This is a genomic window from Amycolatopsis vancoresmycina (genome assembly GCF_000716785.1).
GTDB classification, from domain to species: domain Bacteria; phylum Actinomycetota; class Actinomycetes; order Mycobacteriales; family Pseudonocardiaceae; genus Amycolatopsis; species Amycolatopsis vancoresmycina.
In genome coordinates, this window is the sequence record NZ_JNYY01000009.1 from 56,967 (window position 1) to 171,909 (window position 114,943).

Here is a 114,943-nt window from a genome sequence, read left to right on the forward strand (position 1 = left end):
GGGAAGCGCTGCTGCGCATGCCCGGCTTCGGCTCGCTGTGGTCCGACCACATGGTCACCGCCCGGTGGACCGCCGGGGACGGCTGGCAGCCGGCCCGCACCGGGCCGCTGGCCGCGTTCTCCCTCCACCCGGCCACCATGGCGTTCCACTATGGACAGACGATATTCGAAGGATTGAAGGCGTTCTGGCGGCCGGATGGGCAGCGCGCGCTGTTCCGGCCCGGCGACCACGCCCGCCGGTTCGCCCGGTCGGCCCGCCGGATGGCCATGCCCGAACTGCCGGCGGACGCCTTCCTCGCCGCCGTGGCCGCGCTGACCCGCATCGACCGCGAGTGGGTGCCGCAGGCCCGTGGCCACAGCTTCTACCTGCGGCCGTTCATGATCGCCAGCGAGACGCACCTGTCCAACCGGCCCGCCGAGGAGTACCTGTTCGCCGTCATCGGCAGCCCCGCCCGGCCCGCCACCGCCGAACCGGCCCCGATCCGGCTCTGGGCGTCGCCCGAGTACGTCCGCGCCGCCGACGGCGGCACCGGCACCATCAAGTGCGGCGGCAACTACGGCGGGTCCTACCTCGCCCAGCGGGAGGCGGCCGAGCACGGCTGCCACCAGGTCGTCTGGCTCGACGCGCGGGAACGGCGGTACGTCGAGGAGGTCGGCGGCTCCAATCTGTTCTTCGTCGAGGGCGACCGGCTCGTCACCCCGCCGCTGAGCGGCACGCTGCTGGCCGGCGTCACCCGCGACTCGATCCTGCGGCTCGCCGGGCGGCTCGGGCTGGCCGTCGCCGAAGCACCCGTCACCCTCGAAGACTGGGAACGCGGCTGCCGGGACGGCCGGATCACCGAGACGTTCGCCTGCGGGACCGCCCGTGCCGTCGCGCCGGTCGGGCACGCCGTCACCCCGGATGGGGAGTGGGCCATCGGCGACGGCGGCACCGGCCCGGTCACCCGCCGCCTGCTGAACGCGCTGCTGGACATCCACTACGGCCACGCGCCCGACGACTTCGGCTGGCTGCACACCGTCTGAGAGGATCATCCGTGAAGGTCGACTTCTACTTCGATCCCGCCTGCCCGTTCGCCTGGATCACCTCGCGGTGGATCCTCGAGGTCGAACCGCGGCGGGACATCACCCTCCGGTTCCGCGTGATGAGCCTCGGTGTCCTGAACGAGGACCGGGAGCTCGAGCCGTGGTACCGCGAGTTCTGCGACCGCGCCTGGGGCCCGGTCCGGGTCTGCGTCGCCGCGGCGCAGCACCACGGCGAAGAGGTGCTGCGCGACCTCTACACCGCGCTCGGCACCCGGATCCACAAGGGACGGAACAAGGACTTCCCCGAGGTCGTCGCGCAGGCGCTGGCCGAGGTCGGGCTCCCGGCGTCGCTGGCCGAGGCGGCCGACAGCACGGACTACGACGAAGCCCTGCGCAAGAGCCACGCCGAAGCACTGGCCCCGGTCGGCGCGGACCTCGGCACCCCGGCGATCCACCTCGACGGCGTCGGATTCTTCGGCCCGGTGCTCAACGCGATCCCCCGCGGCGAGGAGGCGGCGCAGCTCTTCGACGGGGCCGCGGCCCTCGCGCGCAACCCGCACTTCTTCGAGCTGAAGCGCTCGCGCACGCCCGGCCTGAACTACGAATGAGGGAACGGCGATGAAACGCATCGGGTTCGTCGAGTCGAACCGGGCCGGCTCCGGGTTCGCCGCCCTGCGCGCGGCCCGCGCGCTCGGCCTGCACGTCACGTTCTTCAGCAGCGGGCTCGAGCGCTACCACGCGACACCGGGCGGCACCGAGGTCCTGGAAAGCTGCGTCGACGAGGTCGTGTCGTGTCCCACGCACGAACTGGAACCGCTGCTGGCGGCGGTCAAGGCCACCGACGCGCGGCAGCCGCTCGACGCCCTGCTGTCGGTGGCCGAGTACGAGGTGGTGCAGACCGCGGAGGCGGCCCGGCAGCTCGGCCTGCCCGGCCCGGACCCGGCCGCGGTCCGGATCGCCCGCAACAAGGCCGCCCAGCGGCGGCGGTGGGCCGAACTCGGGGTCCCGGTGCCCGAGTTCCGCGTCGTGACGTCGGTGGCCGCCGCGGTGCGGGCCGGGCACGACGTCGGGTGGCCGTGCGTGGTGAAGGCGGTCGACGAGACCAGCGGCGCCCACGTCGTCCGGTGCACGACGCCGGAGGAGGTGGTGGCCGCGTTCGCGGCCGTCCGGGCGGAGCCGGTCAACCGGCGCGGGCAGGCACGGGCGGCCGAGGTGCTGGTCGAGGAGTGCCTGGTCGGGTTCGAGGTCAGCGTGGAGGTGCTGGCCGAGGCGGGCCGCGTCCGCGTCCTCGGGGTGACCGACAAGATCGTCGGCGGCGGCCACCGGTTCGTCGAACTGGGGCACAGCTTCCCGACCGCGCTGCCGGACGACGTCCGCCGCGAACTGGAGGCGGCCGCGGTGGCCGCGACCACGGCGGTCGGCTTCGACCTCGGCCTCGCGCACGTCGAGGTCAAGTACACCGTGGCCGGGCCGAAGCTGGTCGAGCTCAACCCGCGCCCGGGCGGGGCCCGGATCACCGAGCTGATGGACCGCAGTTTCGGGCGGTCCACGATGGAGCTGCTGCTCCGCCAAGCTCTCGGCGAGCCGGTCCCGCACCTGCCGGCGCCGATCGGCGGCGCGGCGATCCGGTACCTGACGGCGGAGCCCGGGGTCGTGGTGGGCGTCAGCGGGCTGGACATCGCCGCCGCGGCGCCGGGCGTGTGCGAGGCGGTGGTGTCCGCCGGGCCGGGCGCGCGCGTCGAACCGTTGCGGGTCAACGAAGACCGGATCGGGCACGTCCTGGCGACGGCCGACGGCCCGTACCTGGCCGGCCGGCTCGCCGAGGCGGCGGCGCAGCAGATCGTGGTGACCACCCGCCGGGACTGACCGATGCGCGGCCGATGTCCCGCCGATGGCCGCGTCGGCGAGGCTGGGTGTACCGAAGTGCGGACAGGAGGATCGAGATGCCGAACCTGGTCATGGTGATGCCGTACCAGGCGTACCTGGAGAAGGCCCGCGCGGAGGGTTTCCGGGTGACGGCGCTGTGGGACGCCACCGAGGCCCGCCGGCTGTTCGGCGCCGGAGCGCCGGAGTACCTGCGGCAGGTCGAGGCGCTCGCCGACGGCTTCCGGCTGGTCGACTTCGCCGACCGGGCCGCCTACGCCGACGCGATCCGCGCGGCCGTGCGGGAAACCGGGGCCGCCCAGGTGTGGCACGTCGGCAGCGAGGAAAGCATGCTGCTCGCCTACGACGTCGCCGACGAACTCGGGAAGGCCGTCAACTCGCCGCGGTCGATCGCGCTGCTCAACGACAAGCTCGCGATGCGCACCCTCCTGCGTGACAAGGGCATTTCGGCGGTCCGGTTCGCCACCGCGGACCACTGGACCGGGGTCGCGGACCTGCTGGCCGGCTTCGAGCTGCCGGTCGTGGTCAAGCCGGCCGCGCTGTCCGCCAGCCGCGGCGTGCTCCTGCTCACCGACCCGGCGCAGCTGCCCGCGTGGGGCCGTGAACTCGGTGGCTACGACGGGCCCGTGCTGGTGGAGGAGTACCTGCGGGGCCCGGAGTTCAGCGTCGAGACGATGACCGTGCGCGGCGAGCACCACGTCGTCGGCGTCACCCGCAAGCTGCTCGGCCCGCTGCCGCACTTCGTGGAGCGGGGGCACCTCTTCGGCGAGCCGGAAACGCCCGGGACGCGGCAGGTGGCCGCGCTCGCGGTGGACCTGCTCGACGCCGCCGGGTACCAGTGCGGCCCGGCGCACACCGAGGTCGTCCTGACCGAGGACGGCCCGCGGATCGTCGAATCGCAGGCCCGGCTCGGCGGGGACAAGATCCCGGACCTGATCGCGCTCGCCCGCGGCTTCGACGTCAAGCGCGCGATGTTCGCCGCCCTCGCCGGGCGGACGTCCCTGCCTTCGCAGGACGGGTCCGTCGCACACATCGCCTACTTCTCCTTCCCAGCCGGAAAACTGGAGCGAGTGTCCGGTTTGGACGAAGCTCGTGCGCTGGCCTTCGTGCACGCCCTGCACTTCCCGTTCGCTCCCGGGGACGTGCTCCCGGAGACGGTGAGTTCCAAGACCCGGCACGGCTTCGTGATCCTCGCCGGCTCCGCGGACGCCGCCGAGGCCCAGGCCCGTGCCGACCGCGTCCGCGCCCTGCTCGAGGTGGAGGTCCGATGAGGCACTTCTTCGCACTGCACCGCAACGTCCGGCTGCGGATCGGCCTGGCGTTCGTCCACAAGCTGATCGACGCGATGATCCTCACCTTCATCGCGATCTACCTCGCCGCGCACGTCGGCGTCGCACTGGCCGGCGCGCTGATCCTGGTGTTCGCCGTGTTCGCGGTGTTCGGCATGCTGACCGGCGGGCACCTGTCCGAACGGTACGGGCGGCGGCCGGTGCTCATCACCGGCGACGTCGTCGGCACGACGTTCCTGGTGGTGATGGCGGTCGCCTACCACGCCGGCTGGGGCGCGCTCGCGGTCTACTTCAGCTACGCGGTCGTCAAGTTCGGGACGAACCTGGCCCTGCCCGCGAACGACGCCACGATCATCGACGTGACGCCGCCCGAGGACCGCAAGTTCGTCTACACGGTCAACTACTGGATGATCAACCTCGCGCTCGGCACCGGCGCCCTGCTCGGTGCGTTCCTGTACAGCGCGCACTTCGGCGCGGTGATCATCGGCGGTGCCGTCGCCATGGCCTTCGCCCTCACCGTCACCGTCACGCTCGTGGCGGAGACGAAACCGGAGACACCACGGCCGCCCGTCAAGCTGACCGGGCTCGCCCAGTTCGTCGAGGGCTACAAGGTGGTGCTGGCCGACTCGACGTTCCGGCGGCTGATCATCGCGGCCACCCTCATCCTCACCCTGGAAGGGCAGCTGAGCACGGCCATCGGGATCCGGCTGTCGACGCACTTCCCGGTCCAGCCGGTGTTCGGGTTCGGGGCCGTCGACGGCGTGCAGATGCTGGGCATCCTCAAGGCGGTCAACACGGCACTGGTCGTGGTGTTCGCACTGGTCGTCAACACGCTGCTGCGCCGGATGCCGGACCGCACCCGGCTCTACTCGGGCATCGCGCTGTACGCGGGCGGGTTCGCGGTCCTCGCCGTGACGAACGACGCGTGGCTCCTGCTGGCCGCCGTCGTCGTGCTGACCGTGGGCGAGCTGATGAACCTGCCGGTCCAGCAGGCGCTGCTGGCCGAGCTGGCCCCCGAAGAGGGCCGGCCGCGGTACCTGGCCGCCTACTACCTGCACATCCGGTTCGGCCAGGTCGTCAACTCGGTGCTGATCAGCCTCAGCGCGGTGCTGGCCGCGCAGGGCATGGCCGCGATCTACCTGCTCTTCGGGGTCGTGGTGATCCTGCAGTACCGGGTGATCCTGGCCCGCCGTCCGGCGACGGCCGAGGCGTCCGTCTCCGTCTGAACCCCCTGGGAGGGAACCATGTCGGCACGTGCCGAACGGGTCACCGAGGCCTACCTGGCCGGCTGCGCGGCGCCGGACGGCCCGCTGCGCCACGCGCGCGAGCACCTGGAACTGTCGGAGGCCCAGCGCCGGTCGTGGCCGCGCCTGCTGCCCCGGCCGATCATGGTCGACGAGGCCGAGTACCGGGCGTTCGGCCGGGACCTCGTCACCGTCTTCGACCTCGTCACCAGCCTGCCGCGGCGCGTCTTCGGCGGCGACTTCGCCCGCTTCCGGACCGCGCTGGGCATCGACGACCGGCACGCCGGCTTCATGGCCCGCCTGCTCGGCGAGGGCCCGCCGCCGCTGTACGGCCGGGCCGACGTCTACTACGACGGTTCGGCGTTCAAGCTGCTGGAGTACAACATCGGCAGCGCGCTCGGCGGGCTGGACATGGTGGGCGCGCTGCCCAAGGCGTACCTGCGGGTACCGGCGGTCGCCGAGTTCGCCGAAGCGCACGGCCTCGGCTACCTCGACATGGGCTCCGACCTCGCCGCGGCGCTGCGCAACGCGGGCAAGACGATCGGCGCGGGCGAACCGGTGGTCGCCGTCCTGGAGAGCCCGGGCGGGCTGGCCACCTACGGCCGCCAGCGCCGCTCGGCCGCGGAACTGCTGCGGGACAACGGGCTCGAGTGCCGCGCGGGGGAAATCAGCGACCTGGAGTTCCGTGGCGGCAAGCCGTACCTGGACGGCCTCGGCGTCGACGTGATCCTGCGGTACTACGGGCTCGAGGAGATGCTCGGTCACCCGGACTGCGACGCGCTCCTGGAGCCGGTCTTCCGCGCGCACGAAGAAGGCAAGGTCGTCGTCTGGACGCCGAGCAACGTGTACGGCAACAAGGGCACGCTGGCGATGCTCTCGGAACACGTCGCAGAGTTCACAGTGGACGAACGCGCGGCGGTCGGCCGCGTGCTGCCGTGGTGCCGGATGCTCGGCCGCCCCGGCGCCGGGCCGGACGCCGGCCGCATCGAGGAGTGCATGGCGCGGCAGGACCGGCTGGTGTTCAAGCCGACCGGGCTGTACGGCGGCCAGGGCGTCGTCATCGGCCGCGAGGTCGACGCCAAGACCTGGCGCGAGACCCTCGACGCGGGTTCGCGGACCGGCTCGCTGGTGCAGGAGATCGTGCGCCCGAACCTGGAGACGGTGATCGACCCGGACACCGGCGCCCGCAGCGAGTGGTACGCGCTCTGGGCCGCGTTCATGACGCCGTCCGGCCTCTCCGGCGGCGGGATCCGCGCCATCCCGCCCGGCGGCACGACGGTGATCACCATGAGCAACAACGCGAGCGTCCGCAACACCTGCCTCTTCACCTGCTGACCAAGGAGATCTCCCGGTGGCCCGACTCGTCGACCTGACCCACGGCTTCTACGACGGAATGCCGTCCTACCCCGCCGACTGGTTCCCGAAGTTCGTCAGCGAGCGCTCGATGACGCCGGAGACCGACCCGTACGGCACCAAGCGCACGTTCTCCTACCTGCATGTCTTCCCGCACAACGGGACCCACATGGAGTACCGGCTGCACTTCTACCCCGGCGCCGAAGGCATCGACGAGGTCCCCCTCGACACGCTGATCGGCCGCGCCTGCGTCGCCGACCTGTCGGACAAGGGCGAGCTGGAGCCGGTCACCGGCGAGGACCTGGAGCGGACGCTGCGGCCGGTGTGGCAGCGGGGCGACCGGCTGCTCGTGCGCACCGACTACCTGCGGCACAACTGGGGCCGGCCCGACTACTGGGACCGGCCGCCGTACCTGACGCCGTCGGCCGCCGAGTGGGCCATCGAGAACGGCGCGAGCCTGTTCGGCCTCGACTGCCTCACCGAACGGCCGGGCGACGCCGAGTCGCCGGTGCACCACGCGCTCCTGGCCGCCGGGATCCCGCTGCTGGAGTACGTGACGAACATGCACGAGCTGACCAGACCCGTCGTGCAGCTGTTCGCGCTGCCGACCAAGGTCGCCGGGGCCGAGGCGGCCCCCGCCCGCGTCATCGCCCTGGAGGAAACGGATGACTGAGCAGGTCGCCTTGACGGCCGCCGGCGGCGACGCCGGGGTGCCGGACGGCCTGGACCGGCTGCTCGACCTGCTCGGCGCGCCGCTGTCCGGGCTGCGGGACGGCGACGAGGTGCTGATCAAGCCGAACCTGTTCCAGACGGCACCGGGGTTCCACGTGCGCCCGGCGCTGCTGGCGGCGATCGCGAAGGTGGTCGCCGCGCACGGGGCCCGGCCGGTGATCGCCGAACGCACGCACGTCATCTACGAGCTCCTGAACGACCACGAAGCCGCGAAGTACGCCCGGATCGCCAGCTTCGACGACCTGCCGCTGCGGATCACCGGCATCCCGGGCGCGACGTCACTGCGGGTGCCGATCGCCGTGCCCGAGCTCATCCTCGACTGTGACTTCTTCATCGGCGTCCCGCAGCTGCGCACGCACGCCAGCGTCGTCTATTCCAACGCGATGAAGAACCTGGTCGGGCTGCTGCCGGGGTACACGACCCGGATCGTGCACATGGCGGGGGTCGACGAGTCCACAGTGGACCTGAACCTGATGCGGCCGCAAGACCTGGTGGTGTGCGACGGGACCACGGTGATCGAAGGCAACTACCCGATGGACGGCCAGGCCCGCGAGGCCGGTTTCCTCGCCGCGAGCCGCAACGCCGTCGCGCTCGACGTCGCCGTCGGCACCCTGGCCGGGTTCGACCCGGACAGCGTCGCGTACCTGCGTGACGCGCACGCCCGGGGCATGGGACCGCTGGCGCTGGAGGACATCGAGCTGCTCGGCACGCCCCTGGCCGAGCTGGCGTTCGACATGGTCAAGGCGCCGGTCGAGATCGTCGTGCCGCGCGAGGGGATCCACGTGTACGCCGAACACGCGTGCCCGGCGTGCAGCCGGTTCGTGGCCGGTGCGATGAAGGCGCTGGCCGGCGAGCTGTGCGCGTGGGACGGGGAAATGACGGTCGTCTCCGGGCCGCAGGTGTCGCTGCCGCCGTTGCGCGGGGAAGTGGTGCTGGTCGGCAACTGTCTCTACGAAAGTCGTGACCTGGGGATCTTCGTCGAGGGCTGCCCGCCGCGGGCGATCCAGCTCGCCGCGTTCCGGTACGCCATGGGCAAGCCGGTCGGCGACCACGAGCGGACGCAGTTCCGGGTGCCGCCGAGCCGGGCCGCGGCCCGATGATCACGTCCGCGCTCGCCACGGGGGACCGGCTGTACCGGCACGTCGTCCCCCTGGCCACGGCGGCCGACCCGGTGGCGGCGGCCGCCGCCCTGCGCGCCGCCGGGCGGGTCATGCTCACCGCCGGGACCGGTGGCGCCGGCCCGGTCCTCGCCGCCGGTGAGCTGGCCGTCCTTTCGCACCCCGGCGGTGGCTCGCCGCTGACCGCCGCCGTGGAGCTCCTGCGGAGCCTGGACCTGCCGCCGGAGACCACCGCCGCCGAAGCCGCCTGGTTCGGGTTCCTCGGCTACGACGCCGCCCGCGACTTCGAGCGGCTGCCGAGCCGCCACCCGGCGACCGGCCGTCCGGTGTACGAGTTCTTCCTGCCCGAGGTGCTGGTCCGGTTCGCCGAGGGGCAGGTGATCGGCCGCGGTACGACCGCCGCGGCCGCCCGCACCGCGGCCGAGCAGGTCGCCCGGACGCTGAACGGCCTCTCGATCGCGCGGCTCGGGACGGTCGCCGTGGGCACCGGCCGGTTCGGGTTCGCCTACGACGAGTACGTCGACGCCGTCCGCCGCGCCCAGCAGCACATCCTCGACGGCGACGTCTTCCAGCTCGTGCTCTCGAACGCCTGGAAAGCACCGGCCACTGTGGACGGACTGTGCGTCTACCAGCGACTGACGACGATCAACCCGTCGCCGTACCACTTCTGGTTCGCCGGCCCGCACTTCGAGGCCGTCGGCGCGTCTCCCGAGCCGTGCCTGACGTTGTCGGACGGCAAGGCGCTGATCCGGCCGCTCGCCGGCACCCGGCCGCGGGGCCGCGACGAAGCGGCCGACCGGCTGGCCGAGGCGGACCTGCGCGCGTCGGTGAAGGAGCTGGCCGAGCACCGGATGCTCGTCGACCTGGCCCGCAACGACCTCGGGCGGGTGTGCCGGCCGGGCAGCGTCTCGGTGGGGCGGCTGCTGGCCGTCGAGCGGTACTCGCACGTCATGCACCTGACGTCCGACGTGTGGGGCGAGCCCGCACCGGACCGGGGCACCGACGAGCTGATCCGGGCCACGTTCCCGGCCGGGACGATGACCGGGACGCCGAAGGTGCGCGCGATGGAGCTCATCGACGCGCTCGAGCCCGCGCGGCGCTGGCTGTACTCGGGCGCGGTCGGCTCGTTCGGGGTGTCCCACGTGGACCTGTACCTGACGATCCGCAGCGTGGTGTGGTGCGACGGCGAGATCCGCCTGCAGGCGGGCGGCGGCATCGTGCACGACTCCGACCCGGCGGAGGAGTACGCGGAATGCCTGGCGAAGCTCGGCTCGGGCGCGCGGGCGCTCGGGGTGACGGTGGAAGGGACGGCCGCGTGATCTGCGTGCTCGACAACTACGACTCGTTCGTCTACAACCTGGTGCAGTACCTGGGCGACCTCGGCGCGGCCTGCCGGGTGTTCCGCAACGACGAGGTGTCCGTGGCCGAGGTCGCCGCGCTCGCCCCGGAGCTGCTGGTGATCTCGCCGGGCCCGGGCGACCCGGCGGACGCGGGCATCTCGGTCGACCTGGTCCGCGCGCTCGCGGGGCGCGTCCCGATGCTCGGGGTGTGCCTGGGCCACCAGGCGATCGCGACGGCGTTCGGCGCCCGGGTGGTGCACGCGGCGGAACCGATGCACGGCAAGTGCTCGTCGGTGGCCCACGACGCCCACGGCGTGTTCGCCGGCATCCGCAACCCGGTGACGGTGGCCCGCTACCACTCACTGGTGGTCGACCCGGCGTCGCTGCCGGCCGAGCTGGTGGTGACGGCGTGGTCGGACACGGGCGAGATCATGGGCCTCCGCCATCGCGCGCACCCGATCGAGGGCGTGCAGTTCCACCCGGAGTCCCTGTTCACCGAGGACGGCGTGGCGATGGTGGCGAACGCGATGCGCTCCCGGACGCTGGTGCGGAGCTAGCCGAGCTCGGCGGAAGCTTCGTGCTGGGCCCGACCTGCCTCACTACCATCGCTCGTCGTGAGGTCGGTCCGGACTGTGCCGAATGCCACCCCGACTGCTCCGCTACTACGCTGACCTGTATGAATTCCGGCGAGCGCGACTTGGCGACCTTCGCAAGCCTGCCTTCGCCGCTGGTGGAGCTGCGGGATGAGCGACTGGAGCAATACGGCGTCCAGCTGCTGCTCAAGCGGGATGACCTCATCCACCCCGAGGTGCCGGGAAACAAGTGGCGCAAGCTGCGCCACAACCTCGAGGCGGCGCGGGACCAGGGCTTCACCCGGCTCCTGACGTTCGGTGGAGCGTTTTCCAACCACATCCGGGCGACGGCCGCTGCCGGTCACTACCTCGGCTTCGAGTCCGTCGGGGTGATTCGAGGCGAAGAGCACCTGCCTCTCAACAACTCCTTGGCGTACGCCACCAGCCGAGGCATGGTGCTGTCCTACCTCGACCGCGCAACTTACCGCCGCAAGACCGAGCCGGACGTTCTCGCCCAGCTCCTGGAGCAGTTCGGGCCCTGCTACGTCTTGCCCGAAGGCGGCAGCAACGCCCTGGCGGTGCGTGGCTGCGCCGAGCTGACGATGGAGATCACGGCGGACTTCGATGTCATCGCGTGCGCCTGCGGCACCGGTGGCACCTTGGCCGGCATCGCGGGCGGCCTCAGCGCGGACCAACGCGCTCTCGGCTTCGCGGTGCTCAAGGGCGGCCAGTTCTTGGATGACGAGGTCCGGCGGCTGCAGCGCGAGGCGTTCGGTGCGACCACGGTGAATTGGGTCATCGGCTACGATTTCCACTTCGGAGGCTACGCCAAGCGCAAGCCGGAACTCGACGGCTTCATCGCCGGCTTCGCCGCTCGCCACGGGATCACGCCCGACTGGGTGTACGAGGCCAAGATGCTGTTCGGCTTGTTCGCCCGCATCGAGGCCGGGGCGTTCGCACCCGGCACCCGGATCGTCGCGGTTGTGAGTTAGCGGACGTGGTCAAACTTTGCCGTGGTAGGCCCGCTGGGCGACCTGTGACGTATCGGTTTCACAGCGGCTGAGCTGCCGATCGCCACTGTTGACGGCGAAGTCCCGGCCGAACCCGAGCCACATGCCGCTCATGCGGCGGCCGACTGGATCCACGACGAGCTGAAGCGTCCCGTGGTAGGTAACGCCTCGGTAGTAGCCACCCGGTGAGGTCTGCTCCCGCCAGGTGCCGGTGGCCACGGCCATGTCTTTGGCCAGCTCCAAGCGCAGCCGCGAGCCGGTCGTGTGCGGCAGGCTCAGGCCGACCAGCCGATTGCCGTGTTGGCGCAGCACGACGTAGTGCTCACCGGTCAGGGTCTTGCGCCGTCCGGTGCTGGGATAGCGGTGCTGGCTGTGCCAGATCCCGGACAGGTCGTCGTCGGCTGGCGGCACTTCAGGCAGTGGGTCGGCGGCGGCCGGGTCGGGCGCCAAAGCCCATCCGGCGGAGGCCGAAGACAGGGCGGCGCTGACCTTGAGCAGCAGCGACCGCCGGCTGACGGGGTTGCCGCCGGCCTGCGTCCAGGTGGCTGCCAGCCGGGCCAGCTCTTGCGCATCCACCTGGTCCAGCCGGGCCACGAAGTCCTGCAGTGTATTGGCTCGGGCGGGCTGGTCGAGCACGGCCAGCTGCTGGTGCGCTTGGTGCACCTCATCGAAAGTGCGGAAGTCCGCGGCGTCTGCCAGGAGGTCGGCCAAGCTGCACTCGTACAGCTCAGCCAGGTTGCCGAGCACCGCCAGCGACGGCGCGTGCCCCGTGCCGCCGGGCCACAGCTCCCAGTAAGAGAAGTTCTTGAACGTCTTCGGGTCGGTTGGCCACCGGGCATTCCACGCTTCGGCGGCCTGTCGCTGGCTCCAGCCTCGAACGAGCCGCAGGGCCACGCGCATGTTGACCTGGTAGCGCTCAGCAAAAACCTGCGCGATTTCGACCCAGGTCTTCGACCGCGTGCGCAGCTCAGCTGCCAGTTGCCGCTGCTGCTGCCGCAGACTGCGCGTGACGGATGGCATCGTGGAACCCCTTCGCGGTGCGTGGCCCGGAACCGTACCGGACCCGGATGGTCGCGCAGATTGTCCCGGTTGAACCGGGATAATCTGTCTCTCAAGATCACCGGTAGACGGGGTGGATCGGCCGACTGGACTGCGGTTTTGTGATCAGGCCTCCCGGCGGCCGGTTTGTCCCTCGGGCCACGGGCGAACTCCCGCTTGTCGTCGCCGCCCGAGGCCAACGGCCCCAGTCGTCGGGATGTCACCCACCTGCCTGAAACGACAAGGACGTGAACCATGCCGCTGGCCTACGGCTACCTGCGCGTTCCCGCCGACGCGCCAGACCACCAGGTCAAAGCTCTGGAAGATCAACTCATGGATTACGCGGACCAACAGGGGTGCACGTTCGCCGGCTTCTACTTCGAATTCAACGGCGGCATGACGACGGCCATTGATGACCTGATTGAGGAGCTGCGGCGTACACGGGCGCCATACGTCATCGTGCCGTCGCTGCGCCATGTGGCATACAACCGCCTGCTGCAGGAGATCCGGCTGTGCAGGCTGGAGTTCGAGACGGGCGCCCAGGTTCTCACACTGGGCGAGAAGTCACCCGTCATCGCCCCACCGGCCACGGGTGTACGGATATGTCCGCATGGCGGAACCGAGCCTGGCTTCGACGATGCCTGCTCAGACCTCTTGAACTGATGGTGCGTGTCGCGCGGCTGGCAGCCCCGGGGCCTCTGTGCGAGCGCTGGCCGACGAGGCGGCGCCACTACGGCCGCACCTCTCAGCCGAGCTCGGCGGAAACGACCGCCGGCAGGGTGCGCAGCCGGTCGAGCAGGGCCTCGGTCTCGTCGGTGGCGAGCAGGACGGCGCAGACCATGCTGCTCTCGCGGACACCGTCCTTGATGTCGACGGAGAGTTCGTGCACGCGACGGCCTTCGAGGGCACCGACCAGCGCGGGAACCTCCCCCGCACCACCGACGAAGTAGGCGGCGATCCGGCGGCGCAGCAGCATGGCCGAGCGGGGTGCGGGAACGGCGAAGGAAGTGGACATGGCGGATCTCCCGGAGTTCGAGAAGGGATGAGATCGGGGCCAGGTCCCGGAAAAGAGCGATCGCCGACGCAGCGCGCCGGCAACCTGGGTTCAGCCGGCGCGCCGGGTTACGAGTCGCCAGGACATCGGACGCAGCACGGCGACAGGCTAACACGACCCCGGAAGCCCGCGCACGGTTCGCTGGTCTCCCGCGGCCTCGTGAGTGGTAAGGCGAGTTCTAACTCGCCTTACCACTCACGACAAGCTGCGGCAGGGCGTCAACTCGCGCGGATCAGGCTCAGGCCGAGCGGCGTCGGCTCGTGGATCTGCGACTTCCCCGACCGCGAGCTGCTGATCAGCCCGCTCGCCCGCAGCACCGACGCGTGCTGGCTCGCCGTCGCCGGGGAAATGCCCGTCAGGTCCGCCAGTTCGCTCGTGTTGCAGCGGGTCTTCGCGATCGTCACCAGCACCCGGGCCCGCGTGTGGCCGAGCAGCGCCGCCAGGGACGGGCCCGGCTCCGCGTCGCTGTCGAACCGCGGGTGGCTGATCGAATACACCAGGACCGGCGGCCGGTCCGGGTCCTTGTACGTCGTCGGCATGCCGTGCGCGAAGAACGCCGGGACCAGCCGCAACCCGCGGCCGTCCAGGTGCAGCTCCTGCTCGATCGGGAAGCGCACCCGCAGCACCGGCGGGGACCACGTGATGTCCGGGTGCAGCGTCGAGAGCAGCAGCTGCGGGCCGCCGCGGTCCAGGGCCGACTGCAGGCGGTGGCGGTCGTGGGCCACCGCCCGGCGCACCGACGGCCAGTCCGGGGCGACGCACTGGCGGTAGTAGTCGTGCAGGGCCGTGCCGAGGCGCCGCAGCTCGCGGGGCTCGCCGTCGGCGACGCGGCGCAGCCACACCGGGACGCGGGTGCCCTGCGCCGCCAGCTCGGCGACGTCGGCGGCCAGCGCGCGCTCCGGCGTCTCCAGCAGCGCCGCGACACCCTCGTCGATGCTGCGGGCGCCGGCCGGGGTGAGGAAGTCCGGGCAGTAGCCGTACGGCGGGACCGCCGACATCACCAGCCGGCCGGACGCCGGGATCGCGGAGCGTGATCCCCGGCGCCAGCGGCCGAAGAACGGCTCACCCTCCGGCCGCCGGATCCGGTAGCTGCTCATCAGCAGCTCCCACATCGGGTCGGCGTCCCCGGCGATCGTCACCTTCGCCAGGTCCGCTTCCGTGAAGTGAACTTTCAACACGCCGGGCGCACTCCCTTCCGGCCCGAGCGTATCCGCCGCCGCGCGGGCCGCGATCAAGGGTGGTCGGCGGAAATTCACGTACCCGGCCGTGAATCGGCGGCCGATTCCGGCTCGCCTTCACCCTCCGCAAGGGTAAAAAGCCGTGCGGTGGCAGTTCACGCTGTGTCGCTGGTGCGTACGGGGGAAACGGCGGGCGTTCCTTGACAGGACCGCGGTCGCCGGAGTTACGTCTCCGGCTGAATTCCGCGGAAAAGGAACCGGAAATCGTTCTCGGGCCACCGGTACGAATCGAGCCAAGCCACCGATGAAAGAAGACGAACCCCCAGCACGCCGTCCCGTCGCATCCTGGAATCCCGGCAGCTGGCGGTTGCGCACCAAGATCTCCGTCGTGCTGCTGCTGCCCGTCCTGGTCGCCCTGCTGCTGGCGGGCAGCCGGGTGCAGGGCGAGCTCGCCCGGGCGGGCGGGCTCAGCGCCGTCCGCGACCAAATGCCGGTTGTGCAAGGGATTGCCGAGCTCGGCGGGCTCGCCGACGACGAGATGATCCACGACGGTGGCGCCCCGCAGACCGCCGCCGTCGACGCGAAAGCCGCCGCCGTCCGGCACGACGCCGCCTTTTCGCAGCTCAGCCCGGAGCTGTCGCGGACATTGGAAGATCAGCTCGGTAAATTGGCCGACCTGCGGCAGCAGACCGGTTCACCGGCCGCGAAAACCGCGGCTTACCACGACTTCACCGTCGCGTTGAGCGAGGTGATCGGGGGTATCGCGGAGCAGGCCGGGAATGGCGATCTCGACGCTTCGGCAGGCATCGCCGTGACATTGGTGCAGCTGCGGTCCGATTTGGCTGGTCAGGAAGCGCTGTCGGGGCGGTCCGAAGCCACTTCGGTCACCGCCACCGAACGCGCCGCGGCCGAAGAAACCGTGCTCACCGGCCAGCTCCGCCGGGAGCTGCCCGCCGGCGCGGCGGCCGCCCGGTTCGCGGCGGCGACCAGCCCCGGCGCCGGCGGCCCCGAGGCGAGGCGGGCGGCGCTCGGCACCATCCTCGCCGAGCAGGTCAAGGCGCTCGCGGACGCGGTCGGCGCGCAGACCAACACCGCCCGCTCCGACGCGCTGCGCGACGCCGCGCTGGTGCTCGCGTCCCTGCTCGGCGCGCTCGCCGTCGCGCTGGCCGTGGCCCGGTCGGTGGTCGCCCCGATCCGGCGGCTGCACGCCGCCGCCGTCGACACCGCCCGCCGCCGCCTGCCCGGCACGATCGAACGCATCCGCGAGGGCGAAGACGTCGACTGGCGGGCGACCGCGCCGCTGCCGGTCGACTCCGAGGAGGAGATCGGGCAGCTCGCGCGGGCCTTCGACGACATGCACCGGCAGGCCGTGCGGCTGGCCGTCGGCGAGCAGGCCGAGATGCGGATCCAGGTCAGCGAGATGTTCATGACGCTGTCCCGGCGCAGCCAGTCGCTGGTGGAGCTGCAGCTGTCGGTGATCGAGGACCTGGAAGCCGACGAGCAGGACCCGCAGCGGCTGGCCGAGCTGTTCCAGATCGACCACATCGCCACCCGGCTGCGGCGCAACGGCGAGAACCTGCAGGTCCTGGCGGGCGGGCGGCCGGTGCGCCGGGACGTCGGCCCGGTCGCGACGGTCGAGCTGCTGCGCGCCGCGACGTCGGAGGTCAAGGACTACCAGCGCGTCTCGCTCGGCAACGCGCCGCGCGGGTCGGTGCAGGCCGAGGCGGCCGCGGACGTCGTGCACATCCTCGCCGAGCTGCTGGAGAACGCCATCCGCTCGTCCCCGCCGGACGAGCGGGTGGTGCTCACCGCCGACCGCGGCTTCGACGGCGGCCTGCTGATCGAGGTCGTCGACGTCGGGCTCGGCATGACACGGGAGGACCTCGACGCGGCGAACGCCCGGCTGGCGGCCGGCGCCGCGGTGAGCCCGGAAACCACCCGCCGGATGGGCCTGTTCGTGGTCAGCAGGCTGGCCGCGTCCCACGGCATCACCGTCCGGCTGCGGCCCACGACCACGCGGACCGCGAGCGCCGGCATCACCGCCAGCGTGCACGTCCCGGGGGTGCTGATCCTGGTCGACCTGCCGCCCCGGGCGGTGCCGCTCGCGCTGGCCCCGGCGGTCAACGGCTCGGTCAACGGCTCGGTGAACGGCTCGGTGAACGGAACGGCCCGGCACGAGCTCGAGCCCCGGTGGCCCGCCGAAGAACCGCCGCCGGTGGACCCGCCGACGCCGATCTTCGACCAGATGCTGTCGCACTGGTTCGCCGAGACCCCGGCGAAGCCGGCGCGGCCCGGCGCCTGGGCGACCCCGGCCGACCAGGTCCGCCAGGCCGCGGAGGCCGCCGTCGGCACCCTCGACGGCGCCGAGTTCACCGACTGCGGGCTGCCGGCCCGCCAGCCCGGCGCCCAGCTCGCGCCGGGTGCCGTCGTCCCGCGCGCGCAGCAACCGCAGGACACGTCGTTCCGCGACCCGGCCGCGGTGCGGAACAACCTTTCCCGGCACTACAGCGGCATGCGCGCGGCCCGGCACCGGGTCGCGGGCGAGCCGGAGGCGGAGCAGTGATGAGCACCCGGCAGGAAGGAACACAAGTGGCCGAGGGGTCCCGGAACTGGCTGGTGTCGGCGTTCACCCAGGACGTGCCGGGCGTCGCGCACGCCGCGCTCGTCTCGGCGGACGGGCTGCTCGTGGCGGCGAACGAGACCCTGCCGCGCGATCGCGCCGACCAGCTCTCCGCGATCGCGTCCGGCCTCGCCAGCCTCGCGCTCGGCACCGCGGACCTGTTCACCGCGGGCCGGGTCGTGCAGTCGGTGATCGAGATGGAGCAGGGTTTCCTGCTGCTGATGAACGTCGGCGACGGCTCGAACCTGGTGGTGCTGGCCAACCCGGGCTGCGACATCGGCCTGGTCGGCTACGAGATGACGTTGCTGGTCGACCGGGTCGGGAAGGTGGTCGAGACCCCGGCGCGGCCCGCGGCCTCCCCGGGAGCGGCCCGGTGACCGAAGGCCGGCGACGCGGAGGCGGGCGGCACGCGGCGTCGCTGGCCCGCCCCTACGCGTGGACCTCCGGGCGCACCCGGCCGAAGGTCGACCTGGCGGTGGAAGCCCTCGTGGAGACGACGGCGGAGGGCCGCACGGCGCCCTTCAGCCCGACCAACCCGCTGGCCGCGGTGACGCAGCTGTGCCTGCACCAGCGGTCGGTCGCGGAGGTGGCCGCCCACCTCGGCGTGCCGCTCGGGGTGGCCCGGGTGCTCATCGGCGACCTGCTCATCGCCGGCCAGGTGACGATCCGCGACACGCTCACCGCGGACGCCTCCTGGGACGAACGGAACGACCTGCTCGAAAGGGTCCTCAGTGGACTACGTGCGCTCTGACAACAGGATCACCTCGGCGAAGATCGTCGTGGCCGGGGGATTCGGGGCCGGCAAGACGACGTTCGTCGGTGCCGTCTCGGAAATCGACCCGCTGCGGACCGAAGCGCTCATGACGAGCGCGGCCGTCGGCGTGGACCGGACCGAAGCGGTACCGGGGAAGTTCGCCACCACGGTGGCGATGGACTTCGGCAGGCTCACCCTCGCCGACGACCTCATCCTCTACGTCTTCGGCACGCCGGGCCAGCACCGGTTCTGGTTCATGTGGGACGACCTCGTCTGCGGTGCGGTGGCGGCGATCGTCCTGGTGGACACCCGCCGGCTGGCGGACTCCTTCGCCTCGATCGACTTCTTCGAGTCGCGCGGCCTGCCGTTCCTGGTGGCCATCAACCAGTTCCAGGACACCCGCCAGCACGGGCCGGAGCAGGTGCGCGAGGCACTGAAGATCCCGGCGGCGGTGGAGGTCGTCACGTGCGACGCGCGCTCGCCGGAGTCGACGAAGCACATCCTCATCGCCGCGGCCGAGCACGCGCTCGCCGAGCACCACGCGCCCAGAACACGGAAAGCCTGAAGGAGCCCGGAAATGCCCATGGACCACCAAGATTTCGCGATGGGCAACTGGCTCGTCGTGCTCGCCTACCTCACCTCGGTGGTGGGCTGTGCCCTCGGCCTGGCCTGCACGCTGCAGGCGCGCTCCACCGACAGCCCGCGCGCCCGGCTGACCTGGCTCGTGCTGGCGGCGGTGTCGATCGGCGGCGTCGGCATCTGGGTCATGCACTTCATCGCCATGCTCGGGTTTTCCACGCCCGGCCTGCCGGTGCGGTACGACATCCTGCGGACGGCGCTGTCGGCGGTCCTGTCGGTGGTGGCCGTGTTCTGCGGGCTGCTGGTGTTCGGCGTCCGCAACCGGTTCGCGTGGAAGCGGCTGCTGCTCGGCGGCCTGCTGACCGGGCTCGCGGTGGCCGTCATGCACTACACGGGGATGTGGGCGGTCCAGATCAAGGGCACGATCGGCTACGACCCGGTGACGGTGGTGCTCTCGGTGGTCATCGCCGTCGTCGCGGCCACGGCGGCGCTGTGGTTCACGGTCGGGCTGGACAAGCTCCTGCCGCGCCTGGCGGCCGGCCTGGTGATGGGGGCGGCGGTGACGGGCATGCACTACACGGGCATGGCGGCGGTGCGCCTGCACCTGGACCCGGCGGCGCCCGACCCGTCCGGCACGGAGGTGTTCTCGTTCCTGTTCCCGGTGTTCGTGCTCGCGGCGCTGGCGATGGCGGTGCCGATCTGCGCGGTGCTGATGGCGACGTCGAGTTCGGAGGCGCCCCGGCACACGACGCTGGTGCCCTAGTCCCCGGCGGCCACGGGGAACCGGTCGGCGCTGAAGTGGACGAGGATCGCCGTCGCCGTGGCGCAGACGAGGTCGCCCGCCTTGAGCTCGGCGGCGGCGTGGAGCTTGCGGCCGTCGCGGCGGACCAGGCGGCCTTCCGCGGTGAGCGGCACCGCGTACGGCGTCCCGTGGTGGTAGTCGACGGTCAGGGACGCCGTCATCCCGGGAAACCCGGCGGCCGCGGTCGCGCGGCCCAGCACGTGGTCCAGCACGGCGGCCACCCAGCCGCCGTGCACCCGGCCGGGCGGTCCTTCGTGCGCGGCACCGAGGAGGACGTCGGCGCACACGGACGCCGGCCCGACGTGCACCCACGACAGCGGCGGGGCCAGCGGGTTCCCGGGCCCTTCGAGCGGGTTGTTGATGCTCAGGTGCCCGCCGCCTTCGAGCGCGGCGAGCAGCAGCGGCCTGGCGCCACCGGCGGCCCGCAGCGCCGCGGTGACGGCTTCGACCCGGCTCGCGGCGGCGGCGAGGTCGGCTTCGCCGTCGCGCACGCGGACGGAGGCTTCGATCAGCTCGCGGATCCGGTCGCCGAGCAGCGCCCGCCCCGGTGGCACGCCGTCGACGACCGGAAACGGGTTTTCGGACATCGCGCGCTCCCCGGGGGCCCGGAACTAGAACACGTTCCAGTCTAGCAGCCGGTCACCAGGTCGGGTGCGCCGTGACCCCGCCGTCGACGACCAGGTCGTGGCCGGTGATCCAGGACGCCAGCGGCGACGCCAGGAACACGCACGCGTTGCCGACGTCGGCCGGGGTCCCCAGCCGGCCCAGCGGCGCCGCGCGGTGCCAGCGTTCGACGCCTTCCGGCCAGTCCTCCGCCAGGCCCGCCCGCGAGATCAGGCCGGGTGACACCGTGTTGACCCGGATCCCGCGCGGCCCGTACTCCAGCGCCGCGCCGCGGGCGTGCATCACCAGCGCCGCCTTGGCCGCGCTGTAGTGGACGTGCCCGGGCGCCGGCTGCCGGGCCTCGATCGACGCTATGTGCGTGACGCTCCCGCCGTCGCCCATCAGCCGCGCCGCGGCCTGGGTGCAGGAGAACGCGCTGGTCAGGGTGCTGTCCAGCATGGCGCGCCAGCTGTCCGCGGTCAGCTCGCCGAGGGCCTCGACCGGCTGGATCCCGGCGTTGTTGACCAGCGCGTCGAGCCGGCCGCCCCAGTCCGCGACGGCGTCGAGCAGGGCGTGGCAGGCCCGGTCGTCGGTGAGTTCGGCGGCGAACGCGCGGGCCCGCCCGCCCGCGGCCTCGATCGCCGCGACGACGTCGCCGGCCGCGCCGGGACGGCGGTGGTGCACCGCGACGGCCGCGCCCGCCGCGGCGAACCGGAGCGCGATCCCGCGGCCGACGCCGCCGGAAGCGCCGGTCACGCAGGCGACGGTGCCGCCGAGGTCGGGCAGGGAGCTCACCGCGCCGAGCGTAGCTGCGCGTCCCGGTCCGCCGTAGGTTGAGGGGCATGGCCAAAACCCGGAAGTTCGCCGAGCTGCTGCGGACGCAGATCCGCCACGAGTTCACCGCCGCCCAGCAGTACATCGCCCTGGCCGTCTGGTTCGACGCCCGCGACCTGCCCCGGCTGGCCAAGCGCTTCTACGGGCAGGCGATCGAGGAGCGCAACCACGCGCTGGCGATGGTCCGCTACCTCCTCGACCGCGACGAGCCGGTGGCGATCCCCGGCAGCGGCGACGTGCGCAACGACTTCTCGAGCGCGCACGAAGCGATCGAGCTGGCCCTGGCGCAGGAGCGCGCGGTCACGGCCGACATCGAGGCGATGGCGAAGGCGGCGCGCGCGGAGGAGGACTACCTCGGCGAGCAGTTCGTGCACTGGTTCCTCAAGGAGCAGGTGGAGGAGGTCGCGCAGATGTCGACGCTGCTCACGGTGGTCGAGCGCGCGGGCGGCAACCTGTTCGAGGTGGAGAACCACCTGTTCCGCGAGTCGGCCACGCCGCCGGCGGACGCCCCGGACATGCCCCCGGTCGCGGGCGGCAAGCTCTGACCGGCGGGGTTGTACCGCGGAAGCGGCGCACCCCCAGTGCGCCGCTTCCGCGGTCTCAGTGGCAGAACGTGACTTCCGGGTACCCCGGCCGGTCGAGCACCGGCTGCGGCGCACCGCGCAGTTGCTGGTCGAAGAACGCGGTGACGTACGTCCGCGTGATCTCCCGGGTCCGCAGCGCCGTCGTCTTCGCGCCGTAGTCGACGCCGAATTCGTCGCCGACCAGGCCCACGTCGGTGAACGACGCGTGCTGCGCGCCCCGCACGTCGGCCCAGCGCCGCCAGCCGGTGAGCTGCGTCCAGTCCCGTTCCCAGGTCGGGTCGCCCGGGACGCAGGCGGTTTCCCCGAGCTGGTGGCCGAGGAACATGAAGGGCCGGGAGAGCCCGGGCGGGGCCAGCGGGACGTGGGTCGTGCCGTCGATGTTCATCCCGGCTTTGATCCGCGGGTCGGCGATCATCGCGGGGAGGGTGCTCGCGCCGCCGATGGAGTGCCCGGCCATGCCGATCCGGGCACCGTCGATCAGCGGCGCCCACTTCGAGTGCGTCAGCGAGTCCAGCACGAACGACACGTCCTTCGCCCGGCCCAGCTCCAGTTTCTGCCAGAACGCCTCGTCGTGCGGGACCTCGCAGGACGCGCACCCGGCGAAGCGGCCGTCCGGGAAGCTCTGGCCGGCGTTTTCGTAGGTGTGGCCGATCAGCGCGACGGCGTACCCGTGGCTCGCCAGGTCCTCGGCCAGCGCGCCGAGCGTGGCGCGGGGCTTGGTGTAGCCGGGCGACAGCACGACCAGCGGCAGCCCGCGCCCCGACGGCCGGGCGTCGGCGACGGAGTTGGTCACCAGCTTGGCGAGCGTGTCGGACGGCACGTCGAGGCCGCTGTCGGCCAGCAACGCCGCCGACTCCGCCGCGGTCAGGTACTGCGTCTTCGCGCCCTTCGCCGAAGCAGCCGGGTAGAACAGCGACACCATCAGTTCCCGGTAGGGGACCGACGGCACCCACGGGTCCGGACGCGAAGTGTCCTTCAGGTACACCGCCGTGCTGCCCACCGGCCGGTCCCCGGTGGGCGCGGGCAGGTACGGCGTCGACGTCCGGGCGAAGGTGACCTCCGGGTACCGCGCGGACGGCTGGTCCAGCAGCGGCTGCGGCCTGCCGCGCAGGTGCTGGTCGAAGAACGCGCGGACGTACGCGGCGGTGATCGCCTGCCCCCGCACGGCGGGGGTGGTCGCGCCGAAGTCGAGGCCGAGCTGCTCGCCCACCAGGCCGAGGTCGGTGAAGGACGGGTGCACCACGCCGGTCACGGTGAGCCAACGCTTCCAGCCCTTCAGCTGCTTCCAGTCGGCGTCCCAGGTGCCGGATTCGACGCCGGTGCCGGGGGTGTACAGGCTCTGGCGGCCGAGGAACAGGAACGGCCGGTCGAGCCCGGGCGGGAGCAGCGGGTCGCTCTGCGTGCCGTCGATGTCGATCCCGGCCCTGATCCGCGGGTCGGTCACCATCGCGTTCACCGTGCTCGTGCCGCCGACGGAGTGCCCGGCCATGCCGATCCGGGAACCGTCCAGCAGCGGCGCCCACTTCGAGTGCGCCAGCGAGTCCAGCACGAACGACACGTCCTTCGCGCGGCCGCGTTGCAGCTTCTGCCAGAACTCGGTGTCGTAGTCGCCGCAGGCGGCGCAGCCGGTGACCCGGCCGTCCGGGAAGGTGGTGGCCACGTTCTCGTAGGTGTGGTCGACCAGGACGACCAGGTACCCGTGGCTCGCCAGGTCCTCCGACAGCGAGGTCAGCTCGGCGCGGGGCCGCTTGAAGCCGGGCGACAGGACGACGGCGGGCCGGTCGCGCCCGGCCGGCTCGGCATCGACGACGGCGTCCGTGCGGACCGTCGTCAGCACCGAGGGCGGGATGCCGCCGATGCCGGCTTCGTCGAAGACGGCCTTCGCCTCGGCTTCCGACATGAACTGCTTCTTCGGCCCGTCCGGCGGGGCCGCCGGGTAGAAGAGGGAGACCATCAGCTCCCGGTAGGGCACCGACGGAACCCACGGGTCGGCGCGCGAGGTGTCCTTGAGGTACAGGGCGGTCGTGCCCACCGGCCGGTCGCCGGTCGGTTTCGCCAGCGTGAGCGCGGGGTCCGCCGACGCGGCCGGGGCGGCCAGCGACAGCGCGAGCGCGGTGACGACCATGATTGTCCTGGTTCTCATCCGATGAAGGTCACTTCCGGGTAGGCGGGCGAGGGCGCGGCCAGCAGCGGCTGCGGGCGGCAGCGCAGGTGCTGGTCGAAGAAAGCGCTTACGTAGTTCCGCGTGACGGTCAACGCCCGGTAGGGGTCGATCGAGTCGCCGATGTCGACGCCCAGCTGCGCGGCGAGCACGCCGAGGTCGGTGAACGACGAATGCACCGTGCCGGAAACCATGATCCAGCGCTTCCAGCCGGTCAGGTGCGTCCAGTCCGTTTCCCAGTCGTCGTACGGCCCCGGCGCGCCCGGCGTGTAGTTGTCCATGCTGCCGACGAACATGAACGGCCGGGACAGCCCGGACGCCGGGATCGGGACGTGCACGCTGCCGTCGAGGTCCGCGCCCGCGCGGATGCGCCGGTCGGCCAGCATCGCCTGGGTGGTGACCGCGCCGCCCGCGGAGTGCCCCGTCATGCCGATGCGCTGCGGGTCGATCAGCGCGCCCCACTGCGAGCGCAGCAGCTCGTCGAGCACGAACGACGTGTCCCTGGTGCGGACCTGCGCGAACTTCTCCCAGAAGCCGGGCTGGTCGTCGACCTCGCAGGCGGCGCAGCCGGTGACGTGGCCGTCGGGGAAGGTCGTGGCGCGGTTTTCGTAGGTGTGGTCGATCGCCGCCACGGCGTACCCGCGGCTGGCGAGGTCCTCGGCCAGCGCGGTGAGCGTCGCCCGCGGCTGCGTCCACCCCGGGGACAGCACGACCAGCGGCAGGCTGTGCCACCACCCGGCCGGGTGAGCGTCGACGACGGCGTTCGTCCGGACCGTGCTGAAGACGTCCAGCGGCAGGCCGGGGATGTTCTGCCGTTCGAGGTTGAGCTGCGACTCGAGCGGGGTCATGTACTGCTTCTTCGGCCCGTTCGCCGAGGTCGCCGGGTAGAAGAGGGAGACCATCAGCTCCCGGTAGGGCACGGCGGGCACCCACGGGTCGGCGCGCGAAGTGTCCTTGAACGACAGTGCGGTGACACCGACGGGTGAGTGCCCGGTCGGGCGGGGCAGGTAAGGCGTCGTGGCCGCCGACGCGGGCGATGCGGTCAAGGTGAGCGTGAGCGCGGTGGCTACCGCGAGAGTGCGCATGATTCCCCCAGTCGGAATCGTCAGGACAGGTGGCGGAGACGGCGGAAGCAGAACCAGGTGAGCAGGGTGGTCATCGCGAGGTAGAGCGCCAGTTCGAGCCACTGCAGCGGCCAGAACCGCGAGCCCGGCTGGTAGGTCACGCGCTGGTGGTAGCCGTGCGCGCCCAGGCGGGCCACACACGCCTGGATGTCACCGCGCTCCGGCGGGGCCGCCCCCGGCCGCGGCGAGCAGTCCTGCAGGAAGTCCGGCATCGAGGTGACCACGTTCCCGGCCGGGTCCAGGGTTTCGTTCGCCAGCTCCCACGCCCCGGCCGGCTTCCGCACGCCGATCTCGGTGATCCCCTGCTTGTCGTTGCCGGTGATGTTCGTGATGTTCTCGGGCGTGATCGCGACCGTCTCGGTCTGCGGCGGCAGCAGGTGCGGGCGCACGAGCAGCGTCACCGCGAGTAAGACCGCGGTGAGCGCGACGACGGTGACGGCCATCGCGGCCACCGTCCGCCGCAGCAGCATCCCCACCGCGACCCCGAGGACGAGCGCGAAAGCCGCGTAGCCGATCGGGGCGATCCCGCGCGCGCCGAACACCACCGGCGAAATGCGCGCGAGCATCCCGCGGTCGGTCTGGACCGCGGAGAGCGCGTCGATCGGGCTCGCCCACCAGGAGACCGCCAGGCTCAGCGCGCCGGCGGCGAGCACCGCCGCGAGCAGGCCGAACCCGAGCTTCGTGGTGAGCCACCGCTTCCGCGTGACGGTCTGGTTCCAGACGAGGCTGTGCGTGCCGCTCTCCAGTTCGCGCGTGATCATCGGGACGCCCCAGAACACGCCGATCACCGCGGGCAGCAGGTACAGCACCAGGATGGTCCCGCCGAAGAGGGCGTCCTCGTCGGAGAAGTCCGTGCGGCCCACCAGCTGCGGCCCGGTGACCGCGAGCACGACGGCGATCGCGATCAGCCCGGCGAGCACCGACAGCGCGGGCGTGCGGAACTGGCGCCAGGTCAGCCAGGTCATCGGAGGACCTCCAGGGCGGGGCGGGCGGCGGCGGGGTTGCTCATGTACTCGAGGACGAGGTCTTCCAGGCCGATCTGCCCGACCGTCCACGCGGGATCGAGGATCGGCGCCTCGGTGCGGACGAGGACGGTCGTCTGGCGGTCGGTGTGCTTCGCCGAGACGACGTGCTGGTCCGACGGCAGCGTGTCGAGGTCGCGGCGCGCTCCGGTCAGCCGGTGGTGCGTGGCGAGCAGCGTCTCCACCTCGCCGATCACCCGGACCTGGGAGGCCACCAGCACGACGAGGTGGTCGCAGACCCGCTCGAGGTCGTTGACCAGGTGCGAGGACATCACGACCGACAGCCCGTGCTCGGCGACGGCCTCCATCAGGTCCTGCAGGAACTCCCGGCGCGCCAGCGGGTCGAGCGCGGCGACCGGCTCGTCGAGCAGCAGCAGCTCGGGGCGCTTGGCGATGCCGATCGTGAGCGCCAGCTGGGCGCGCTGGCCGCCGGAGAGCTTGCCGGCGTGCTGCTTCGGGTCCAGCCCGAGCCGTTCGACGCGCTTTTCGGCGAGCGCCGCGTCCCAGCCCGGGTTGAGGTGGGCGCCGAGCCGCAGGTGCTCGGCGATCGTCAGTCCGCTGTAGACCGGCGTGTTCTGGGCGACGTAGCCGACCTTGGCCAGCTGCTCCGGGCCGCTGCCCGGCACCCCGCCGCACACCTCGATCGTGCCGGTGGTCGGCTCGAGCATGCCGGCCGCGATGTTCAGCAGCGTCGACTTGCCGGCGCCGTTGGGGCCGACGAGCCCGGTGACGTGGCCGGCTTCGATCTCCAGCGTGCAGCCGGTAAGCGCTTGCTTGCGCTGGTAGTTCTTGCCCAGTCCCTGGGCGCGCAGGACGATCACGCTATGTCCTCTCTGGCGGAGTCGCGAAACGTGGACATCAGCAGGGCCTCGATGCTCTCTTCGTCGAGCCCGGCCCGGCGCGCCCGGTCCAGCCAGCGGCGCAGGTCCTGCCGCAACGGCCCGAGCACGGCGAACGAAGCGCCGTTCAGGGTCGCCGTCACGAAGGTGCCGACACCGGGGCGGGCCGAGACCAGGCCGTCGTGCTCCAGCTCGCGGTAGGCCTTCAGCACGGTGTTCGGGTTGATCGCGAGGCTCGCGACCACGTCCTTGACCTTCGGGAGCTGGTCTCCCTCGGTGAGCAGGCCGAGGCGCAGCGCGTGCCGCACCTGCTGGACCAGCTGCTGGTACGGCGACAGGCCGGACCTCGTGTCCAAGTGGAACTCGATCATCGGCAACTCCATTTATCTAGTTAACTAGTACTATAGCTAAGGTCGGCGGCGCGGCGCCAGTGATCTTTTTCGGGCGGGCGATCAACCTCGCCACCCCCTTGCCCGTCTGTGGGGATGATCGTTTCCCTTCTCGAGAGGATTTCTCGTGCGTCGTTTCCCTGGGGGAGGCATCGTGCGCGGCGTGGTCGTCGCACTCGGTGTCTCGATGGCCGTCTCGGCGGGGCCGGCGGTCGCGTCCGCGGCACCGATGTCCGTCGACAAAGTGCCGACGCCACAACTGAGCTGGACCGGCTGTGAGGACGGGTTCCAGTGCGCCACCGCCTCGGTGCCGCTGGACTACGACCGGCCGTCCGGCGCGAAGATCGACCTCGCGCTGATCAAGCTGCCCGCCACCGACCCCGCACACCGGATCGGCTCGCTGTTCGTCAACTTCGGCGGCCCAGGCGCATCCGGCCTGCAGCGGCTGCGGGAGCGCGGGAAGTGGCCGTGGCTGTTCTCCGACGAACTGCGCGCGCGGTTCGACCTCGTCTCGTGGGACCCGCGCGGGATCGGGCACAGCACCGCCGTCCGGTGCTTCGACTCCCAGGCCGAGCAGGAGTCGTTCTTCGGTTCGTTCCCGGAGATGCCGGGCGACCCGAGCGGCAACGCGGCCTTCTACGCCAAGTCGAAGGAGCTCGCCGACCGCTGCTCGGCCAAGGCGGGCCCGATCCTGGAGCACGTCTCGACCGCCAACACGGCCCGCGACCTCGAGCTCCTGCGCCGCGCGGTCGGCGATCCGAAGCTGAACTACCACGGCATTTCGTACGGAACGCAGCTCGGGGCGACGTACGCGAACCTGTTCCCGAACCGGATCCGGGCGATGGTGTTCGACGGCACCATGGACTTCGCCGGCAACGCGACCGGCCAGAACGGCAACGGCAAGAGCGTCCCGCTGGACACCCGCCAGGACGTCGCGACCGGCATCGCGCAGACCTTCGAGCAGTTCCTGCGGCTGTGCACGGAAGCCGGGCCGAAGTGCGCGTTCTCGTCCGGCGACCCGAAGGCGAAGTGGGCGGCGCTGACCGCGCGTGCCAAGCAGGCCCCGATCGTCAGCAACGGCGAGACGTGGACCTATTCCGGGATCATCAACGCGGCCGCCGACCTGTCCGACTCGCGGGGCTGGCCGGACATCGCCGCGCTGCTGCAGCGCCTCTACGACGCCCCGGCCGCACCGGCTCTCCGGTCGGCCGCGGTCAAGGGCGAGCAGTACACCTCGAACCGCACCGAGGCGTTCAACGCCATCCAGTGCAGCGACAGCGACGTGCCCACCGACCCGGCGGTCTACAGCCGGTACGCCGAGTCGGAGGACCAGCGCGTGCCGTACTTCGGGCGGATCGCGGTGCTGGACATGATGAGCTGCGCGTACTGGCAGGCGAGGGACACCGACCGCTACACCGGCCCGTGGAACCGCCCGACGTCGGCGGAGATCCTCGTGCTGAACAACCACTACGACCCGTCCACGCCGCTGCCCGGCGCGCGTGACGGCGCCGCGGAACTGGCGCGGGCGCGGGTGTTCGTCACCGAGGGCTACGGCCACTCGTCGATGTACGTGCCGAGCACGTGCACCGAGAAGGTCAAGCGGGACTACCTGATCTCGGGCACCTTCCCGGCCGCGGGCCAGACCTGCGGGATCGACGCGAGCCCGTTCGCGGGCTGATCTCGATCGCGGCGGGCCGCACCGGCACCGGTGCGGCCCGCTTCCCTGTCACGACCCGCGGCACAGGTCGGTGCGGCAGAATCCCGCGGATGACGCATACCGTCAGCCCCCTCGACGCCTCGACGTGGGCGGCGTTCGCGGAGCTCGTCGAGCGCAACAACGGCATCTTCGGCGGCTGCTGGTGCCTCGGGTTCCACCCGGAACGCGCACAGCGCGGCCCGGCGCGCCGCACGATCAAGGAGGACCGCGTCCGCACGGGTGGCGCACACGCGGCGCTGGTGCTGGACGCCGACGGCGTCGCCCAGGGCTGGTGCCAGTACGGCAGCCCCGCCGAGCTGCCCGGCATCAAGCACCGGCGGGCGTACGACAAGGCCTCGCCGCCCCGGCCGGACTGGCGGATCACGTGCGTCTTCGTCGACCGGAAGCACCGGGGGCACGGCATCGCCCGGATGGCGCTGGCGGGCGCGCTGGCACAGATCGCGCAGGCCGGCGGCGGGCTCGTCGAGGCGGTCTCCGAGGCGACGGCGGGCCGCACCGCGCCGGCCCGGTTCCTGTTCAGCGCGACGGTCGAGCTGTTCGAGGAGCACGGGTTCACGCGCGGCCGGCAGCTGGGCGAGCACGCGTGGATCGTGAGCCGGACGATTTCGCCAGGGTGAGGTCCGCCCGTCCGGCTTGACAGCGGGGGCGCTCGTCTCGCAGTATGCGAACAAGTGTTCGATAAGTGTTCTGGGTTCGCCTGTGGCTTCCTCACGCGGGTGTCTCCGGTGCGAGTACGTGGTGCTGGAGGTGGGCGGTGGTGGCGGTGCCGGAGGCGCTGGCCGGGCTCACGGCCATTCCCGGGGTCGGCACGGCCGCGCAGCTGCGCGAGCCGTCCGCGGACGCGGAGCTGCTGGCGGTACTGCCCCCGCTGGCGGCCCTGCTGCCCGGCGGCGGCCTGCGCAGGGGAAGCACGATCGCGGTGCGCGGAGCAACATCCCTGGTACTGGCCCTCCTGGCGGCGGCCACCCGCGACGGCTCCTGGGCGGCGGTGACGGGCCTGCCGGAACTGGGCCTGGCCGCGGCGGCGGAACTCGGCGTCGACCTGGAGCGGATCGCCCTGGTCCCGGACCCGGGAGCGGAGCTGGTGCCGGTGGTCTCGGCCCTGGTGGACGGCTTCGACGTGGTGGTACTGGGGCCGGCCCGCAACATGCCTCCGGAGACGGCCCGCCGCCTGGCGGGCCGGGTCCGCAACCGCGGCACGGTGCTGCTGGCGGTGGGCCACTGGCCGGGCGCGGACGTGGAGCTGAGCGTGTCAGGCCGCCGCTGGCACGGCCTCACCCAGGACGGCCACGGCCACTTGAGAAGCCGCGACGTGGTGGCAACAAGCCGCGGCCGCGGCGCAGCGGCCCGCCCCCGGACAGTCCCGCTGCAGCTCCCGGCCCCAGAGGGCACGGTGGCAGACGCCACCCGCCCAGAACGCCGCCTGGTCGAGGTAGCCGGATGAGCCACCCCACCCGCCCTGGCCAGAACCACCACGCGACTTGCCCCTCCAGTCACGCGTGTCGCCTCTCCAATCACGCGAGATGCCCCTCCAATCACGCGAGTTGCGCCTCCGGTCACGCGAGTTGCGCCTTCAATCACGCGAGATTCGCCTCCAGTCACGCGAGATCCGCTCCCAATCACGCGTGCCGCCCCTCGCCGCGATCGTGCGCTCGGCCGGAGCGTCCGGTGAGCGCGGCACCGTGGAATGACTGACGCGCCACGGCTGCTCGTCCTGTGGTGTCCCGATTGGCCGGTCGTCGCCGCCGGGGCCGCGGCCGGTACGCCGCCCACAGCGCCCGCTGCCGTCTTCTCCGCCAACCGCGTCGTCGCCTGCTCCGCTTCCGCGCGGCGCAGCGGCGTCGGGCGCGGCATGCGGCGGCGGGATGCACAGTCGCGGTGCCCGGAACTCGTGGTGCACCAGCACGATCCCGATCGTGATGCCCGGCTCTTCGAACCCGTCGCCGCCGCGGTCGAGGCGCAGGCCGTCGGTGTCGAGGTGGTGCGGCCCGGCGTCGTCGCCGTGCCCGTCGACGGTGCCGCCGGCTACTTCGGCGGGGAAGCCGCCCTCGCCGAGCTGCTCATCGACGAGGTCGCCGCCCGGGCCGGGGTCGAGTGCCAGGTCGGGGTCGCCGACGGGCTGTTCGCCGCGACCCTCGCCGCCCGCCGGTCCGCCCTCGTCGCGCGCGGCCGGACGGCGGAGTTCCTCGCCCCGCTGCCGACCACCGAACTGAACCAGCCCAGCGACGACCGCGGCGAGCTCGTCGACCTGCTCAAGCGGCTCGGCCTGCGCACCCTCGGCGCGTTCGCCGCGCTGGCCGAACGCGACATCGCCGGCCGTTTCCCGAAGGACGCCGTCGTCGCCCACCGCCTCGCCCGCGGCCTCTCCGAACGTCCGCCGCTGCGGCGCGCCCTGCCGCCAGACCTGTCTGTCACCGAGACGTTCGAGACGCCGCTGGCGAGGGTCGACGAAGCCGCCTTCGTCGCGAAGACGCTCGGCGAACGCTTCTTCGCGGGGCTGGCGAACCACGGCTTCGCCTGTACGCGACTGGCAATCGTCGCCGTGACCGAAGCCGGCGAAGAACGCGTACGCGTCTGGCGCTGCGCGGAACCCCTCACCGCCCGCTCGACGGCGGACCGCGTGCGGTGGCAGTGCGAAGGCTGGCTGACCGCCCGCGACCGGCCCACGGCGGGCATCGTCCGGCTGCGCCTCGACCCCGAAGAGGTGGTCGGCGGGCAGGCGTTGCAGCTGCAGCTGGGCTCGGTGGGCCGCGACGCCGACGCCGCCGAGCGCGCCGCCCGCGCCCTGGTGCGGATCCAGGGCCTGCTGGGCCCGGACGCGGTGGTCACCCCGCTGCTGGACGGCGGCCGCGGCCCGGCCGAACGCGTCCGCCTGATCCCGTGGGGCGAGCCGCGCCGCCCGCTGGCCGCCGACCGCCCGTGGCCGGGCCGGCTGCCGGCCCCCTCGCCGACGGTCGTCCCCCGCCGCCCGGTCCCGGCAGAGGTCCTCGACGCGGTCGGCGACGTGGTCCGCTGCACCACCCGCGGCGAGCTCGGCTACCCACCATCGACGGTCGCCGTGGACGGCGGCCCGCCCCGCCGCGTCCTCGGTTCGGCGGGACCATGGGTGGTCCACCCGGCCCTGCCCACCCGCCGCGGCGAGCGACCTTCGGCGCGGGTACAGGTGGTCCTGGAGGGCGACGCCGACGGCGATATTGCCCTACTGCTAACGGCTTTGCTCGGAAATAATCCACAGTGGACAGTGGAGGGCTGTTACGACTAGGAGCTCGATGATCACCTTTTCGAGTGATGAACTTGTGTTCGGATGCTCGATAGTCTGGGTGCATGTCCGACAACGTGACTCTTTCGCCCGAGGCGGTGGTGCTGGCCGACCGCATCGGTGAGCTGCTCGCGACCATGCGGGCGGCGGAGGCTTCGCTGGGTGCTGTGCTGGTGGAGATCGAGCAGCGGGGTGTGCGGGAGCTGTTCGGGTACCGTTCGGTGGTTCGTTTGCTGGAGCAGCTGGGCGATATGCCACGCTCGGCGGCGGCGCGGGTGGTGAAACGGGCCCGGGCGCTCAACCCGGGCCGCGATCCCGACGGCGGGGTGGTTCCTGCGCTGGCGCCCGCAACCGCGGTAGCGGCTCGGGCAGGTCGGCTGAGCAATCCGATGATCGACGTGATCGTGGATGCCTTGACCGATATCCCGCCCGAGCGCCGGGATGTGGTCGAGGCTCATTTGCTGTCGTTTACGGGGGAGGCGGGGTACAGGCAGGTCGCCTTGGCGGCGCGGGTTCTGGAGCCCGGTCCGGTGGAGCGGGCGGTTCCGGCTCGGGAGTTGTCATTACGACGGAAGAGAACTGGGGTGTGGGAGTTGCATGGCCGGTTTGACGACGAGACCGGCACCCGCGCCAGTGCCCTGCTGGATGCCCTGGCCCAGCGCCGCCCCGCCGACGACGGCGGCGCCGACTCGCGCTCCCCGCGGGAGCGTTACGGTGATGCCTTCTCCGACGCGGTCGACCTGGCGTCGAACTCCCCGGACCTGCCGGCGCAGGCCGGGAAGCGGGCGCCTGCTCACCGGTCGCGACCTCGACGGGTGACTGTCCCGATCTCCGGCATCGACCTGGAAACCGAGGCCGGGCAGACGACCTCGGGGGATGGCGGCCGCGTCTCGGACGCGGAGGCACGAATCCCCGCCGGGGACAGCGAGACCGTTCCCGCGGCGCCGGGCGAGAACAGTGATCCCCTCGACCTGGACTGTCTGCGCCGCCTGATCTCCGCCGGGCTCCGCCGTTCCCTGGAGCGGCGCGACCGTGGCTGCGCGTTCCCCGGTTGCCGTCGCCCACCCCGGGACTGTCACGGTCATCACGTGGAGCACGGGACTGAGGGTGGCTCCGCGGATCTGGGCACCGTGGTGTTGCTGTGTGCCTATCACCATCGGTTGCTGCATCGCTCGGGGTGGGAGGTCCGCATCGCCTCAGATGGTCTCCCGGAGTTCCTGCCGCCGCGTTTCCTCGGCAAACAGCGAAAACCCCGGCGCAACAACGTCCACCAACCACTGCCCTTCGCAGCCTGAAACGATAAACGCCCGCAGCTCCAACGGCTCCGCGCAGCCTGTGACGGACGCGACTTCACACCGTCCACAGTTGACACCGGACGCGTCCCGCCGCAGGATCGGACCGCGGTATTCGTCCGCGTGTTCGAACAGTAGTCGCTGGCTTCCCCACAGCGAAATCGGTGGGAGCTGGCCTTGGCGTTCAACAATCCGCGCGTTCCGTGGTCCGAAGTGGAGCGGATCGCTTCCGGGCGCCCGCCCGTGCCCGGGGACGGCAACGATGCCCCGGCGTGGTCGCGCAAACGCGAAGGGTATCCCGGGGCACCGGCCGATCTCGCAGACCGGCGGGCCCGGGACGACGGCGGGGACCGGATCCGTGCCCCCTACGCCGAGCTGCACGTCCACTCCAACTTCAGCTTCCTCGACGGCGCGAGTCCCCCCGAGACGCTGGTCGAGGAGGCCGCGCGGCTCGAGCTCGACGCGCTCGTCCTCACCGACCACGACGGCCTGTACGGCGCCGTGCGGTTCAACGATGCCGCGCGGGCCCTCGGGGTGCGGGTCGGGTTCGGGGCCGAACTCTCACTCGGGCTGCCCGGTCCGCAGGCCGGCATGCCCGACCCGGCCGGTTCGCACCTGCTCGTGATCGCGCGGCAGCAGACCGGCTACCACCGGTTGTGCCGGGTCATCTCCCGGGCCCAGCTCGCCAGCGGGGAGAAGGGCCGGCCGGTCTACGACTTCGACGAGCTCGCCGACGAACTCGCCGGGCACGTCGTCGTCCTGACCGGGTGCCGCAAGGGGGCCGTCCGGCAAGCGCTCGCCCAGCGGGGGCCGGCCGCCGCGCACGCCGAACTCGCCCGGCTCGTGGACCGGTTCGGGCGGTCGCACGTCGCCGTCGAGCTGATCGACCACCGGCAGCCGCGGGACCACGCTGCCAACGACCTGCTCGACGCGCTGGCCGAGGACCTCCGGCTGCCCACCGTCGTGTCCAACAACGTGCACTACGCGCGCCCGGACGACGCTGTCGTGGCTGCCGCGGTCGCCGCCGTCCGGGCCCGGCGGCCGGCCGAGGAGCTCGACGGGTGGCGGCCGCCGTCGGGGCAGGCGTTTCTGCGGTCCGGGATGGAACAGCGGCGCCTCTTCGAACGCCGCTATCCCGGTGCCGTCGGGCGGGCCGCCGTGCTGGGCGTCGAAGTCGCGTTCGACCTCAACCTCGTCGCGCCGGACCTGCCGCCGTTCCCCGTCCCCGCCGGGCACGACGAAATGTCCTTCCTCACCGAGCTGACCTGGTGCGGCGCGGCGAAGCGCTACGGGCCGCGTGAAGAGAACCCGAAGGCCTACGCCCAGCTCGACCACGAACTCGCCGTCATCGAAAAGCTCGGTTTCCCCGGCTACTTCCTGGTCGTCTGGGACATCGTCCGGTTCTGCCGGGAAGCGGACATCCTCTGCCAGGGCCGCGGCTCGGCGGCGAACTCCGCGGTCTGCTACGCGCTGGAGATCTGCCACGCCGACCCGGTCAAGTGGAACCTGCTGTTCGAGCGGTTCCTCGCGCCGGAGCGGGACGGGCCGCCGGACATCGACGTCGACATCGAGTCCGGCCGCCGCGAGGAAGCCATCCAGTACGTCTACGACAAACACGGCCGGTTCCACGCTGCGCAGGTCGCCAACGTCATCACCTACCGGGCGCCGTCGGCGATCCGCGACGCCGCCAAAGCCCTCGGCCACAGCCCCGGGCAGCAGGACGCCTACAGCAAGCTCGTGGACCGCTGGGGTGGGGTCGCCGCAACCAGGCAGCAAGCCGGGGGAGCGATTCCGGACGACGTTCTCGACCTGGCCGCGCGGATCGAGGACTTCCCGCGCCACCTCGGTATCCACTCCGGCGGCATGGTCATCTCGAAACAGCCGGTGTCCGAAGTCGTCCCGGTCGAGTGGGCGACCATGGCCGACCGCAGCGTGCTGCAGTGGGACAAGGACGACTGCGCCACCGTCGGGCTGGTCAAGTTCGACCTGCTCGGCCTCGGCATGCTCTCCGCGCTGCACCACATGCTCGACCTTGTCGCCGAACACCACGACACGACCGTCGACATCGGGAAACTCGACCTGGCCGACCCGGCGGTCTACGACATGCTCTGCGCCGCCGACGCCGTCGGGGTGTTCCAAGTGGAGTCCCGCGCCCAGCTCGCCACGCTGCCGCGGCTGCGGCCGCGAGAGTTCTACGACCTCGTCGTCGAGGTCGCGCTGATCCGGCCCGGCCCCATCCAGGGCGGCTCGGTGCACCCCTACATCCGGCGCCGCCGCGGCGACGAGGAATGGGAACACGCGCACCCGCGGCTGGCCGCGTCACTGGACCGCACCCTCGGCGTGCCGCTGTTCCAGGAACAGGTGATGCAGATGGCCGTCGACGTCGCGAGCTTCACCCCGGCCGAGGCCGACCAGCTCCGCCGCGCCATGGGCGCCAAGCGGTCCAGCACGAAGATGAAGGCCCTGATGGCGCGGTTCTTCGCCGGCTGCGCTGCCAACGGGCTCGACCGCGAGCTCGCCACCCGGATCTTCGAGCAGATCCACGCCTTCTCCGGCTACGGCTTCCCCGAGGCGCACTCGATGTCCTTCGCGCTGCTGGTGTACGCATCCGCGTGGTTCAAGCACTACTACCCGGCCGCGTTCTGCGCCGGGCTGCTGAGCGCCCAGCCGATGGGCTTCTACAGCCCGCAGACGCTGGTCGCCGACGCGCGCCGGCACGGTGTCCACATCCGCGAGCCCGATATCAACACGAGCCTCGTCCACGCCACCCTCGAACCGGACGAGAGCAGCACCGGCGGGGTTGCGCTGCGGCTCGGCCTCGCCGGCGTCCGCCACCTCGGCGAGGACGTCGCCGAGGAGATCGTCGCCGAACGCGACGCCCACGGCCCCTACACCAGCATCGGTGACCTGACTCGTCGCGTGCGGCTGAAGAAGAACGCCGCCGAGGCGCTCGCCACGGCGGGGGCGTTCGGCGGGTTCGGCGGCGATCGGCGGCAGGACCTCTGGGCCGCCGGCGCGGCCGCGGCCACCCGGCCCGGTCACCTGCCCGGCCTCGCCCCGGGGCTCGACGCGCCCGCACTGCCCGGGATGACGCGGCTGGAGGTGACGGCCGCGGACCTGTGGGCCACCAGCGTGTCCCCGGACAGTCACCCCGTCGAATACCTGCGCGAGCTCCTGGGCAAGCGCGGCGCGATCACCGTCGCCGAGCTCATGCGGACCGAGGACGGGGCGCGTGTGTGGGTCGGCGGCGCGGTCACCCACCGGCAGCGGCCGGCGACGGCCGGCGGGATCACGTTCCTGAACCTCGAAGACGAGACCGGGATGGCCAACGTCGTCGTCTCCCAGGGACTGTGGCACCGGCAGCGCCTGATCGCCCGCGCCAGTGCCGCGCTGCTCGTGCGCGGGCGGGTGCAAGCCGCCGAAGGGGTCGTCACGCTCGTTGCCGATCGCCTCGAAAACCTCGAACTCCCGATGCGGAACGGGCCCTCACGCGACTTCCGTTGACTTCGGGCCCCCTCGGTGGTTCTCTCGCTGAGAGCGCTCCCAGTCATCCGTTCGTGCCCGACGAAGTGAGGATGGACTTCCATGACAGCTCGACGTCTGCGCTGGGCAGCGTGGCCGGTGATCGCCGTGCTCGTCGCGGCGAGCACGGCGGCCGGTACCGCCGGGGCGGCGACCGCGCCCGCGGCGACGGTCACCGTCAACGCCCGAGCCGGGCTGGCCACCGTGCCGGACACCGGGATCGGCATCAACCACGCGGTGTGGGACAGCCAGCTGGGGACCGACGTGGTGGCCGACCTCTTCGGCGCGGCCGGGGTTCGCACCATGCGCTACCCCGGCGGCTCCTACGGCGACATCTACCACTGGAAGGACAACACCGCGCCGGGTGGTTACGTGGCGCCCAACACCGATTTCGACACGTTCATGGGCGGCGTCAGAAAAGCCGGCGCCCAGCCGATCATCATCGCCAACTACGGCACCGGGACGCCCGAAGAGGCCGCGGACTGGGTGCGGTACGCCAACGTGACGAAGGGCTACGGCGTCAAGTACTGGGAAATCGGCAACGAGCTCTACGGGAACGGCCACTACGGCGCGAACTGGGAAGCCGACAACCACGCGGACAAAAGCCCCACGGCGTACGCCAACGGCGTCGTCGCCTACGCCGACGCGATGAAGGCGGTCGATCCGGGCGTCAAGATCGGTGCCGTGCTGACGACCCCGGCTAACTGGCCGGACGGCATCGTCGGCTCCGGTGACACCGCCACCTGGAACCAGACCGTGCTGTCGATCGCGGGCCCGCACATCGACTTCGTCATCCTGCACTGGTACCCCAGCGGTTCGACGGCGGCGGAAGCCCTCGCGAAGCCGGAGCAGGTCAACGACATGATCTACCTGGCCCGCGAGCAGATCACCCGGTACGCGGGCGCGAACGCCGGGCGCATCGGCATCTCGATGACCGAAACGAACACCCCGGTCGGCATGGACACCCAGCCCGGCGCGCTGTTCGCCGCCGACACCTACAGCTCGCTGCTGGAGAACGGCGTGTTCACCGTCGACTGGTGGGACACGCACAACGGCGGCACGAAACTGTCCACCGTGGCCGGTTATCCGGACTACGGCGACTCCGGCCTGCTCTCCAGCGCCACCTGCCTCGAGGGCGGCGCCTGCGAGCCCGCGCTGAACACGCCGTTCGCGCCCTACTACGGCTTGAAGATGCTGAGCACGTTCGCGCACCCCGGCGACCAGTACGTCCGGGCGGGCGCGGACGACCCGCTCGTCGGCGCGCACGCCGTCCGGCGGCCGAACGGCGACCTCGCCGTGCTGCTGCTCAACAAGGATCCCGACCAGGCCAGGACGGTGACGCTGGACTACGCGGGCTACACACCGGCGGCCGGTGCGCCGCAGGTGTTCACCTTCACCAACGGCGCCACGGCTGTTTCGAGTTCGACGACCGGGACGAGCACGTCCCAGACACTGCCGCCGTACTCGCTGACCACCGTGGTGCTGCACCCGGCGGCCGCCGCGTCCGGCGGACCCGGCACGCCCGGGCAGCCGACCGGGACGGCGACCGACCGCACCGCGACGATCAGCTGGCCCGCCGCCGCGGCCGGCGCCCACCCGATCGCGAAGTACGAGGTGTACCGCCAGGTCGGCGCGGTCAGCGAACAGTGGGGCGAGACCACCGGCACGTCGCTCGACGTCGGGAACCTCGTGCCGGGCAGCCGGTACACGGTCAACGTCCTGGCGCGCGACACAGCGGGCAACCTGTCCGCGGCCTCCCCGCCGCTGACGCTCACCACCGGCGCACCGGCGGCGAGCAGTTGCACGGTCCGGATGACCGACGTCACCGACTGGGCGAGCGGCTTCGTCGGCGGCATCCACGTCACCGGCAGCGGGGTGGTGGGGGACTGGACGCTGACGTTCGGCTGGCCCACCGCGCGACAGCGGCTCACCGGCGGCTGGAACGGCACGTGGGCGCAGAACGGGACGACGGTGACGGTTTCGTCGTCGGCACCGCCGGCGTCGGGGGTGGACGTCGGGTTCACCGCCGACTACAGCGGCCCGAACATCCTGCCGTCGGCGTTCACCCTCAACGGGGTCGTCTGCGCGGCGGGTTAGCGTGCCGATTCGACGCGTTCGCGCACGGTCCGCAGTTCCTCGCCGACGACCGCCATCTGGGCGTCCACGGCCGAAGGGTCGGTGTCCTCGGGGAAGAACAGGCTGAAGATCAGCTCGGCGCCGGTCAGGTTCGGGACCGCGCGGGTGAACAGGCCCACGGTGGGTGCGTCGGCGCTGACGACGTCGACCACACCGTGGGCCGCCGCGACGCGCACCGCCACGCGCCGCGGGCCCCCGTCGGTGTGGACGCGCCAGATGTCGTCGTGGTCGTGGTCCACCGCGGTGGCGAACCCCGGTGCCCATTCGGGCAGGTGGCGCGGGTCGGCGAGGTATTCGACGACCCGCGCCGGCGGGGCGGCGATGGAGATGGTGCGGGTTTCGGCTCGTCCCAGTGTCATGGGCGAAACGATACGCACCTGCGTACGATCTGTCCACGCGTAAAATCCTGCCGGTGAACGAGGACGACGATCTCGGAGCCCTCTGCGCCGGAGCGGGCCGCGCCCTGGCCGAAGCCGAACGGCCGGTGCTGGAGCGGCACGGGCTCTCGATGTGGCAATACGTGGTGCTGTCGGCACTGGCCCCCGGGGCGGCGCCGAGCCAGCTGGTGCTGGCGCAGCAGATCCGCTACGACAAGACCCGCTTGATCGCGCTCCTCGACGCCCTCGAAGCTGCAGGCCTGGTGGCCCGGGAACCCGACCCGGCCGACCGCCGCGCGAGAGTAGTCCGCCTGACTCCGGAAGGCGCCCGACGCCACGCGGCGGTCCGGGCGGCGATCCGCGAGGTGGAGGACAGCAAGCTCGCCGGCCTGCCGCCGGAAACCCGGCGGCAGCTGCGATCGGCCCTGGCCCACCTGGCGAACGCGGACTGACCGCACCGGCCCCGCCGCCGGCCGCCAACCGGTCGCCGGTCGCCGGTCGCCCGGAACTGTCGGAGCTGCCCGGTACGCTGGAAACCGGGGGCCGGAGGCCCACCCAGCTCGCCGCCCCACCAGCCGGAGCGATCATCGCCACCGGCCTCGCGCTCGGCGGATCGACTCACCCGCGGCCCGCCGCGGTCACCGCCGCCGAGCTTTACGCCTGGCGGCTCGGCCCCCGGGACCCGCCGCAGCGCCCGGTGCAGTCATTGCCACGGGCTTCGCGATTGGCGAGGCGGTTCGCCCGGGGCTCACTGCATCGTCCGGTGCGGCCGTTGCCGCCGGGCTTCGTGGTTGGCGGGTCGGCTCGGCGGGGCCGCCGACCGGCGGTGTGGTCATCGCGACCGGGCTTCACGCCTGGCGGGTTGGCTCACCGGGGTCCACCGCGCCGCCCGGCACGGTCATTGCCGCTAAGCCTGGCGGATCGACTCACCCAGGCCCCACCGCGGTCATCACCACCGAACCTCACACCCGGCGGATCACCTCATCCGCCACCCACTGCGCCACCTCCTCGGGATACGGACTCGCCAGCCCGAGCACGAAATGCCCGAACCCCGCCTCCGCCGCCTCGGCGATCTTGCCGCGCGTCACCCCCGGCCGCTCGTAATCCACCGGCAGGTAGATCGATCGCACGATCTCCGCCGGATTGCGGCCGATCTCCTCGCAGTACCTGTCCAGCAACCGGCTGCGTCCGGCGAGGTCCGTGATGTCGCCGCCGCCCGGGATGTTCCACAGGTTCGCGTGCTCTGCCACCACTCGCAGCGTTGCGCTTGCGCGGCCGCCGATCATGATCGGGGGGTGTGGTTGCTGTACCGGGTGGGGATTGCCGACTGCTCCCGTCAGGCGCACGTGTGCGCCCTCGAAGTCGAACGGCTCTGATGATGTCCACAAGCGGCGGATCACCGTGCACGCCTCGGCCAGGGCCGCCACCGCGTCGTCCTGGCTGTGGTACGGGAGGCCGTGGCCGTCGTACTCGCGGCGGGCCAGTGGGTGGCTCGGGCGGGACCCTGCGCCGATGCCGAAGTCGAGGCGGCCGCCCGACACTATGTCGACCGTTGTTGCGATCTTCGCCAGCACGGCCGGTGGGCGGAAGCGGTTGCTGGTGACCAAAAGCCCGATGCGCATCCGTGACGTCTGGGCCGCCAGGGCCGCCAGCAGCGTCCAGCCCTCGAAGATCGGGCCGTCCGGGTCGCCGGCGATCGGCATCAGGTGGTCGAACAGCCACGCGTGCTCGATCTCCGGCACCTTGTCGGCCTCTCGCCAGACGCGCCGGACCTCGTCGTACCCCACCTGCATCGGTGCGGTCATGATGCCGAAGCTCATCGGCGCCGCCGCAGCGCCGGGTCGAGCAGGGACGGCGGGGTGTCGAACTTCTCGTCCGGGGCCAGGTCGGTGCCCGGCGCGACGATGGTGTCGATCTCGTCGAGGACGTCGGCGGGCAGCACCGTGTCGGCGGCCGCCAGTTGGGAGGTCAAATGATCCGGTGTCCGCGGGCCGATGAGCGCGCTCGTCACGCCGGGGTGCGCGGTGACGAAACCGAGCGCGAGCTGGATCAGCGTCAGGTCCGCCTGCTCGGCGAGCTTCGCGAGCTTCTCGACGGCGTCGAGGCGGGCCCGGTTGGCCGGGACGTCGAGGTCGAAGCGCTGCGGCAAGGCCGTCGCCCGGTTGGTGGCGATCTCGCGGCCCGCGCGGACCGCGCCCGACAGCCAGCCCGAAGCCAGCGGGCTCCACGCCAGCACACCCATCCCGTACTCCTCGGTCACCGGCAGCACGTGGGCTTCGATGCCGCGCTGCAGGATCGAGTAGCTGGGCTGCTCGGTTACGTACCGGCCGAGGCGGTGTTCGCGCGCGGCCCACTGCGCCTGCACGATCCGGTACGCGGGGAAGGTCGACGAGCCGAAGTACCGGATCTTGCCCGCGCGCTGCAGGTCGGTCAGCGCGGAAAGCGCTTCCTCGTCGCTCGTCGCGGGGTCCCAGCGGTGGACCTGGTACAGGTCGACGTGGTCGACGTCGAGGCGGCGCAGGCTGTCGTCGAGCGCGCGGACCAGCCAGCGGCGCGAGTTGCCGCGGTGGTTGCGCTCCTCGCCCATCGGCATGGTCGCCTTCGTGGCCAGCACGAGGTCGTCGCGGCGGCCGGCGATCGCGCGGCCGACGATCACCTCCGACTCGCCCTGGCCGTACATGTCGGCGGTGTCGATGAGGTTGATGCCGCCGTCGAGGGCGGCGTCGACGATGGCGGTGGCCTCGTCTTGGGTGACGCGCCCGATCGCGCCGAAGTTCATCGCGCCGAGCGCGAGCGTGCTGACCTGGACGCCGGTGCGGCCCAAGGTGCGGTACTGCATGGGGAGTGCCTCCGTGGCATCATGAGCAAACGGAACGTTGCTCCGCTAACGATACGGAACACTGTTCCGCTTAGCAACCCCGGGAGGATTCGGTGGGCGAACGCAAGCCCAAGCGGGCGGACGCCCGGCGCAACGAGAAGGCGTTGCTGGACGCGGCGGCCGCGGTCTTCGTCGCGTCCGGGGTCGACGCGCCGGTGCGCGACATCGCGGCGAAGGCCGGCGTCGGGATGGGCACGATCTACCGCCACTTCCCAACCCGGGCGGACCTCGTCATCGCCGTCTTCCGGCACCAGGTGGACGCCTGCACGGAGGCCGGGCCGGCCCTGCTGGCCGCGAACGAATCGCCGTACGCCGCGCTGGCGCAGTGGATCGACCTGTTCGTGGACTTCTTGGTGACCAAGCACGGGCTCGCCGGGGCCCTCCAGTCGGACAACGCCGGCTTCGAGGCGCTGCACGCGTACTTCCTCGACCGGCTGGTGCCGGTGTGCGCCGAGCTGCTCGACGCCGCCGCCGCGGCCGGCGAGATCCGGGCCGCGGTGCCGCCGCTGGACCTCATGCGCGGGGTCGGCAACCTCTGTATCGGCGCGGACGACCCCCGGTACGACGCACGCCGGATGGTGCAGCTCCTCGTCGCGGGCCTGCGGTGCGGCACGATGGGTGCATGACGGCGTGGCGGGAGTTCGAAGCGGCGGAGCCGGAGTTCGCCCGGCGGGTGCAGGCCCTGTTCGACGCGCACAAGCACAAGACGATCGCGACCCTGCGGGCTGACGGCTCGCCGCGGATCTCCGGGATCGAGACGGCCTTCGAGAACGGCGAGCTCGTCTTCGGTTCGATGCCGCACGCGCGCAAGGGTGCGGACCTGCTCCGCGACCCGCGGTTCGCGCTGCACAGCGCGACGGTCGACCCCGTCGAGGGCGCCGAGGCGCAGTGGCCGGGCGAGGCGAAGATCGCCGGGCGCGTGCGCACCGAAGACGGCGAGCGGTTCGAGGCCGACGTCGCCGAGGTCGTGCACACCCACCTGAACGAGGCGGCCACGCTGCTGGTCGTCGAGTGGTGGACGCCCGCGGGCGGGCTGCGCAAGGTCGAGCGCGAATAACGCCAAGCGTCGCGCGCGCGGCTGAGGCTTCCCCGGAGATTAAATCAACTGCTTGACTTAATCCGGGATCGTGGCCATCCTCGGAGCAGGGGACATTCACCAACGAGAGGCCCGCCATGACGCCCAGCCACACCGATCCGCTGCCGCGCTTCCCGTTCGAGGCCGCCACCGCGCTCGAGCCGCCGGCCGAATGGGCCGAATTCCGGGAGAAGTGCCCGGTGGCGCGCGTCGCGCTGGCCAGCGGGGACGAGGCCGCCCTGATCACCCGGTACGACGACGTCAAGACGGTCCTGTCCGATCCGCGCTTCACCCGGCCGTCGGCGGGGGACAACGCGGCCCGCGTCGCGGACACCGAGTCGGGCGGGGTGTTCAACAGCGAGATGGCCGCCGTGCTGCCGCAGCACGGCGAGGCGCACCTGAAGTGGCGCCGCCTGCTCGGGAAGTGGTTCACCGCCAAGCGGATGGCCGCGCTGCGGCCCGGCATGGCGGCGATGGCCGAGCAGCTCGTCGACGAGATGGTCGCGAAGGGCGCGCCCGGCGACCTCAAGGCGGGCCTCGCCTTCCCGCTGCCGGTCTGGGTCATCTGCGACATGCTCGGCGTGCCGGACACCGACCGGGACCGGTTCGCCCACTGGTCCGACGTCATGCTCAGCATGACCCGCTACACGCAGGCCGAGTTCGACGCGGCGCAGGCGGAGTTCGGCCGGTACATGGGCGGGCACATCGCGGGCAAGCGGGCCGAACCCGGTGAGGACATCCTCAGCGCGCTGATCGCCGAGGGCGTCGACTGGTCGGACGCGATGCTCACCGCCACCGGCATCGGCCTGCTCATCGCCGGGCACGAGACCACCGCGAACATGATCGCCAAGATGGTGGCGATGCTGCTGGCCGACCGGAGCCGGTGGGAGCAGCTGCTCGCCGACCCGTCGCTGGTGCGCACGGCGGTCGAGGAATCGCTGCGGGTGGACGCCAACGCCGGTGTGGGCATGCAGCGGTACATCACCGAGGACTTCGAGGTCGGCGGCACCGTGCTGCCGGGCGGCACCACCGCGATGTGCAGCATGGCCGCGGCCAACCGCGACGAACGCGCCTTCGAGGACGCCGGCGCGATGGACCTGACCCGCAGCCCGAACCCGCACCTCGCCTTCGGCGCCGGCGCGCACGCGTGCCTCGGGCAGCCGCTGGCCCGCACCGAACTGCAGGTCGTCCTCGAGGTGCTGCTGCGCAAGCTGCCGGCGCTGGAGCTGGCCGTCCCGGCGGACGAACTGCGCCGGGTCGAGGGCCTCGCGGTCGGCGGGCTGCGGGAACTGCCCGTCCGCTGGTGACGGACCGGGCGCAGGCGACGCGGGAGCGGATCTTGGCCGCGGCGGAACGGCTCTACGCCGAACACGGCGTCCTGGCCGTGTCCAACCGGCAGATCGGCGAAGCGGCCGGGCAGGGCAACAACACCGTCGTCGGCTACCACTTCGGCACCCGGGCCGACGTGGTGCGGGCCATCGTCCGCAAGCACACCGGGCCGATCGAACGGTTGCGTGGCGGCCGGCTGGACCGGGGGTGCACGCAGCTGCGGGACTGGCTCGGGTGCCTGGTGCACCCCGCCACCGAGCACCTCGCCGAGCTGGGCGCGCCGACCTGGTTCGCCCGGTTCGCCGCCCAGGTGATGACCGAGCCGTCGCTGCGCGCGGTCATCGTCGAGGAGACGCTGGCGTCCCCCTCGCTGGCGCGGACTCTCGACGGGCTCTACCGGTGCCTGCCCGGGCTGCCCGCCGAAGTCCGCGCCGAACGGAACGACATCACCCGGCTCCTGCTGATGCACGGGATGGCCGGGCGGGAACGCGCGCTCGCCGACGGCGCGGGCACCCCGGAAACCGGCTGGCGCGACACCGCCACCGCCCTCACCGACGTACTGGCCGGGCTGTGGCTCGCGCCGGTCACGGAGTAACCGAACGAAGGGAACCACCATGAAGATCACTGTGGACGAGGCCAAGTGCTGCGGCGCGGGCACCTGCGTCATGCTCGCGCCGGACGTGTTCGACCAGCGCGACGACGACGGCATCGTCGTCCTGCTCGACGAGCACCCGGCCGAAGCCCTGCACACGACCGTCCGCGAAGCCGCGAGCGTGTGCCCGGGCGTCGCGATCTCGGTCAGCGAGGAAGGATGACGGCTCCGGGCGACGTCCTGGTCGTCGGCGCCTCGGCCGCCGGGCTCGCGACCGTGGAAGCCCTGCGCCGCAAGGGTTACCAGGGACGCGTAACCGTTCTGGGCGCCGAGCGGCACCTGCCCTACGACCGGCCGCCACTGTCCAAACAGGTCCTCGGCGGGAGCTGGGCACCCGAGCGGGCGCAGCTGCGGCCCGCAGCTGCACTGTCCGCATTGGACACCGAGTTCGTGCTCGGCGACCCGGCCGTGCGGCTCGACGCCCGCGCGCGGACCGTTCACACCGCGGCCGCGCGGGCCCTGACCGCGGAGGCGATCGTGCTCGCCACCGGGCTGCGGCCGCGCACCCTGCCCGGGCAGGACGGCCTCGGCGGGGTCCACGTGCTGCGCACCCTCGACGACGCGCTGGCCCTGCGCGCGGACCTCGCGCCGGACAAGCGGGTGGTGGTCGTCGGGGACGGCGTGCTCGGCGCGGAGATCGCCGCGACCGTGTGCGAAACGGGCGTCCCGGTCACCCTGGCCGGGCCGCAGCCCGCCCCGCTGGCCTACCAGTTCGGCCCGCTCGCCGCGGGCCTGCTCGCCGAGCTGCACCGCGGGCGGGGCGTCGAGCTGCGGCTCGGCTCCGCGGTCACCGGCCTGGCCGAGGACGACGGGCGCGTCACCGGGGTGCGGCTGGCGTCCGGTGAGGTGCTGCCCGCCGACGTCGTCGTGGTCGCCTTCGGTGCCGCGCCGGCCACGGAGTGGCTGGCCGGCAGCGGGGTGCTGTGCGACAACGGCGTGGTGTGCGACTCCCGCTGCCGGGCGGCGGACGGGATCCACGCGGCGGGTGACGTCGCCCGCTGGCACCACGAGGGCCTCGACGCACTGCTGCGGCTGGAAAACCGGACGAACGCCACCGAGCAGGCGGTCGCCGTGGCGGGGAACATCCTCGGCGACGACCGCCCGTACACACCGGTGCCGTACTTCTGGACCCACCAGTTCGACACGCGGATCCACGTCCACGGCACGCTGTCCGCGGCGGCCGAAGTGTCCGTTGTGGAGGGTGACCCGCGGGAGGGCCGGTTCGTGGCCGAGTACCGGGAAGGTGGGCGCGTGACCGGGGTGCTGGGCTGGAACATGCCCAAGCAGGCCCGGGTTCACTCCACGGTGACCGACTTGGCCAGGTTGCGCGGCTTGTCGATGTCGTAGCCCAGCGTCAGCGCGGCGTGGTAGGCGAGCAGCTGCAGCGGGATCGTCAGCAGGACCGGGTCGAGCTCCGGCTCGGTCCGGGGCACCACGATCCGCGGGACGTCGAGCTCGCCGAAGTCGACGCCGGCGTGGGTCACCGCCAGCACCGCGCCGCCGCGGGCCCGGATCTGCTGCACGGCGGCCAGGTTGCGCTCGGTCAGCTCGTCCGACGGGACGACGGCGACCGTCGGCAGGGCTTCGTCGATCAGCGCGAGCGGGCCGTGCTTGAGCTCGGACGTCTGGTACGCCTCGGCGTGGCGGTAGGAGATCTCCTTGAACTTCTGCGCGCCCTCCCGGGCCACCGGGTAGCCGCGGACGCGGCCGACGAAGAACAGGCTGTTCGCGGCGGCCACGGTCTTCGCGTGCTCGGCGATCTCGGGCTCACCGTCCAGAACGGACTTGATCTGGCCGGGCAGCGCGCGGATCGCCGTGATGATCCGCTGACCGTCCGCATTGGACAGATCGCGGACGCGGCCGAGCGAGAGCGCGATCAGCGCGAAGCCGACGGCCATGTTGGTCAGCGCCTTGGTCGAGGCGACCGCGATCTCCGGGCCGGCGTGCAGGTACACCCCGCCGTCGCAGGCGCGGGCGATCGTCGAGCCGACGACGTTGACCAGGCCCACCACCCGGCCGCCCTTGCGCTTGATCTCCTCCACGGCGAAGGCGGTGTCGATCGTCTCGCCGGACTGGCTGACCGCGATGTAGAGCGTGTCGGCCTCGATGATCGGGTTGCGGTAGCGGAACTCCGACGCCGCTTCGGCGTCGGCCGGGATCCGCGCCAGCTCCTCGATCATCGTCGCGCCGATCTGCCCGACGTAGTAGGCCGAGCCGCAGCCGAGGATCTTCACGCGGCTGAACCCGCGCAGCTCCCGCGGCGTCAGGTTGAGCCCGTCCAGGCGGGCGACGCCGAACCGGTCGTCGAGCCGGCCGCGGATCATCCGCGCCACGGAGTCGGGCTGCTCCTGGATCTCCTTGGCCATGTAGTGCGGGTAGCCGCCCAGGTCGAGGTCTTCGGCGGCGATGTCGATCTCGGTGGCCGGCTTGGTCGTGTCGCTCTCGTCGACGGTGAAGGTGCGGTAGCCGGTGGCGAAGACCGTGGCGAACTCGCCGTCGTCGAGGTGCGCGACTTGCGAGGTGTGCCGGACCAGCGCGGCGAGGTCGCTGGCGACGAACATCTCCCGCTCGCCGACGCCGATGATCAGCGGCGAGCCGTTGCGCGCGATCACCAGCCGGTCCGGGTGCGCGCTGTCGGTGACGGCGATCGCGTACGTGCCGGTGATCCGCGAGACCGCCTCGACGACGGCGTCTTCGAGGGTCTCGGCGCCCGAGCGGGCGATCAGGTGGGCGAGGACCTCGGTGTCGGTCTCGGACGTCAGCTCGACCCCGGCGTCGGCGAGCTGGGCGCGCAAGGCGTCGGCGTTGTCGATGATGCCGTTGTGGACGACGCAGACGCGGCCGTCTTCGGACGTGTGCGGGTGCGCGTTGGCCTCCGACGCGGGCCCGTGCGTGGCCCAGCGCGTGTGCCCGATGCCGACCTTGCCGGTGAGCCGCTTGGGCAGCGCCGCGGCGAGGTTGCGCACCCGCCCGACCACCCGGTGGACCTGCGCGGTGTTCTTGGCGCCGAGCACGGCGATCCCGGCCGAGTCGTAGCCGCGGTACTCCAGCCGGGTCAGGCCTTCGAGCAGGATGGGAGCGGCGTTCTGGCCGCCGATGTAGCCGACGATTCCGCACATGGCGAACCTTTTCTAGCCGTAGACGATGCGGCGCAGCTGCCGCTCGGACAGGTCGGGCGCGGCCACCAGCCGGCCCCGGAGCTCGGCGGCGATCAGCGGGAAGATCTCGGGGTTCTTCCGGCCCTCGGCCTGCAGCTCGGTGTGCCGACGGCGGACGTAGACCTCGGCCGGCGTCCGGTAGAACGCCAGGACGTCGTCGACGACCCGCGCGGCCACCCCCGGCGGCAGTCCGGTGGACGCGGCCACGCGCTCGACGATGTCGGTCTCCGCCACGCCGGACATCATGCCCTCCCGGGCCCGCGAAACCCAAATTCTTGCCCGAAATCGGGCAAGATCTAAATCGTTGGACAGCTCCGCCGGCTCCGGACGAGGGTGGACGGCGTGCGCCAAGCAGACATCTGGGATGCCGAAACGGCCGAGCGGTACGACACGCCGGGCCATGGCATGTTCGCTCCCGAGGTCGTCGGGCCCGCGGTCGAGCGCCTGGCCGCGCTGGCCGACGGCGGCCGGGCGCTGGAGTTCGCCATCGGCACCGGGCGCATCGCCGTTCCGCTCGCCGAGCGCGGGGTGCCCGTCGCCGGCATCGAGCTGTCCGAGCCGATGCTGGCCCGGCTGCGGGCGAAGGCGGCGATCCCGGTCGTCACCGGGGACATGGCGACGGCCACCGCGCCCGGCCGGTTCTCGCTGGTCTACCTAGTCTACAACACGATCTCGAACCTGCTGGCCCAGGACGAGCAGGTCGAGTGCTTCCGCAACGCGGCCCGCCACCTGGACCCCGGCGGCCGGTTCGTGATCGAGCTGGGCGTCCCCGAGTTGCGGCGGCTGCCGCCCGGGCAGGACGCGCTGGTCTTCCGCGCCGACTCCGGGTACGTCGGCGTGGACACCTACGACACCGTGCGCCAGCACCTCGTCTCGCACCACTTCACCTTCGGCGAGGGGCGGCAGGCGCGCGTCGGCCGCTCCCCGCACCGCTACATCTGGCCGGCCGAGCTCGACCTGATGGGCCGGCTGGCCGGGTTCGAGCTCGAGTCCCGGCACGCGGACTGGACCGGCGCGGAGTTCACGGCGGCGTCGGGATCGCACGTGTCGGTCTACCGGCTTCGACCAGCGGAAGCCGGACACTCGCGTGCGGGATGACGCCCAGCCCGGCCAGCGCGGCCTTGGTGTTCGCCGCGGCCGTGCCGGAACGCAGGAGCCGGCCGGTCACCGGGCGCAGGTCGTCGTCGATCGCCCGCGCTTTGACCAGGTCGCCGTCGCGGACGGCGCGGATGAGGTCCGCGGTGCGGCCGGCCGCCACGTTGGCCACCACGCTCACCAGGCCCGCCGCGCCGCACGCCAGGTACGGCAGGTTGAGCTCGTCGATGCCGCAGTAGTAGGCCAGTGACGTGCGGGACCGCACCGCCATCGCCTCGGCCAGGTCGCCCTTGGCGTCCTTGACCGCCCGGATCCGCGGGTGGCCGGCCAGCTCGACCAGGGTCGACGGCGCCATCGCGACGCCGGTCCGCGCGGGGACGTCGTAGAGCATCACCGGCAGCTCGGTGGCGTCCGCGACGGCCAGGCAGTGCGCGAGCACGCCGTCCTGCGTCGGGCGGGAGTAGTAGGGGCAGACGAGCAGCAGCGCGTCCGCGCCGGCTGCTTCCGCTTCGCGGGCCCGGCGGATGCTGGCGGCCGTGTCGTGGGTGCCGACGCCGGCGATCACCCGTGCGCGGTTCCCGGCCCGGGCCACGACGTCCCGGACGAGACCGGCGGCTTCGGCCTCGGAAAGGGTGGGGGACTCGCCGGTGGTCCCGCCGACGACGAGGCCGTCGCACCCGGTGGCCAGGAGGTGGTCGACGAGCCGTGTGAGGCCGGGTTCGCAGAGCCCGCCGCCGGGCTGCATGGGGGTCACCATCGCGACGAGGTTGGTGCCGAATTCGGTCATGGCCCGACCTTGCCGGGGCCGATCGATGCGGTCCAGCGATGCTTTTTTGCCGATAGTGCGTAGCCTGGCTTCATGATCGAGGTGGGCGCCCTGCGGGCGTTGCGCTCGGTGGCCGCGCTCGGGACGCTGGCGCGGGCGGCCGAGGAACTCGGGTTCACCGCCTCCGCGGTTTCGCAGCAGATCAAGCGGCTGGAACGCCAGGTCGGCGTCCCGGTGCTGGCGCCGGCGGGCCGCGGGGTGGTGCTGACCCCGGCCGGGCAGGCCATCGCCGACATGGCGCTCGAGGTGTTCCAGGCGCTGGAGCGCTGCGCCGAAGCCGCCAAGTCGGTCTCGGCGGGCGCGCCGCGCGGCACGCTCCGGGTGGTGGCCTTCTCGACGGCCATCCGCGGCCTGCTCGCGCCGGTCGTGGCCTCGCCGGCGTACCCGGAGCTGCGGGTGGAAGTCACCGAGCAGGACCCCGCCGAGGCCCTGCGCAGCGTCGGCGCGGGCACGGCGGACCTGGCGCTCGTCCACGACGCGGACGGCCTGCCGCCCTCGCCGCGGCCGCCGTCGCTGGCGCAGCGGTGGGTGCACACCGACGTCGGCGACGTGGTGGTGAGCCGCACGCACCCGCTGGCCCGGCTCGACACCCCGCTCGACGAGGCCGCGCTGGCCGGGCACGCGTGGGTGACCAGCCCGCCGGGCACGGTGTGCCACCAGTGGTTCCGCCGGCTGTTCGCGCACGCGCCGGCGGAACCGGACGTGCGGCACCTGGTCGACGACTTCGCGACGCAGCTTTCGCTGGTGGCCTCTGGGCAGGTGGTCGCGCTGGTTCCGCGCCTGGCCCGGCCGCCGCTGGGGGAGGACCTGATCGCCCGGCCGCTGCGCCGGCCGCCGAAGCGGGAGGTCCATGCGGCGTGGCGGCGCAGCGCCGAGGCCAGCCCGGCGATCCGGGCCGTCCTCGCCGAGCTGGGCCCGGCGCCAGGCCACTAGGAGCGTTGTGCCGGGCCTTCGGGATCGTCAGTCCTTGAGGGCGTCCTCGGTGCTCGGGTAGGTCGGGAAGAAGTCCGCGAGGCCGATCAGCGCGAACGTCCGGGCGAGCCGGGCGGGGACGGCGGCCAGCGCGACCCCCGCGCCGGCCGCTTCGGCGACGTTGCGGGCCGCGATGAGCGCGGAAATGCCGCTGGAGTCGCAGAACGTCACCCCGGCGAGGTCCACCACCAGCAGCTGCCCGCTCTCGAGCGCGAGCGTGCCGGCCGCGGTGCGCAGGCGCGGGGCCGTGGCCACGTCCAGTTCGCCCTCGACGGTGACGACCGGCCCGGCCGCGGTGCTGCGGGTCGTCACGGAGAACGGGATGCCGGTCACGCTCGATCGCCTCCGGGGATGCTCAGTGCCAGCAGGGCCGTGTCGTCTTCGACGCCGTCGCCGAAGCCGGCGAGCAGGCCGGTGACCGCCTCGATCACCGTGGACGCGGTGGCCGGCGCCAGGCCGGCGAGGTCGGTCCGCAGCCGCTCTTCGCTGTAGCGGACGCGGCCGTGCACGCGGGCTTCGGTCAGCCCGTCGGAGTAGAGCAGCAAGGTGTCACCCGGTTCCAGGAGGACGTCCACGGCGGTGAACCGCGCGCGGGGGAACGCGCCGACCAGCTGCCCGCCCGGTGCGGACAGGAACCGGGACGAGCCGTCGGCGCGGATCAGCAGGGCCGGCGGGTGGCCGCCGGTGGCGAGAGTGACCGCCGCGCCGTCGTCGCGGCGCTCGATGTGCCCGTGGACCACGGTGCAGTAGCGCGGGTCCGCCCCGCGGTATTCGTGGTGGAGCACGGTGTTGAGGCGGTCCAGCACGGTGACCGGATCCGGCTCGGACGCCGCGGCCGCGCGCAGCGTGTAGCGTGCCAGCGACGTCACCACGGCCGCGGCGGCGCCCTTCCCGGACACGTCGCCGAGGAAGAACCCCCAGCGGCCGCCGGTCAGCGGGAACAGGTCGTAGAAGTCGCCGCCGACCTCGTCGGCGGACGCGGGGTGGTAGTAGGCCGCGACCTCCAGGCCGGGCACCTCCGGCAGGGCCGGCGGCAGCAGGGTCTGCTGCAGCGTGCGCGCCAGCCGCTGCACCCGGTCGCGTTCGCGCTCGGCCGCTTCCCGCGCCCGCAGCAGTTCCTGCTCGTAGGCGCGCCGGTCGCGGGCGTCGAAGATCGTGGTCCGGATGAGCTGGGCCTGGCCGTCGGTGCCGGTCTTGACGGTCGAGGTCACCAGCACCGGCAGCCGCGTCCCGTCCGCGGTCGTCAGCTCGAACGCGACGCCGCCGAGCTCGCCCTGCATGCGCAGCAGCGGCGCGAAGTGCGTCTCGTGGTAGATCCGGCCGCCGACGGTCAGCAGGTCGGCGAACCGGAGCCGGCCGACCACCTCCGCGCGTTCACGGCCGAGCCAGCCGAGCAGGGTCGCGTTGATCTTCGCGATCGTGCCGTCCAGCAGCGTCGAGAGGTACCCGCAGGGTGCGTGCTCGTAGAGGTCCTCCGCGCTGTCCTCCAGCAGGGCGGAGAACGCGGGGCCGGCGCTCTCGCGGTTGCCGGGGCCCGCCTGGTCCCCGGCCTCGCACATCACCGCCCGCTCACGAACGAGGTGATCGCGGCGGCCGTCGCCTCCGGCGCGCTGAGCTGCGGGCAGTGCCCGGTCGCGGCCAGCGTCACCAGCGTGCTGCCGGCGATCCGCTCGTGCGTGAACCGCCCGACCTCCGGCGGCGCGATGGCGTCGTTCGCGCACTCGAGCACCAGCGTCGGCACGGTCACCGCGGCCAGGTCCGCCCGGTTGTCGGACAGGAACGTCACCCTGGCGAACACCCGCGCGATCGCCGGATCGGTGCGGCAGAAGCTGTTCGTCAGCTCCTCGCCGAGTTCCGGGCGGTCCGGGTTGCCCATGATCACCGGGGCCATCGTCGCCGACCAGCCCAGGTAGTTCGATTCGAGCGCGGCGAGCAGCTCGTCGATGTCGGCGCGGCTGAACCCGCCGCGGTAGCCGTCGTCGTCGACGTAGCACGGCGACGGGGTGAGCAGCACCAGCTTCGCGAACCGGTCCGGCTCGCGGTTGGCGGCCAGCACGGCGATCATCGCGCTGACCGAGTGCCCCACCAGCACGACGTCACGCAGGTCCAGCTCGCGGCAGATCGCCAGGACGTCGTCGGCGTAGCCGTCGAGGCTGCCGTAGCGCTCCGGGGTCCAGGCCGTCAGGTCCGAGCGCCCGGCGCCGGTGTGGTCGAACAGCACGACCCGGTACCGCGCCGCGAGGTCCGGGACGACGAGGCGCCAGAGGTTCTGGTCGCAGCCGAAGCCGTGCGCGAGCAGCACGGTCGGGCCGCCTTCCCGGCCGGTGACGGTCACGTTGTTCCTGCTGCGCATGCTCACCGGGGACATCCTGCCCCGTGGTCAGCCGGCGAGCGCGGCGGCCCGGGTGGGGGCGACGGCCAGCGCGTCGTGCAGCCCGGTCAGCCCGAGGGTGCGGTGGACGACGCCGGTTTCGGGCGCGACGACCCGGACCCGGGTGCCGGGGCCGGCGCTCCGGCGCGCTTCGACCAGGACCGTGATGCCGATGGAGGCGAGGAAGGTCACTTCGGACAGGTCGATCACCAGCAGCGCCGGCGCGCCGGCGAGGGCGGTGGCGACCTCGTCGCCGAGCACGGGGGCGCTGAGCAGGTCGAGCTCGCCGGCCGCGGCCAGCACGACCGCGTCGCCGGTGGGGTGCGCCGTCACGCGCAGCAGGTCCTGGGGCCGGAGCCGAGGGCCGTCAGCCGTCACGACGACCCCTGCCCCGCTCGGACGACCGCGCTGCCATGCCGGGCTCCTCTCCTGGTCAGTCCACTGCGGATCGGTGGTACCCCGGTCTCCCGGCCGGCAAACATCGATTCATGACCCGATCGGATGCGGTGCGGTGCTGCCGCCGAAGGGCAGCGACGGCAGCCCGAGCTTGCGGTGGTCCCAGGACCGCGTCCGCTCGACGTCGAGGCGGACGGCGACCCGCTTGGCGAGCATCAGCTCGACCATCGGCCGGACGTCCTCGGTGTACGGGCCGGTGTACCGCTCCCAGACGTTCACGCCGACCGCCCACAGCGCGTCCGGGTCGTCGACGAGCACCGCGCGCCCTTCGAGGGCCACGCCGCGCAGGGCGTCGTAGGTGTCGCCGGTTTCGACGAGGACGGTGACCCGGCCGTCACGGCGCAGGTTGGCGGCCTTCTGCGACTTGGCCTTGGTCTCGAACCAGAGGACGCCGTCGAGCACGGCGTACCACATCGCGACGAGGTGCGGCTGCCCCGACGGCCCGACCGTGGCGAGCGTGGCGACCCGCTGTTCGGCGAGGAACCCGCTGATCTCCGCCGCCGACATGACGATCTGCTCGCGTTGCTTCACGCCGTGCTCCTCGGTGAGACATAGTCCAGAATGAGACTATGTCTCGGAGTGAACCGGAAAGCCTGGCCGTCCGCAAGAGGCGGGCGACGAACGCCCGGATCGCCGCCTCGGCGGCCCGCCTGGCCGGCCGGCACGGGGTCGGCGGCACGACGGTGGACCGCATCGCGGCGGACGCCGAAGTCGGGCGCGCGACCTTCTTCCGCTACTACGACACCAAGGAGAGCGCGGTGGCGGAGGGCATCGCCGGGCCGTGGCTGACGCTGGTCACCGAGGCGATCGCGCGCCAGCCGGCCGACCGGGCGCCGAAGGCGGCGCTGGTGTCGGCGTTCCGCGAGCTCGCGGGGGAGTTCCCGGCTCACGCCGGCCGGATCCGCGAGCTGGCGCGGCTGACGCGGTCCTCCCCGGCGCTCGACGCCTGGACCGCGCGGACCTACCAGCGCTACGAACGGATGATCTCGATCCTGCTGGCTTCCCGCTTCGACGCGCGGCCCGGTCACGACCCGCGGCCCCGGCTGCTGGCGGCGCTGGCCATGGCGGCGGTGCGCGTCTCGCTCGACGAATGGGTCCGGGACGGCGGCGAGCTGCCGGAGCTGATCGGTGGCGCGTTGGCCGCGGTTTCGGTCGAGGGCGCCTGAGGGTCGTGAGTGGTAAGGCGGGTTAGAACGCGCCTTACCACTCACGACGGGGACCGGTGGCTGACGGGGTTCAGTTCAGCGGCAGCGCGCGGTACCGCGTGATCCGTTCCGGCAGCGTGCCGAGCACCGGGTCGCCGTGGTGCTCGAGGAACAGGCGTTCGAGCGGGGCCAGCCGGTCCTTCGGCCGGACCGAGGCGACCGTGCCGGCCAGGTCGAGCGCCTCGGCGCCGACGCGGGCCGCCTCGTCGAGGTCGCCGCGGCCGGCGTGGTTCTGGGCGAGCATGATCAACGTCAGCGAGCGGCTGCGGGCCATGTCCGCGCCGTAGCGGCCCGCCGCGGTCGTCAGCTCGGTGATCGCCCGGCCACGGTGGCCGCCCGCCAGTTCGGTCAGCACCGTGCCGCGCATCGCGGCCAGGTCCGTCTCCGCGAAGAACGCCTCCCACGGGCGCGGGTCCGAGCCCGCCGTCTCGGCGAACGCCGCCTCGGCGTCCGCCAGCCGGGTCAGGGCCGCGTGCTCGTCGCCGCCCATCGCGAACGCCCAGGATTCGTTGGCCGCCAGGATGGCCGTCGCCCGGCGGGAGGCCGAGCGCCGGGCCGCCGCCCGGCCGCGGGCGAACTCGGCCAGCGCGCCCGGGACGTCGTGGTGGTGCAGGTGCACGCGGCCGAGCCGGTAGTGGATGTTCGCCACCAGGCTGTCGTTGCCCGCCTCGGCCGCCAGCCCGAGCGCGCGTTCGAAGCGGCGGCGGGCCGGGACCGGGTGCCCGGTGTCGAACTCCGTCCAGCCCAGCAGGTTGTGCACGTCGGCCAGGACCGTGTGGAGCCTCGCCCGCAGCCGGTCCGGCACCGTGCCCCAGTGCAGCAGCAGGCTCGCCGTCTTGACCACCCGGACGGCGTCGCGGCAGAACCCGCCGCCCTGCCGGTAGTCCAGCGCGCGCAGCACGCCGACCGCCGCTTCCAGGTCCGCGACGTCGGCGGTTTCGATGTTGATCGGAAGCGGACCGCCCTTACCCGTCATCGTCACCATGACCTCACCTCGCGCAGCGCGCACGCACGCCCGCATCGGTTGCCGGCGCTCGGGAAATACCCAGAGCAGGCCCAGCGGAAACCGCCCTCACCCGTCAGGGGCGTGGGCTTCCCGTCCGCGCCGAACCGGAGCCGAACGTCGACCGTCACCGGCCGGAGGACGCCCGGGCCGGAAGTAAGCGCTTTCTCGCGGGCCGGTCCTCGCGGGGAAAACGCTTTCCCTGATCACGGCCGCGCAGCTTAACGGTTAAGCAGATTGGCCGGTTTCTGTCTCGCCGCCGGTGTTCCAGGCCGGTCTCCCGTGTTACCGTGGGAGCGCTCCCAGCCCGAAAACTTTCCTGTCGAGTGGTTCTCCAGGAGGTCGGTAATGAACTGGCGATTCCTCCGTGCGCTCGTCGCCGGCCTGCTGCTGGCCGCGTGTGCCGTCGTGGCGCCCGCCGAAGCCGCCACGGCCGAAGCGGCCGCGCCCACGCGGGTCATGGCGCTCGGCGACTCCATCACCGGTTCGCCCGGCTGCTGGCGGGCGCTGCTGTGGAAGCACCTGCAGGACACCGGACACACCGACGTCGACTTCGTCGGCACCCTCCCGGCCCAGGGCTGCGGCTTCCCCTACGACGGCGACAACGAGGGCCACGGCGGGTTCCTGGCGACCGGCATCGTGCGCGACAACCAGCTGCCCGGCTGGCTGTCGGCGACGCACCCGGACATCGTCCTGATGCACCTGGGCACCAACGACGTCTGGAACAACATCCCGGCGAGCACGATCCTGGACGCCTTCACGACCCTGCTCGGCCAGATGCGGGCCGCCAACCCGGCGACCAAGCTGGTCGTCGCCAAGATCATCCCGATGAACCCCGCCAACTGCACCGCCTGCGGGCAGCGGGTCGTGGACCTGAACAACGCCATCCCCGGCTGGGCGCAGGCGCACTCGACGGCGGCGTCCCCGATCACCGTCGTCGACCAGTGGACCGGGTTCGACACCGCGGCGGACACCGGTGACGGCGTGCACCCCAACAGCACCACCGGCATCCAGAAGATGGAGAGCCGCTGGTACCCCGCCCTGGTGGCCGCCCTCGGCCCGGGCACGCCGGCCGCGACCGGCCTGCACGTCGACGGCACCCGGATCGTCGAAGCCGACGGCAGCCCCTTCGTGATGCGCGGCGTGAACCACGCGTACGTCTGGTACCCCAGCCAAAACCGCGCCTTCGCCGACATCAAGTCCTTCGGCACCAACACGGTCCGGGTCGTGCTCGGCAGCGGGCAGCGGTGGGGGCCGACGCCGGCCGCCGAGGTCGGCAGCGTCATCGGGCAGTGCAAGCAGAACCGGCTGATCTGCGTCCTGGAGGTGCACGACACCACCGGGTACGGCGAGCAGAGCGGCGCCGCGACCCTGGGCCAGGCGGCGAGCTACTGGATCAGCGTGGCCGGTGCGCTGCAGGGCCAGGAGAACTACGTCGCGATCAACCTGGGCAACGAGCCGTTCGGCAACGACCAGCAGGTGAGCGCCACCTGGGCGACCGCCACGGCCGACGCGGTCAAGCGGCTGCGGGCCGCCGGGCTGCGGCACCTGCTGCTGGCCGACGGGCCGATGTGGGGCCAGGACTGGCAGAACATCATGCGGGACAACGCGGCCACGGTGTTCAACGCCGACCCGCAGCACAACACCGTCTTCTCCATCCACATGTACGGCGTCTACGACACCGCGGCCGAGATCAACGCGTACTTCGACGCGTTCCGCGCCGCCGGGCTGCCGCTGGTCGTCGGCGAGTTCGGCGGCATGCACACCGACGGCAACCCGGACGAGGACACGATCATGGCCCAGGCGCAGGCACGCGGCCTCGGGTACATCGGCTGGTCGTGGAGCGGCAACAGCAGCGACGTCGCCTACCTCGACATGACGAACAACTTCGACCCGGCCAGCCTGACGGCGTGGGGCGACCGGTTCCTCAACGGCGCCAACGGGATCCGGCAGACGTCGAAGGAAGCCGCGATCTACAGCGGCGGGCCCGCCGACACCCAGGCGCCGTCCGTCCCGGGCACGCCGGTCGTGTCCGGTGTGACGTCGAGCGGCGCCACGCTGACCTGGACCGCGTCGACCGACAACGTCGGCGTCACCGGCTACTACGTCCTGCGCGCACCGGGCACGAGCGGGGGCACGTTCGCCGTGGTCGGTTCCGGCACGACGACGTCATACACCGACAGCGGGCTGGCCGCGGCCAGCACCTACCGGTACCAGGTGCGGGCCCGGGACGCCGCCGGGAACACCTCGGCCGGCTCCGGCGTCGCGACGGTGACGACGAGCGCGGGCGGCGGGTCCGGCGCGTGCAAGGTGGCCTACTCGGCGTCGAACTGGGGTGGCGGCAACGGGTTCACCGCCAACGTCACCATCACCAACACGGGCACCAGCGCGGTCAACGGCTGGACGCTGGCCTTCAGCTTCGCCGGCGGGCAGCAGGTGACCCTGCCCGGCTGGGGCGCCACGTTCGCCCAGTCCGGCGCCGCCGTCACCGCGAAGAACCTGAGCTGGAACGGCTCGCTGGCGCCGAACGCCTCGACCGGCATCGGGTTCAACGGCACGTTCGGCGGCGGCAACCCGGCGCCGTCCGCGTTCACGCTCAACGGGAACACCTGCTCGGCCGGCTGAACCGCCTGCGAAAGGGAGGAACCATGGGTAGCTTCGGCAAGCGGCTGGTGTTCGCCGCCGCCGGTGTGGTGGTGGCGGGGCTGGTGCCCGCCCCGGCCGTCGGCACGGCCGCCGCACCGCAGATCGACAGGCTGAACCGCGGGGTGGTCAGCGTCCACACCGCCCGGGGCAACACCGTCGGCTGGCGGCTGCTCGCCGACGACCCGCCCGGGGTGGCCTTCGCCGTCTACCGCGACGGCACCCGGGTGACCGCGACCCCGGTCAGCGGGCCGACGGACTTCCTGGACGCGGGCGCCCCCGCGGGAGCCCGGTACACCGTGCGCGCGGTGGTCGGCGGGGTCGAGCGGGCGTCGGCCTTCGCCGCGGAGGACTCGCTGACGTTGGACAGTGGCGTCGCCGCGAGCACCCGCGACATCCCGATCCAGCCGCCCGCCGGCGGGACCACCCCGGCCGGGGAGAGCTACACCTACACCGCGAACGACGCCAGTGCCGGCGACCTCGACGGTGACGGCCAGTACGAAATCGTGCTGAAGTGGGACCCGACCAACTCGAAGGACAACTCGCAGTCCGGCTACACCGGTGACGTCTACGTCGACGCCTACCGGCTCGACGGCACCCGGCTGTGGCGGATCGACCTCGGCCGCAACATCCGGGCCGGCGCGCACTACACGCAGTTCCAGGTCTTCGACTACGACGGCGACGGCCGGGCCGAGGTCGCGATGAAGACCGCGGACGGCACCCGGTCCGGCACCGGCCAGGTGATCGGCAGCGCGAGCGCCGACTACCGCAACTCGAGCGGGTACGTCCTGTCCGGACCGGAGTTCCTGACGATGTTCAACGGGCAGACCGGTGCCGCGGTGGCCACGGTGAACTACGACCCGCCGCGCGGCACGGTGTCCTCGTGGGGCGACAGCTACGGCAACCGCGTCGACCGGTTCCTGGCCGGGACGGCGTACCTGGACGGCTCCCACCCGAGCCTGATCATGAGCCGCGGCTACTACACGCGCACGGTCATCGCGGCCTGGGACTTCCGCGGCGGCGCGCTGACCGAGCGCTGGAAGTTCGACTCGAACTCGGCCGGCTCGCAGTACACCGGCCAGGGCGACCACCAGCTGGCCATCGCGGACACCGACGGCGACGGCCGCGACGAGATCGTCTTCGGCGCCATGGCGATCGACGACAACGGCAGTCCACTGTGGAACACCCGGCTCGGCCACGGCGACGCCATGCACGTCGGCGACCTGATCCCGGGCCGGCCCGGGCTGGAAGAGTTCAAAGTGGACGAAGACAAGTCCAAACCGGCAGCCTGGATGGCCGACGCGAAGACCGGGCAGATCATCTGGCAGAACGCTTCCTGCACCTGCGACAACGGACGCGGCGTCTCGGACGACATCTACGCCGGCAGCCCCGGCGCCGAGTCGTGGTCGTCGGCGGTGTCCGGGCTGCTGAACACCAGCGGCCAGAACATCGGGCGCAAGCCGTCGTCGGCGAACTTCGTCATCTACTGGGACGGCGACGCCCAGCGGGAACTGCTCGACGGCACCCACATCGACAAGTACGGCACCGGCGGGGACACCCGGCTGCTGACCGCCTCGGGTGTGCACGCGAACAACGGCACCAAGAGCACCCCGTCGCTGCAGGCCGACCTGTTCGGCGACTGGCGCGAGGAGGTGATCTGGCCGACGTCGGACGACCGGGCGCTGCGGATCTATTCGACCACCGACGCGACGAGCATCTCGCACGTCTCGCTGATGCAGGACCGGCAGTACCGCGAGGCCGTCGCGTGGCAGAACACGGCGTACAACCAGCCGCCGCACCCGAGCTTCGCGCTGGCCCGGTGAGGCCGGTACCCGTGGCCGCCGCACCGGCGCGGCAGGGGACCCGGCCCGGCGCGTCCGGGCCGGGCCTGCCGGGTCCGCCGCCCGGCGGCGTAGGCTCGGCCCGTGCCGAAGCCGAGCGAGCCGGAGCGCGGACCCTCGCCGGGGGCCCGCGACCACGTGTGCCGGGGTTACCGGCGGCGGGCCGAGTTCGTGGCCTCCGCGCAGGAGTTCCTGGCGGAGGGCCTGGCCGCCGGCGCGCGCGTCCTCTACGTCGCCCCGGGTGACGAGGCGGCCCTGACCGGGCAGCTGCGCGAGGACGATCGGTGCGGGGAGGGCCTGGACAGCGGCGCCGTGCAGGTCGCTTCGGTGGACGCGGCGTACCCCTCGGGCACCGTCGTCGACCCCGCCGAACAGGTGGCGGTCTACGCCGCGGCGACGTCCGAAGCGCTGGCGGCCGGGTTCACCGGGCTGCGGGTCGCGGCCGACGTGACGTCACTGGCGCGCACGCCCGCCCAGGTGGACGCCTTCGCCCGCTACGAGCACCTGGTCGACCACTTCATGGCCGCCCACCCGATGTCGGCGATGTGCGGCTACGACGTCGGCGAGCTCGGCGGCGAAGTCGTCGCGCAGCTCGCCTGCATGCACCCCGGCGCCGATGCCGGCGTCACCCCGTTCCACCTGCACGGGCACGCGCGGGACGGGAGCGCCGCCGCCCTGGACGGCGACCTCGACCTCGAGTCTCGCGGGCTCTGGCCGCTGGCGCTGGAACGCGCCGGGCTGCGCTCTTCGGCGGGCACGGTGGCGATCGACGCCGCCGGGCTCGGCTTCGTCGACCACCGCAGCCTGTGCGCGCTGGCCGACTACGCCGAGCGGCACGCCACCACCGTGGTCCTGCGCACGCGGCTGACTGCCCCGGCCCGGCTCGTCGAACTGCTCGATCTGCCGGGCGTCCGCGTGGAGCGCGCCGCATGACCGCCGCCCGCGGGTACGACCACGCCGCCGTCCGCTACACCTCCGACGCCGAACTGCTCGCCGTCGCCGTGCCCTTCCTCGAAGGCGGGTTCACCGCCGGCGAGCCGACCCTCGTGTCGCTGGCGCCCGAACGCGCCGAACTGGTGCGCGACGCCCTGCCGCCCTCGGCGCCGGTGGACTTCCTGGCCGTCGGCGACCTCTACGCGCGGCCGGCGGCGGCAATCCGGTCCTACCGCGAGCTGATGGCCGGGCTGGTCGACGGCGGAGCGGCCGGGATCCGCATCCTCGGCGAGCTCCCGCAGGCGGCGATCGACACCTCCTGGGACGGGTGGGCCCGGTACGAGTCGGCGGTCAACCACGCCTACGACGAGTTCCCGCTGCGCAGCATCTGCGCCTACGACACGCGCACGACCCCGCGGTACGTGCTCGACGACGTCGCCCGCACCCACCCCTTCGTCGCCACCCCCGGCGGCGGGCACCACGCGAACACCGGGTACATCGACCCGCGGTCGTTCCTGGCCGTCCCGCGGCCGATGACGCCGCTGCCGATCGAGCTGACCGCCCCGGCGGCGGAGCTGGCCGATCCCCGGCCGTCGGCCGCGCGCCGGGCCGTCGTGGCCGCCGCCCCGGCCGCCCTGGCCGGCGAAGAGCTCGACGATCTCGTCCTCGCGGTCAGCGAGATCGTCGACAACGCGCTGCGCCACGGCCGCCCGCCGGTCCGGATGCGGATCTGGGCCGACGCCGGGCACGTGGTCGTCACCGTGCACGACACCGGCGACGGGCCGGACGACCCGTTCGCCGGGCTGCTGCCCGCCGACCGCACTGTCGGCGGCCGCGGGCTGTGGATCGCCCACCAGGTCTGCGCCCAGGTCACCCTGCACCACGACGACACCGGCTTCACCGTTCGCTTGGCGGCGGGCCGGCTGCCGGCTCAGGCGCAGCGGGGCTGACCGGGGCAGCTGCGCAGGAACCGGACCACCGGGGCGGCCGCGATCGCCTGCCCGGGCTTGACCGGCCCGCGCGGCCAGCTGATCGACAGCGCGACGGCCGAGGAGTTGTTGCGGTAGTCCGTTTCCAGCAGCGTCCGGTCGGCGTTCACCGTGTTGACCAGGTCGTAGGTGCCGGCCGGGACGCGGGTGATGTCCAGCCACTGGAAGTCGACGGTGTACTTGTAGTCGTCGCCGGAGCCGACCGAGATCCCTTCGAGCACGTCGAGGGCGCCGGGTTCGTGGTGGCGGCACATGTTGTCCCGCAGCGTCGCGGCGAGGTCGGCGTCCGGGCCGGTGTCGCCGGGCACGTGCGTCAGGCGGCCGGCGTCGGCGACCGTGAACCGGTCGCCGAGGCAGAACCCGTTCTTGCGGTCGGTGACGACGGTCTTGCCCTGCGGGGAAACCAGCGCGAAGTGCTCGAAGTTCATCAGGTGCCAGTGCTGGTGGGCGGGCGCCGGCTCGTAGTAGGTGAACGCGTGGGTGGCGCGCTGGGCCGCTGCGTAGCCGTCCGGGATCGAGCCGTCCGTGCCGGTGCGCAGCGCCTGGCGGACGGTCATGGTGTCCTGCTTCGTGCTGTCGCGGCGGCCGAAGAGCAGCAGCGGCCCGGCGCCGACGTTCTCCTCCGCGCTGGTGAACCGCAGCCGCACGGCCTTCGCCACGGACGCGTCGACGCAGGGACCGTTGGGCGTGGCCGGATCGATCACCGGGCACACGTCCCACGCGGTGCACGCGGCGAGCGGGCCGGCACTGCCGCCGGGACACCCGGGAACCGCCTGGCGCAGATCGGGGAGCAGGAAGTCCGGGCCTTCGCCGGCCTGCGGAGCGGAGGCGGAAACGACGGCCGAAAGCACGACGACCGCCAGTACGACGAGTTTCTTGAGCAAGAGGGGGACCGTCCTGTCCGGTATTCCGACGGGGGTCATTCTAGAGCCCGCGCAATTCCCCGCGGCGACACCGCATTGTCACTCGATCGACTGAGTCGTCGCCGGTTTCCCGGTTCCGGTGAGTAGCGTGCGGGCGAACTCCCCACCCGGAAGGACCCGCGCATGCCGACGACCACCGCAGATTTCCGTGCTGCCGCCCCGGAATCACCGCCGGCGGGCGGCGGCGGGATCACGCTGGTCTGCGGCACGCGGCCGGAACTGATCAAGCTCGCCCCGCTGATGCGGCTCCTCGGCGACGGCTGCGCGGTCGTCTACACGGGACAGCACTACGACCGGTCGCTCTACGCGCGCATCCGCGCGGATCTGCCGCCGTCGGACCGGTTCTGCGAACTCGGCGTGGGGGCCGGCCGCCGCGGCGGCCAGCTCGGCCGGACGGTGAGCGCGGTCGACGAGGTGCTGGCCGACCGCCCCGGCCGGGTGGTGGTCGTGCAGGGCGACACGACGTCCGCGCTCGCCGGCGCGCTCGCCGCCAACGCGCACGACCTCCCGCTGGTGCACGTGGAAGCCGGGCTGCGCAGCCACGACCGGGCGATGCCCGAAGAACACAACCGCGTGCTGATCGACCACCTGGCCGACCTCTGCTGCGCGCCGACCGCGCTGAACCGCGCGAACCTGCTGGCGGAAAACGTGCCCGAAGGCCGGATCACCGTCACCGGGAACACGGTCGTCGAAGCGCTGCGGACGGCGTTGCCGCCCGCGGAGGACCGGCGGGCGGTGCTGGCGGCCAGGGGACTGGCGCGGGACCGGTTCGTGCTGGCCACCATCCACCGCCCGGAGAACGTCGACGACCCGGAGCGGCTGGCGGTGATCCTGCGCGAGCTGGGCCGCCTGCCGCTGCCGGTGGTGTTCCCGCTGCACCCCCGCACGGCCAAGAGCATCGAGCGGGCCGGCCTGCGGCCCCTGCTCGACCGGCTCGTCGAGCTGGAACCCCAGGCGTACCCGGCCTTCCTCGCGCTGGCCGCGGAAGCGGCGGTCCTCGTCTCCGATTCCGGTGGCATCCAGGAGGAAGCGAGCGTCCTCAAGCGACCGGTGGTCGTCGTGCGCCGGAGCACCGAGCGGCCGGAGATCGCCGGCACGTTCGGGACGCGGGTGCTGCCCGGGCCGGGGATCGGCGCGGAGGTGGCCCGGTGGCTCGACGACGTGGCGGGCCACCGGGAGCGCCTGCGGCACGTGGAGTCACCGTACGGCGACGGGTCCGCCTCCGCCCGGATCGTCGCCGCGCTCGGTGCGCTGGCCGGTCACCGGGCCGCGACCGCCGGCTGATCCTCGCGCCTGGCCGGGATCCGGCTGATCACGTCGTTCGCCAGTGCCACGCTCGAGTTCCAGCTCGTCACGTCCGGGTACACGTGGGCCGTGGTCGCCAGCAAGAGGTTCGTCCCCTCCACAGTCACCGGCGGGCGCGCGGCCAGGTAGCCGAGCGGGTACACCGGTTCCACGAACGGCGCCTTGAACACCCGCACGTCCTCGATGCCGTCCGGGCCGATCTCCGGGTACAGCTCCCGCAGCTGGGCCGACCAGCGGGCGGCGATCGCCGGGTCGTCGTCGAGGTACAGCTGGGAGTCGCGGTCGGTGTAGTGCATGACGTACACCAGGTGGCGGCCGCCGCAGGGGCCGGCCAGCGCCGACATCGCGACCACCCCGTCGAACTCCGTGCCCGAGTGCAGCACCGGTGTCCAGTAGTGCTCGGTGACCGGCTCGCGGAGGAAGAACACGCCGGTGACCACGCCCTGGTACGGCAGGTCGGTCGTGGGCAGCCGGGCGGCGAGCGCGTCGTCGGCGAGGCGCCGCAGCAGGGGCAGCGGCACGGTCGAGACGACGTGGTCGGCGTCCAGCACCTCGCCGCCGGTCAGCGTCAGCACCGGGCGGCCGCCCGTGCTGTGCAGCCGCCGGACCGGGGTTTCCGTGCGCACGGTGCCGCCGGCGCCTTCGATCGACGCCCGCAGCGCGTCGATGATCGTCTTGTAGCCGCCGTCCGGGTAGCCGCGGGTGGCGACGTTGCGCTCGCGGCCCAGGCGCTGCCACAGGTAGAGCGCGGGCACGTCCCCGAAGGACGGGCCGAACTTCGAGCCGAACATCGGCGCGAACAGCCGCTCCCAGACGACGTCGCCGTACAGCCCGCGCAGCCAGTCCTCGGTGCGGAGCGTGTCGAGGTCGCGGCCCTGGCCCAGCCGGCGCAGCAGCAGCGAAACCACGCCGAAGCGGACCCGGTCGGGCAGCCGCAACGCGGAGAACCGGAGCAGGTCGAAGGCGGAGTTGAACGGGTGCCGCCTGCCTTCGACGACCATGCCCATCGTCGTGTCGCGCCACCGCACGGAATCCCGCAGGCCCAGCTCGCCCAGCAGGGCCAGCAGGCTGACGTCGGTGGGCATGATGCAGTGGTAGAACCGCTCGACCCACCGATCGCCGTCGGCGAAGAACGTGCCGAGGCCGCCGAGCTGGTCGCTGCTCTCCAGCAGGGTCACGCGGGTGCCGCGGCGGGCGAGGCGGTGGGCGGCGGCGAGGCCGCAGATGCCGCCGCCGATCACGGCGACGTGCGGGGAGTCGGGAGGGGTCACCGGGTCACAGCTTCCGGTAGGGCGCCGGGCTCAGCCGGTCGCGGGCGAGCAGTTTCAGGTACTGCACCACGGTCCGCCGCAGCTTCAGCTTGCTGGGGCCCTGTTTGCGGTCGTACCGCAGGGCCAGTGGGACCTCGGTGATCACCGGGCGGCAGTGGCGCAGCTTCAGCAGCAGCTCCACCATGCAGGCGAAACCCTGCTCCTCGATGAGCCGCTCGCCCCAGTGCGCCGACGCCCGCGCCAGCAGCGACGCCCGGTAGGCGCGGTAGCCGCTGGTGAAGTCGCGGACGCCGTCGACGTCGAGCGCGCGGTGGAACAGCTGGGCCGCGCCGCGGGACAGCAGCCGCCGCCCGAACGGCGCGGTCCGGTCGTCGCCGCCGGGGACGAACCGCGAGCAGATGGCGACGTCCGCGCCCGCGGTGATCTCCGCCTGCAGCGCGCGGATCAGCGCCGGGTCGTGCGTGTCGTCGGCGTCCATCACCACGACGACGTCGTCGGGGCTCGCTTCCTCCAGCGCCGCCCGGAGCCCGGACTGCACGGCGCGGCCGAGCCCCAGGTTCACCAGGTGCCGCACGACGCGGACGTCGAGCCCGCCGTACTCCGACTCGGCCACGGCGACGGTGGCGTCGGCCGAGCCGTCGTCGACGACCCACACGGTGACCCGCTCGGTGCGGGCCACGTCGGCGAGCCGCCGCAGCAGCGGCGGCAGGGACGCTTCTTCGTTGAACGCGGGCAGCACGACGTGCGCCCGCCCGCCGGTCCGGCCCCCGGTGGGGTCCGGGCCGGGGCGGTCCGATTCGGACAGTGTGGCCAGGGTTGTCTCTTCGCGCGCCACGGTTCCCCTCGTCTGGTAGTGCTTCTCACCCGGCCGGGATCGGGTTTCGCGCGGCCGTCGAAACCTATTCGGCTATGTTGTGTGGTTTCTTTAGCAGCCCTGGAAGTCCCCCGGAAGGATAGGCGTCATCAGAACTACTTGGTGTTTCCAAAAATCACCGGATCGGGTGGCTCATGATTATCGAACGGGTGGATCTCCGGATGTCGCAGCAGAAATTCACTCGAAAGTGCCGGTGTTGCCTCGAATGGCTGAGTCGTGAAGAAAGCGAGAATGGAACCCTCATGTCAAGCAGAGGTCGAGGCCGGTGACTGAACTCAGGGACACGCTCGTCTCGGAAGCGGTGCCGGTGCCGCGGCGCGCCCGGCCGGGGTTCCGGCCGCGGGACGCCGTCCGCACCCGCCCGCTCCTCGCCCGGATCAACGCCGTGGCCGTGCTGCTCGCCGCCGTCGACGGCGCCGCGTGGCTGACCGCGGTGCTGCGGACCGGGCCCGGCCCGGTGTGCGCGGTGGTGACCGCCGTGGCGCTCGCCGGCACCCGGGTGGCCGGCCGGGTCCACCGCCGCCGCCTCTGGCTGTCCTGGCTGCAGGACCTCCCGCGCTCGGTCACCGCGACCGCGCTGGCGTTCGCCCTCGTCACCGGCGCCGGCCTGCTGGCCGGGGCGGACGGCGACGACACCGCGCGGATGCAGGAGGTCGTGCTGTGCTTCGCCGTGGTCAGCGAGGCCCTCCGCCCGGCCGTCTTCGCGTCCGGCCGATGGGGGCGGCGCCGGCTGCGGCGCTGCGACCGGGCCGTCGTGGTCGGGGCCGGCCGGATCGGCGGCGAGCTGGTCCGGACCATGCTGGAGCACCCGGAGTTCGGGCTGCTCCCGGTCGGCGTCGCGGCGTCCGGCCCGGACCCGGTGCCGTCCGGCCTGCCGGTCGAGCGGATCGACGGCGACCTCACCGGGGCCATCGCGCGGCTGGGCGCCGGCACGGTGATCCTCGCCCCGGCCGACGACCGCGACGGCGCGATCGTCGACGCCGCCATCACCGCCCACCGCCTCGGCTGCGTCACGCTGGTGCTGCCGCACCTGTTCGAGCTCTGCCCGGACGGCCCGGGCGTCGACCGGCTCCGCAGCTACCCGCTGGTGTGGCTGGGCGGCGCGCCGACCCGCCGTCCGAGCTGGTGGGTCAAGCGCGCGGTCGAGACCGCGCTCGCGGCGGCCGCGCTCGTCGTCCTCGCCCCGGTCATCGCGGTCTGCGCGCTCGCGGTCGCGGCGGAGAGCGGCTTCCCGGTCTTCTTCCGGCAGGTGCGGGTCGGGATGGACGGCGGCACGTTCGTGCTCTACAAGCTGCGCAGCGTGCGCCAGGCCGCCGTCGACGACTCGCAGACGCGCTGGTCGGTCGTAGGTGACCACCGGGTCGGCCCGGTCGGGCGCTTCCTGCGGCGGTCCTCTTTGGACGAACTGCCGCAGCTGTGGAACGTCGTGCGCGGGGACATGTCGCTGGTCGGCCCGCGGCCGGAGCGGCCGGTGTTCGTGCACGAGTTCTCCGCCGTCCACGACCTGTACTGGGCGCGGCACCGGGTGCCGACCGGGCTGACCGGCCTGGCCCAGGTGCACGGGCTGCGCGGGGACACCTCGATCGCGGACCGCGCGCGCTACGACAACTACTACATCGCGAACTGGTCGCTCTGGCTGGACGTCAAGATCGTCATCCTCACGGTGGGAGAACTCCTGTGCCGCAGGCAACGCTGACGCGACGGCACCCGGTGGCGCGCTGGGCGGCGGTGGCCGTGCTGCTGGCCGGCTGCCTGACCGGCTGCGTCCCCAGCGCGGCGCAGGAGATCTCGGCGCCGCCGCCGAAGCCCCTCGCCCCGTGCGCGTGGTGGTACGGCATCGGCAAGCCCCCGACGTCCGCGGAGATCGAGTCCGCGGCCCACCGCTACCAGGTCGTCGTGCTCAACGCCGACCAGGGCGCGGCGATGCGCCGCCTGCACCAGCTCAACCCGCGGGTGCAGGTGCTGGTGTACAAGGACCTGTCCAGCACCCGCAACTACCCGGGCGCGGTCGACGGCGGCCAGGACGCGGTCTACCTGCCGAGCGGGATCGGGTACGTCGCCGCGCAGGAGCACCACCCGGACTGGTTCGCCGTGGACGTCAACGGCAAGCGCATCGAGTGGCAGGGCTACCCCAAGCACTGGCAGATGGCGGTGTGGAACCCGGACTACCAGCAGGCGTGGACCGACGCCGTCGTCGCGGAGGTCAAGCGCGAAGGCTGGGACGGCGTGCTCGCGGACAACGACTTCAACTCGCTGAGCCACTACTCGGCCGCGGTGCTGGCGGGCACCGCGAACGTCGCGGAGACCGACCGCAAGCTCCGCGACGGCCTGGACGCCTTCCTGTCCCTGACCGGCGACGCCCTCACGAAGGCGAACAAGGTCCTGGTGCCCAACGTGTCCGAGACGCACCTGGTGCCGGGCCGCTGGACCGCGCACTCCCGCTTCGGGGGCGCGATGGAGGAGAACTTCGGGTTCCGCGAGAACGGCGGCACCGGCGGGCTGCTCACCTTCCGCGGCAACGAGTTCCAGGAACTGCGCGCGCAGGCGGCCCTCGGCGAGTCGATGCTGCTGCTGGTGACGCGGACGCACAACGCGCGGGAGGAACGGGCCGGCTACGCGAGCGCGGCCCTGCTGGCCGGCCCCCGCACGTGCTGGACCCGCGCGACGACGGACGACTACCGCAACCCGGAGTGGTCGGCGCTGCAGGACAGCGGGCTGGGCGAGGCGGTGGACGCGGCGAGCCGCCTGTCGAACGGGGTGTGGTCGCGCACGTTCACCCACGGCTGGATCGCGGTGAACACGACGGCGACAACCCAGACGGTCACCCCGCCACCAGGCCTGACCATCCCCGGCACCCCCACCCCCACCTCTACCCCGACCCCCTCTCCCACCTCCACCTCTCCCACGCCTTCGACTTCGGCTTCGGCTTCCCCCACGTCCACGTCAGGCCCGCCCCCGCTCACCCTCGCGGCCGCGGACGCGGCGATCCTCGTCGACCCACCCGAAGTCATGACCCGCGCCTGGCGGGTCACCCGCGACGAGTTCCGGGTCGGCACACTCTGGGCCCGCTGACCGCCCGACGTGATGCCTCCCCAATCACGCGAGATGCCCTTCCGATCACGCGAGTTCCGCGTTCAGTCACGCGAGTTCCGGCTCGGATCGCGTCGAACCCGGTGATCGAAGGGGCATCACGTGTGACTGGCGGGGCATCATGCGTGATTGGAGGGGCATCACGGGTGATGGGCGGGGCGGCGCGCTCCGGTCAGCTGGTCGTACAGGGCCAGGTGGCGGCGGGCGCAGGGTTCCGGGCGGTAGCGGGTGCGGGCGCGCTCGGCGAGGAGGCGGCCCAGGCGGCCCGGGTCCGGCTCGGCGAACAGGGCCCGTAGCCGGTCGGCCAAGGCCGGGACGTCGCCCGGTGGGGTCAGGAACGCCGGTGCGCCCGGGACGTCGAGCATCGCCGGGACGCCGCCGGTGGCCGTGGCCAGCACCGGCTTGCCCGCGGCCATCGCCTCGGCCACCACCAGCGGCTGCTGCTCCATTGTGGACGGCAGGACCAGGGCGTCCGCCGCGGCGAGCAGGGCGGGGACGTCCGGCCGGAAGCCGAGGAACGTCACGCGCCCGGCCAGCCGCTGCGCCGCCCGCTCCGCGTCGGCGCGCTGGGGGCCGTCGCCGACCACGGTCAGCCGGGCGTCCGGCGGCAGCACGCCCGGCAGGGCCAGCGCGGCCAGCAGGTCGAGAATGCCCTTGCGCTCCACCAGGAGCCCGGCGAAGACGAGGTGCCGCACGGGCGCGCGCGGTGGCTCCGGCTCGGCGGGGGAGACGCAGTTGTCGATGTGCGCCAGCCGGCCGGCGGGCACCCGCAGGCGGCGGCGCAGGAACGTCCCCATCGCCTCGGCGGGCACGACCGTGCGGTCCAGCACGCGGGCGACCAGCGCGTCCGCCGCCAGCACGGTCCGCGTGTACGCCGACGGCCCGGCCGCGCCGCGGTCGCCGCGGAACCACGGCTCCGCGACGTCGTCGGGCACGCCGTGGTAGGTCTGGACCAGTGCGGGCCGGGGGCCGCGGCCGAACCGCAGGCCGGCGATCACCAGGCCCGCGCGCCGGTCCTGCGCGTGCACGACGTCGGGCCGCCACGCCCGGATCGCCGCCCGCGCCCGGCCCGCCGCCGCGAAGTCTTCCTTGTCGGCGACCGCGATTTCCTCGTGCAGTCCGTCCAGTGTGGACGATCCACGCGCCGGCACCGGGCCGAAGACGCGGACGTCGAGGCCGTCGGCGGCCAGCGTCGCGGCCAGCCGCACGGTGACGTCGACCGGGCCGCCCCGGTCCTGGGTGAGCAGAAAGGCGATGCGGGTCACGGGCGGCGCTCCGGCGGGGTGAGTTTGTCGACGAGGGCGGCGACCTGGTCGGTCATCCGGCCGCGGTCGAAGGACAGTTCCACGCGGCGGCGGCCGCGTTCGCCTTCGCGCCGGGCGAGCCCGGGGTCGGCGAGGCGCGCGGCGACGGCGTCGGCGAGGCGGGCGAGGTCACCGGGCGGCAGCACGGCGCCGGCGTCCGCGACGCTCTGCCGCATCCCGCCGACGTCGAACGCGACGACCGGCCGCGCGCACGCCATCGCCTCCAGCGGCACCAGCGCCATGCCCTCGGCGCGGGAGGGGAGGACCACGACGTCCGCGGCGGTGTACCAGGCGGCCGGGTCGTCGGTGTGGCCCGGCCACCGCACGGAGGCGTGGCCCGCGACCGGGTGCCGGTCGCGCCAGACGGGACCCATCGGGCCGTCCCCGGCGAAGACGAGCTGCGCGTCCGGCAGCCGCCGCAGCACCGCGGGCCAGGCGGAGAGCAGCTGGTCCTGGCCCTTGAGCTCGGCGAGCCGGCCGAGGCAGACGGCGAGGGGCGCCCGCTCGGGCAGGCCGAGCCGCCGTCGCGCCGCGGCCCGGTCGCCCGGGCGGAAGCGGGCGGTGTCGACGCCGTTGCAGACCACTTCGGCCTCGGCGGTGACCCCCGCGGCGCGCCCGGCGGCCAGTTCGTCGTCGCTGACGCAGACGACGAGGTCGGTCCACCGCGAGGCGAAGCGTTCCCACGCGGCGGAGGCGCGGCGCAGGGGGCCGTCGGCGGTCTCGAAGGACCACAGGTGCGGCTGGAAGACGGTCGGCCGGCGGCCGCGCACGGCCAGCCGCCCGGCGAGGCCGGCCTTGGAGCTGTGCAGGTGCACGACATCCGGGTCGAGGGTGCGAAGGAGCCGGCAAAGCCGGAGGGCTTCGGCGAGCGAACGCGGTCCGGGGCCGCGGAGAGCGGGCCAGGCGCGGACGTCGATCCCGAGCTCCCGGGCGCGCTCGGCGAGCCACCCGGACGGCGGACAGGCGACGGCGACGTCCCAGCCACGGTCCCGTTGCGCGACGGCGAGTTCCAGCACGACGACGGCGACCCCGGCGGTGACGGGCTGGGTGACGTGGACGATCTTCACCGCAGACCTCCCCGGCGCAGCTCCGCGAGCGCGTCCCGCTGCAGCAGCAACGTCGCCCCGGCGTACCCGGCGACGAGCACCGCGGCCTCGGCCACCACACCCGGCAGCGACGTCCCGAACCACCGCCCCGACACCACCGCCGGGACCGCGCCCGCCACGCACGCCAGCAGCACTCGGACCACCGTCGCGCCCAGCTCCGCGCCCGTCGGCGCCACGCCCAGCCCGGCCAGGACCCGCCACGCCAGCGGCACCACCAGCCACGCCGCGCCGCACTGGACCCACGCCACCGCTTCGATGCCCGCCTGGGTCAGTGCCGCCAGGCCGGCCGCCAGCAGCAGCAGGTGCGTCGTTTCAAGGGCCAGGTAGCGGCGGACGTGGCCGGTCGCCTTCACCGCCTGGTACCAGATCTGCAGCAGGCAGATCCCGGCGCCGTAGCCCGACAGCACCACCAGCGGCCCCGCCGCGCCCGCCCACCGCTCGCCCAGCAGCACCACCCGGTCGGCCAGCACCGCCAGCGCCAGGTACAGGCCGCCGGTCACCACCAGCACCGCGCGCGTGAACCGGGTGACCGCTCCGCCCAGCGGCCGGCCTTCGCGCCGCAACCGCGTGAACACCGGGAACGCGACCGCGCCCAGCACGACCGCCACCATGATGTACGGCACCCAGGCGAGCCGGTACGCGAGCGAGTACACGCCGACCGCGTCCGGGCCGAGCGCGTGCCCCACCGCGAGGTAGTCGAGGTTGACCAGCAGCGCGCCCACCACCGCCGCCGGCCCCACCACGGCCACCCAGCGCAGCACTTCCCGCGCCGCGCCCGCGTCCCAGTGCGGCCGGACGCCGCCGCCGGCCAGGGCGCCGAGCAGGGGTTGCGTCACCGCCGTCGCCAGCAGGCCGAGCACCAGCGACAGCGGCCCGGCGCCGCACGCGGCGAGCACGACCGTCAGCACCGCGCCGAGCACCGCGCTCCCGCCGTCGGGCAGCAGCCGCCGCCGGAAGTCCAGTTCCCGGTGCATCAGGCCCATCTGCACGCCGCCCGCAGCCGAGAACGGCAGGCCGAGCGCGGCCAGGCGGACCAGGCCGGCGGCGTCCGGAGTGCCGAGCACCGCCGTGAGCGGGCCGGCCAAGGCCGCCAGCGCGACGGCCAGCGCGGCCCCGGCGCCGACGCTCAGCGTGAGCACCGTGCCCGCCGTCCGGCGCGGATCGCGTTCGGTGCGGCCGATGACGTCGTAGACCCCGATCGACTGGACGACCTGGCCGAGGTTCACCAGCGCCACCGCGAGCGCGACGGCGCCGAGCTGCCCCTCGGTGAGCAGCGCCGCCAGCACCAGCGTGACCAGCATCTGGCTGCTCTTGCTGACCAGGTTGACCACGCCCAGCCACAGCGAGCCGCGGACCGCGCGGCTTCCGAGTGTCGGTGTCACGCGGCCCGCACCCGGACCAGCCGCGCCGCGGCGAAGACCGCGAGGCCCCACGCAAGGACCACCGCGACACCGTCGACCGTGACCGCCGTCCGCGCGCCCAGCGCCGCGGTGATGGCGGTGTCCACTGTGTACAGATGCGCGAACGGGACGGCGAGCGCGAGGGCGCCCGCGCCCCACCAGGGTCCGGCCCGGCGCCGCCACCACAGCGCGGCCACCGCGGCCATCGCGGGGACGGCGATCAGCACGTCACCGGGCTGGTGCACCACGCAGACCACGACGGCCAGGCAGGTCAGGAGGTCGGCGAGCGGCGCCGCGAGCCGCCGGGCGAGCAGCGCGCTCGCGGCGAGCACCCCGGCCAGCACCACCAGTTCGAGGCCGGCGGGCACCCAGCCGGTGACGCGGAAGAACACGGCGGCGACGTCGATGCGCTGCGCGGTCAGGGAATCGACGGCACCGTAGTCGGTGCCGCGGGCGTGGGTGAGGTTCGCGACGACGACGTCGAGGAACGGCCCGATCCCGCCACCCCGCACGACGAGGAGCACGACGACGGGCAGGCTGGCGGCCGCGGCGATCGCGGTCCCGGTCAGCGCGACCCGGCGCGAGCCGCGGGCGAACAGCAGGACGGCCAGCGGGAAACCGTACTGGGGTTTGAGCCAGGCGAGGGCGAGGGCGACGGCGGCCCAGCCGGGCCGGTCGCGCCGCGCCAGCAGGGCTCCGGCGGCGCCGACGGCGACCAGCGGGTTGATCTGCCCGACGTAGAGCTGCGCCTTCCCGACCTGGCTGGTGACGAGCAGCGCGGCGATGACGGCGGTGGCGACGGCGAACGGAACCGCCGTGACCCGCCGGACGGCGTGCGCGGCCATCGCAGCCAGCGCGACCAGCAACAGCAGGGAGACGACGCTGAAGGCGACGGCGCCTGCCCGGTAGCCCGGCAGCGCGAACGGGGCGTGGAGCAGCAGGTGGTACGGCTGGTAGAGGTTGAAGTCCTGCCGGACCGGCCAGTGGGCGAACATCGCCGCGGGGTCGTAGGGGTTGCCGCCGTCGAGGAATTCGCGGATGGGGAAGTAGAGGGCGTCGCGGAAGTCCTGGAGCCGCTCCTCGCCGAGGTTCGCGGGGGTGGGGAGGGGGACCTGCCAGGCGGGGGCGAGAGCGTGCCACGCGCTGGCGGCTCCGGCGAGGAGGGCGAGGACGAAGACGAGACGCTGTTTCGGGGTCATCCCGCGGGTGCGGGCCGGTCGCCGTTTCGCGTGCCGGGCGGGGCGAGGGGAGGTGTGCTGCTTCGCGGGCATGCCACCGCCGCGTGGGCGGGGTGCGGGCCGGACGCGTGTTGCCGCGGAGCCGTGGCCGAGCCGGTGAAGGGCGGCGAGGGTGGTCCGTTGTCTCGCTCTCATGCCAGCACCACCGCCACCAGCACCGCGCCCGGCGGCAGCACGCCCACGGCCGCGGTCAGGTCGGTCTGCTGCCGCCCTGCCGCCGTCACCGCCACCACCGAGGCGCCGGCGCCCCGCTCCTCCGGCAGTCCCGCCGCCAGCTTCGCCGCCGTCTCGGTCAGTTCCGGTGTCACCGGCAGCACCCGGACCGGCCGTCCGGCCGCCCGGCACAGCACCGCCAGCCGGTCCGCGGCCGCCGGGTCCTCCGCGTGCAGCACCGCCACCGGACGCTGGATCCCGGCCGCCGCCAGGGCACGGCGGATCGGGCCCGGGCCCGCGCCGCCCGGTGTCAAGCGGCGGGCGGCCGCCGTCGCGAGGCCGGCCGCGACCGCGCCCACCAGCGCCAGGCCCAGCACCAGGGGTGCGTCCGGGGCCAGCGTGAGCACCTCGGGCCGCGGGTCCAGCGTGCGCAGCTTGGCCGCCGGGGCCAGCAGGTCCGCGTCGATCATCGCCTTCCCGAGCGCCGTCGCGGTCGCCGCCGCCTGTTCCGCCGTGGCCGCGCGTACCGACAGCCGCGCGAGGCCCGAGGCCGGGACCAGCTCGACCGACACCTGGCCCGCCAGTTCGTCGGGCGGGTGTCCCGACACCGGGGCCGCCGCCTGCAGCACCGACGGGCTGCGGGCCAGCTCGACCAGCGCCGGCAGCGCCAGCGACACGACTTCGCCGTACGGTGCACCGTCCGCCGCGGCCGGCGTGGCCAGCAGGCTCACCCGGCCCTGGTACTCGGCCCCGCGCGTCAGGCCGACCAGCAGGACGAGCGCCCCCACCACCAGCGCCACGGCGACGCTGAGGACGGCGGTACGCGGAACGCGGTATCTCATCGGGCACCTCGGAGCAGTTCGTCGTAGGACTTCATCAGCGTGTGCGGGTCGTAGTCGCGCTCGACGGTCCGAAGTCCCTCGGCGGCAAGGGTTTCCCGGGCCGTTTCGTCGAACAGGACCGTGTTCAGCGCCGCGGCCGTCGCCGCCGGGTCGCCCGGCGGCACCACGAGACCGCCGCCGCCGGCCAGCACCCCCGCGATCCCGCCGACGTCCGTCGCGACCACCGGCCGCCCCGCCGCCAGCGACTCCAGCACCGCCAGCGGCAGGCCCTCCCAGTCGCTGGTCAGCACCGTGACGTCGGCCGCGGCGAGCAGGTCCGGGACGTCCTCGCGGGTGCCGAGGAACTCGATCCGGCGGCCCACCGCCTCGCTGCGGCGCTCGAGCTCCGCGCGCAGGCTGCCGTCGCCGGCCAGCCACAGCACCGCCTCGCCCTCGACCGCGGCCCAGGCGTCCAGCAGCACGTCGTGGCGCTTCTGCGGTTCCAGCCGAGCCAGGCAGAGCGCGACCGGTGTCCGCTCCGGGACGCCGAGGGACGCGCGGATCTCCGCGCGGCCGAACACCGGCGGCCGCGGGAACACGGCGTTGCGGATCACCACCGGCCGGTCCAGGCCCGCCGCGGTGAGCAGGTCCGCGGTGGCGGGGGAGACGGCGACGACCCGGCGGGACGTGCGCCGCAGGATCCGCGCGGCGGCGGGGTAGTCGGCCTCGGCGACGCCGTGGAACACCGTGAACAGCGGCCGACGGCTCGCGAGGCGGGCCACCAGGCTCGCGCCGACGTTGTGGGCCAGCACGACGTCGGGCCGGAACCGTGCGATGGCGCGGCGGGTGGCCCAGGCCGCCTTCAGCACGCCCGCCTTGCTGCGGCGCGCGAGCGGGACCGGGAACACCGGGGTGCCGTCCGCGGCGAGCGCGTCGGCGCGGAACCCGCCGGCGCTGGCGACCGCGGACACCCAGCCGTACTCCTCGCCGCGGCCCACCATGCCGGCGACGAGCGTTTCCGCCCCGCCCGCCCCCATCTCACTGATCACGTGCAGCACCCGCATCGGCGCCTCCCTCTCCTTCTCGGCGAACCCGGGCCTCGGCCGCGACGGCGAGCGCGGCCAGCGACCACAACGGCAGGTAGTACTGCTCCGACAGGAACGTCGAGGCGACCAGGACGGCCAGCAGCGACGCCTGGATCGCCACCGCCTCCGTCCGCCGCGGCCCGGGCCCGGCCAGCCGGACCGTGCGTTCGCTCGCCACCGCGGCGGTGCCGATCACCCCGGCGAACAGCGCGAACCCGGGCAGGCCCAGTTCCGCGGCGACCTCGAGGTACATGTTGTGCGCCACCGGGGTCTGCTCGTCGACCTCGGCGTCGTGCGACTCGGCGGCGTAGTGCTCGCGGAACCCGCCGGGCCCGACGCCGAGCAGCGGGTGGGCGGTCAGCATCCGGGCCGCCGCCTGCCAGCGCAGCTCCCGGGTGTCCACATTGGACGCGGCGATGAAGCTCTTCTCCTGCAGCGCCCGGTTCAGCTGCGGCCCGGCGAACAGCAGGGCGGCCAGGCCCAGCCCGGCGACCGCCGCGGCGACGGCGGCGAGCACCCGCCACGGCAGCACGCGCCGCAGCAGCAGCCAGCCGGCCGCGGCGGCCAGGCCCAGTCCGCCGCCGCGGGAGAACGTCGCCGTCGCACCGGCCACCAGGACGATGCCCGCGGCCGCCAGCACCGCACCCCGGCCCCGGCGGTGCAGCGCGGCCAGCAGCGGGACGGCCGCGACGAGGAAGTAGGCGAGGTCGTTCGGGTCCGGCTGCGGGCCGCTCGCGCGGGCCTCGCCGCCGACGATCAGGCTGAACAGCGCCCCGGCCCCGGCGACGGTGGCGCCCGCGGCCGCGGCGAGCAGCAGCCAGTGGATCGGCACCTCGCGGCTCGCGACGTCCGCCAGCGCCGCCGTGACCACCAGGAACGGCAGCCAGCGCACGGTGTACTCCGCGGTGAACGGGCCCGCCGCGTGCAGCGCGGCCGTCGCCGCCAGCACCACGGCGAGGAGCGCGAGGACCGCGTGCAGCGGAGTCGGGCGGGGCAGCTGCCGCCGCCGGAGCCGCACCGCGAGCCAGGCCAGCGTCAGCAACGCGGGCGCGACCTTCCCGAGCTGGCTCTGCACGGCCGTCAGGTAGCCCTCGACCGGCGCCAGCGCGACGGTCGCGCAGGCGAGCGCCTGCAGCACGACCGTGCCGCGGACCTCGGGCCGGACGACCGGGTGGGTGATCATCTCCCGGAGTCCAGCCGGGTCACCGGACGGGTGCGGCGCACGGCCGTCCGCCGCACGAACTCCCCGGTGCCGACGACGTCGAAGTGCTCGCGCAGCGCGGAAAGCACCCAGCCGAGCCAGGCCACCTTCCGCGCGCCCGCGGCCGCCAAGCCGGGGAAGAACTCCATCCCGGGCGCGTCGGCGGCGCCGAGGACGTCGGTGGGGTGCAGCAGCAGCGAGGGGGCCACCCCGCGCGCGAGGCAGAGCCGCAGCGCCGCGCGGAAGTACCCGCGGGCCAGCCGCGGTGAGACCTCGTGCAGCTGCAGCAGGTACGAGCCGTGGATCGGCGTGCGCAGCAGCGGCATCGTCGTCACCGGCAGCTCCACCAGGGCGCTGCCTTCGGCCGTCCGCCAGCGGTAGGCGTGCACCGGCGCCAGCACCCGCGAGACCCCGCCGAACAGCTCGCCGGCGCCCGCTTCGGGCGTCTTGACCGTGCGGTTGTGGTAGGCGCGGGCCAGCGGGCCGATCCACGTCGGCAGGGTGCTGGCGTCGTAGGCGTAGCCGCGTTCGGCGAGCAGTTCGATCAGATCGCGGGTGACGCTGTAGCCGGGGCCGCGGAACCCGCTCGGCCGGGGCGCGCCCGCGGCGGTGATCGCGTCTTCGGTCCGGCTCAGCTCGGTTTCGAGGCGGTCGCGGGAATAGCGGTGCAGCCAGGGTTCGTGGCCGAAGGAGTGGTTGGCCACCTCGTGGCCGGCCGCGGCGATCTCGGCGACCGCCTTGGCGCCGTCTTCGCGCACGACGTCGGCGCCCACGGCGAAGACCGTCGTCGTGAGGCCCTGCTCGCCGAGGATCTCCAGCAGCCGCGGTACCGCGGACGGCAGGAAGCTCGGGTGGTCGCGCCAGCCGGGATCGCCGTGGGTCTTGAGGTAGGCCCACAGGTTGTCGAGGTCGACCGAGACGCTGGCGAGGGGCCGCGGGTTCACGCGGCTTCCCCGGCGAGGGCGGCCGTCCCCGCGCGCGACTGCACGCCGAGCAGCAGGACACCGCTCACCACCACGGCGAGCCCGAAGGCCACCCACGGCTCGCGGCCGCCGGTGACGTGGTCGCCGAGGACGGCGATGCCGGTGACCGACGCGAGCACGATCGTCGTCGCGTCGGCGGTGGCCACGACGGCCGCCGCCGGGCCGCGCTGCAGCGCGACCGCCATCGACGCCTGGCCGAGCACGGCCGCCGCGAGCATCAGCCAGGTCAGCGGATTCGCCGGCAGGGTCAGGAGATCGAGGTGGGCCAGCGTGCGGCTGGCGATCGCCACGACGGCGAAGGCGACGCCGGACAGGACCGCGGCCGGCAGGAACGTGGCCGCGCGGCCCGCGGGGATCATCGCCAGCCCGGTCCCGAGCACGACGAGCGCCAGCGCGGCGATCCCGGCGAACGGCAGGTCCGCGGCGACCGAGGGCGCCGACGACCCGGCCAGCACGACGAGCCCGGAAGCCAGCAGCACCAGCGTCATCGCCTCCGCCGGGCGGATCCGCCAGCCGAGCACGGCGACGCCGAACACCGTGGCCAGGCCGATCGCCGACGAGGACGCGGCCTGGACCAGGTACAGCGGCAAGGAGGCGCGGGCGAAGAACGCGAGCGCGAACCCGCCGGCCTGCCCGGCGAAACCCAGCAGGTACAGGCGGTCGGCGGCCAGCCGGGCCAGCAGGCCCAGCCCCGCGCCCGGCCGGCTCCCGGCCCGCCGGGCCGCGACGCTCTGCGCGACGATCCCGGCCGCGTACAGCACCGCGGACGCCACGAGTACGGCGTAATCCACCACGAACGACTCCTCACGTCCCGCACCGCGTACCAGGTGCCCACGGCAAAGCGTAGGAACGCCGAAGCGGGTTCACTTTCGAAGGATGGGGTTTCGGAATTCGTCACGCTCCGAAATGGATACGGGGGGCCGAAGCCACCTGATGGTGTGACGTACGTCGGTGTCCCGGTGGGCAGAACACGTTGCGTGATAACGATTTGCCGGGTCTTCGACCGGCCGCGCGCCCGATTCGCGGCTATTCGGGCCGCCCACCCGTTCGAGTTATACGAACCGCGGTCAGGGGTTCGCGGACCCCACACGATCGGTGAACCGGCTGGAACGGCCGCCGGATGCGTCAGTACGTTCTCGCTGCCAAGCGGAACACGCCTTGACTGCCGCCGTGGCAATTGTCAATCGAGGAGAATTCATGCTGAAGAAAATGGGCTTCGTCGCCGTCGCCATGGCGGCCGGAGCATTGGTCACCGGTGGGATCGCGTCGGCGGGGACGCCGGGCGACGACCACGGCCACCGCCAGGGGCCGTACGGGTTCGACTCCACCGGCCAGGTCGGCCTGCTGAACCTGAACAACACCGACGCGCTGCACAACGTCCAGGCCACGCTCGGCGTGTGCGGCAACGACATCAACGTGCTCGGCGTCCAGGTTCCGCTGCACGACACGCTGAACGGCATCGGCGTGCCGATCCTGTCGCCGGGCGAGAGCGAAGCCAGCGGTGAGTCGCCGTACAACTGCGCCTCGAGCGGGCTCGCCGACGGTGGCACCAGCCAGGGTCACTGAGTTCCCCCGGCGGCGGGAACGCCGCCGGATCCCCATCGCCGGACCAGCACCCGGCGCGCCAGGAGTTCCGCCGTTCCCCGGCGGGCACAGGAGGAGTTCCGTCCCGTGACCGGACAACTCGGATTCGCCGCGGCCGCGGCGTCGGCGGCCGAAGCCGCCGTCGCGGCGCACCCGGTCGACCGGGACGACCAGTTCGGCCTGGCGCCGCACGACGTGGCCGGCGGGACCGCTCAGCACGGCTGACCGGACCCCGGGAGGAGGCCGCCGCGTGGATGCACTTTCCGCGCGGCGGCTTTTCGCTGCAGAAAAGAAGGCCTGGACGAGTGGAGCACGACGGTGGCCGCGCGGGGGACGCCGACCTCGTGGCCGAAAACGCGCAGCTGCGCGAGGCGTTGTCGTCCCGGGCCGTGATCGAGCAGGCCAAGGGCATGGTGATGCTGGTGCGCGGCTGCTCCGCCGCGGAGGCGTTCGCCGTGCTGGTCGCGGTTTCGCAGCAGAGCAACGTGAAACTCCGCGACGTCGCCGTGGTCGTCGTGGCCTTCGGCAGCGCCACCGAGCCGGGACTGCCCGATGCGGACGCCGGACGCGCGGTGCGCGCGGCGCTGTGCGTCCACGTGCGCGAGGGATCTGGGAACCGGCGAGGTGGGGCGTCGCCCGGCTGCGGGCTCGGCTAGGGGTTCGAACCTCGCCGGTTCTCCAGCGGGATGTCCGCTCCTGGGGTCAGAGGAACGAAATCCGTGTCCCGAGAATACGGCTTCCGCTCCGGCGCCGTCGCTTTTGCACGGGTGGTTGTGCCGTGAACGGGTGTGCGAATGGCGTGACCGCTTTCCGGCCGATAAACGCGCTGACCCGATCGGGCCAATGAACACGCGGTCAGCGCCTTGCAGTGCCCACCCGATGGTGGTTCGAAGTGGAATTCACCACGGTTGCCTCAGTAACTTTTCCTCACGCGGGACGGAGAACACACACCCTCGCTGCCGTCCTGTCCGATGCACCGTCAATTCTAGGAGAACTCATGCTGAAGAAGGTTGGTTTCGTCACGGCGGCCATGGCGGCCGGTGCTTTCCTCGCCGGTGGCGTCGCGGCCGCCGGGACGCCGGACGGCCACGACCACCACCACGGCGGTCACACCGGCCAGCTCGGCCTGCTGAACCTGAACAACACCGACGTGCTGCACAACGTCAACGCCACGCTCGGCCTGTGCGGCAACGACATCAACGTGCTCGGCGTCCAGGTGCCGATCCACGACTCGCTCAACGGCATCGGCGTGCCGATCCTGTCGCCGGGCGAGCACTCGGCCGAGGGCGAGTCCCCGTACAACTGCGCGTCGAGCGGCCTCGCCGACGGCGGCACGGACCAGGGCCACTGAGCCTCCGCGCTGCGGCTGCCCGTTGTGTGTGCGGAAGCCGGCCGGGGCGCGGGATCCGGCGCCACGCGGACGTCGTGAGGCGTGCCCGGAACAGGGAGCGAGCTGCACACTCCGGTTCCGTGTCCCAGGCACGCAGCGACGCAGTGTGACGCCGGCACGGGTGGGACCGGCCACCGGACATCGCAAGTGGACCGGTCCCACCCGGCGCTGAAATCGCCGCACCGCCTTCGACGGTGCGGCGATTTTGCGTTTTCAGCGTCTCGGGGTGGTGCCCACCTCGAGCACGATGTCGAGCAGGGCGGCCTGGTGCGCGGCCCCGGCCCGGGTGTAGCCGGGCGACGCGGCCACAGCCCGGCGGAGGTCGTCGGGGTCGGCGGTGCCGGTGTCGAACCCGGCCACGCGGGTCACGTCGATCGGTCCTCGGCACTGGGTTTCCACGTGAAGGGTTCTCCTGCGGTCGGGCGTGCGGTCCGGATGTCTTGTTATCGCGCCGTTACCGGGGTCGTGTTACCGGTTTCGTGTCCCTCGGTCAGGTGAGAACCGGATTCCCGTGGCGGCAGGGCGATCAGGGGACCCAGCGGCGGCGCCGGGTAGGGCGGCTGGCCGGTGATCACCCGCAGCAGGTCTTCGGCCGCCGCGGGCGTCAGGTCGTCGACCTGGTAGTGATCGGCGGTCCGGCCCTGGAGGAAGAGCGGGATGTCCGCCCAGGTGCTGCCGGGCAGCACGACCGGGAGCAGCTTGCGCGTCCAGTTCGGGCGGTCCCGCTGCAGGAGCTCCCGCAGCAGGGCCATCTCGGCCTGCCCGCCCATGTTGTCCAGCGGCGGTCCCTGCCCGTCGCCGACGGTCCGGCACCGCGGCGACGCGATGACGACCACGAAGGCGGCCCGCGGGATGAGGTCGAGGGCCCACCGGTACCAGTCCTGCCGGCCGCCGGTCGACCAGCGGTCGAGCCGGGCGTCGATCCCGCAGGCGCGGAGGAACGCGGCGAACCGCATGACCGCGTCCTTGTGGTGCGCGGATTCGTGCAGGTACGCCACGAACACCACGGGCCGTGTCTCGTGATCCTCGCTCATGTCGCCGCCTTCCTGGGCTGGGTGCTCGATGACGGCGGCGACGGTGCCCGGACCAGGGGGAACGCGAGCGGGAACGCGAAGGGGAAAAAACCGGGAAACCGTGCGGTGTACCCGATCGGGGGATTCGATTCACCGGATCGGTGCGTTCTCCGCGGGCCGGCCCGGAAGACCGGGGAACCGGCCGTCAGTAGGGGACATGGACCAGACCTCCATCCGGATCTTCGGCGAGCTCGAAGTCGTCGACGCGGCGGGCGTGCCGCTCCGGCTGCGGCCGATGCCGCTGGCGGTGCTCGCCGCCCTGGTGTTCCTGCACCCGAAGCCGGCCTCGGCCGCGGACCTCGCGGAGTGGCTGTGGGAGACAACGCCGCTCAGCAATCCCCTGGCCAAGCACCTCCGGGTCGTCCGCGAGACCCTCGAAACGCACTTCCCCGGCGGCGCCGTGCGCGTGACCCCCGGCAAGCACCGCCTGGAGATCGACCGCAGCCGCGTCGACTACTTCCGGTTCGAAGACCGGGTCGCGGCCGCCCGTGCGGCGATCGGCCGCGCCGACTACGAGCAGGCCCACCGCGACCTGGGCGCGGCCCTCGCGGAGGTGCGCGGGCGGCCGCTGGCGAACCTGTCCGGTGCGGCGGAGAACGGCAAGCTGTACCGGTTCCGGAACACGCTCGAAGGCCAGTGGCGGGAAGCGTGCCTCCGGCACGTCGAGTGCCTGCTGGAACTCGGCCGGTACGCCGCGGCGTACACCGAGACCGAACGGCACCTGGCCGAGTGGCCGCACGAGGAAAAGCTGCTCGGCCTGCACGCCACGGCGATGTCCGGCCACCGCGGCCCGGCCGCCGTGGCGGCGTTCCGCGCGCGGCTGCGGGACGGCGAACTGCTCAGCGACCGGCTGGACGCGCACCTTGACGCCGTGCTCGCGGTGACCCCGGACGTCCGGGTGCCGGGCTGGCCGTCCGGCGAGGCCGAACTCCCGCCCGGCACCTGTCCCTATCCCGGCCTGGCCGCGTTCGACCGCAGCCTGGCCCGCTACTTCTTCGGCCGGACCGAGCTGGTCGGAAAGCTGCTGGACAAACTGAAGCAGCGGACGGCCGCGCCGGACATCGTGATCGTCACCGCGATCTCCGGGGCCGGGAAGTCGTCGCTCCTGCAGGCCGGGCTGCTGCCCGCGCTCGACCGCGACGCGCTGGCCGAGCGGGGGCACCGGGCGCGGTACGTGCTCTTCCGGCCGACCGCGGACCCCTGCGGTGTGCTCCGCGCCGAACTGGCCGGGCTGGAGGCCGGCCCGGGGCGGCTCGTGGTCGTGGTCGACCAGTTCGAGGAGACCTTCACCCAGTGCACGGACGAGCAGGAGCGGAACGCGTTCATCCGCGCACTGGCCGAGCTGGCGGCCGGGGACGACCGGCCGCCGGCGCTGGTGGTCCTCGGCGTGCGGATCGACTTCTTCGACCGGTGCGCGGAACACCAGGAACTGGCTTCGGCGTTGAGCAACCCCTTCCTGGTCAACGCCATGACACCGGCAGAACTGCGTGAAGCGATCGAAGAGCCGGCCAAGAAGGCCGGGCTCGCGTGGGAACCGGGGCTGGTCGACGTCCTCCTCAAGGAGTTCGGCATCGACGGGGCCACGACGTCGAAGGCCGCCTACTCCGCCGGTCAGCTGCCCCTGCTGTCCCACACCCTGCAGGCGATCTGCGACCTGCGCACCGGCACCACCCTGACCCGGAAGGAGTACGACGGCGTCCGGGGCGTCCGCGGCGCGATCCGGACCACGGCCGAGCGTGCCCTGCTGGACCTCGGCGCGGCGGAGGAAGCCGTGATGAAGCGGCTGCTGCTCCGGCTGGTCCGGGTCGGCGAGGGCGCCGAGCACACCCGCCAGCGGGTCGACCTCGCCGACCTGCGCGACCAACCCACCCGGGCCGCGCTCGACCGGCTGGCGGCGAACCGCCTGGTCACGGTGACCGGGAAGACCGCCGAGATCACCCACGAAGCCCTGCTGCGCGAATGGCCGGTCCTGCAGGAGTGGATCCGGGAAAGCGAAGTCCGCCTGTTCGCGCGCCAGCAGCTGATCGAGGCGGCGACCGCGTGGCGCCGCGACGGCCGGCACCCCGGCGACCTGTACCGGAACCCGAAACTGGCGGGCGTGCGCGAGTGGGCGGGCCCCGGCGCGGCCGAGGCGGACCTGCCGGCCCACGCGGCCGAATTCCTCGAGCGGTCCATCGCGCGCGAAGACGAGGTGCGGGCCGCGGAACGCCGCCGGAGCCGGCGCCGCCAGCAGCTGGTCGCCGCCTTGGTGACGGTCGGCGTCCTCGTGGTGTGCTTCGCGGGTTACAGCCTGGTCGCGTGGTCGCGCTCGGTCCGGCAGCACACGAACCAGATCGCCGACCAGGCAGCGGACACGGCACTCAACGAACTGCGCGCCAGCGACACCCTCCTCGGCGCGCAGCTGGCGCTGGCCGCGTACCGCCTCTCGCCGACGACCGCCGCACGCAGCAGCCTGCTCAGTGCGTTCCAGGTGCCCTACGGGGTGACGCTGCCCGGGCACACCGGCTCGGTGAACGCGGTGGCGTACGGCCGGAACGGCACGCTGCTGGCGACGGCCGGCGACGACCACGAGATCCTGCTGTGGGACACGTCCGCACCGCGGTACCCGGTCCGGAAGGCCCGGCTGCCCGGCCACACCGACGCGGTGAACGCGATCGCGTTCAGCCCGGACGGCCGGCTGCTGGCCAGTTCGGGTGCCGAGCGCGACATCCTCCTGTGGGACGTCGGTGATCCCGCGCGGCCGGTGCTGCTCACCCGGTTGCCCGGGCACACCGGCGCCGTGGTCTCCCTGCAGTTCGGCCGGGACGGCCACACCCTCGCCTCGGGCAGCCGGGACCGGACGGTCCGGCTGTGGGACGTCACCCCCGCGCACCCGCGCGAGCTGTCGCGGACCGACCTGGCCACCGGCGTCCGGTCGGTGGCCCTCGGCCCGGACGCCCGCACGCTGGCCGCGGCCGGCGACGACGGCGGCATCCGCCTGCTGGACGTGTCCGCTCCCGGCCACCCCGGAGCACCGGCCGTCGTCCCCGCCCACACCGCGGCGGTCGAGGCGGTCGCGTTCAGCCCGGACGGGCGGACGCTCGCCAGCGTCGGGGACGACTCGGACGTCAAGCTCTGGGACGCCGGTGCGCCGGGGCAACTCCGCGTGCTCACGGCGTTCGGCTTCCTCGGGCAGTGGATGACCGCCGTGGCGTTCAGCCCGGACGGCCGGACGCTCGCGTTCGGCGGCTTCGACCGCGCGGTCACCGTCATGGACGTCTCCGATCCGGCGCACACCGGGCCCACCCGCACCCTGGCCGGGGTCGACGGGCCCGTCCGTTCCGTGGCCTTCGGCCCGGGTGGCGGCTCGGTCGCGGTCACGAGTTCCGGCGGCAGCAGCAAGGTGGCCGAACTCGCCGGCCCGGGCCTGCGGCACGGCGGGCCCGTCGGCATCGAAGACGTCGCGGTCAGCGCCGACGGCGCCGTCCTGGCGACCGCCGGGTCCGACTCGGTCGTCAAGCTCTGGGAGCTCGGCCGGCCGGGGCCGCCCGTGGAACTCCGGGAGCACCGGGCGGGCGTCCTCGCCGTGACGTTCAGCGGCCAGGGGCGGCTGCTGGCCACGGCGAGCGACGACGGGACCGTGCAGCTCTGGGACCTGCGCGAGCCGCGCGCTCCCCGGCGGCTCGGCACCATCACGGCACCCGGCACCCTCAAGGCGGTGGCGTTCAGCCCCGGCGACCGGACGCTCGCCGTCGCCGGCAGCGACGGACTGGTCCGCCTGTGGGACATCGGTGATCCGCGTGCGCCGCAGCGGACCGCCGAACTCGCCGGCCACAGCGGCGAAGTGGACACGCTGAGCTTCAGCACCGACGGGAAGACCCTGGCCAGCGGCGGTCTCGACGCGACCGTGCGGCTCTGGGACGTGAGCAGCCCGCACGCGGCCAAGCTCCGTTTCACGCTCACCGGCCACCACGACTACGTGTGGGCCGTGGCGTTCAGCCCGGACGGCCGGCTGCTGGCGACCGGCAGCGCCGACAACGACGTCCTGCTGTGGGACGTAGGACGGCCCGCCGAAGTGCCGAAGCGGCTCTCGGAGCTGACGCACCCGGCCCCGGTCAACTCGATCGCGTTCGACCCGGCGGGCGGGCGCCTGGTCACCGCGGACGAAGACCACCTCGTCCGGTTGTGGGACGTCACCCAGCCGGGCGAGCCGCAGCTGGTGAGCAACCTCTACGGGCACGGCGACCGCGTCACGTCCGTCGCGTTCGCGCGGGACGGCCACACGGTCGCTTCGGGCAGCCGGGACGGAACCGCGCTGCGGTGGGAAACCGATCCCGGCCTGGTGGCCCGGCGGGTCTGCGCGGAAACGGCCGGGGTGGACGCCCGGCCGGTGTGGGACCGGTACTTCGGAGGCGATCCCTACCGCCTCGATTGCTGACCCCGGGGCTGAGCCGGGGTGTCTCGTAGGATGCGACAGTGAGCCATTCGACGGACCCGCGGGCGGCGCGGAGCCGGGCGGCGATGCTCGCCGCGGCGCGGCGCCTGCTGGCCGACGAGGGGCTCGACGCCGTCACGCACCGGCGGGTGGCGCTGGCGGCCGGCGTCGGGCGGGCGACCGTCTACCGGCACTGGGCGCGCGCCGACCAGCTGCTGCTCGACGCCATGGGCGGCGCTGACCTGCCGCTGTTCCGCGATCCGGCGGCGCCGGTGCGGCCGTGGCTGATCCGCCAGCTGCGGCGGATGGCCGACGAGCTCGCCGTCCCGGCCGTCGCCGCGGTGGCGCTCACGCTGGCGCAGTCGGCGCTGGCCGACCCGGTGGCGGCGGCGCGGCAGGACGAGTCCGTCGGCACGATCACCGACCGCATCCACACCGCGGTCCGGCTGGCCGTGGCCGCGGGGGAACTCGAAACCGGCGCCGAGCCCGCGGACCTGTGCGCCCAGCTGGTCGGGCCGCTGGTCTACCGGGCGGCGATGCAGCGGCAGCCCGCCTCCGATGCGTTCATCGCCCGGCTCGTCGACGGCATCGGGGCCTGGCGGGGTTAGCTCGCCGCGATGGCCGTGACGGCGAACCCGAAGTGGGCGGCCATCATGCCGACGCGGAACCAGTCGGTGCGCACCAGCCGGGCGATCGCCGCGCCGTCGGCGGTTTCGCGGATGTGCAGCTGGATCGGCAGCTGGACCACCGCGAACGACAGCCAGGACGCGCCCAGCGCGGCCAAGCCGGCCCACAACGGCCACGACGGAATGGCCTCCGGTGCGGCCGCGAGCATGACGACCACCAGCGCCGTCAACAGCGTTTTCGGGACCACGTAGACGATCCCGCTGCCGTGGCCCTGGCTCGTCTGGACCCGGCGGAACTCCCCGGGGCCGACGGCCGCCCAGCCGGAAAACACGGCGAAATGCTCCATCAGGCAGCCCGCCAGGCAGTACGCGGACAGCATTCCGTAGCCGAGCAACCAGGACGCAGTGGACAACGGGGATCTCCTCGATGCGATTCTGTGAGACTGCTGTCTCGGAGAATGGCACGGGCGGACGCGGTGAGTCAATTGTCTCGCGCCACGCCTGGACCGCGGACCGGTGCCGCCGGGGAGCAGGCTCGCCGGGAGGCGATTGCCAAACGCCTGCCCGGATGATTAAAGTCCCGCTCTGGGAGCGCTCCCACGCACGTCTGGCTCGACGACGAGGAGATGGCGAATGCGGGCAAGAAGATTCCGGACCGGCTTGGTGTTGCTGGTGGCAGCGGCGCTCGGGGTGACGGCGGGCTCCGTGCCCGCGTCCGCCGCGGACTACGAGCGGCTGCTCAACGGCACCTTCGCCGGGGGCACCATCGACCCGTGGTGGGCCGGGGCCGGGACCACCGGCCGGGTCACCGGCGGCGAGTTCTGCACCGACGTCGCCGGCGGGACGGCCAACGGCTACGACGCGCTGGTCGGCCAGAACGGTGTCCCCTACGAGACCGGCCGGCCGTACACCCTGACGTTCGACGCGCACGCGACGACCACCCAGCAGATCTCCGCCGTCGCGGGCGAGGCCGTCTCGCCCTACCGGCAGATCTCGCGCACCGACCTGACGGTGACTCCGGCGACCCAGCACTTCACCGTCACCTTCACGTCCACTTTGGACTTCCCGAACGCGGGCAACGGGCAGCTGGCCTTCTGGTTCGGCGGCCAGGCCGCCGCCAACACGATCTGCCTGGACAACATCTCGCTGATCGGCGGCGTCATCCCGCCCGGCGGCCTGCCGCCCACCAGCGGCATCCGGGTGAACCAGGAAAGCTACCCCCTCGGCCTGCCCAAGCGCGCCACCGTGATCAGCGACTCGGCCACGCCGCTGACGTGGACGCTGAAGAACTCCGCCGGCACCGCGGTCGCCACCGGACAGACCCGGCCCCGCGGCGCGGACGCCCCCTCCGGCGAAAACGTGCACGAGATCGACTTCTCCGCCTACGACACGGCCGGCACCGGCTACACGCTGACCGTCGGCTCGGAAACCAGCTTCCCGTTCGACATCTCGGCGGACGGCCTGAAAAAGCTCCGCTACGACTCGCTGGCGTTCTTCTACCACCAGCGCAGCGGGATCGCGATCGGCGCCCAGTACGTCGGAGCCACCTACGCGCGCCCGGCCGGGCACGTCAACGTGGCGCCGAACCAGGGTGACAACACCGTGCCCTGCCGCTCGGACCTGAACTGCGGCTACACCCTGGACGTGCGCGGCGGCTGGTACGACGCCGGTGACCACGGCAAGTACGTCGTCAACGGCGGGATCGCCGCGTGGGAGCTGCTCGACGAGTACGAGCGCGCGCTGCGCGTCGGCGACGCGAGCGCGCTGGGCGACGGCAAGCTGGCGATCCCGGAGCAGGCCAACGGCGTGCCCGACATCCTGGACGAAGCCCGCTGGGAGGTCGACTTCCTGCTCGAGATGCAGGTGCCGGACGGCAAGCCGGACGCGGGCATGGTGCACCACAAGATCCACGACGCGCAGTGGACCGCCCTGCCCACCCGGCCCGACCAGGACAGCCAGCCCCGCCGGCTCTCCCCGCCGAGCACGGCGGCCACGCTGAACATGGCGGCGGTCGCGGCGCAGGCGGCACGGCTGTGGAAGACCATCGACCCGGCCTACTCGGCGAAACTGCTCGCTGCCGCCGAGAAGGCGTACGCCGCGGCGAAGGCGAATCCGGACAAGCTCGCCGATCCGAACGACGGCACCGGCGGCGGCACGTACAGCGACAACAACGTCAGCGACGAGTTCTACTGGGCGGCGGCGGAGTTGTTCGCGACGACCGCGAAGAGCGCCTACCGCGCCGACGTCACCGGATCCCCGCTCTACCGCGGCGCGAGCTTCACCACCCACGGCTTCGACTGGGGCTCGACGGGTGCGCTCGGGGACATCACGCTCGCCCTGGTGCCCACCGATCTGCCCGCCGCGGACGTCGCGGCGATCAAGTCGGCGATCACCACGACCGCCGACAGCCACCTGACCCAGATGGCGGCCATGGGTTATCCGGCGCCGTACCGGACGGCGGACGGCACGTACGAATGGGGTTCCAACGGCCTGGTGGCCAACAACGGGGTGGTGCTCGCCCTCGCGTACGACTTCACCAAGCAGGCCAAGTACCGCGACGGCGCGTTCCAGGCCATGGACTACCTGCTGGGCCGCAACCCCGCGAACTACTCGTACGTCTCCGGCCACGGTGACCAGGCCGTGCAGAACGTGCACCACCGGTTCTGGGCGCACGAGCTGGACGCGTCGCTGCCGGCCGCCCCGCCCGGCGCGCTGTCCGGCGGGCCCAACAGCGGCCTGCAGGACCCGACCGCGGCCCGGTTGCTGACCGGCTGCGCGCCCCAGCGCTGCTTCGTCGACGACATCCAGGCGTACTCGGTCAACGAGGTCGCGATCAACTGGAACTCGGCGCTGGCGTGGCTGGCGAACTGGACGGCGGAGAAGTCCCCGTCGCCGGGGGACACCACCGCACCCACCGCGGCGGGCAAGCCGGCCGTTTTCGCGGTGTCCGCCACCGGCGCCACGGTGACCTGGGCGGCGGCCGCGGACCCGGAGAGCGGCGTCAAGAACTACGACGTCGTCAGCGTGTCCGGCACGACCCGCAAGGTGCTCGCCACCGTCACCGGGACGGCCACGACGGTGACCGGCCTTGCTCCCTCGACCGCGTACACCCTGGTCGTGGTGGCCCGCAACGGCGCCGGCCTCACCGGCCCGGATTCGGCGGCCACGCAGTTCACCACGCTGCCGGGCACCCCGGCAGGCGGCTGCGCGGTGACGTACACGGCGAACACGTGGAGCGGCGGCTTCACGGCCTCGATCACCGTGACCAACACGGGGACCACGACCTGGCCGGCGTGGACGCTGAAGTTCCCGTTCCCCGGCAGCCAGAAGGTGACCCAGGGCTGGTCGGCGACGTGGACGCAGTCGGGCGCGGACGTCACGGCCACGTCCATGCCGTGGAACGCGTCGGTGGCGCCGGGCAGATCCGTTTCGATCGGGTTCAACGGCAGCTACACGGGCAGCAATCCGGCGCCGTCGGCCTTCGCCGTGAACGGTAAGGCGTGCGGGTGACGGCCGGACGGGTGGTTCGCCGAGCGGACCACCCGTCCATGAGCTAGCGTCATGCAGTGCGGGCAGGCGCGCCTCCTCCCCCTCGGCGCGTCTGCCCGCACTCTGCCGTCCACGAGGTCCGATGTGGACCGCGCCGCGACCGGGAAACTCAGCCGCAGGAGGCGCCGTTCAAGGTCGGGGACTGGAACGGTGGGGTGCCGCCGCTGTAGTTCGCGTTGTAGCCCAGCGTTGCCGTCGCCCCCGTGCCCAGGCTGCCGTTCCACGAGGTGTTCTCCACCTTGACCGTGTCGCCCGTGTCGGTCCACGTCCCGTTCCAGCCCTGCGTCACCGTCACGCCCGGCGCCGAGAACGTCAGGGTCCACTGCGTGATCGGTGCGCCGCCGTTCTGGATGACGATTTCACCCGTGTAGCCGGTCGGCCAGGAGCTGACCACCCGGTGGGTGACCTTGCACGTGCCCGGCACCGGCGTGGTCGTCGTGGTCGTCGGCGTGACGCTCGTGGTCGGTGTCGTGGGCGTGGTCGGGGTGGTCGGCGTGGTGGTCTGGACGGGGCCGGCCGCGACGGCGAGGTCGTACGCCCGCTGCGGGACGAACTGGCCGGCGGTGGCGATGCAGCCGTCCGCCTCGCCCGGCGGCTTCACCCACAGGAACGCGGCGATCCGGCTGTCACCGGTCTGGTCGGTGCTCGGCGTGCCGATGGCCCGGCCGGCCGGGTCGCACCACTCGCTGCCCTGCGGGCCGTTGCCGTTGCGGCTCGTGTCGACGACCGCCTTCAGCCGCGAGTCGCCCAGCTGGCCGAGGACCGCCTTGTCGTAGGCCACTTCGTCGCCGGTCGCGCGGTAGTTGGACACGTTGGTGGAGATGCCGTCGGCGCTGTTCGAGATGTCGGCCGACCGCAGCCGCGTCGCGGCGTCGCCCGCCGAGAGCCACGCCGAGTGCCCGATGTCGAAATACACCTTCGCCTGGGACGAACCGGCTTTCAGCTTCTTCCCGGCGTACGCGATCGAGGCCGTCGTCTGGCTCTGCTGGTCGCCGCTCTGGCAGTTCGTCATGAGCGCCAGCACGTCCGGTTCGAGCACGATCGCCGCCGGGCGGCCCGCCAGGCCCGCCGCCACCTGGTCGATCCACGCCCGGTACGCGTCGTGGGACGGCGCGCCGCCGCCGCTCGCGCCGCCGCAGTCGCGGTTGGGGATGTCGTAGACGACCATGATCGGGATCTTCCCCGCGGCGGCCGCGGCGCCGACGTAGCCGTCGACCTCGCTCCGGACCGTGGACGTGTTCGTCGTGGTGAACCACCTGGCCTGCGGGACCGAGGCGATCCGGTCGCGGATGACCGCGGTCCGCGAGTCACCGGGGTTCGCCGCGACCCACTTGGCCGCGTTGGTGCCCGGGTCGACGTAGAACGCCGAATCGGCCGCCTGCGCGGTGCCGGCCCACGTGGTGATGACGACGACCCCGCTCGCGGCGAAGGCGGCGATCACGCCGGCCGCCATTGCCCTGCTTCGCATGTAAGTTTCTCCTTCGACCGACTGCTGGCGTCTGGTGCTCACGTCGGTGGTCACCCGGGTGCCCACGTCCGCGGTCGGCGACCGGGCGGGGGTGCGCGGCCCGGAGCTGGGCCGATCCGCCGTCCGCAGCGGGCCCCGCCGCAGCGGGGATCTCGTCGCGTCGTCGCCGATCGAGATGGCTGGGAGCGCTCCCAGTGATCCGGAACTGTAGCCGGGAAAACGCGATCGGAAAAGGGGTCGTTCGATCTCTTCGAATTTCGGTGAATTCGTCGAACCGATTCGACCTCGGCGCGGCCGGCGGGGCCAGGGGGAGAAGCGGTCTCCGCCGGGCGGAGCTGGGCGGATCCGGTTCGACATTCGTTCTTCCCTTGTAGGAACGAGAACGGGCGCGTACCTTCTTGCGTGGTCGAACCGGTTCGATGCCCTTGTCCCCCTGCCCCGAAGGAGTCGCACGTGTACAGCACGATCGAGCGACGACGTCCCCGCCGCGGCCTGGCCGCCCTGGTGGTGAGCCTGGCCATCGCCGGGGGCCTCGCCGGTCCCGCCCAGGCCGCCGACGAAGCCATCTCCGTCGACTTCGCCGTCGCTGGTGGCTCGCCCACCTACCGCGCCTCCGGCTGGATCTACGGCATGACCGAGAACGCCGCGGCCCCGGCGGACCACTTCTACCGCGACGTGAAGTTCCAGGCCATGCGCGCGGGCGGCGCGCAGCTCGACAGCCCCGGCGGCTGGGTCGCCGGGAAGTACGACCGGCGGTGGAACGCCACCCGCGCCCAGCTGCTGCGCACGCGCACCCTCGGCGGCCAGTTCGTCCTGCTGGTGCACGACCTCTGGGGCGCCGACGGCGCGTCGATCTCCCGCTTCCCCGGCGACAACGGCGACTGGACCGACTACGACAACTTCCTCACCCGGCTGATCTCCGACGTGCGGGCCACCGGCGCGCCGGTGGAGTGGGACCTGTGGAACGAACCCAACATCTCGATCTTCTGGAACCGGTCGCAGGCGCAGTACTTCGAGATGTGGCGACGCGGCTACCAGCGCATCCGCGCGGCGTTCCCCGGCCAGCTGATCGTCGGCCCGAGCTGCGCGTGCGTCCCCTCGGGCGGCGGCTGGTGGACGCAGTACCTCGACTTCGTCAAGTCCGCCAACGCGGTCCCGGACATCGTCAGCTGGCATTCGCTGCCGGGCGACCCGGTGGCCAACGTCGCCGCGGCCAACGCCAGTCTCGACCCGCGCGGCATCCCGCACCCGCGTCCGTACCAGATCAACGAATACGGCGCGTCGAACGAGCAGAACCCGGGCGACGGCGCCTGGTACATCGCCCGCCTCGAGCGGGCGGGCGCCGACGGGCTGCGCGCCAACTGGGCGAGCGGGGCGAACCTGCACAACGACCTCGCCAACCTGCTGGTGCGCAATTCCGCGGGGCAGCACCAGCCCAAGGGCGAGTGGTGGGTCTACCGCTTCTACGCCTCGCAGACCGGCCAGATCGCGTCCGTGACACCCACCGCGGCGTACGACGCCTTCGCGACGAAGGCGGCCGGAACCGCGAAGGTCCTCGTCGGCGGCGGGAGCTCGACCGGCACCCTGGCGGTCACCCTGCGCGGCCTGGACACCACCAGCGGAATCGTCCAGGGCAACCAGGTCCGGGTGCTCGTCCAGCGCATCCCCTACAACGGCGGCGGCGCGGTCCAGGGGCCGGTGACCGTGCAGAACTCCGTGGTGAACGTGTCCGGCAACGCCGTGACGGTGAACGTCCCGCACACCAACGCCGACGAGACGGCCACCATCACCCTGCTGCCACCCGCGGACAGCAGTTTCCAGACCGTCGCCGTCGCCCAGCACTCCCAGCAGTGCCTCGACAACACGAACCTGGTGACCACCGACGGGAACCGGCAGCAGCAGTTCTCCTGCGAGGGCGGCGACCAGCAGCTGTGGACCTTCCGCCCGGCGGCGGGCGCCGCGGACACCTACACGGTGGTCAACCAGCAGACGGGCAAGTGCCTCGCCGTGGACGGCGCCTCGACGGCCGACGGCGCGGCGGTCGTGCAGCAGACCTGCACCGACGGCACGGCGAGCCAGCAGTTCACGCTGCGGAAGGTCACCTACGGCGGCAACGACCCCCGCGACTACCAGCTCGCCGCCCGCCACTGCGGCAAGTGCGTGGACGTGTCGGGGGTTTCGACGACCGCGGGCGCGTCGGTCATCCAGTGGACGTGCAAGCCGGTGAACCAGAGCAGCCCGCTCAACCAGACCTGGCGGCTGTGGGGGAAGGCGCCGGCCTGACCGGGGGAGGGAGGGACGGGAACCGGGCCCCCGCCGCCCGGTTCCCGGTCACCCGCGGGGCGGGGGCGCGGTGCTGGTGCGGGCGGCGAGTTCCGGGGCCAGCAACCGGATTCCGGGCGGCGTGACCCCGTCCAGCTGCCCGATGACCGTCTCCACCGCCAGCGCGCCGATCTCCCGGGCCGGGATCGGCACGGTGGTCAGCTCCACCGGGTGGTGCGCGGCCAGGCTCTGCGGGCACACCGCCACCAGCGAGATGTCCTCGGGCACCCGCAGGCCCCGCCGGGCCAGGCCCGACAGCACCGAGGGCAACGCCGTTTCGTTGTGCACGACCAGCCCGGTGACGTCCGGGTGGCGGCCGAACAGCGCGTCCAGGCCGCGCAGCGTGCGCCAGTGGGTGTTGCCCCACGCCAGCGTCGTCGAACGGACGCCGCGGCGGGCTGCTTCGGCCGTGAAGCCCCGCGCGAGCCGGGTGGCGGAGCTCGTGCCGCGCCGGTAGGCCGCGGGCGGGGAGCCGATCAGGGCGACGTGCCGGTGGCCGAGGTTCGCGAGGTGGCCGAGGCAGAGCGCGCCCGCCGCGGCGAAGTCCAGGTCCAGGCAGCCGAGGCCGCGCGGCCGGTCCGGCACGCCGATCAGCACCGCCGGGCGGCCCAGGCCGTGCAGCACCGCCACCCGGGGGTCCGCCGCTTCGACGTCCATCAGCACGACGCCGTCGGCGACCGACGACGACACCGCATGGCGCAGCGCGGCCGGGCCGTCTTCCGCGGTGACCAGCAGCAGGGCGTGGTCGCGGGCGCCGGCCGCGGCGATCGCCGCGGTCACGAACTCCTGCACGACGACGTCGTGGGCGCCGGCGCGTAGCGGGACGACCAGGGCGAGGACGTTCGTCCGGGTCCCGGCCGCCGGCCGGATCCCGGTGCGCCGATGGTGACCGCGCTTGCGCATGGTGTTCCCGACTACCCCCAGAAGACGGCGACCCGGCCGTGTCGTCGAACCGCATCGACAACACTCGAAGCTAGATGACGCTCCCGCGATGCGCAAGGTCGTTGCACGTCAGAACGGCACGAACGGGAGCGTGTCACCCGCGGGAAAACGCCAAGCGGCCGGCCGATGATCGAAACGATTCGATCATCGGCCGGCCGGTCCGCACGTCACACCGAGGGCACCGTCCACTGCTGGTTCGCCTGGCCGTTGCAGGCCCACAGGACCAGCTTCGTGCCGTTCGCCGTGCCCTGGCCGCTCGCGTCCAGGCAGAGGCCGGACTGCACGCCGGTGAGCGTGCCGTTCGCGTTCGCCGTCCACTGCTGGTTGGCCTGGCCGTTGCAGGTCCAGACGACCACCGCGGTCCCGTTCGCCGTGCCCTGGCCGGACGCGTCGAGGCACTGGGACCCGGACACCGTCAGCTGCCGGGACGCCGTGTGCGTCCAAGTCTGGCTCGAGCGGCTCTGGCAGTCCTGCAGCAGCACCTGGGTGCCGTTGGCCGCGCTCCCGGCGTCGGCGCAGCGGCCGGACTGCTTGCCGGTGATCGGGCCGCCGCCCGGTGGCGTGCCGTCGCTGCCGGTGACCGTGAGCAGGACCGCCTCCCCGGCCGGGACCGACGTCGCGTAGCTGCCGGTGAAACTCCCGCGGTCGGCGCCGGCCCACACGTCACGGACGGTGGCCGCGCCGGTCAGGCCGAGCGACGCCCACCGGGCGGTGATCGTCGCGGCCGAGCCGGTGCGGTTGAGCAGCACGACGGCCCGGCGGCCGGTACCGGACAGCTCCTTCGAGTACACCTGCAGGCCCGAGGCGTCCTCGGCGACCTTCGTGCCCTGCCGCCCGAGCGCGTCCTGGTCGATCGCGATCATTTCGCGGTTCGTCAGCGCCGCGCGGGTGGCGGCGCTCATGTCGCTGGGCTTGTTGCCCGCGATCAGCGGGGCACCCGACACCGCCCACAGGCTCAGATGCGTCCGGTTCTGCGCGTCGGAGAAGCCGGACAGGCCGGCCACGAGCATGTCGGGATCGTTGTAGTGGCCGGGACTCTGCGCGCTCGGGTGCTGCGCGGAGTCGAAGTTGGCCAGCACGCGGGACATCGCCGGCTTCTCGCCCCAGTAGATGATGTCGTTGCTGGTCCGCCAGAGGTTGGCGATGGACGGCGCCCAGTTCCACGGCTGGTTCCCGCCCCATTCGCAGACGGAGAACGTCATCGGGCGCCCGGTCTGGGCGGTGGCCCGCGAGATGGAGTCGCTGATCTGGGTGTAGGCCGTGCGGGCGTTGAGCCCTTCGGCGTTGCCGCCGCACCAGTCGACCTTCACGTAGTCGAAGCCCCAGCGCGAGAACTGGAGGAAGTCCTGGTCGTAGTGGCCTTCGGCGCCGGTACCGGGGTAGGCCGGGTGCCCGGTGGGGTAGTAGTAGCCGCAGCCGTTGCGGCCGGCGTCGGTGTAGATGCCCGCCTTCAGGCCCTTGCTGTGGATGTAGGCGGTGATGGCGGCCATTCCGCCCGGCCACTTCGCGGTGTCGACGGTCATGTTGCCGCCCGAGTCGCGGCTGCCGGTCCACCAGCCGTCGTCGATGTTGACGTACTCGTAGCCGGCGTCCTTCATGCCGGAACTGACGAGCGCGTCCGCCTGCTGCTCGATGACGGTGTGGTCGATCGCCCCGGCGAAGGAGTTCCAGGAGTTCCACCCCATGGGCGGCTTGGTGATCGGCGCCGCCGCGGCGCCCGACGGCGTCGCGGAAACGACCGAGGCGGCGGCCAGTCCGATGAGGACGGCCAAGATCCTCCACAGAGGACGGTGGTGTGCGTGCGACAACGGAACCCCCATCAACATCGACGGTGAGCCGGGCTGCGGCCGGAATGTGAACGCTAACACAGGGCCGCGGCCCGGCCTGAAAGTTTCACGGATCAGCGCAGGGACCAGATCTGGTTGGCCTGGGTGCCGCAGTCCCAGAGCTGGATGCGGGTGCCGTTCGCGGTGCCCTGCCCGCTGGCGTCCAGGCAGCGCCCGGACTGCGGGTTGCTGATGGTGCCGTTGCCGTTCACCTGCCAGTTCTGGCCGCCCGAACCGTTGCAGCCCCACAGCCGCACCGGGCTGCCGTTGGCGGTCGAGCTGTTCGCGTCCAGGCACTTGCCGGTGGCCGGGTTGGTGAACGTGCTGCCGGAGCGCGTCCACTTCTGGTTGTTCCCGCCGTGGCAGTCCCACAGCTCGACGGCCGTGCCGTCGGCGGTGCCGTTCGCCTCGATGTCCAGGCAGCGCCCGCTGCCCTGGCCCACGATGGTCTGGCCGGTGCCGCCGTTGTTGCTGCCCGCGGTGACGTCGGCGGAGAAGGAGTTGACCGCGAGGCCGACCCCGCCGCTCCACGGTTCGAAGCCCGCCTGGATGCTGGTCAGGTACCACGAGGTGTCGACCCGGGTGCGGGCGTCGACGTCCTTGAGGAAGTCCAGCACGTTGAACGACCAGCTCGAGATGGCCGAGGTGGCGACGTAGGAGACCACGTCGTTGCCGCCGTTGTTGCCCTGCCAGACGTCCCAGCTGCGGCCGCCGATCGACGTGCTGCCGACCCGGCTGCCGACCGGCTGGACGCCGCCGGTGTGGTTCAGCCAGATCATCAGCTCCATCTGGTTGACCCCGGTCGTCTTCGCGGTCGGGTCCATCCAGATGTCGTAGGAGGCGTCGAAGACCGAATTGCCCACGTAGTTGTAGGAGATCGACGACGGCACGCTGCCGATCTGGCTCAGCTGCTTCGGCAGGTTCGTGCCCGGCGAGCAGTTCCCGTAGTGGCAGCCGACGTAGATCGCCGGGTAGGACAGGGGCGCGCCACCGGAGGTCGAGCCCTGCTGGGTCTGGATCCGGAACCCGTTGCCGGTGACGTTGATGCACTGCTGCGCGCTGCTGCCCCAGCGGTTGTTCATCACGACGTACTTGCCGCCCACCGTGGTCGTCCCGTACTGGTCGCAGATCAGGGTGTCGGCGTGGGCGGCGGGCGCCGCGGCGACGGCCGGTGCGACGAGCCCGGCCACGGCCAGCGCGGCCGCGGACAGGGCATGCTTCAGCTTCATTGCTGTCTCCACTTCGTTCCGGCTCCTGGGAGCGCTCTCAGACGGAGCGCCACCGATGTAACCACGCCGGAGCGCGGAACGAAAGAGGCAGCGGGTCGTGAGTGGTAAGGCGAGTTCTAACTCGCCTTACCACTCACGACAACCCGGGCCGCACCCAACCCGGGCGTCCATCCACAATGGACTGTTGCGCTCATGCCCGGTTCAGCGCAGGGTCCACTGCTGGTTGGCCTGGCCGTTGCAGTCCCACAGGACGAGCTTGGTGCCGTTGGCGGTGCCCTGGCCGGTCGCGTCGACGCAGCGGCCGGACGACGTCCCGGTGATCGTGCCGTTCGCGTTGACCGTCCACTGCTGGTTGGTCCCGCCGTGGCAGTCCCACACGATCACCGCCGTGCCGTTCGCCGTGCCCGCCCCGGACGCGTCCAGGCACTTCGAGCCGGCGACCGACAGCTGCGCGCCGGTCCGGGTCCACGCCTGGCCGGTCCCGCTGCCGCAGTCCTGCAGCTGCACCTGCGTCCCGTTCGCCGCGCTCCCGGCGTCCGCGCACCGGCCCGACTGCGTGCCGACGACCTGCTTGGCCTGCGACGTCCCGGGACTGCCGATGCTCCCGGGGACCGCCTGCAGCGCCGCGTACCAGGTCGCGGCCATCTTGTCGTAGCCGGTGGCCGTCGGGTGGACGCCGTCGATCAGGTCGGCCGTGGTCAGCGCGGCGTGCTGGTCGACCAGGTGCACGTGCTTGCCCGCGCTCTGCTTGCTCTGCACGATCCCGGGCACCGCGGCGTTGAACGTCCGCGCCGCCGCCTCCTGGCCGGAGTTGGCGATCGGGATGATCGTCGCGACGAAGACCTCGGCGTCCGGTGCCGTCGCCGTGATGTGGTCGATCAGGCCCGACAGGCGGCTGGGCGCCTGGCCGACGTTGTAGTTCTGCAGCACGTCGTTCGTGCCGATGTGCAGCAGGACCGTGTGCGGGGTGGTGGCGCGCAGCCAGGCGACGATGTTCGCGTCGATCTGGTCGATCCGCCAGCCCGGGTGGCCCTCGTGGTCGTGGTCGCCGAGGGTGGCCGGGCCGTTGGACTGCGAGCCGACGAAGTCCACCTGGTAGCCGCCGGACGTGACGCGCTGCCAGAGCCCGATCCGGTACCCGCCGGGCACCTGGGTGCCGTCGGTGATCGAGTCGCCCAGCGGCATGACCCGCACCCCGCCGTTGGATTCCGCGGCCGCCGTGCCCGGCAGGAGGGCCCCGGCGACCAGGGCCGCGGCGGCCGCGAGCCACCGCAGTCGTGATGTCATCGTTTCTCCCTTCAGACGCCGGTGATCGTCCACTGGTTGTTGGTGCTGCTGTTGGGTGCCCACAACCCCGCTTCCGAACCGGCGGCCGTGCGGCCCATGCCGTCCAGTGCGGTGCCGGTGCCCCGGTTGACGATCTGGTACCGGCCGTTGCCCAGGCTCGTCAGCCGCCACTGCTGGTTGGTGCTGCCGTTCGACGTCGCTTCCAGGCAGGCGGCGCCGTTCGCGGAATTGCCGCCGCTGTCGGCGACCAGCCCGTTGGTGCGGTTGACGAGCCGGTAGTAGCCGCCGCCCGCGTCGGCCAGCTGCCACTGCAGGTTCGTGCTGCCGTCCCAGTTCCACTGCTTGAGGTGCGACCCCGAAGCGACGCTCCCGCCGCCGTCCAGCACCAGCCCGGAGCTCACGTTGGCGATCCGCGCCCAGCCGGTCGGCAGGGGACCGGAACCCGGCGTGGGGATCGGACCCGAGAACGTCAGCTTCACCACGTACGCCAGAGCGTCGAACGGCGGATTCGACGAAGGCATCGTGATGTGCAGCCCGGAGCCGTCCTGGCTGCGGGTGGGCAGGTTCGTGACGCCGCCCGCGGCCGGGCCGAGCAGCTGCACCGACGTCAGGGTGGCCAGGTTGATCCGGTTCGAGCCGAGCGTCGTGATGGTGAACGTGCTGCCCGGCCAGCCCAGCACGGTCGCGTACAGCACGGTGTTGTCCTTGCTGCGGGTGAACCGGATGTCGGTCTTGGTGCCTTCGACCGGCGTGGTGAACGAGCCGCCGCCCATCTTCGTCGGCCCCTCGCCGTACACCGACCACGCGCGGGTGGCGTAGATCGACTCGCCGAACCGCTTCAGGTGGTCGCCGATGCCGAGCAGGATCGAGCGCTGCCCCGAGGGGATGGTGCCGTCGGCCATCGGGGCGATGTTCAGCAGCATGTTGCCGTTCTTGCTGACCCGGTCGATCAGCGAGTGCAGCATGGCCTTGACCGAGTAGTAGCCGATGCCCACCGTGTAGCACCAGCTGGAGCTGGAGATGCTGTCGTCGGTGAGCCAGTACGGGTTCAGGATGTCGCCCGGGCCGCCGCGTTCGAAGTCGAAGACCTCGCCGCGGGTGTTGAACCCGTCCTTGTAGGAGGCGACGACGTCCTTGTTCCACGCGACGGCCTGGTTGTAGTAGTGCGAGAGGAAGTTCAGCCGCTGGCTTTCGTCCACCAGGTTCAAGTCGAAGTCCTGGTAGACGAGGTCGGGCTGGTAGCCGTCGACGACTTCGCGGAGCTTGTCGTACCACAGCTGGTTCTCCGCGGTCCGGCCGTTCTGGCCGAACAGCCGCCGCAGCGACTCGGTCGGCTGGTTCGGCACGTGGTCGTAGTAGCCGTTGAAGTGGTAGGCGTGGTGCAGCGCCGTCACGAGCTTGAGGCCCTTGCCGCGGATCGCGTCCGCGTGCAGCCGCAGCAGGTCCAGCTGCGGGCCGGTGCGGACCGAGTTCCACTCGTTGGCGGTGCTGTTCCACATCGAGTAGCCGTCGTGGTGCTCGGCGACCGGCCCGGCGAACTTCGCGCCGGCGTCGGCGAACAGCTGCGCCCACTCGGCCGGGTCGAAGTTGCCGCCCGCCGACTTGAGCTTCGGGGCGAACTGGACCCAGTTGCCCGCCTTGTCGCGGGCGCCGTTGATGAAGTTCTGGTACGGCCAGGCCGACGGATCGCCGTAGACGGCCTTGTGGTGGTTGTTCTCGTTGGACCCGCCGACGTACATGTTGCGCGGGTACCACTCGTTGCCGAACGCGGGAACGCTGAACACGCCCCAGTGGTAGTAGATGCCGAACTTGGCATCCTGGAACCATTCCGGGGCCGGCGGGTGCTGGTCGACCGACGACCAGCTCGGGGTGTAGCTGCCGGGTCCTTCCGTGGCCCACACGGTCCGGACGCGGAACACACTGGCGGTGACGGCGACGCCGGTCACCGCGAGCAGCTTGCGGCGCGATAGCTCGAACGAAGACATGCCGGGAAACCTCTCAGCCGAAGGTCCACTTCTGGTTGTTCGCGGCGGTGCACGTGGCCAGCTGGACCAGGGTGCCGTTCGCGGTCCCGGAGCCGGTGACGTCGAGACACAGTCCGGATTGGACACCGGTGACGGTGCCGTTGCTCTGCACCGTCCACTGCTGGTTGTTCTGGCCGTTGCAGTTCCAGATGATGACCTTGGTGCCGGGGGTGGTGCCCTTCCCGCTGGCGTCGAGGCAGCGGGTGCCGTCGTAGACGGTCAGCTCGCCGGCACCGGACCGGGTCCACGTCTGGTTGGTGCCGCCGTTGCAGTCCCAGACCTGGACCTGGGTGCCGGGCGTGGTGCTGACGCCGCTGACGTCGAGGCACTTGTTCGCGCCGACCGCGTGCACCGCGCCGGTGTTCGACGGGCCACCGGTGCCGTACCCGGCGGCGGCCAGGCTGGCCTGCACCGCGTTCTCCGTGGCATCGGTCGGGAAGCCGCTGGTCACCGCGCCCTCGAAGAACTCGCCGACGCCGGAGACGCTGTTGTCGCCACCGGTGCCCAGCAGGATCGACGGCTCCAGCTTCATCGGCGAGTAGCCCCGCGGCAGCCCGCCGGAGTACGGGGTGGTGAGGCCGCCGGTGGTGGCGTCGCCGTACTTGAGGGTGAAGTTGCTGGTGCCGTTGTTCTTCAGCCACGCGCTGACGAACGGGTGGTGCACCCCCGGGTTGTTCGGGTCCTTGTTGGACCCGGTGCCGGTGTGGTACATCCCGTTCTCGAGGTCGGCTTCCACCCACGGGCCGGTGCCGGTGCACCCGTTGAACCAGCAGGCGGTGCCCCAGTAGATGGCGTTCATGGTGGCGTTGCCGGTGTCGTTGTGGGAGATTTCGCCGCTGCCGTAGTCGAAGCAGCACCACTGGTTGACGTAGTTCGACGAGGTGATCATGTAGATCCCCTCCGGCTGCGCACCCACCGGGACGTTCTTGGCGTTGTCGACCCGGTAGCCGACACCCTGGGTGACCTTGATCCCGTACGCGGGGTGCCCGCCGACGGTCACGGGCAGTGCCATCGCGTCCGCGCCGATGTCGGAGCCGTTCGGGCCGGGGCCCTTCCAGAACCCGCCCCAGGAGATCGGCAGGTCGTTGTGGTTGGCCGTCTGGTCGTAGATCTTCGTGACCGTGCACTTGGTCCCGGCGCAGAACGACACCTGCGGTGCGGAGTCGGCGACCCCGCCGGCGGCGAGCAGCCCGATGTCGAGGAAGTGCTGGTCGGATGCCCGTTGGAGCTGGTACAGCGGGCCGGCGTAGGCGCCGAAGAGCGCCCGGGTGGTGCTGTGCGCGGTGACGCACGGGGTGCCGCCGGCGGCGTAGATGTCGCACGCCTGCTGCGCGGCCGCCTGGGCGGCCGGGCCGAGCCCGAGCAGCGTGCCGGCGACGAGCGGGATCGCCGCCACCGCGGTCAGCAGTTTTCTTCTCAGCGTCGATTTCATGGCCGAACCTCTCTGATTCTCCTCAGCCGAAGGTCCATTTCTGGTTGTTCGCGCCGGTGCAGGTGGCGAGCTGGATCGGGGTGCCGTTGGCGGTGGCGGAGCCGGTGACGTCCAGGCACAGTCCGGATTGGACACCGGTGATGGTGCCGTTGCTCTGCACCGTCCACTGCTGGTTGGCCTGGCCGTTGCAGTTCCAGATGACGATCTTGGTGCCCGGGGTGGTGCCCTGGCCGCTGGCGTCGAGGCAGCGCGTTCCGTTGTAGACGGTCAGCTCGCGGGCACTGGTCCGGGTCCACGACTGGTTGGTACCGCCGTTGCAGTCCCAGATCTGGACCGTGGCGCCGGGGGTGGTGCTGACGCCGCTGACGTCCAGGCACCGGCCCGCGCCGTTCGCGCGCACCGGGCCGGCGGTGGGGCTCGGGCCGCTGCCGCCCGGGCCGGCGGCCGCGATCACGGCTTGGGCGCCCGACGGCCAGTTCGTGCCGCTCACCTGGACGTTCCCGGTCAGCACGTTGTTGTGCGGCGACCCGGTGGCCACCTGCGTCGCGCCGCCGTTGTACCAGTTGCCGCCGAACGTGCTGTCGTTGGTGTTGTTGCTGCCGTTGGCGTTGGTGAACGCCCAGACCCCGGAGTCCTGGATCACGTTGGCCGACAGCGTCACGTACCGGGAACCTTCGTCCAAGTACAGCCCGACCGTGCGGTTGTTGTCGTAGATGTAGTTGTGGTCGATCGAGCTGCCGGGGTTGGCCGACAGGTTGTAGATGCTGCCGCCGTCGTGCATCAGCTTCTTCGTGCCGTGCACCCGGTTGTAGCTGACGACGGTGTCCCGCAGCGTGGTCGGGGTGGTGTACACGGGCTGGTAGTCGTAGAGGCCGCGGTTGCGGTAGTCCTGGCTGCCGCCGGCGTCGTTGGCGCCCCAGCCCCAGCCGACGTCGATGCCGTCGTAGGTGAGGTTCGAGACCTCGTTGTGCGTGATGACCGTGTGCGTGGCGTAGGTCGACAGGATGCCGGCCATCTCGCGGTAGTCCAGCGCGACCCGGGTCACCGTGTTGTTCGAGATGGTGACGTCCTTGTTCGTCATCGCCGCGTTGGACGGGTGGTGGGCGTCGGTGCGCACGCCGCCGACGATCACGCCGCCGCCCGAGACCTCGGTGAAACTGTTGTGGTCGACGGTGATCGACGACGCACCCAGCCCGATGCCCGAGGCGTGGGCGTTCGCGTCGTTGCCGATGCCCAGCGCCACCTGGCCGAGGTGGGTGAAGGTGTTGTCGGTGAACGAGATCCCGGCCGCGGCCGACACCTGGACGGCGGCCGGGGCCTGGGCCCAGCTGCCGCGCGCGCCCTCGAACTGGCGGCAGCCCGACTGGCAGGAGGTCAGGAAGTCGGCCGGCATCGACGCGGCCGCCGGGAGGAACGTGCCGGTCTGCTGGTTGGCGTAGCCGACCGACGTGCTCGGCGTCAGCCAGGTCGTGTGCTCGAAGTGCAGGCCCTTGAACGCGAGGTTGCGCACCGGGTTGTCGTAGCTGCCGCTGATCTGCAGCAGCGACGTCAGCCGCGGCAGCTCGACGTCGTGGCTCGCGGGCACCCAGCCCGCGGGCGCCTTGTAGTACAGCTTCCCGGCCTGCGGGTCCAGGTACCACTGGCCGGTGTTCTTGAGGAAGGAGTAGGAGTTCTCGAGGAACAGCTGCCCGCCGCCGAAGGGCTTGGCGAGCGTGTCGTAGCCCCAGTTGTTGTTGTTCCAGGCGGGCTGCTGCATGACGATCGACGAGCCGCTGATGTGGTCGACGGGGGAGTACCGGTCGGTGAACGAGTTCTGGCTCTCCACCTCGATCCGGTTCTGCTGCGGCAGCGTGGCGAGGTAGTTCAGCGCGGAGTTGGTGATCGTCATGCCGCTGGTGGTGAACTGGACGTCGTTGCGTGACAGCGTGATCGCCGCGCGCGGAGCCAGCGAGCCGTCGACGAAGAGCTGGCGGGAATCGGCGTTCTGCGGCACGGACGCCACCCAGATGTTCTGGCCGGAGTCCTGCACCGACCAGCCGGTGACCTGGCTGCCGCCGGACAGCACCGGCGTCTGGCCCGAGGCGGCCTGCCAGGTGACGGTGTGGCCGTTCTGCCCGGAGTCGGCGCTGGTCAGCGCGAGCGGGGCGGACAGCCGGTAGGTGCCCCCGGCGAGCTGCACGACGACGTCGTTCGCCGCCGACTGGGCCCGGGCGAGCTGCTGGGCCCTGGCCGGGGTGGCGACCGGCTGGTCGGGCGTGCCGGGGTTGCTGTCGTTGCCGTCCGGGGCGACGGCGATGGTGACGGTGGCGGCGTGCGCGGGCGGCGCGGCGAACGCGGACACCGCGAGGGCGGTGGCGATCGCGGCGACCACGGATCGGCGGTTCGGTGGCATGGCGGGGACCTCTCCGGTACTGGTTACGGTGCGTCGAAGGGCGTGCGGTACGAGGGCGGGCGGGTGCGCAGCTCGAGGTGCAGGGTGAGCCGGACGGTGGTGGACCGGGGCAGGCGCACGGACAGCCACGGCCCGTCGACGCGGGCCTCGGCCGACGTCACCCGGGGCTCCGAATGCCCGTAGTCGTAGAGCCCGCCGATCCAGGACGGGTCTTCGCAGGCGGTGTGGTGCACCGTGCGGATGGTGTCTTCGCCGAACGCGCCGGCCTGCACGACCACCGTGCGGTCGGTGCGCGGATCGAGGTTGACCAGGTCGACGACGGTGGCCTCGGGCTCGATCCGGGACACCAGCGCGGCCACCGCGGGCGGCAGGCCGGGCCGCTTCGCCTCGGCGTCGTAGTAGCGCACGCGGGCCTGCTGCAGGCCGCCGTTGTAGAGCACCTGCGGGCCACCCCAGGTCAGCTGGACCAGCGCTTCGGTGACCACCGGGTTGGCCTGCTGCCACACGTGGATGTCGGCCTCGGCGACGTCCTGGCCGCGGTGGCGTTCCATCCGGGCCATGCGGTGGCGGACCTGCGCCTGCGCGGCCGCCAGGATGCGCTCCGGGTACGCCGGGTCGTCCCCGGCCAGGAAGGCGAACCACGGCTCCTCGTGCCCGGCCTCCTCCTTGCTCCGGAACGGCCGCACGGTCCGCCAGTCGTGCCCCGCCGCCGCCCGCAGCCGCTCGATCCGCTGCCGGTCGGCGGGCGCGGCGGAGTGGTGCCACAGCGCGATCGGCACGGCCAGCAGCATCGGGTTGTAGTCGAACCAGCCCCGGTCGGCGTACCGGTAGGGGACGTGCAGCGTCGGCGTGCCGGCGTCCGGGCCGAGCTGGGCGGTCCAGCGGGACTGCAGGCTGGAGTCGGCCTCGGTGAAGGCCATCACCTTGCCCTGGGCGATCACCTCGTCGAGGGCCGGGCGGACCAGGTCCAACGCGGACTCGTCGCCGGTGGCCGCGGCCGCGGCGAGGGCGGCCACCGTGGCGGCCTGCCCGACGCTGTACCAGCCGTGCGGCCACGACCAGCCGTAGTGCCCGCCGTACCAGCGGCCTTCGAAGAGCCCGCCGACCGTGCCGTCCGGGGCGACGTTGTCCGGCACGATCCCGCCGTTGGCGCTCGCGCGGGCGCGCCACGCCCCGACGTACTCGGCGATCCAGTCGCGGTACCGCGGCTCACCGGTCAGGATCAGCGCGTTCAGCACGAGCCCGGTCGCGGCCAGGTTGACCGCGGTGTCGCCGGCGCCCGCCCGCCGCCGCAGCTGCTCGCCCAGCCGGGGATCCTCCTCGCGCGGCGGCTCCGCGGCCCCGGGCGGCAGGACCCAGTCCAGCGGGAACCCGTACAGCCGGGCCTCTTCGGGCAGCCACGGGTAGGACCGGCCGTCGAACAGGCCCTCCCGGTGCCGGTCGCTGCCGTTGTGCGGCCGGCGGATGATCCGGTGCACCGGGTCGTAGTTGCCGTGCGCGGGGTCGACGTAGAGGTCGGCGAACCGCCGCGCCCGCTCGCGCCAGCGGCCGGGGGCGGCCAAGCACAGGAAGTAGAACAGCAGCAGGCTTTCGCCCTGGTGGAACCAGTCGTACCCGCGTTCGTACTCCTGTTCCAGCATGCCGAGCTCGGCCAGCTGGCGGGTGACGCCTTCCCAGTGCCGTTCGGCCGCCGGGAGCAGGTCGTCGGCGCCGCCGAGCAGGTACAGCTGCGGCCAGTTGAAGAACGTCTCGTAGAAGTCGTCCACCCCGTCGCGGGTGGTGAGCCTGCCGCGGTAGGCCAGCCGGCCGTCCGGCCCGGTGAAGTCGCCCTCGAACGCGCGCCAGGCCCGGTCGAGCAGGTCGAACAGGCCGCGCTGGGCCACGGCCCAGCCGGGGGGTTCGAGCAGCGGCACCGAAGCCGTGATCACGGGATCCATCCCGGGCGTCCTCCGATCGCGGTGCGGGGGTCAGTTCTTGGTGGCCCCGGCGAGCATGCCGGTGACCAGGAAGCGTTGGGAGAACAGGAAGACGACGAGCACCGGGGTGATCGCCAGCAGCGTGGCCAGCGCCAGCACCGGGCGTTCGACCGCCAGGCCGCCCGCCGTCGGGTTGAACTGCGGGACGTCGTTCAGCAGCGTGCCGAGGCCGACCTGGACCGGGAACCCGTCGCTTTCGGGCAGCATCACGTACGGCAGGAAGTAGTTGGTCCAGTTGGCCACGAAGCTGAAGAACCCGACCAGCGCGACCACCGGCAACGCCAGCGGCAGGGCGACCCGGCGGAACACGCCGAACTCCGTGCAGCCGTCGAGCCGCGCGGCGTCCAGCAGCTCGTCCGGCACCGCCGTGGTGAAGTACAGGTAGGCGAGGTAGACGCCGAACGGGTAGAACGCGTACGGCAGCACGATCGACCACATGGTGCCGATCAGGTGGGCGGTGTTGAGCTCCAGGAACAGCGGCACCACCAGGGTCGCGTTCGGCATGAGCATGACGACCAGGGTGGTGACGAGCAGCGCGCGCCGTCCGCGGAAGGCGGTCTTGGCCAGCGCGTACCCGGCGGGGATCGCCACGCACAGCGTGATCGCCAGCGCGGAGAAGGAGTACAGCGCCGAGTTGCCCAGCCACCGGAAGACCGCGTTGCCCTGGTACGCGGTGAGCGTGTCCCAGTTGGCGGCCAGCGCCCGCCACGAGCCGGCCGACAGCGGGTGGCCGTGCACGAGCTGGTCGTCGGTCTTCGTGGCGGCCAGCACCAGCCACAGCACCGGCAGCACGAAGAACAGGAAGAACAGGGCCAGCACCAGGCCGGGCACGGGATTGGGCCGCCGGCGCCGCGGCTTCGCCGGGGCGGGCACGCGGGCCGTCACGGGCGGCCGTTCGACGTCAGTCCGCATCGAAGAACCTCGACCTGGTGACGAACACGGCCGCGACGACGAGGCTGACCACCAGCAGCTCGACCGAGACCGCGGCGGCGGTGCCGACGTCGTTGTTCTGGAAGGCGAAGTCGTAGGACAGCTGGTTGGGCGAGTAGTCCCGCCCGGCCACCCCGACGCTGGCCTGCGACAGCAGCTGGGGTTCGACGAACAGCTGGGTGCCCCCGGCGAAGGCGAGGATCACCAGGTAGACGATCCACCGGCGCAGCAACGGGAGCTGGATCCGCCACGCGGTCTGCCACGCACCGGCGCCGTCGATCCGGGCCGCCTCGAGGACGTCCGGCGAGATGGTGTTCAGCGCCCCGTACATGACGACGATCCAGCCGCCGGCCCCGGTCCAGAAGGCGATCAGGGTGAACAGCACCGGCAGGTGGTCCGGCGCGACGACCTCGCCGAAAGTTTCGAACCCCAGTGCCCGCAGCAGGAACCCGGCCGGGCTGACCGCGGGGTCGAGCATGAACAGCCACACGAGCACGCTCGCCGCGCCGGCCAGCGCGCCCGGCAGGTAGTACAGGAACCGCAGGGCCTTGCCGGCCGGGCGGGTGCCGAGGCGGTGCAGCAGCAGGGCCAGCCCGACCACGAACACGACCAGCGTCGTCAGCCACAGCAGCAGGTACACCGCGACGTGCCCGACGGCGGCCCCGAACCGGAAGTCCCGGGCGGCGGTGACGAAGTTCGCGAGCCCGGTGAAGCGGCCGCCCGCGTCGGAGACGGCGAAGGAGATCGCGTAGCCCGTGGGCACGACGCCGAACGCGACCAGCAGCACGAGGTAGGCGGCGACGAAGCCGTAGCCCGCCCGGTGCCGGGCGACCGGCGCGCTCATTGCTGCGTGACCTGGTACCCGTTGGACCGGGCGTGGTTCACGATCGCGTCCTGCCACGCGGGAAGCAGCGACACGATGCTCTTGCCCGCCGTCAGGCCTGGGGTGACCGTGGCCGCCCAGATCGCCTCCTGGCTGAACTGCCCGTAACCCCAGCCGGGCCAGACCTGGCCGGCCGCGGTCTGCAGCGGCCCGGTGATGTCACCGGCGTAGTAGCCGGAGGACGCCTGGTTCGCCAGCCACGTCTTGGCCGCGCCCCGGTGCGCCGGGTAGCCCGGGGCGACCTTGCCCTGGTAGTCGTCCGAGGTGGTCACCCAGACCAGGAAGTCCGTGGCGGCCTTGAGATGGTGGCTGTGCGCCGAAAGCAGCCACGTCCCGCCGCCGACGTTGCCCACCGACGGCTGCGGGTCGCCGGGCCACTGCGGCATCGGCGCGACCGCGATCTGGCCCTTCGGGGTCTTGAAGGTGCCCTGGAACAGCGCGCCGCCGTACCAGGACGGGCCGGGCATCAGCAGGATCTTGTCCGCGGAGTTCTTGTCGAAATCGGAGCTGAACACGCTGCCGGCCGACATGCTGCCGGCCTTGACGAGGGAGTCCAGCAGCTGCGCCATGCGGGTGCAGTTCGGCTCGGTGGCGGTCACCGTGACGGCCTTCGGCCCGGTGATCCGGTTGGCGCCGCACTTGCTCGCCCACAGGTAGATCTCCGGCGTGAACGTGTCGCCCGCCGCGCCCACCAGGTACCCCGGGTGTTCGGCGGCGACCTTCCGGCCCAGCGCCTCGTACTCCGGCCACGTCGCGGGAACCTGGTAGTTCCACTGCTTGAGCAGCGTCGCGTTGTACCAGAGCACGGTCTGGGAAAGGTCGTTGCGCAGGCAGTAGAGCGTTCCGTCCACCGTGCACGGATCGTTGGCACCCGGCGCCCACTGGTCCAAAGTGGACTTCGGGATCAGGTCCTTGTCCAGCGGCGCGGTGAAACCCGCCTGGCGGGCCCAGGAAACCTCGTTGTTCTGCGAGCTGAACACCACGTCCGGCCAGCCGTTCCCGGTCCGGTTGAACAGCCCGACCTTGGTCTGCAGGTAGTTGGAGCCGTTGGCGTCCCCGTCGTAGCTGACGATGTCGAGCGGCACTTCGGGGTGCTGCTTCTGGTACAGCTGGGCGGCGGCCATCCGGGTGGAATCGACCCACACCGTCAGCGGGCCGCCGGTTTGCGGCGCCGGCGTGAAGCCGTTCTGCGCCGTCGAAACGCCGCCCCCGCCGCCGCAGCCCGCGGCGACGGCCACGGCGAGCGCCCCGGCGAAGACGGCCGCCCGGTTCCTGCCCGTCATCAGCTACCCCACTTCGTCGTGGCACCCTGCCAGGGGCAGGCGATTCCGGTTGAGGATGAGTACGACTCATTCGAGCGCTGCCTGTCCGGCCGCGTTTCGACAGTTTCACTGCTGTGCGGCGGTTTTCCGGCCCTGGCTCGGTGATCCATGAGAACAGCACGGGTGCACGCCGTCAAGGATGTGCCTGCTCATTGCCCCGCTTGCCGCCCGCCGGATGAAATTTTCACACCGCGGCGACAAGGCTTGACCGGCGGCCGGGGCCGCGGAGTAGGGTGCTGTTCCGGTGAGCAGTAAGTCATACTCATCCGGTGACCCGTGACGAGCAAGTCGCACCGCCTGTCCCGTACCGGCCCGGTTACGAAGTGGTGGCCGAGCAGATCCTGCAGCTGATCGCCGAACTGGCTCTGCGGCCCGGCGACCGGATGCCGACGGAGCACGAGCTGGCGGCGCGGATGGGGAGCAGCCGGACCGTGGTGCGGGAGGCCGTCAAGATCCTCTCCGCGCTCGGCCGGGTGCGAGCGCACAAGGGGCGTGGGCTGTATGTGTCCGACGACGAGGGCATGCTCGGTGCTTCGCCCTGGGGCGCGTTCTTCCTGCCCGCCGACCTCGACCACGTCTACATGCTCTTCGAGTTCCGCCGGATCCAGGAAACGGCGGCCAGCCGGCTGGCGGCGGCCAACGCCACCCCGGCCGAGCTGCGCGCGATCGAGGCCGCCGCCGAGACCTGCCGGCACGGGCACGTGAGCGGCGAGTCCACCCTGTTCGACCGCGGCGACGACGAGTTCCACCTCGGGATCGCCGCCGCGTCGCACAACCAGTTCCTCGTCGCCGCCGTGCGCGAAGCCCGCCGCCTGCAACGGCAGTCGAACATCATCGGGATGTCCGGCTCGGTCGGCGGCCACGCGGCGGGCGCGATCGAGGAGCACACCGCGATCTACCGGGCGATCCGCGACGGCGACCCGGAAGCGGCGGCCCGGGCGGCCGCCACCCACCTCGACAACACCCTGGAGGACTACCGGCGGGAGATCCAGCGGCGGCTCTTCGGCCAGTGAGCGCGGGAGCGAATCCCCGGAGCCCGGCTCTGGGGGTTCACCCCTGCGCTCAATCCTTTGTGGACGGAAACGCGGGATCCGTTGCGGTGGGTAACTTTCACCGGCCATTCGGGTTGTTCGTCAGCTGATCTCGCCGTGGCACGCCGGACGTTTTCCCTGTACTGAACCGGTTTTTGTCTCCTCGTGGGCTGGTTTCCCGCTGCCTGAAGGGGAAACCGGCCATTGACCACGGCGGCCGGTCGCTCCTATCTTGGCTGTGGTCCGTTTGGTTCGGTAACTGAACGAATTCGCAGCGCACGGCCCGTGCGCACACCCTGGAAGTGGAGTACCCGTGACAATGCCGTCTCGTACTCTCGGCGAGCCTCGCCCGCGGTCGAATGTGAGCGCTAACATCACCGGCCGGCCACTCGGCCGCCTGGTCCGCGCCCTGCTCGCCGTGCTGCTCCTGCTGCCGCTGACGGCCCTGCTGACCGCCGGCCCGGCCGCGGCCGCCGCGCTGACCAGGATCACCGGTTTCGGGAACAACCCGACCAACCTGGGCATGTACCTGTACGTGCCGGACAAGCCGGCGGCCAAGCCCGCGCTGCTCGTGCTGGTGCACTACTGCAGCGGCTCGGCGAGCGCGATCTTCAACGGGAACGGGCACGACTACGCGACGGCGGCCGACCGGTACGGCTACCTCGTCGTGGTGCCCGAGGCGACCCGGGACGGCCACTGCTTCGACGTCTCCACGAAGGCCGGCCTGACCCGCGACGGCGGCAGCGACTCCACCGGCATCATGGCGATGGTCGCCTGGACCCGCCAGCACTACAACGTGGACCCGGCGCGGATCGTGGTCAGCGGCTTCTCCTCCGGCGCCATGATGACGAACGTCCTCGCCGCCGAGTACCCGGACGTCTTCTCCGCCGCTTCGGCGTTCTCCGGCGTGCCGGCCGGGTGCTTCGCGACGACGGACGGCTCGCTCTGGAACAGCCAGTGCGCCGGCGGGAACGTCATCAAGTCCGCGCAGCAGTGGGCGGACCAGGCGCACGCGATGTACCCCGGCTACACCGGCGGCTACCCGCGGATGCAGCTGTGGCACGGGAACACCGACACCACCCTGGCGTACCCGAACTACGGCGAAGAGATCAAGCAGTGGACCGCCCTGCACGGGCTGACCCAGACGCCGTCGTTCACCGACCACCCGCAGTCGTCCTGGACCCGCAACCGCTACGGCGACACCAGTACCCACGCCACCGTGGAGGGCATCACGATCGCCGGCACCGGCCACACCCTGCCGCAGACCGGGATGCTCGGCTACGCCATCTCGTTCCTCGGCCTCGACGGCAGCGGCGGGAACCCGGCGCCCACCGGCGGCCCGGTGCGCTCGGTGGCGGCCGGGCGGTGCCTGGACGTCCCCGGCCAGTCGACGACCCAGGGCACGCGGCTGCAGGTCTGGGACTGCCACGGCGGGACCAACCAGGTGTGGTCCGCCACCGCGGCCGGGGAGTTCACCGTCTACTCCGGTGACTCGCAGCGCTGCCTGGACGCCGAAGGCGGCGGGACCAGCGCCGGCACCGCGGTGATCATCTGGGCCTGCCACGGCGGGGCCAACCAGAAGTGGCGCAGCAACGCCGACGGCACCGTCACCGGG

General features: G+C 72.5%; 101 protein-coding genes (2 of these 101 only partly in view). 52 read left to right on the forward strand and 49 right to left on the reverse strand.

Going from position 1 to position 114,943, the window contains the following annotated elements:
• The 11 genes from OO60_RS22810 to OO60_RS22860 form a co-directional block, all read left to right on the forward strand.
• Positions 1-1,022, forward strand: partial view of a branched-chain amino acid aminotransferase gene (locus tag OO60_RS22810; RefSeq protein ID WP_003063958.1) — the 3' portion only. Its footprint begins 43 nt before the window's first position; the window shows 1,022 of its 1,065 coding nt (coding positions 44-1,065); the start codon falls outside the window, past its left edge; it ends in the stop codon at positions 1,020-1,022.
• Between the two features lie 11 nt (positions 1,023-1,033).
• Entirely contained in the window at positions 1,034-1,630 is a 597-nt protein-coding gene (locus OO60_RS22815) for a mycothiol-dependent nitroreductase Rv2466c family protein (protein ID WP_244885562.1), read from the forward strand.
• A 10-nt stretch (positions 1,631-1,640) separates the two neighbouring features.
• Positions 1,641-2,888, forward strand: coding sequence for an ATP-grasp domain-containing protein (locus OO60_RS22820; RefSeq protein ID WP_003063953.1), 1,248 nt, complete (start codon positions 1,641-1,643; stop codon positions 2,886-2,888).
• 77 nt (positions 2,889-2,965) lie between these two features.
• Complete coding sequence (locus OO60_RS22825) at positions 2,966-4,177, forward strand: ATP-grasp domain-containing protein (RefSeq protein WP_003063948.1); 1,212 nt, start codon at positions 2,966-2,968, stop codon at positions 4,175-4,177.
• Positions 4,174-5,421, forward strand: a complete 1,248-nt coding sequence (locus tag OO60_RS22830; RefSeq protein WP_003063945.1) for an MFS transporter — start codon at positions 4,174-4,176, stop codon at positions 5,419-5,421. Before OO60_RS22825 ends, OO60_RS22830 begins: the two co-directional genes overlap by 4 nt.
• A gap of 18 nt (positions 5,422-5,439) precedes the next feature.
• Positions 5,440-6,774, forward strand: coding sequence for a hypothetical protein (locus OO60_RS22835; protein ID WP_003063942.1), 1,335 nt, complete (start codon positions 5,440-5,442; stop codon positions 6,772-6,774).
• 16 nt (positions 6,775-6,790) lie between these two features.
• The gene (locus tag OO60_RS22840; protein ID WP_003063937.1) at positions 6,791-7,465 is read left to right on the forward strand and encodes a cyclase family protein; all 675 of its coding nucleotides are present in this window, start codon (positions 6,791-6,793) and stop codon (positions 7,463-7,465) included.
• Positions 7,458-8,624 carry a DUF362 domain-containing protein gene (locus tag OO60_RS22845; protein ID WP_003063934.1) on the forward strand — a complete coding sequence of 389 codons (1,167 nt, stop codon included), beginning with the start codon at positions 7,458-7,460 and terminating at the stop codon, positions 8,622-8,624. The genes OO60_RS22840 and OO60_RS22845 overlap by 8 nt, the downstream gene beginning before the upstream one ends.
• Positions 8,621-9,961: an anthranilate synthase component I family protein gene (locus tag OO60_RS22850; RefSeq protein WP_033262059.1), complete on the forward strand. Its 1,341-nt coding sequence runs from the start codon at positions 8,621-8,623 to the stop codon at positions 9,959-9,961. Before OO60_RS22845 ends, OO60_RS22850 begins: the two co-directional genes overlap by 4 nt.
• The gene (locus OO60_RS22855; RefSeq protein ID WP_003063832.1) at positions 9,958-10,539 is read left to right on the forward strand and encodes an anthranilate synthase component II; all 582 of its coding nucleotides are present in this window, start codon (positions 9,958-9,960) and stop codon (positions 10,537-10,539) included. The genes OO60_RS22850 and OO60_RS22855 overlap by 4 nt, the downstream gene beginning before the upstream one ends.
• 119 nt (positions 10,540-10,658) lie before the next feature.
• Entirely contained in the window at positions 10,659-11,546 is an 888-nt protein-coding gene (locus OO60_RS22860) for a 1-aminocyclopropane-1-carboxylate deaminase/D-cysteine desulfhydrase (protein WP_003063830.1), read from the forward strand.
• A 9-nt stretch (positions 11,547-11,555) separates the two neighbouring features.
• Here OO60_RS22860 and OO60_RS45025 read toward each other — a convergent pair whose 3' ends face one another.
• On the reverse strand, positions 11,556-12,584 hold the full coding sequence (locus tag OO60_RS45025; protein WP_003063828.1) for a hypothetical protein: 1,029 nt from the start codon (positions 12,582-12,584) through the stop codon (positions 11,556-11,558).
• 273 nt (positions 12,585-12,857) lie between these two features.
• On the opposite strand from OO60_RS45025, the gene OO60_RS22870 reads away from it, so the two are divergent.
• A complete protein-coding gene (locus OO60_RS22870; protein WP_003063825.1) occupies positions 12,858-13,265 on the forward strand; it encodes a serine integrase family protein in 408 nt (135 codons plus the stop codon).
• 82 nt (positions 13,266-13,347) lie between these two features.
• Here OO60_RS22870 and OO60_RS22875 read toward each other — a convergent pair whose 3' ends face one another.
• Complete coding sequence (locus OO60_RS22875; protein ID WP_003063824.1) at positions 13,348-13,617, reverse strand: hypothetical protein; 270 nt, start codon at positions 13,615-13,617, stop codon at positions 13,348-13,350.
• Between the two features lie 257 nt (positions 13,618-13,874).
• Positions 13,875-14,834 carry an ArsR/SmtB family transcription factor gene (locus OO60_RS22880; RefSeq protein WP_033262060.1) on the reverse strand — a complete coding sequence of 320 codons (960 nt, stop codon included), beginning with the start codon at positions 14,832-14,834 and terminating at the stop codon, positions 13,875-13,877.
• A gap of 367 nt (positions 14,835-15,201) precedes the next feature.
• Between OO60_RS22880 and OO60_RS22885 the strand changes: the two genes are divergently transcribed.
• Genes OO60_RS22885 through OO60_RS22905 form a run of 5 tightly spaced genes read left to right on the forward strand, consistent with a single transcriptional unit; the run spans position 15,202 to position 19,550 of the window.
• Positions 15,202-17,397 carry a HAMP domain-containing sensor histidine kinase gene (locus OO60_RS22885; RefSeq protein WP_033262061.1) on the forward strand — a complete coding sequence of 732 codons (2,196 nt, stop codon included), beginning with the start codon at positions 15,202-15,204 and terminating at the stop codon, positions 17,395-17,397.
• The gene (locus tag OO60_RS22890; RefSeq protein WP_033262062.1) at positions 17,397-17,831 is read left to right on the forward strand and encodes a roadblock/LC7 domain-containing protein; all 435 of its coding nucleotides are present in this window, start codon (positions 17,397-17,399) and stop codon (positions 17,829-17,831) included. The genes OO60_RS22885 and OO60_RS22890 overlap by 1 nt, the downstream gene beginning before the upstream one ends.
• Positions 17,828-18,205 (forward strand): DUF742 domain-containing protein, encoded by a 378-nt coding sequence (locus OO60_RS22895; RefSeq protein ID WP_004559336.1) that lies wholly within the window; start codon positions 17,828-17,830, stop codon positions 18,203-18,205. Before OO60_RS22890 ends, OO60_RS22895 begins: the two co-directional genes overlap by 4 nt.
• A complete protein-coding gene (locus OO60_RS22900; RefSeq protein ID WP_004559337.1) occupies positions 18,186-18,773 on the forward strand; it encodes a GTP-binding protein in 588 nt (195 codons plus the stop codon). The genes OO60_RS22895 and OO60_RS22900 overlap by 20 nt, the downstream gene beginning before the upstream one ends.
• An 18-nt stretch (positions 18,774-18,791) precedes the next feature.
• The gene (locus OO60_RS22905) at positions 18,792-19,550 is read left to right on the forward strand and encodes an MHYT domain-containing protein (RefSeq protein ID WP_004559338.1); all 759 of its coding nucleotides are present in this window, start codon (positions 18,792-18,794) and stop codon (positions 19,548-19,550) included.
• Here the strand turns inward: OO60_RS22905 and OO60_RS22910 are convergent.
• Both OO60_RS22910 and OO60_RS22915 read right to left on the reverse strand, forming a co-directional pair.
• The gene (locus tag OO60_RS22910; RefSeq protein WP_033262063.1) at positions 19,547-20,176 is read right to left on the reverse strand and encodes a PaaI family thioesterase; all 630 of its coding nucleotides are present in this window, start codon (positions 20,174-20,176) and stop codon (positions 19,547-19,549) included. The two genes, OO60_RS22905 and OO60_RS22910, sit on opposite strands and share 4 nt — an antisense overlap.
• Positions 20,177-20,228: 52 nt before the next feature.
• Positions 20,229-20,978 carry an SDR family NAD(P)-dependent oxidoreductase gene (locus OO60_RS22915; protein ID WP_033262135.1) on the reverse strand — a complete coding sequence of 250 codons (750 nt, stop codon included), beginning with the start codon at positions 20,976-20,978 and terminating at the stop codon, positions 20,229-20,231.
• A 56-nt stretch (positions 20,979-21,034) separates the two neighbouring features.
• Between OO60_RS22915 and OO60_RS22920 the strand changes: the two genes are divergently transcribed.
• On the forward strand, positions 21,035-21,571 hold the full coding sequence (locus OO60_RS22920; protein ID WP_004563074.1) for a ferritin: 537 nt from the start codon (positions 21,035-21,037) through the stop codon (positions 21,569-21,571).
• A 55-nt stretch (positions 21,572-21,626) separates the two neighbouring features.
• Here OO60_RS22920 and OO60_RS48345 read toward each other — a convergent pair whose 3' ends face one another.
• Genes OO60_RS48345 through OO60_RS22945 form a run of 5 tightly spaced genes read right to left on the reverse strand, consistent with a single transcriptional unit; the run spans position 21,627 to position 27,127 of the window.
• Positions 21,627-23,753, reverse strand: a complete 2,127-nt coding sequence (locus OO60_RS48345) for a poly(ethylene terephthalate) hydrolase family protein (protein WP_033262064.1) — start codon at positions 23,751-23,753, stop codon at positions 21,627-21,629.
• A complete protein-coding gene (locus OO60_RS22930) occupies positions 23,750-24,856 on the reverse strand; it encodes an alpha/beta hydrolase family protein (protein ID WP_004563072.1) in 1,107 nt (368 codons plus the stop codon). Before OO60_RS22930 ends, OO60_RS48345 begins: the two co-directional genes overlap by 4 nt.
• Positions 24,857-24,876: 20 nt before the next feature.
• The gene (locus OO60_RS22935) at positions 24,877-25,860 is read right to left on the reverse strand and encodes a hypothetical protein (RefSeq protein ID WP_004563071.1); all 984 of its coding nucleotides are present in this window, start codon (positions 25,858-25,860) and stop codon (positions 24,877-24,879) included.
• Positions 25,857-26,738 (reverse strand): ABC transporter ATP-binding protein, encoded by an 882-nt coding sequence (locus OO60_RS22940; protein ID WP_004563070.1) that lies wholly within the window; start codon positions 26,736-26,738, stop codon positions 25,857-25,859. Before OO60_RS22940 ends, OO60_RS22935 begins: the two co-directional genes overlap by 4 nt.
• On the reverse strand, positions 26,735-27,127 hold the full coding sequence (locus OO60_RS22945; protein ID WP_033262065.1) for a GntR family transcriptional regulator: 393 nt from the start codon (positions 27,125-27,127) through the stop codon (positions 26,735-26,737). The genes OO60_RS22940 and OO60_RS22945 overlap by 4 nt, the downstream gene beginning before the upstream one ends.
• Positions 27,128-27,299: 172 nt before the next feature.
• On the opposite strand from OO60_RS22945, the gene OO60_RS22950 reads away from it, so the two are divergent.
• The 7 genes from OO60_RS22950 to OO60_RS22980 all read left to right on the forward strand — a co-directional run bounded on the left by OO60_RS22950 (position 27,300) and on the right by OO60_RS22980 (position 39,032).
• The gene (locus tag OO60_RS22950; protein ID WP_004563068.1) at positions 27,300-28,823 is read left to right on the forward strand and encodes an alpha/beta fold hydrolase; all 1,524 of its coding nucleotides are present in this window, start codon (positions 27,300-27,302) and stop codon (positions 28,821-28,823) included.
• Between the two features lie 89 nt (positions 28,824-28,912).
• Positions 28,913-29,479, forward strand: coding sequence for a GNAT family N-acetyltransferase (locus tag OO60_RS22955; protein ID WP_004563067.1), 567 nt, complete (start codon positions 28,913-28,915; stop codon positions 29,477-29,479).
• A gap of 140 nt (positions 29,480-29,619) precedes the next feature.
• Positions 29,620-30,306, forward strand: a complete 687-nt coding sequence (locus OO60_RS22960) for a hypothetical protein (RefSeq protein ID WP_033262136.1) — start codon at positions 29,620-29,622, stop codon at positions 30,304-30,306.
• A 243-nt stretch (positions 30,307-30,549) separates the two neighbouring features.
• The gene (locus tag OO60_RS22965; RefSeq protein WP_209441394.1) at positions 30,550-32,124 is read left to right on the forward strand and encodes a DNA polymerase Y family protein; all 1,575 of its coding nucleotides are present in this window, start codon (positions 30,550-30,552) and stop codon (positions 32,122-32,124) included.
• A gap of 62 nt (positions 32,125-32,186) precedes the next feature.
• Complete coding sequence (locus OO60_RS22970) at positions 32,187-33,416, forward strand: HNH endonuclease signature motif containing protein (RefSeq protein WP_003060591.1); 1,230 nt, start codon at positions 32,187-32,189, stop codon at positions 33,414-33,416.
• Between the two features lie 174 nt (positions 33,417-33,590).
• The gene (locus tag OO60_RS22975) at positions 33,591-36,917 is read left to right on the forward strand and encodes an error-prone DNA polymerase (protein ID WP_003060588.1); all 3,327 of its coding nucleotides are present in this window, start codon (positions 33,591-33,593) and stop codon (positions 36,915-36,917) included.
• Positions 36,918-36,998: 81 nt separating this feature from the next.
• Complete coding sequence (locus tag OO60_RS22980; RefSeq protein ID WP_240490593.1) at positions 36,999-39,032, forward strand: cellulose binding domain-containing protein; 2,034 nt, start codon at positions 36,999-37,001, stop codon at positions 39,030-39,032.
• Here OO60_RS22980 and OO60_RS22985 read toward each other — a convergent pair.
• Positions 39,029-39,430: an SRPBCC family protein gene (locus OO60_RS22985; RefSeq protein ID WP_003060584.1), complete on the reverse strand. Its 402-nt coding sequence runs from the start codon at positions 39,428-39,430 to the stop codon at positions 39,029-39,031. The genes OO60_RS22980 and OO60_RS22985 overlap by 4 nt on opposite strands.
• 53 nt (positions 39,431-39,483) lie before the next feature.
• Here OO60_RS22985 and OO60_RS22990 point away from each other — a divergent pair, with 53 nt between their 5' ends.
• Complete coding sequence (locus tag OO60_RS22990) at positions 39,484-39,900, forward strand: MarR family winged helix-turn-helix transcriptional regulator (protein WP_003060582.1); 417 nt, start codon at positions 39,484-39,486, stop codon at positions 39,898-39,900.
• Between the two features lie 510 nt (positions 39,901-40,410).
• Here OO60_RS22990 and OO60_RS22995 read toward each other — a convergent pair.
• Together OO60_RS22995 and OO60_RS23000 are read right to left on the reverse strand one after the other, a co-directional pair.
• Positions 40,411-41,268, reverse strand: a complete 858-nt coding sequence (locus tag OO60_RS22995; RefSeq protein ID WP_003060579.1) for an LLM class flavin-dependent oxidoreductase — start codon at positions 41,266-41,268, stop codon at positions 40,411-40,413.
• Positions 41,265-42,287, reverse strand: coding sequence for an aldo/keto reductase (locus OO60_RS23000; protein ID WP_003060576.1), 1,023 nt, complete (start codon positions 42,285-42,287; stop codon positions 41,265-41,267). The genes OO60_RS22995 and OO60_RS23000 overlap by 4 nt, the downstream gene beginning before the upstream one ends.
• Positions 42,288-42,379: 92 nt before the next feature.
• On the opposite strand from OO60_RS23000, the gene OO60_RS23005 reads away from it, so the two are divergent.
• The 6 genes from OO60_RS23005 (at position 42,380) to OO60_RS23030 (ending at position 46,729) form a co-directional block, all read left to right on the forward strand.
• A complete protein-coding gene (locus OO60_RS23005; RefSeq protein ID WP_003060573.1) occupies positions 42,380-42,952 on the forward strand; it encodes a TetR/AcrR family transcriptional regulator in 573 nt (190 codons plus the stop codon).
• Complete coding sequence (locus tag OO60_RS23010; protein WP_003060570.1) at positions 42,949-43,383, forward strand: pyridoxamine 5'-phosphate oxidase family protein; 435 nt, start codon at positions 42,949-42,951, stop codon at positions 43,381-43,383. The genes OO60_RS23005 and OO60_RS23010 overlap by 4 nt, the downstream gene beginning before the upstream one ends.
• 116 nt (positions 43,384-43,499) lie before the next feature.
• On the forward strand, positions 43,500-44,708 hold the full coding sequence (locus OO60_RS23015; RefSeq protein WP_003060569.1) for a cytochrome P450: 1,209 nt from the start codon (positions 43,500-43,502) through the stop codon (positions 44,706-44,708).
• Entirely contained in the window at positions 44,705-45,325 is a 621-nt protein-coding gene (locus OO60_RS23020) for a TetR/AcrR family transcriptional regulator (RefSeq protein ID WP_003060567.1), read from the forward strand. Before OO60_RS23015 ends, OO60_RS23020 begins: the two co-directional genes overlap by 4 nt.
• Positions 45,326-45,344: 19 nt before the next feature.
• A complete protein-coding gene (locus OO60_RS23025; protein ID WP_003060566.1) occupies positions 45,345-45,545 on the forward strand; it encodes a ferredoxin in 201 nt (66 codons plus the stop codon).
• Positions 45,542-46,729: an NAD(P)/FAD-dependent oxidoreductase gene (locus OO60_RS23030; RefSeq protein ID WP_003060563.1), complete on the forward strand. Its 1,188-nt coding sequence runs from the start codon at positions 45,542-45,544 to the stop codon at positions 46,727-46,729. The genes OO60_RS23025 and OO60_RS23030 overlap by 4 nt, the downstream gene beginning before the upstream one ends.
• Here the strand turns inward: OO60_RS23030 and glmS are convergent.
• Positions 46,678-48,501, reverse strand: coding sequence for a glutamine--fructose-6-phosphate transaminase (isomerizing) (gene glmS / locus OO60_RS23035; RefSeq protein ID WP_003060560.1), 1,824 nt, complete (start codon positions 48,499-48,501; stop codon positions 46,678-46,680). The genes OO60_RS23030 and glmS overlap by 52 nt on opposite strands.
• A gap of 12 nt (positions 48,502-48,513) precedes the next feature.
• Entirely contained in the window at positions 48,514-48,786 is a 273-nt protein-coding gene (locus tag OO60_RS23040) for a hypothetical protein (protein WP_033262066.1), read from the reverse strand.
• Positions 48,787-48,945: 159 nt separating this feature from the next.
• Here OO60_RS23040 and OO60_RS23045 point away from each other — a divergent pair, with 159 nt between their 5' ends.
• The gene (locus OO60_RS23045) at positions 48,946-49,638 is read left to right on the forward strand and encodes a class I SAM-dependent DNA methyltransferase (RefSeq protein ID WP_003060553.1); all 693 of its coding nucleotides are present in this window, start codon (positions 48,946-48,948) and stop codon (positions 49,636-49,638) included.
• On the opposite strand, the gene dapA is transcribed toward OO60_RS23045, so the two are convergent.
• Positions 49,562-50,422 (reverse strand): 4-hydroxy-tetrahydrodipicolinate synthase, encoded by an 861-nt coding sequence (gene dapA / locus OO60_RS23050; protein ID WP_003060551.1) that lies wholly within the window; start codon positions 50,420-50,422, stop codon positions 49,562-49,564. The genes OO60_RS23045 and dapA overlap by 77 nt on opposite strands.
• Positions 50,423-50,494: 72 nt before the next feature.
• Here dapA and OO60_RS23055 point away from each other — a divergent pair, with 72 nt between their 5' ends.
• Entirely contained in the window at positions 50,495-51,394 is a 900-nt protein-coding gene (locus OO60_RS23055) for a LysR family transcriptional regulator (RefSeq protein ID WP_003060549.1), read from the forward strand.
• 27 nt (positions 51,395-51,421) lie between these two features.
• Here the strand turns inward: OO60_RS23055 and OO60_RS23060 are convergent, their stop codons facing one another.
• The 5 genes from OO60_RS23060 to OO60_RS23080 all read right to left on the reverse strand — a co-directional run bounded on the left by OO60_RS23060 (position 51,422) and on the right by OO60_RS23080 (position 54,791).
• The gene (locus OO60_RS23060) at positions 51,422-51,766 is read right to left on the reverse strand and encodes an STAS domain-containing protein (protein ID WP_003060546.1); all 345 of its coding nucleotides are present in this window, start codon (positions 51,764-51,766) and stop codon (positions 51,422-51,424) included.
• On the reverse strand, positions 51,763-52,992 hold the full coding sequence (locus OO60_RS23065; RefSeq protein ID WP_209441395.1) for a PP2C family protein-serine/threonine phosphatase: 1,230 nt from the start codon (positions 52,990-52,992) through the stop codon (positions 51,763-51,765). The genes OO60_RS23060 and OO60_RS23065 overlap by 4 nt, the downstream gene beginning before the upstream one ends.
• Complete coding sequence (locus OO60_RS23070; RefSeq protein WP_033262067.1) at positions 52,992-53,792, reverse strand: alpha/beta fold hydrolase; 801 nt, start codon at positions 53,790-53,792, stop codon at positions 52,992-52,994. Before OO60_RS23070 ends, OO60_RS23065 begins: the two co-directional genes overlap by 1 nt.
• Positions 53,793-53,813: 21 nt before the next feature.
• Complete coding sequence (locus OO60_RS23075) at positions 53,814-54,182, reverse strand: STAS domain-containing protein (protein WP_033262068.1); 369 nt, start codon at positions 54,180-54,182, stop codon at positions 53,814-53,816.
• Between the two features lie 108 nt (positions 54,183-54,290).
• Positions 54,291-54,791 (reverse strand): pyridoxamine 5'-phosphate oxidase family protein, encoded by a 501-nt coding sequence (locus tag OO60_RS23080; protein WP_004559474.1) that lies wholly within the window; start codon positions 54,789-54,791, stop codon positions 54,291-54,293.
• Positions 54,792-54,829: 38 nt separating this feature from the next.
• Here OO60_RS23080 and OO60_RS23085 point away from each other — a divergent pair, with 38 nt between their 5' ends.
• Positions 54,830-55,426 (forward strand): acyl-CoA-like ligand-binding transcription factor, encoded by a 597-nt coding sequence (locus OO60_RS23085; RefSeq protein ID WP_033262069.1) that lies wholly within the window; start codon positions 54,830-54,832, stop codon positions 55,424-55,426.
• A gap of 70 nt (positions 55,427-55,496) precedes the next feature.
• On the opposite strand, the gene OO60_RS23090 is transcribed toward OO60_RS23085, so the two are convergent.
• Complete coding sequence (locus OO60_RS23090; protein WP_033262070.1) at positions 55,497-56,450, reverse strand: NsdA family TPR-like regulatory protein; 954 nt, start codon at positions 56,448-56,450, stop codon at positions 55,497-55,499.
• 366 nt (positions 56,451-56,816) lie between these two features.
• Between OO60_RS23090 and OO60_RS23095 the strand changes: the two genes are divergently transcribed.
• The 4 genes from OO60_RS23095 (at position 56,817) to OO60_RS46525 (ending at position 62,835) form a co-directional block, all read left to right on the forward strand.
• Positions 56,817-59,093, forward strand: coding sequence for a cellulase family glycosylhydrolase (locus OO60_RS23095; protein WP_003064847.1), 2,277 nt, complete (start codon positions 56,817-56,819; stop codon positions 59,091-59,093).
• Positions 59,094-59,116: 23 nt separating this feature from the next.
• The gene (locus tag OO60_RS23100) at positions 59,117-60,934 is read left to right on the forward strand and encodes a rhamnogalacturonan lyase (protein WP_033262071.1); all 1,818 of its coding nucleotides are present in this window, start codon (positions 59,117-59,119) and stop codon (positions 60,932-60,934) included.
• A 102-nt stretch (positions 60,935-61,036) separates the two neighbouring features.
• The gene (locus OO60_RS46520) at positions 61,037-61,885 is read left to right on the forward strand and encodes an MEDS domain-containing protein (protein ID WP_051767741.1); all 849 of its coding nucleotides are present in this window, start codon (positions 61,037-61,039) and stop codon (positions 61,883-61,885) included.
• Positions 61,882-62,835 (forward strand): anti-sigma factor RsbA family regulatory protein, encoded by a 954-nt coding sequence (locus OO60_RS46525; protein ID WP_033262073.1) that lies wholly within the window; start codon positions 61,882-61,884, stop codon positions 62,833-62,835. The genes OO60_RS46520 and OO60_RS46525 overlap by 4 nt, the downstream gene beginning before the upstream one ends.
• Here the strand turns inward: OO60_RS46525 and OO60_RS23115 are convergent.
• Positions 62,817-63,758: a lysyl oxidase family protein gene (locus OO60_RS23115; RefSeq protein WP_004560997.1), complete on the reverse strand. Its 942-nt coding sequence runs from the start codon at positions 63,756-63,758 to the stop codon at positions 62,817-62,819. The genes OO60_RS46525 and OO60_RS23115 overlap by 19 nt on opposite strands.
• A gap of 162 nt (positions 63,759-63,920) precedes the next feature.
• Here OO60_RS23115 and wecB point away from each other — a divergent pair, with 162 nt between their 5' ends.
• The gene (wecB, locus tag OO60_RS23120) at positions 63,921-65,081 is read left to right on the forward strand and encodes a non-hydrolyzing UDP-N-acetylglucosamine 2-epimerase (RefSeq protein WP_004560996.1); all 1,161 of its coding nucleotides are present in this window, start codon (positions 63,921-63,923) and stop codon (positions 65,079-65,081) included.
• On the opposite strand, the gene OO60_RS23125 is transcribed toward wecB, so the two are convergent.
• Both OO60_RS23125 and OO60_RS23130 read right to left on the reverse strand, forming a co-directional pair.
• Entirely contained in the window at positions 65,057-66,373 is a 1,317-nt protein-coding gene (locus OO60_RS23125; RefSeq protein ID WP_004560995.1) for an NAD(P)/FAD-dependent oxidoreductase, read from the reverse strand. The two genes, wecB and OO60_RS23125, sit on opposite strands and share 25 nt — an antisense overlap.
• Before the next feature lie 4 nt (positions 66,374-66,377).
• Positions 66,378-67,208: a glycosyltransferase gene (locus tag OO60_RS23130; RefSeq protein WP_004560994.1), complete on the reverse strand. Its 831-nt coding sequence runs from the start codon at positions 67,206-67,208 to the stop codon at positions 66,378-66,380.
• Positions 67,209-67,512: 304 nt separating this feature from the next.
• On the opposite strand from OO60_RS23130, the gene OO60_RS23135 reads away from it, so the two are divergent.
• Both OO60_RS23135 and OO60_RS23140 read left to right on the forward strand, forming a co-directional pair.
• Entirely contained in the window at positions 67,513-68,943 is a 1,431-nt protein-coding gene (locus OO60_RS23135; protein ID WP_033262074.1) for an exopolysaccharide biosynthesis polyprenyl glycosylphosphotransferase, read from the forward strand.
• Positions 68,925-70,319 (forward strand): putative glycoside hydrolase family 15 protein, encoded by a 1,395-nt coding sequence (locus OO60_RS23140; protein ID WP_033262075.1) that lies wholly within the window; start codon positions 68,925-68,927, stop codon positions 70,317-70,319. Before OO60_RS23135 ends, OO60_RS23140 begins: the two co-directional genes overlap by 19 nt.
• A gap of 158 nt (positions 70,320-70,477) precedes the next feature.
• On the opposite strand, the gene OO60_RS23145 is transcribed toward OO60_RS23140, so the two are convergent.
• The 9 genes from OO60_RS23145 to OO60_RS23185 form a co-directional block, all read right to left on the reverse strand.
• Positions 70,478-71,602 carry a glycosyltransferase family 4 protein gene (locus OO60_RS23145; RefSeq protein WP_033262076.1) on the reverse strand — a complete coding sequence of 375 codons (1,125 nt, stop codon included), beginning with the start codon at positions 71,600-71,602 and terminating at the stop codon, positions 70,478-70,480.
• Positions 71,599-72,708 (reverse strand): glycosyltransferase, encoded by a 1,110-nt coding sequence (locus tag OO60_RS23150; protein WP_033262077.1) that lies wholly within the window; start codon positions 72,706-72,708, stop codon positions 71,599-71,601. The genes OO60_RS23145 and OO60_RS23150 overlap by 4 nt, the downstream gene beginning before the upstream one ends.
• Entirely contained in the window at positions 72,705-74,129 is a 1,425-nt protein-coding gene (locus OO60_RS23155; protein WP_244885564.1) for an oligosaccharide flippase family protein, read from the reverse strand. The genes OO60_RS23150 and OO60_RS23155 overlap by 4 nt, the downstream gene beginning before the upstream one ends.
• Entirely contained in the window at positions 74,126-75,418 is a 1,293-nt protein-coding gene (locus OO60_RS23160; RefSeq protein WP_244885565.1) for a glycosyltransferase 87 family protein, read from the reverse strand. The genes OO60_RS23155 and OO60_RS23160 overlap by 4 nt, the downstream gene beginning before the upstream one ends.
• A gap of 98 nt (positions 75,419-75,516) precedes the next feature.
• Entirely contained in the window at positions 75,517-76,380 is an 864-nt protein-coding gene (locus tag OO60_RS23165) for a hypothetical protein (protein ID WP_033262079.1), read from the reverse strand.
• Positions 76,377-77,423: a glycosyltransferase gene (locus OO60_RS23170; RefSeq protein ID WP_051767742.1), complete on the reverse strand. Its 1,047-nt coding sequence runs from the start codon at positions 77,421-77,423 to the stop codon at positions 76,377-76,379. Before OO60_RS23170 ends, OO60_RS23165 begins: the two co-directional genes overlap by 4 nt.
• A complete protein-coding gene (locus OO60_RS23175; protein ID WP_033262080.1) occupies positions 77,398-78,627 on the reverse strand; it encodes an O-antigen ligase family protein in 1,230 nt (409 codons plus the stop codon). Before OO60_RS23175 ends, OO60_RS23170 begins: the two co-directional genes overlap by 26 nt.
• Positions 78,624-79,589, reverse strand: coding sequence for a polysaccharide deacetylase family protein (locus OO60_RS23180; protein WP_004562868.1), 966 nt, complete (start codon positions 79,587-79,589; stop codon positions 78,624-78,626). Before OO60_RS23180 ends, OO60_RS23175 begins: the two co-directional genes overlap by 4 nt.
• On the reverse strand, positions 79,586-80,422 hold the full coding sequence (locus tag OO60_RS23185; RefSeq protein ID WP_033262081.1) for a DMT family protein: 837 nt from the start codon (positions 80,420-80,422) through the stop codon (positions 79,586-79,588). The genes OO60_RS23180 and OO60_RS23185 overlap by 4 nt, the downstream gene beginning before the upstream one ends.
• Before the next feature lie 403 nt (positions 80,423-80,825).
• Between OO60_RS23185 and OO60_RS23190 the strand changes: the two genes are divergently transcribed.
• The 4 genes from OO60_RS23190 (at position 80,826) to OO60_RS23200 (ending at position 82,563) form a co-directional block, all read left to right on the forward strand.
• Positions 80,826-81,194, forward strand: coding sequence for a hypothetical protein (locus OO60_RS23190; protein WP_004562865.1), 369 nt, complete (start codon positions 80,826-80,828; stop codon positions 81,192-81,194).
• Positions 81,195-81,299: 105 nt separating this feature from the next.
• Complete coding sequence (locus OO60_RS46530) at positions 81,300-81,437, forward strand: hypothetical protein (RefSeq protein ID WP_155849083.1); 138 nt, start codon at positions 81,300-81,302, stop codon at positions 81,435-81,437.
• Between the two features lie 80 nt (positions 81,438-81,517).
• Positions 81,518-81,868 (forward strand): ANTAR domain-containing protein, encoded by a 351-nt coding sequence (locus OO60_RS23195; protein WP_004562864.1) that lies wholly within the window; start codon positions 81,518-81,520, stop codon positions 81,866-81,868.
• A gap of 341 nt (positions 81,869-82,209) precedes the next feature.
• Complete coding sequence (locus tag OO60_RS23200; protein ID WP_004562862.1) at positions 82,210-82,563, forward strand: hypothetical protein; 354 nt, start codon at positions 82,210-82,212, stop codon at positions 82,561-82,563.
• A gap of 252 nt (positions 82,564-82,815) precedes the next feature.
• On the opposite strand, the gene OO60_RS23205 is transcribed toward OO60_RS23200, so the two are convergent.
• Complete coding sequence (locus OO60_RS23205) at positions 82,816-82,971, reverse strand: hypothetical protein (protein ID WP_004562860.1); 156 nt, start codon at positions 82,969-82,971, stop codon at positions 82,816-82,818.
• A 74-nt stretch (positions 82,972-83,045) separates the two neighbouring features.
• The gene (locus OO60_RS23210) at positions 83,046-83,636 is read right to left on the reverse strand and encodes an SEFIR domain-containing protein (RefSeq protein ID WP_004562858.1); all 591 of its coding nucleotides are present in this window, start codon (positions 83,634-83,636) and stop codon (positions 83,046-83,048) included.
• A 196-nt stretch (positions 83,637-83,832) separates the two neighbouring features.
• Between OO60_RS23210 and OO60_RS23215 the strand changes: the two genes are divergently transcribed.
• Complete coding sequence (locus OO60_RS23215; protein WP_051767743.1) at positions 83,833-88,092, forward strand: nSTAND1 domain-containing NTPase; 4,260 nt, start codon at positions 83,833-83,835, stop codon at positions 88,090-88,092.
• A 38-nt stretch (positions 88,093-88,130) separates the two neighbouring features.
• A complete protein-coding gene (locus tag OO60_RS23220; protein WP_244885566.1) occupies positions 88,131-88,697 on the forward strand; it encodes a TetR/AcrR family transcriptional regulator in 567 nt (188 codons plus the stop codon).
• On the opposite strand, the gene OO60_RS23225 is transcribed toward OO60_RS23220, so the two are convergent.
• Complete coding sequence (locus OO60_RS23225) at positions 88,694-89,128, reverse strand: hypothetical protein (protein WP_003091409.1); 435 nt, start codon at positions 89,126-89,128, stop codon at positions 88,694-88,696. The two genes, OO60_RS23220 and OO60_RS23225, sit on opposite strands and share 4 nt — an antisense overlap.
• Positions 89,129-89,348: 220 nt before the next feature.
• Here OO60_RS23225 and OO60_RS23230 point away from each other — a divergent pair, with 220 nt between their 5' ends.
• The gene (locus tag OO60_RS23230; protein ID WP_205624201.1) at positions 89,349-92,225 is read left to right on the forward strand and encodes a glycoside hydrolase family 9 protein; all 2,877 of its coding nucleotides are present in this window, start codon (positions 89,349-89,351) and stop codon (positions 92,223-92,225) included.
• Between the two features lie 148 nt (positions 92,226-92,373).
• Here the strand turns inward: OO60_RS23230 and OO60_RS23235 are convergent, their stop codons facing one another.
• Positions 92,374-93,717: a glycoside hydrolase family 6 protein gene (locus tag OO60_RS23235; RefSeq protein WP_003091414.1), complete on the reverse strand. Its 1,344-nt coding sequence runs from the start codon at positions 93,715-93,717 to the stop codon at positions 92,374-92,376.
• A gap of 468 nt (positions 93,718-94,185) precedes the next feature.
• On the opposite strand from OO60_RS23235, the gene OO60_RS23240 reads away from it, so the two are divergent.
• On the forward strand, positions 94,186-96,015 hold the full coding sequence (locus tag OO60_RS23240) for an RICIN domain-containing protein (protein WP_003091416.1): 1,830 nt from the start codon (positions 94,186-94,188) through the stop codon (positions 96,013-96,015).
• 48 nt (positions 96,016-96,063) lie between these two features.
• Here OO60_RS23240 and OO60_RS23245 read toward each other — a convergent pair whose 3' ends face one another.
• The 11 genes from OO60_RS23245 to OO60_RS23295 form a co-directional block, all read right to left on the reverse strand.
• Positions 96,064-96,957, reverse strand: coding sequence for a LacI family DNA-binding transcriptional regulator (locus OO60_RS23245; protein WP_003091418.1), 894 nt, complete (start codon positions 96,955-96,957; stop codon positions 96,064-96,066).
• A gap of 206 nt (positions 96,958-97,163) precedes the next feature.
• Positions 97,164-98,768, reverse strand: coding sequence for a glycoside hydrolase family 27 protein (locus OO60_RS23250; protein ID WP_003091420.1), 1,605 nt, complete (start codon positions 98,766-98,768; stop codon positions 97,164-97,166).
• Positions 98,769-98,896: 128 nt separating this feature from the next.
• Positions 98,897-100,051, reverse strand: coding sequence for a GH12 family glycosyl hydrolase domain-containing protein (locus OO60_RS23255; protein ID WP_003091422.1), 1,155 nt, complete (start codon positions 100,049-100,051; stop codon positions 98,897-98,899).
• Between the two features lie 201 nt (positions 100,052-100,252).
• Positions 100,253-101,338, reverse strand: a complete 1,086-nt coding sequence (locus OO60_RS23260; RefSeq protein WP_033262084.1) for a ricin-type beta-trefoil lectin domain protein — start codon at positions 101,336-101,338, stop codon at positions 100,253-100,255.
• Positions 101,339-101,349: 11 nt separating this feature from the next.
• Entirely contained in the window at positions 101,350-103,323 is a 1,974-nt protein-coding gene (locus tag OO60_RS23265) for an alpha-L-fucosidase (protein ID WP_003091424.1), read from the reverse strand.
• Between the two features lie 13 nt (positions 103,324-103,336).
• Positions 103,337-104,794, reverse strand: a complete 1,458-nt coding sequence (locus tag OO60_RS23270; RefSeq protein WP_003091427.1) for an arabinofuranosidase catalytic domain-containing protein — start codon at positions 104,792-104,794, stop codon at positions 103,337-103,339.
• A 22-nt stretch (positions 104,795-104,816) separates the two neighbouring features.
• The gene (locus OO60_RS23275; RefSeq protein ID WP_033262085.1) at positions 104,817-107,186 is read right to left on the reverse strand and encodes an RICIN domain-containing protein; all 2,370 of its coding nucleotides are present in this window, start codon (positions 107,184-107,186) and stop codon (positions 104,817-104,819) included.
• A gap of 23 nt (positions 107,187-107,209) precedes the next feature.
• Positions 107,210-109,123 carry a DUF8034 domain-containing protein gene (locus tag OO60_RS23280; RefSeq protein WP_004560484.1) on the reverse strand — a complete coding sequence of 638 codons (1,914 nt, stop codon included), beginning with the start codon at positions 109,121-109,123 and terminating at the stop codon, positions 107,210-107,212.
• Between the two features lie 30 nt (positions 109,124-109,153).
• A complete protein-coding gene (locus tag OO60_RS23285; protein ID WP_004560483.1) occupies positions 109,154-110,074 on the reverse strand; it encodes a carbohydrate ABC transporter permease in 921 nt (306 codons plus the stop codon).
• Positions 110,064-110,936 (reverse strand): carbohydrate ABC transporter permease, encoded by an 873-nt coding sequence (locus OO60_RS23290; RefSeq protein ID WP_004560482.1) that lies wholly within the window; start codon positions 110,934-110,936, stop codon positions 110,064-110,066. The genes OO60_RS23285 and OO60_RS23290 overlap by 11 nt, the downstream gene beginning before the upstream one ends.
• Positions 110,933-112,258, reverse strand: coding sequence for an ABC transporter substrate-binding protein (locus OO60_RS23295; RefSeq protein WP_004560481.1), 1,326 nt, complete (start codon positions 112,256-112,258; stop codon positions 110,933-110,935). The genes OO60_RS23290 and OO60_RS23295 overlap by 4 nt, the downstream gene beginning before the upstream one ends.
• Before the next feature lie 308 nt (positions 112,259-112,566).
• On the opposite strand from OO60_RS23295, the gene OO60_RS23300 reads away from it, so the two are divergent.
• Both OO60_RS23300 and OO60_RS23305 read left to right on the forward strand, forming a co-directional pair.
• Positions 112,567-113,310 carry a FadR/GntR family transcriptional regulator gene (locus tag OO60_RS23300; RefSeq protein WP_004560480.1) on the forward strand — a complete coding sequence of 248 codons (744 nt, stop codon included), beginning with the start codon at positions 112,567-112,569 and terminating at the stop codon, positions 113,308-113,310.
• A 379-nt stretch (positions 113,311-113,689) separates the two neighbouring features.
• Positions 113,690-114,943, forward strand: the 5' portion of a protein-coding gene (locus tag OO60_RS23305) for an extracellular catalytic domain type 1 short-chain-length polyhydroxyalkanoate depolymerase (RefSeq protein WP_209441396.1). It continues 117 nt past the right edge of the window; only the first 1,254 of its 1,371 coding nucleotides appear in the window; its start codon is at positions 113,690-113,692; the stop codon falls past the right edge of the window.

Excerpts from the sequence above, each read along its gene's own strand:
- OO60_RS23090 (WP_033262070.1), bottom strand. The coding sequence starts at position 56,450 with ATGGTGACGATGACGGGTAAGGGCGGTCCGCTTCCGATCAACATCGAA.
- OO60_RS22905 (WP_004559338.1), top strand. The coding sequence starts at position 18,792 with ATGGACCACCAAGATTTCGCGATGGGCAACTGGCTCGTCGTGCTCGCC.
- OO60_RS23065 (WP_209441395.1), bottom strand. The coding sequence starts at position 52,992 with ATGTGCGAGGCCGGGGACCAGGCGGGCCCCGGCAACCGCGAGAGCGCC.
- OO60_RS23010 (WP_003060570.1), top strand. The coding sequence starts at position 42,949 with ATGACGGCGTGGCGGGAGTTCGAAGCGGCGGAGCCGGAGTTCGCCCGG.
- OO60_RS23285 (WP_004560483.1), bottom strand. The coding sequence starts at position 110,074 with ATGCGGACTGACGTCGAACGGCCGCCCGTGACGGCCCGCGTGCCCGCC.
- OO60_RS23015 (WP_003060569.1), top strand. The coding sequence starts at position 43,500 with ATGACGCCCAGCCACACCGATCCGCTGCCGCGCTTCCCGTTCGAGGCC.
- OO60_RS23200 (WP_004562862.1), top strand. The coding sequence starts at position 82,210 with ATGCTGAAGAAGGTTGGTTTCGTCACGGCGGCCATGGCGGCCGGTGCT.
- OO60_RS23170 (WP_051767742.1), bottom strand. The coding sequence starts at position 77,423 with ATGCGGGTGCTGCACGTGATCAGTGAGATGGGGGCGGGCGGGGCGGAA.
- wecB (WP_004560996.1), top strand. The coding sequence starts at position 63,921 with ATGCCGACGACCACCGCAGATTTCCGTGCTGCCGCCCCGGAATCACCG.
- OO60_RS23245 (WP_003091418.1), bottom strand. The coding sequence starts at position 96,957 with ATGCGCAAGCGCGGTCACCATCGGCGCACCGGGATCCGGCCGGCGGCC.
- OO60_RS23025 (WP_003060566.1), top strand. The coding sequence starts at position 45,345 with ATGAAGATCACTGTGGACGAGGCCAAGTGCTGCGGCGCGGGCACCTGC.
- OO60_RS23045 (WP_003060553.1), top strand. The coding sequence starts at position 48,946 with ATGTTCGCTCCCGAGGTCGTCGGGCCCGCGGTCGAGCGCCTGGCCGCG.
- OO60_RS22850 (WP_033262059.1), top strand. The coding sequence starts at position 8,621 with ATGATCACGTCCGCGCTCGCCACGGGGGACCGGCTGTACCGGCACGTC.
- OO60_RS22860 (WP_003063830.1), top strand. The coding sequence starts at position 10,659 with ATGAATTCCGGCGAGCGCGACTTGGCGACCTTCGCAAGCCTGCCTTCG.
- dapA (WP_003060551.1), bottom strand. The coding sequence starts at position 50,422 with ATGACCGAATTCGGCACCAACCTCGTCGCGATGGTGACCCCCATGCAG.
- OO60_RS22980 (WP_240490593.1), top strand. The coding sequence starts at position 36,999 with ATGACAGCTCGACGTCTGCGCTGGGCAGCGTGGCCGGTGATCGCCGTG.
- OO60_RS23055 (WP_003060549.1), top strand. The coding sequence starts at position 50,495 with ATGATCGAGGTGGGCGCCCTGCGGGCGTTGCGCTCGGTGGCCGCGCTC.
- OO60_RS23000 (WP_003060576.1), bottom strand. The coding sequence starts at position 42,287 with ATGCAGTACCGCACCTTGGGCCGCACCGGCGTCCAGGTCAGCACGCTC.
- OO60_RS23275 (WP_033262085.1), bottom strand. The coding sequence starts at position 107,186 with ATGCCACCGAACCGCCGATCCGTGGTCGCCGCGATCGCCACCGCCCTC.
- OO60_RS22995 (WP_003060579.1), bottom strand. The coding sequence starts at position 41,268 with ATGAGCTTCGGCATCATGACCGCACCGATGCAGGTGGGGTACGACGAG.
- OO60_RS23210 (WP_004562858.1), bottom strand. The coding sequence starts at position 83,636 with ATGAGCGAGGATCACGAGACACGGCCCGTGGTGTTCGTGGCGTACCTG.
- OO60_RS23230 (WP_205624201.1), top strand. The coding sequence starts at position 89,349 with ATGCGGGCAAGAAGATTCCGGACCGGCTTGGTGTTGCTGGTGGCAGCG.
- OO60_RS48345 (WP_033262064.1), bottom strand. The coding sequence starts at position 23,753 with ATGAGAACCAGGACAATCATGGTCGTCACCGCGCTCGCGCTGTCGCTG.
- OO60_RS23030 (WP_003060563.1), top strand. The coding sequence starts at position 45,542 with ATGACGGCTCCGGGCGACGTCCTGGTCGTCGGCGCCTCGGCCGCCGGG.
- OO60_RS23165 (WP_033262079.1), bottom strand. The coding sequence starts at position 76,380 with ATGAGATACCGCGTTCCGCGTACCGCCGTCCTCAGCGTCGCCGTGGCG.
- OO60_RS23255 (WP_003091422.1), bottom strand. The coding sequence starts at position 100,051 with ATGAAGCTGAAGCATGCCCTGTCCGCGGCCGCGCTGGCCGTGGCCGGG.
- OO60_RS22935 (WP_004563071.1), bottom strand. The coding sequence starts at position 25,860 with ATGACCTGGCTGACCTGGCGCCAGTTCCGCACGCCCGCGCTGTCGGTG.
- OO60_RS23290 (WP_004560482.1), bottom strand. The coding sequence starts at position 110,936 with ATGAGCGCGCCGGTCGCCCGGCACCGGGCGGGCTACGGCTTCGTCGCC.
- OO60_RS22835 (WP_003063942.1), top strand. The coding sequence starts at position 5,440 with ATGTCGGCACGTGCCGAACGGGTCACCGAGGCCTACCTGGCCGGCTGC.
- OO60_RS22955 (WP_004563067.1), top strand. The coding sequence starts at position 28,913 with ATGACGCATACCGTCAGCCCCCTCGACGCCTCGACGTGGGCGGCGTTC.
- OO60_RS23100 (WP_033262071.1), top strand. The coding sequence starts at position 59,117 with ATGGGTAGCTTCGGCAAGCGGCTGGTGTTCGCCGCCGCCGGTGTGGTG.
- OO60_RS22890 (WP_033262062.1), top strand. The coding sequence starts at position 17,397 with ATGAGCACCCGGCAGGAAGGAACACAAGTGGCCGAGGGGTCCCGGAAC.
- OO60_RS22870 (WP_003063825.1), top strand. The coding sequence starts at position 12,858 with ATGCCGCTGGCCTACGGCTACCTGCGCGTTCCCGCCGACGCGCCAGAC.
- OO60_RS23160 (WP_244885565.1), bottom strand. The coding sequence starts at position 75,418 with ATGCCCGCGAAGCAGCACACCTCCCCTCGCCCCGCCCGGCACGCGAAA.
- OO60_RS23215 (WP_051767743.1), top strand. The coding sequence starts at position 83,833 with ATGGACCAGACCTCCATCCGGATCTTCGGCGAGCTCGAAGTCGTCGAC.
- glmS (WP_003060560.1), bottom strand. The coding sequence starts at position 48,501 with ATGTGCGGAATCGTCGGCTACATCGGCGGCCAGAACGCCGCTCCCATC.
- OO60_RS23280 (WP_004560484.1), bottom strand. The coding sequence starts at position 109,123 with ATGGATCCCGTGATCACGGCTTCGGTGCCGCTGCTCGAACCCCCCGGC.
- OO60_RS23040 (WP_033262066.1), bottom strand. The coding sequence starts at position 48,786 with ATGATGTCCGGCGTGGCGGAGACCGACATCGTCGAGCGCGTGGCCGCG.
- OO60_RS23175 (WP_033262080.1), bottom strand. The coding sequence starts at position 78,627 with ATGATCACCCACCCGGTCGTCCGGCCCGAGGTCCGCGGCACGGTCGTG.
- OO60_RS22970 (WP_003060591.1), top strand. The coding sequence starts at position 32,187 with ATGTCCGACAACGTGACTCTTTCGCCCGAGGCGGTGGTGCTGGCCGAC.
- OO60_RS23295 (WP_004560481.1), bottom strand. The coding sequence starts at position 112,258 with ATGACGGGCAGGAACCGGGCGGCCGTCTTCGCCGGGGCGCTCGCCGTG.
- OO60_RS22910 (WP_033262063.1), bottom strand. The coding sequence starts at position 20,176 with ATGTCCGAAAACCCGTTTCCGGTCGTCGACGGCGTGCCACCGGGGCGG.
- OO60_RS22920 (WP_004563074.1), top strand. The coding sequence starts at position 21,035 with ATGGCCAAAACCCGGAAGTTCGCCGAGCTGCTGCGGACGCAGATCCGC.
- OO60_RS23260 (WP_033262084.1), bottom strand. The coding sequence starts at position 101,338 with ATGACATCACGACTGCGGTGGCTCGCGGCCGCCGCGGCCCTGGTCGCC.
- OO60_RS22825 (WP_003063948.1), top strand. The coding sequence starts at position 2,966 with ATGCCGAACCTGGTCATGGTGATGCCGTACCAGGCGTACCTGGAGAAG.
- OO60_RS45025 (WP_003063828.1), bottom strand. The coding sequence starts at position 12,584 with ATGCCATCCGTCACGCGCAGTCTGCGGCAGCAGCAGCGGCAACTGGCA.
- OO60_RS23265 (WP_003091424.1), bottom strand. The coding sequence starts at position 103,323 with ATGTCTTCGTTCGAGCTATCGCGCCGCAAGCTGCTCGCGGTGACCGGC.
- OO60_RS22820 (WP_003063953.1), top strand. The coding sequence starts at position 1,641 with ATGAAACGCATCGGGTTCGTCGAGTCGAACCGGGCCGGCTCCGGGTTC.
- OO60_RS22830 (WP_003063945.1), top strand. The coding sequence starts at position 4,174 with ATGAGGCACTTCTTCGCACTGCACCGCAACGTCCGGCTGCGGATCGGC.
- OO60_RS22875 (WP_003063824.1), bottom strand. The coding sequence starts at position 13,617 with ATGTCCACTTCCTTCGCCGTTCCCGCACCCCGCTCGGCCATGCTGCTG.
- OO60_RS23270 (WP_003091427.1), bottom strand. The coding sequence starts at position 104,794 with ATGAAATCGACGCTGAGAAGAAAACTGCTGACCGCGGTGGCGGCGATC.
- OO60_RS22945 (WP_033262065.1), bottom strand. The coding sequence starts at position 27,127 with ATGATCGAGTTCCACTTGGACACGAGGTCCGGCCTGTCGCCGTACCAG.
- OO60_RS23190 (WP_004562865.1), top strand. The coding sequence starts at position 80,826 with ATGCTGAAGAAAATGGGCTTCGTCGCCGTCGCCATGGCGGCCGGAGCA.
- OO60_RS23235 (WP_003091414.1), bottom strand. The coding sequence starts at position 93,717 with ATGGCGGCCGGCGTGATCGCCGCCTTCGCCGCGAGCGGGGTCGTCGTC.
- OO60_RS46525 (WP_033262073.1), top strand. The coding sequence starts at position 61,882 with ATGACCGCCGCCCGCGGGTACGACCACGCCGCCGTCCGCTACACCTCC.
- OO60_RS22930 (WP_004563072.1), bottom strand. The coding sequence starts at position 24,856 with ATGCGCACTCTCGCGGTAGCCACCGCGCTCACGCTCACCTTGACCGCA.
- OO60_RS22965 (WP_209441394.1), top strand. The coding sequence starts at position 30,550 with ATGACTGACGCGCCACGGCTGCTCGTCCTGTGGTGTCCCGATTGGCCG.
- OO60_RS22985 (WP_003060584.1), bottom strand. The coding sequence starts at position 39,430 with ATGACACTGGGACGAGCCGAAACCCGCACCATCTCCATCGCCGCCCCG.
- OO60_RS23085 (WP_033262069.1), top strand. The coding sequence starts at position 54,830 with ATGTCTCGGAGTGAACCGGAAAGCCTGGCCGTCCGCAAGAGGCGGGCG.
- OO60_RS22845 (WP_003063934.1), top strand. The coding sequence starts at position 7,458 with ATGACTGAGCAGGTCGCCTTGACGGCCGCCGGCGGCGACGCCGGGGTG.
- OO60_RS23095 (WP_003064847.1), top strand. The coding sequence starts at position 56,817 with ATGAACTGGCGATTCCTCCGTGCGCTCGTCGCCGGCCTGCTGCTGGCC.